General features: G+C 70.5%; 110 protein-coding genes (2 of these 110 cut by a window edge). 55 read left to right on the forward strand and 55 right to left on the reverse strand.

Going from position 1 to position 110,418, the window contains the following annotated elements:
* Both G6N75_RS07820 and trmB read left to right on the forward strand, forming a co-directional pair.
* Positions 1–271, forward strand: partial view of a thiazole synthase gene (locus G6N75_RS07820; protein ID WP_165347793.1) — the final stretch only. Its footprint begins 530 nt before the window's first position; only the last 271 of its 801 coding nucleotides appear in the window; its start codon lies beyond the left edge, outside the window; it ends in the stop codon at positions 269–271.
* A gap of 2 nt (positions 272–273) precedes the next feature.
* Positions 274–990, forward strand: coding sequence for a tRNA (guanosine(46)-N7)-methyltransferase TrmB (gene trmB / locus G6N75_RS07825; RefSeq protein ID WP_165347794.1), 717 nt, complete (start codon positions 274–276; stop codon positions 988–990).
* Positions 991–1,028: 38 nt separating this feature from the next.
* On the opposite strand, the gene G6N75_RS07830 is transcribed toward trmB, so the two are convergent.
* A complete protein-coding gene (locus G6N75_RS07830; RefSeq protein ID WP_165347795.1) occupies positions 1,029–1,649 on the reverse strand; it encodes a MarC family protein in 621 nt (206 codons plus the stop codon).
* 136 nt (positions 1,650–1,785) lie between these two features.
* Here G6N75_RS07830 and G6N75_RS07835 point away from each other — a divergent pair, with 136 nt between their 5' ends.
* Positions 1,786–2,079 (forward strand): DUF6763 family protein, encoded by a 294-nt coding sequence (locus G6N75_RS07835; RefSeq protein WP_346765504.1) that lies wholly within the window; start codon positions 1,786–1,788, stop codon positions 2,077–2,079.
* 71 nt (positions 2,080–2,150) lie between these two features.
* Positions 2,151–2,570, forward strand: coding sequence for a nuclear transport factor 2 family protein (locus G6N75_RS07840; protein ID WP_165347797.1), 420 nt, complete (start codon positions 2,151–2,153; stop codon positions 2,568–2,570).
* A gap of 12 nt (positions 2,571–2,582) precedes the next feature.
* Here the strand turns inward: G6N75_RS07840 and G6N75_RS07845 are convergent, their stop codons facing one another.
* From G6N75_RS07845 to G6N75_RS07865, 5 genes are all read right to left on the reverse strand, one after another.
* Positions 2,583–4,037 (reverse strand): serine hydrolase domain-containing protein, encoded by a 1,455-nt coding sequence (locus G6N75_RS07845; RefSeq protein ID WP_165347798.1) that lies wholly within the window; start codon positions 4,035–4,037, stop codon positions 2,583–2,585.
* On the reverse strand, positions 4,034–4,378 hold the full coding sequence (locus G6N75_RS07850; protein ID WP_165347799.1) for a transcriptional regulator: 345 nt from the start codon (positions 4,376–4,378) through the stop codon (positions 4,034–4,036). The genes G6N75_RS07845 and G6N75_RS07850 overlap by 4 nt, the downstream gene beginning before the upstream one ends.
* A complete protein-coding gene (locus G6N75_RS07855; RefSeq protein ID WP_165347800.1) occupies positions 4,375–5,007 on the reverse strand; it encodes a hypothetical protein in 633 nt (210 codons plus the stop codon). Before G6N75_RS07855 ends, G6N75_RS07850 begins: the two co-directional genes overlap by 4 nt.
* Positions 5,008–5,071: 64 nt before the next feature.
* A complete protein-coding gene (locus tag G6N75_RS07860) occupies positions 5,072–6,424 on the reverse strand; it encodes an MFS transporter (RefSeq protein ID WP_346765505.1) in 1,353 nt (450 codons plus the stop codon).
* A complete protein-coding gene (locus G6N75_RS07865; protein ID WP_165347801.1) occupies positions 6,421–7,209 on the reverse strand; it encodes an exodeoxyribonuclease III in 789 nt (262 codons plus the stop codon). The genes G6N75_RS07860 and G6N75_RS07865 overlap by 4 nt, the downstream gene beginning before the upstream one ends.
* A 91-nt stretch (positions 7,210–7,300) precedes the next feature.
* Here G6N75_RS07865 and pyrE point away from each other — a divergent pair, with 91 nt between their 5' ends.
* Together pyrE and G6N75_RS07875 are read left to right on the forward strand one after the other, a co-directional pair.
* Positions 7,301–7,948, forward strand: a complete 648-nt coding sequence (gene pyrE / locus G6N75_RS07870) for an orotate phosphoribosyltransferase (protein ID WP_165347802.1) — start codon at positions 7,301–7,303, stop codon at positions 7,946–7,948.
* A gap of 28 nt (positions 7,949–7,976) precedes the next feature.
* Positions 7,977–8,579 carry a DUF4124 domain-containing protein gene (locus tag G6N75_RS07875; RefSeq protein WP_165347803.1) on the forward strand — a complete coding sequence of 201 codons (603 nt, stop codon included), beginning with the start codon at positions 7,977–7,979 and terminating at the stop codon, positions 8,577–8,579.
* A gap of 21 nt (positions 8,580–8,600) precedes the next feature.
* On the opposite strand, the gene dut is transcribed toward G6N75_RS07875, so the two are convergent.
* Positions 8,601–9,056, reverse strand: a complete 456-nt coding sequence (gene dut / locus G6N75_RS07880) for a dUTP diphosphatase (RefSeq protein WP_165347804.1) — start codon at positions 9,054–9,056, stop codon at positions 8,601–8,603.
* Complete coding sequence (gene coaBC, locus G6N75_RS07885) at positions 9,028–10,242, reverse strand: bifunctional phosphopantothenoylcysteine decarboxylase/phosphopantothenate--cysteine ligase CoaBC (protein WP_165347805.1); 1,215 nt, start codon at positions 10,240–10,242, stop codon at positions 9,028–9,030. Before coaBC ends, dut begins: the two co-directional genes overlap by 29 nt.
* 91 nt (positions 10,243–10,333) lie before the next feature.
* Between coaBC and radC the strand changes: the two genes are divergently transcribed.
* The 3 genes from radC to rpmG all read left to right on the forward strand — a co-directional run bounded on the left by radC (position 10,334) and on the right by rpmG (position 11,526).
* Entirely contained in the window at positions 10,334–11,008 is a 675-nt protein-coding gene (gene radC / locus G6N75_RS07890; RefSeq protein ID WP_165347917.1) for a DNA repair protein RadC, read from the forward strand.
* A 114-nt stretch (positions 11,009–11,122) separates the two neighbouring features.
* Positions 11,123–11,359: a 50S ribosomal protein L28 gene (gene rpmB, locus G6N75_RS07895; RefSeq protein ID WP_165347806.1), complete on the forward strand. Its 237-nt coding sequence runs from the start codon at positions 11,123–11,125 to the stop codon at positions 11,357–11,359.
* An 11-nt stretch (positions 11,360–11,370) separates the two neighbouring features.
* Positions 11,371–11,526 (forward strand): 50S ribosomal protein L33, encoded by a 156-nt coding sequence (gene rpmG, locus G6N75_RS07900; RefSeq protein WP_165347807.1) that lies wholly within the window; start codon positions 11,371–11,373, stop codon positions 11,524–11,526.
* Positions 11,527–11,540: 14 nt separating this feature from the next.
* Here the strand turns inward: rpmG and G6N75_RS07905 are convergent, their stop codons facing one another.
* Positions 11,541–12,734 carry a fatty acid desaturase gene (locus G6N75_RS07905; protein WP_165347808.1) on the reverse strand — a complete coding sequence of 398 codons (1,194 nt, stop codon included), beginning with the start codon at positions 12,732–12,734 and terminating at the stop codon, positions 11,541–11,543.
* A gap of 96 nt (positions 12,735–12,830) precedes the next feature.
* On the opposite strand from G6N75_RS07905, the gene mutM reads away from it, so the two are divergent.
* Complete coding sequence (mutM, locus tag G6N75_RS07910; protein WP_165347809.1) at positions 12,831–13,649, forward strand: bifunctional DNA-formamidopyrimidine glycosylase/DNA-(apurinic or apyrimidinic site) lyase; 819 nt, start codon at positions 12,831–12,833, stop codon at positions 13,647–13,649.
* Between the two features lie 23 nt (positions 13,650–13,672).
* Positions 13,673–15,436 (forward strand): ATP translocase, encoded by a 1,764-nt coding sequence (locus G6N75_RS07915; RefSeq protein ID WP_165347810.1) that lies wholly within the window; start codon positions 13,673–13,675, stop codon positions 15,434–15,436.
* On the opposite strand, the gene G6N75_RS07920 is transcribed toward G6N75_RS07915, so the two are convergent.
* From G6N75_RS07920 to rsmD, 5 genes are read right to left on the reverse strand one after another with little or no spacing between them, the layout of a single operon-like run.
* The gene (locus tag G6N75_RS07920) at positions 15,339–17,066 is read right to left on the reverse strand and encodes a metallophosphoesterase (RefSeq protein WP_165347811.1); all 1,728 of its coding nucleotides are present in this window, start codon (positions 17,064–17,066) and stop codon (positions 15,339–15,341) included. The genes G6N75_RS07915 and G6N75_RS07920 overlap by 98 nt on opposite strands.
* A gap of 10 nt (positions 17,067–17,076) precedes the next feature.
* Positions 17,077–17,610, reverse strand: a complete 534-nt coding sequence (locus G6N75_RS07925) for a hypothetical protein (RefSeq protein WP_165347812.1) — start codon at positions 17,608–17,610, stop codon at positions 17,077–17,079.
* Positions 17,611–17,627: 17 nt separating this feature from the next.
* On the reverse strand, positions 17,628–19,319 hold the full coding sequence (ggt, locus tag G6N75_RS07930) for a gamma-glutamyltransferase (protein WP_165347813.1): 1,692 nt from the start codon (positions 19,317–19,319) through the stop codon (positions 17,628–17,630).
* Positions 19,319–19,813, reverse strand: a complete 495-nt coding sequence (gene coaD / locus G6N75_RS07935; RefSeq protein WP_165347814.1) for a pantetheine-phosphate adenylyltransferase — start codon at positions 19,811–19,813, stop codon at positions 19,319–19,321. Before coaD ends, ggt begins: the two co-directional genes overlap by 1 nt.
* On the reverse strand, positions 19,810–20,427 hold the full coding sequence (gene rsmD, locus G6N75_RS07940) for a 16S rRNA (guanine(966)-N(2))-methyltransferase RsmD (protein ID WP_165347815.1): 618 nt from the start codon (positions 20,425–20,427) through the stop codon (positions 19,810–19,812). The genes coaD and rsmD overlap by 4 nt, the downstream gene beginning before the upstream one ends.
* A 153-nt stretch (positions 20,428–20,580) precedes the next feature.
* On the opposite strand from rsmD, the gene G6N75_RS07945 reads away from it, so the two are divergent.
* The 5 genes from G6N75_RS07945 to rpoH all read left to right on the forward strand — a co-directional run bounded on the left by G6N75_RS07945 (position 20,581) and on the right by rpoH (position 26,870).
* The gene (locus G6N75_RS07945; protein WP_165347816.1) at positions 20,581–23,043 is read left to right on the forward strand and encodes a hypothetical protein; all 2,463 of its coding nucleotides are present in this window, start codon (positions 20,581–20,583) and stop codon (positions 23,041–23,043) included.
* Between the two features lie 111 nt (positions 23,044–23,154).
* Positions 23,155–24,150: a signal recognition particle-docking protein FtsY gene (gene ftsY, locus G6N75_RS07950; protein WP_165347817.1), complete on the forward strand. Its 996-nt coding sequence runs from the start codon at positions 23,155–23,157 to the stop codon at positions 24,148–24,150.
* 4 nt (positions 24,151–24,154) lie between these two features.
* Complete coding sequence (ftsE, locus tag G6N75_RS07955) at positions 24,155–24,844, forward strand: cell division ATP-binding protein FtsE (protein WP_165347818.1); 690 nt, start codon at positions 24,155–24,157, stop codon at positions 24,842–24,844.
* Entirely contained in the window at positions 24,816–25,871 is a 1,056-nt protein-coding gene (gene ftsX, locus G6N75_RS07960) for a permease-like cell division protein FtsX (protein ID WP_165347819.1), read from the forward strand. Before ftsE ends, ftsX begins: the two co-directional genes overlap by 29 nt.
* A gap of 114 nt (positions 25,872–25,985) precedes the next feature.
* Positions 25,986–26,870 carry an RNA polymerase sigma factor RpoH gene (rpoH, locus tag G6N75_RS07965; RefSeq protein ID WP_165347820.1) on the forward strand — a complete coding sequence of 295 codons (885 nt, stop codon included), beginning with the start codon at positions 25,986–25,988 and terminating at the stop codon, positions 26,868–26,870.
* A 24-nt stretch (positions 26,871–26,894) separates the two neighbouring features.
* On the opposite strand, the gene G6N75_RS07970 is transcribed toward rpoH, so the two are convergent.
* The gene (locus G6N75_RS07970) at positions 26,895–27,554 is read right to left on the reverse strand and encodes an OmpA family protein (protein ID WP_165347918.1); all 660 of its coding nucleotides are present in this window, start codon (positions 27,552–27,554) and stop codon (positions 26,895–26,897) included.
* A 135-nt stretch (positions 27,555–27,689) separates the two neighbouring features.
* Here G6N75_RS07970 and G6N75_RS07975 point away from each other — a divergent pair, with 135 nt between their 5' ends.
* The 9 genes from G6N75_RS07975 to G6N75_RS08015 all read left to right on the forward strand — a co-directional run bounded on the left by G6N75_RS07975 (position 27,690) and on the right by G6N75_RS08015 (position 36,704).
* Positions 27,690–28,157 carry an Mpo1-like protein gene (locus G6N75_RS07975; protein WP_165347821.1) on the forward strand — a complete coding sequence of 156 codons (468 nt, stop codon included), beginning with the start codon at positions 27,690–27,692 and terminating at the stop codon, positions 28,155–28,157.
* Positions 28,158–28,232: 75 nt separating this feature from the next.
* Positions 28,233–29,396 (forward strand): acyl-CoA dehydrogenase family protein, encoded by a 1,164-nt coding sequence (locus G6N75_RS07980; protein ID WP_346765506.1) that lies wholly within the window; start codon positions 28,233–28,235, stop codon positions 29,394–29,396.
* Entirely contained in the window at positions 29,380–31,662 is a 2,283-nt protein-coding gene (locus G6N75_RS07985; RefSeq protein ID WP_346765507.1) for a thiamine pyrophosphate-dependent enzyme, read from the forward strand. Before G6N75_RS07980 ends, G6N75_RS07985 begins: the two co-directional genes overlap by 17 nt.
* A 70-nt stretch (positions 31,663–31,732) precedes the next feature.
* Complete coding sequence (locus G6N75_RS07990) at positions 31,733–32,134, forward strand: VOC family protein (protein WP_165347822.1); 402 nt, start codon at positions 31,733–31,735, stop codon at positions 32,132–32,134.
* 24 nt (positions 32,135–32,158) lie between these two features.
* On the forward strand, positions 32,159–32,860 hold the full coding sequence (gene pdsR / locus G6N75_RS07995; RefSeq protein ID WP_165347823.1) for a proteobacterial dedicated sortase system response regulator: 702 nt from the start codon (positions 32,159–32,161) through the stop codon (positions 32,858–32,860).
* Positions 32,857–34,836 (forward strand): ATP-binding protein, encoded by a 1,980-nt coding sequence (locus G6N75_RS08000; RefSeq protein ID WP_165347824.1) that lies wholly within the window; start codon positions 32,857–32,859, stop codon positions 34,834–34,836. Before pdsR ends, G6N75_RS08000 begins: the two co-directional genes overlap by 4 nt.
* Entirely contained in the window at positions 34,833–35,213 is a 381-nt protein-coding gene (locus G6N75_RS08005) for a DUF4345 family protein (protein ID WP_165347825.1), read from the forward strand. The genes G6N75_RS08000 and G6N75_RS08005 overlap by 4 nt, the downstream gene beginning before the upstream one ends.
* Positions 35,214–35,247: 34 nt before the next feature.
* Positions 35,248–36,000, forward strand: coding sequence for a class I SAM-dependent methyltransferase (locus G6N75_RS08010; RefSeq protein WP_165347826.1), 753 nt, complete (start codon positions 35,248–35,250; stop codon positions 35,998–36,000).
* Positions 35,997–36,704 (forward strand): acetoacetate decarboxylase family protein, encoded by a 708-nt coding sequence (locus G6N75_RS08015; protein ID WP_165347827.1) that lies wholly within the window; start codon positions 35,997–35,999, stop codon positions 36,702–36,704. The genes G6N75_RS08010 and G6N75_RS08015 overlap by 4 nt, the downstream gene beginning before the upstream one ends.
* Here the strand turns inward: G6N75_RS08015 and G6N75_RS08020 are convergent.
* From G6N75_RS08020 to G6N75_RS08030, 3 genes are all read right to left on the reverse strand, one after another.
* Positions 36,689–38,101, reverse strand: a complete 1,413-nt coding sequence (locus G6N75_RS08020; protein WP_165347828.1) for an FAD-dependent oxidoreductase — start codon at positions 38,099–38,101, stop codon at positions 36,689–36,691. The genes G6N75_RS08015 and G6N75_RS08020 overlap by 16 nt on opposite strands.
* Positions 38,102–38,108: 7 nt before the next feature.
* Complete coding sequence (gltB, locus tag G6N75_RS08025; RefSeq protein ID WP_165347829.1) at positions 38,109–42,572, reverse strand: glutamate synthase large subunit; 4,464 nt, start codon at positions 42,570–42,572, stop codon at positions 38,109–38,111.
* A 175-nt stretch (positions 42,573–42,747) separates the two neighbouring features.
* Positions 42,748–43,221 carry a hypothetical protein gene (locus G6N75_RS08030; RefSeq protein WP_165347830.1) on the reverse strand — a complete coding sequence of 158 codons (474 nt, stop codon included), beginning with the start codon at positions 43,219–43,221 and terminating at the stop codon, positions 42,748–42,750.
* Between the two features lie 107 nt (positions 43,222–43,328).
* Here G6N75_RS08030 and G6N75_RS08035 point away from each other — a divergent pair, with 107 nt between their 5' ends.
* Positions 43,329–43,985, forward strand: a complete 657-nt coding sequence (locus tag G6N75_RS08035) for a DUF924 family protein (RefSeq protein WP_165347831.1) — start codon at positions 43,329–43,331, stop codon at positions 43,983–43,985.
* 3 nt (positions 43,986–43,988) lie between these two features.
* Here G6N75_RS08035 and G6N75_RS08040 read toward each other — a convergent pair whose 3' ends face one another.
* The 3 genes from G6N75_RS08040 to G6N75_RS08050 form a co-directional block, all read right to left on the reverse strand.
* On the reverse strand, positions 43,989–45,386 hold the full coding sequence (locus tag G6N75_RS08040) for an MATE family efflux transporter (RefSeq protein WP_165347832.1): 1,398 nt from the start codon (positions 45,384–45,386) through the stop codon (positions 43,989–43,991).
* A 71-nt stretch (positions 45,387–45,457) separates the two neighbouring features.
* Positions 45,458–46,111, reverse strand: a complete 654-nt coding sequence (locus G6N75_RS08045; protein ID WP_240901012.1) for a hypothetical protein — start codon at positions 46,109–46,111, stop codon at positions 45,458–45,460.
* Positions 46,112–46,172: 61 nt separating this feature from the next.
* Positions 46,173–46,493 (reverse strand): hypothetical protein, encoded by a 321-nt coding sequence (locus G6N75_RS08050; RefSeq protein ID WP_165347833.1) that lies wholly within the window; start codon positions 46,491–46,493, stop codon positions 46,173–46,175.
* A 90-nt stretch (positions 46,494–46,583) separates the two neighbouring features.
* Between G6N75_RS08050 and hemH the strand changes: the two genes are divergently transcribed.
* Both hemH and G6N75_RS08060 read left to right on the forward strand, forming a co-directional pair.
* Entirely contained in the window at positions 46,584–47,714 is a 1,131-nt protein-coding gene (gene hemH, locus G6N75_RS08055) for a ferrochelatase (RefSeq protein ID WP_165347834.1), read from the forward strand.
* Positions 47,714–48,397, forward strand: coding sequence for a hypothetical protein (locus G6N75_RS08060; RefSeq protein WP_165347835.1), 684 nt, complete (start codon positions 47,714–47,716; stop codon positions 48,395–48,397). The genes hemH and G6N75_RS08060 overlap by 1 nt, the downstream gene beginning before the upstream one ends.
* Here G6N75_RS08060 and G6N75_RS08065 read toward each other — a convergent pair.
* On the reverse strand, positions 48,369–49,247 hold the full coding sequence (locus G6N75_RS08065) for a fructosamine kinase family protein (protein ID WP_165347836.1): 879 nt from the start codon (positions 49,245–49,247) through the stop codon (positions 48,369–48,371). The genes G6N75_RS08060 and G6N75_RS08065 overlap by 29 nt on opposite strands.
* A 19-nt stretch (positions 49,248–49,266) precedes the next feature.
* On the reverse strand, positions 49,267–49,866 hold the full coding sequence (locus G6N75_RS08070; protein ID WP_240901023.1) for an HNH endonuclease: 600 nt from the start codon (positions 49,864–49,866) through the stop codon (positions 49,267–49,269).
* A 172-nt stretch (positions 49,867–50,038) separates the two neighbouring features.
* Here G6N75_RS08070 and G6N75_RS08075 point away from each other — a divergent pair, with 172 nt between their 5' ends.
* From G6N75_RS08075 to G6N75_RS08100, 6 genes are all read left to right on the forward strand, one after another.
* The gene (locus G6N75_RS08075; protein WP_165347838.1) at positions 50,039–51,178 is read left to right on the forward strand and encodes an NAD(P) transhydrogenase subunit alpha; all 1,140 of its coding nucleotides are present in this window, start codon (positions 50,039–50,041) and stop codon (positions 51,176–51,178) included.
* Positions 51,178–51,477 carry an NAD(P) transhydrogenase subunit alpha gene (locus tag G6N75_RS08080; RefSeq protein ID WP_165347839.1) on the forward strand — a complete coding sequence of 100 codons (300 nt, stop codon included), beginning with the start codon at positions 51,178–51,180 and terminating at the stop codon, positions 51,475–51,477. Before G6N75_RS08075 ends, G6N75_RS08080 begins: the two co-directional genes overlap by 1 nt.
* Entirely contained in the window at positions 51,477–52,871 is a 1,395-nt protein-coding gene (locus G6N75_RS08085) for an NAD(P)(+) transhydrogenase (Re/Si-specific) subunit beta (protein WP_165347840.1), read from the forward strand. Before G6N75_RS08080 ends, G6N75_RS08085 begins: the two co-directional genes overlap by 1 nt.
* 372 nt (positions 52,872–53,243) lie before the next feature.
* Positions 53,244–55,403, forward strand: a complete 2,160-nt coding sequence (locus G6N75_RS08090; protein ID WP_165347841.1) for a primosomal protein N' — start codon at positions 53,244–53,246, stop codon at positions 55,401–55,403.
* A gap of 69 nt (positions 55,404–55,472) precedes the next feature.
* On the forward strand, positions 55,473–57,224 hold the full coding sequence (gene argS, locus G6N75_RS08095; RefSeq protein ID WP_165347842.1) for an arginine--tRNA ligase: 1,752 nt from the start codon (positions 55,473–55,475) through the stop codon (positions 57,222–57,224).
* 2 nt (positions 57,225–57,226) lie between these two features.
* Positions 57,227–57,790: an SPOR domain-containing protein gene (locus G6N75_RS08100; RefSeq protein WP_165347843.1), complete on the forward strand. Its 564-nt coding sequence runs from the start codon at positions 57,227–57,229 to the stop codon at positions 57,788–57,790.
* A 19-nt stretch (positions 57,791–57,809) separates the two neighbouring features.
* Here the strand turns inward: G6N75_RS08100 and G6N75_RS08105 are convergent, their stop codons facing one another.
* From G6N75_RS08105 to def, 6 genes are read right to left on the reverse strand one after another with little or no spacing between them, the layout of a single operon-like run.
* Entirely contained in the window at positions 57,810–59,171 is a 1,362-nt protein-coding gene (locus tag G6N75_RS08105; protein ID WP_165347844.1) for a sigma-54 dependent transcriptional regulator, read from the reverse strand.
* Positions 59,168–61,399, reverse strand: a complete 2,232-nt coding sequence (locus tag G6N75_RS08110; protein ID WP_165347845.1) for an ATP-binding protein — start codon at positions 61,397–61,399, stop codon at positions 59,168–59,170. The genes G6N75_RS08105 and G6N75_RS08110 overlap by 4 nt, the downstream gene beginning before the upstream one ends.
* Complete coding sequence (locus tag G6N75_RS08115) at positions 61,381–61,968, reverse strand: DUF4390 domain-containing protein (protein WP_165347846.1); 588 nt, start codon at positions 61,966–61,968, stop codon at positions 61,381–61,383. The genes G6N75_RS08110 and G6N75_RS08115 overlap by 19 nt, the downstream gene beginning before the upstream one ends.
* Positions 61,969–61,978: 10 nt before the next feature.
* Positions 61,979–63,289 (reverse strand): 16S rRNA (cytosine(967)-C(5))-methyltransferase RsmB, encoded by a 1,311-nt coding sequence (gene rsmB, locus G6N75_RS08120; RefSeq protein ID WP_165347847.1) that lies wholly within the window; start codon positions 63,287–63,289, stop codon positions 61,979–61,981.
* A complete protein-coding gene (gene fmt / locus G6N75_RS08125; protein WP_165347848.1) occupies positions 63,286–64,215 on the reverse strand; it encodes a methionyl-tRNA formyltransferase in 930 nt (309 codons plus the stop codon). Before fmt ends, rsmB begins: the two co-directional genes overlap by 4 nt.
* A gap of 10 nt (positions 64,216–64,225) precedes the next feature.
* Positions 64,226–64,756, reverse strand: coding sequence for a peptide deformylase (gene def, locus G6N75_RS08130; protein WP_165347849.1), 531 nt, complete (start codon positions 64,754–64,756; stop codon positions 64,226–64,228).
* A gap of 306 nt (positions 64,757–65,062) precedes the next feature.
* On the opposite strand from def, the gene G6N75_RS08135 reads away from it, so the two are divergent.
* The 7 genes from G6N75_RS08135 (at position 65,063) to G6N75_RS08165 (ending at position 72,299) form a co-directional block, all read left to right on the forward strand.
* Positions 65,063–66,109: a LysM domain-containing protein gene (locus tag G6N75_RS08135; protein ID WP_165347850.1), complete on the forward strand. Its 1,047-nt coding sequence runs from the start codon at positions 65,063–65,065 to the stop codon at positions 66,107–66,109.
* Positions 66,110–66,182: 73 nt separating this feature from the next.
* The gene (gene dprA, locus G6N75_RS08140; RefSeq protein ID WP_165347851.1) at positions 66,183–67,304 is read left to right on the forward strand and encodes a DNA-processing protein DprA; all 1,122 of its coding nucleotides are present in this window, start codon (positions 66,183–66,185) and stop codon (positions 67,302–67,304) included.
* 1 nt (position 67,305) lies between these two features.
* Positions 67,306–67,782 carry a DUF494 domain-containing protein gene (locus G6N75_RS08145; RefSeq protein WP_165347852.1) on the forward strand — a complete coding sequence of 159 codons (477 nt, stop codon included), beginning with the start codon at positions 67,306–67,308 and terminating at the stop codon, positions 67,780–67,782.
* Positions 67,783–67,879: 97 nt separating this feature from the next.
* Positions 67,880–70,369 carry a DNA topoisomerase I gene (locus tag G6N75_RS08150; protein WP_165347853.1) on the forward strand — a complete coding sequence of 830 codons (2,490 nt, stop codon included), beginning with the start codon at positions 67,880–67,882 and terminating at the stop codon, positions 70,367–70,369.
* A 2-nt stretch (positions 70,370–70,371) separates the two neighbouring features.
* Positions 70,372–70,932, forward strand: coding sequence for a Sua5/YciO/YrdC/YwlC family protein (locus G6N75_RS08155; RefSeq protein WP_165347854.1), 561 nt, complete (start codon positions 70,372–70,374; stop codon positions 70,930–70,932).
* A 21-nt stretch (positions 70,933–70,953) separates the two neighbouring features.
* The gene (hemF, locus tag G6N75_RS08160; protein WP_165347855.1) at positions 70,954–71,874 is read left to right on the forward strand and encodes an oxygen-dependent coproporphyrinogen oxidase; all 921 of its coding nucleotides are present in this window, start codon (positions 70,954–70,956) and stop codon (positions 71,872–71,874) included.
* Entirely contained in the window at positions 71,871–72,299 is a 429-nt protein-coding gene (locus G6N75_RS08165; protein WP_165347856.1) for a VOC family protein, read from the forward strand. The genes hemF and G6N75_RS08165 overlap by 4 nt, the downstream gene beginning before the upstream one ends.
* 13 nt (positions 72,300–72,312) lie before the next feature.
* On the opposite strand, the gene G6N75_RS08170 is transcribed toward G6N75_RS08165, so the two are convergent.
* Entirely contained in the window at positions 72,313–72,702 is a 390-nt protein-coding gene (locus G6N75_RS08170) for an MAPEG family protein (protein ID WP_165347857.1), read from the reverse strand.
* A gap of 206 nt (positions 72,703–72,908) precedes the next feature.
* Here G6N75_RS08170 and G6N75_RS08175 point away from each other — a divergent pair, with 206 nt between their 5' ends.
* The 3 genes from G6N75_RS08175 (at position 72,909) to G6N75_RS08185 (ending at position 76,842) form a co-directional block, all read left to right on the forward strand.
* A complete protein-coding gene (locus G6N75_RS08175) occupies positions 72,909–74,936 on the forward strand; it encodes a hypothetical protein (RefSeq protein ID WP_165347858.1) in 2,028 nt (675 codons plus the stop codon).
* Complete coding sequence (locus G6N75_RS08180) at positions 74,933–76,108, forward strand: hypothetical protein (RefSeq protein WP_165347859.1); 1,176 nt, start codon at positions 74,933–74,935, stop codon at positions 76,106–76,108. The genes G6N75_RS08175 and G6N75_RS08180 overlap by 4 nt, the downstream gene beginning before the upstream one ends.
* 68 nt (positions 76,109–76,176) lie before the next feature.
* A complete protein-coding gene (locus tag G6N75_RS08185; protein WP_165347860.1) occupies positions 76,177–76,842 on the forward strand; it encodes a hypothetical protein in 666 nt (221 codons plus the stop codon).
* A gap of 76 nt (positions 76,843–76,918) precedes the next feature.
* Here the strand turns inward: G6N75_RS08185 and G6N75_RS08190 are convergent, their stop codons facing one another.
* On the reverse strand, positions 76,919–77,518 hold the full coding sequence (locus G6N75_RS08190) for a DNA-3-methyladenine glycosylase I (protein WP_165347861.1): 600 nt from the start codon (positions 77,516–77,518) through the stop codon (positions 76,919–76,921).
* A gap of 72 nt (positions 77,519–77,590) precedes the next feature.
* Positions 77,591–77,899, reverse strand: coding sequence for a hypothetical protein (locus tag G6N75_RS08195; protein WP_165347862.1), 309 nt, complete (start codon positions 77,897–77,899; stop codon positions 77,591–77,593).
* Between the two features lie 223 nt (positions 77,900–78,122).
* On the opposite strand from G6N75_RS08195, the gene hemB reads away from it, so the two are divergent.
* The 4 genes from hemB to dmeF are packed head-to-tail and all read left to right on the forward strand — an operon-like array spanning position 78,123 to position 81,574.
* Positions 78,123–79,133, forward strand: a complete 1,011-nt coding sequence (gene hemB, locus G6N75_RS08200) for a porphobilinogen synthase (RefSeq protein ID WP_165347863.1) — start codon at positions 78,123–78,125, stop codon at positions 79,131–79,133.
* A gap of 13 nt (positions 79,134–79,146) precedes the next feature.
* Positions 79,147–79,974, forward strand: coding sequence for a shikimate dehydrogenase (gene aroE / locus G6N75_RS08205; RefSeq protein WP_206203003.1), 828 nt, complete (start codon positions 79,147–79,149; stop codon positions 79,972–79,974).
* A gap of 4 nt (positions 79,975–79,978) precedes the next feature.
* A complete protein-coding gene (locus G6N75_RS08210; protein WP_165347864.1) occupies positions 79,979–80,563 on the forward strand; it encodes a TMEM165/GDT1 family protein in 585 nt (194 codons plus the stop codon).
* Between the two features lie 21 nt (positions 80,564–80,584).
* A complete protein-coding gene (dmeF, locus tag G6N75_RS08215; protein WP_165347865.1) occupies positions 80,585–81,574 on the forward strand; it encodes a CDF family Co(II)/Ni(II) efflux transporter DmeF in 990 nt (329 codons plus the stop codon).
* Here the strand turns inward: dmeF and G6N75_RS08220 are convergent.
* Genes G6N75_RS08220 through gorA form a run of 3 tightly spaced genes read right to left on the reverse strand, consistent with a single transcriptional unit; the run spans position 81,571 to position 84,384 of the window.
* Entirely contained in the window at positions 81,571–82,491 is a 921-nt protein-coding gene (locus tag G6N75_RS08220; RefSeq protein WP_206203004.1) for an alpha/beta hydrolase, read from the reverse strand. The two genes, dmeF and G6N75_RS08220, sit on opposite strands and share 4 nt — an antisense overlap.
* Before the next feature lie 4 nt (positions 82,492–82,495).
* A complete protein-coding gene (locus tag G6N75_RS08225) occupies positions 82,496–83,026 on the reverse strand; it encodes a gamma carbonic anhydrase family protein (RefSeq protein WP_165347866.1) in 531 nt (176 codons plus the stop codon).
* Complete coding sequence (gorA, locus tag G6N75_RS08230; RefSeq protein ID WP_165347867.1) at positions 83,023–84,384, reverse strand: glutathione-disulfide reductase; 1,362 nt, start codon at positions 84,382–84,384, stop codon at positions 83,023–83,025. The genes G6N75_RS08225 and gorA overlap by 4 nt, the downstream gene beginning before the upstream one ends.
* Before the next feature lie 112 nt (positions 84,385–84,496).
* Between gorA and G6N75_RS08235 the strand changes: the two genes are divergently transcribed.
* The 3 genes from G6N75_RS08235 (at position 84,497) to G6N75_RS08245 (ending at position 88,430) form a co-directional block, all read left to right on the forward strand.
* Positions 84,497–86,533, forward strand: coding sequence for a M3 family metallopeptidase (locus tag G6N75_RS08235; RefSeq protein ID WP_165347868.1), 2,037 nt, complete (start codon positions 84,497–84,499; stop codon positions 86,531–86,533).
* A gap of 4 nt (positions 86,534–86,537) precedes the next feature.
* Positions 86,538–87,308: an exodeoxyribonuclease III gene (xth, locus tag G6N75_RS08240; protein ID WP_165347869.1), complete on the forward strand. Its 771-nt coding sequence runs from the start codon at positions 86,538–86,540 to the stop codon at positions 87,306–87,308.
* An 84-nt stretch (positions 87,309–87,392) separates the two neighbouring features.
* Positions 87,393–88,430, forward strand: a complete 1,038-nt coding sequence (locus G6N75_RS08245) for a hypothetical protein (protein WP_165347870.1) — start codon at positions 87,393–87,395, stop codon at positions 88,428–88,430.
* A 19-nt stretch (positions 88,431–88,449) separates the two neighbouring features.
* On the opposite strand, the gene G6N75_RS08250 is transcribed toward G6N75_RS08245, so the two are convergent.
* Entirely contained in the window at positions 88,450–88,944 is a 495-nt protein-coding gene (locus G6N75_RS08250; RefSeq protein WP_165347871.1) for an arsenate reductase ArsC, read from the reverse strand.
* Between the two features lie 89 nt (positions 88,945–89,033).
* A complete protein-coding gene (locus G6N75_RS08255; protein ID WP_165347872.1) occupies positions 89,034–89,603 on the reverse strand; it encodes a YSC84-related protein in 570 nt (189 codons plus the stop codon).
* Positions 89,604–89,684: 81 nt separating this feature from the next.
* Between G6N75_RS08255 and G6N75_RS08260 the strand changes: the two genes are divergently transcribed.
* Positions 89,685–90,041: a DMT family protein gene (locus G6N75_RS08260; protein ID WP_165347873.1), complete on the forward strand. Its 357-nt coding sequence runs from the start codon at positions 89,685–89,687 to the stop codon at positions 90,039–90,041.
* 18 nt (positions 90,042–90,059) lie between these two features.
* On the opposite strand, the gene G6N75_RS08265 is transcribed toward G6N75_RS08260, so the two are convergent.
* The 6 genes from G6N75_RS08265 to G6N75_RS08290 form a co-directional block, all read right to left on the reverse strand.
* The gene (locus tag G6N75_RS08265; protein WP_165347874.1) at positions 90,060–90,431 is read right to left on the reverse strand and encodes a Spx/MgsR family RNA polymerase-binding regulatory protein; all 372 of its coding nucleotides are present in this window, start codon (positions 90,429–90,431) and stop codon (positions 90,060–90,062) included.
* Positions 90,428–92,431, reverse strand: a complete 2,004-nt coding sequence (locus G6N75_RS08270) for a S9 family peptidase (protein WP_165347875.1) — start codon at positions 92,429–92,431, stop codon at positions 90,428–90,430. Before G6N75_RS08270 ends, G6N75_RS08265 begins: the two co-directional genes overlap by 4 nt.
* A 104-nt stretch (positions 92,432–92,535) precedes the next feature.
* On the reverse strand, positions 92,536–94,371 hold the full coding sequence (gene glmS, locus G6N75_RS08275) for a glutamine--fructose-6-phosphate transaminase (isomerizing) (protein ID WP_165347876.1): 1,836 nt from the start codon (positions 94,369–94,371) through the stop codon (positions 92,536–92,538).
* Positions 94,372–94,407: 36 nt separating this feature from the next.
* Positions 94,408–95,775 (reverse strand): bifunctional UDP-N-acetylglucosamine diphosphorylase/glucosamine-1-phosphate N-acetyltransferase GlmU, encoded by a 1,368-nt coding sequence (gene glmU, locus G6N75_RS08280; RefSeq protein ID WP_206203005.1) that lies wholly within the window; start codon positions 95,773–95,775, stop codon positions 94,408–94,410.
* A gap of 115 nt (positions 95,776–95,890) precedes the next feature.
* Positions 95,891–96,334 (reverse strand): hypothetical protein, encoded by a 444-nt coding sequence (locus tag G6N75_RS08285; RefSeq protein WP_165347877.1) that lies wholly within the window; start codon positions 96,332–96,334, stop codon positions 95,891–95,893.
* Complete coding sequence (locus tag G6N75_RS08290) at positions 96,331–97,341, reverse strand: cytochrome D1 domain-containing protein (protein ID WP_165347878.1); 1,011 nt, start codon at positions 97,339–97,341, stop codon at positions 96,331–96,333. Before G6N75_RS08290 ends, G6N75_RS08285 begins: the two co-directional genes overlap by 4 nt.
* A 73-nt stretch (positions 97,342–97,414) precedes the next feature.
* Here G6N75_RS08290 and G6N75_RS08295 point away from each other — a divergent pair, with 73 nt between their 5' ends.
* Entirely contained in the window at positions 97,415–98,527 is a 1,113-nt protein-coding gene (locus G6N75_RS08295) for a polysialyltransferase family glycosyltransferase (RefSeq protein WP_165347879.1), read from the forward strand.
* Between the two features lie 10 nt (positions 98,528–98,537).
* Here G6N75_RS08295 and G6N75_RS08300 read toward each other — a convergent pair whose 3' ends face one another.
* The 11 genes from G6N75_RS08300 to G6N75_RS08350 form a co-directional block, all read right to left on the reverse strand.
* Positions 98,538–99,224, reverse strand: coding sequence for a hypothetical protein (locus G6N75_RS08300; protein WP_165347880.1), 687 nt, complete (start codon positions 99,222–99,224; stop codon positions 98,538–98,540).
* On the reverse strand, positions 99,221–100,138 hold the full coding sequence (locus tag G6N75_RS08305; protein WP_165347881.1) for a glycosyltransferase family 2 protein: 918 nt from the start codon (positions 100,136–100,138) through the stop codon (positions 99,221–99,223). The genes G6N75_RS08300 and G6N75_RS08305 overlap by 4 nt, the downstream gene beginning before the upstream one ends.
* A gap of 16 nt (positions 100,139–100,154) precedes the next feature.
* On the reverse strand, positions 100,155–101,336 hold the full coding sequence (locus G6N75_RS08310) for an NAD(P)/FAD-dependent oxidoreductase (RefSeq protein WP_165347882.1): 1,182 nt from the start codon (positions 101,334–101,336) through the stop codon (positions 100,155–100,157).
* Positions 101,336–101,830 carry a methylated-DNA--[protein]-cysteine S-methyltransferase gene (locus tag G6N75_RS08315; protein WP_165347883.1) on the reverse strand — a complete coding sequence of 165 codons (495 nt, stop codon included), beginning with the start codon at positions 101,828–101,830 and terminating at the stop codon, positions 101,336–101,338. The genes G6N75_RS08310 and G6N75_RS08315 overlap by 1 nt, the downstream gene beginning before the upstream one ends.
* A 29-nt stretch (positions 101,831–101,859) precedes the next feature.
* Positions 101,860–102,495 carry a DUF2238 domain-containing protein gene (locus tag G6N75_RS08320; RefSeq protein ID WP_165347925.1) on the reverse strand — a complete coding sequence of 212 codons (636 nt, stop codon included), beginning with the start codon at positions 102,493–102,495 and terminating at the stop codon, positions 101,860–101,862.
* A 61-nt stretch (positions 102,496–102,556) separates the two neighbouring features.
* Entirely contained in the window at positions 102,557–102,967 is a 411-nt protein-coding gene (locus G6N75_RS08325) for a gamma-glutamylcyclotransferase family protein (RefSeq protein ID WP_165347884.1), read from the reverse strand.
* Positions 102,964–103,299, reverse strand: coding sequence for a hypothetical protein (locus tag G6N75_RS08330; protein WP_165347885.1), 336 nt, complete (start codon positions 103,297–103,299; stop codon positions 102,964–102,966). The genes G6N75_RS08325 and G6N75_RS08330 overlap by 4 nt, the downstream gene beginning before the upstream one ends.
* Complete coding sequence (locus G6N75_RS08335; protein WP_165347886.1) at positions 103,296–103,883, reverse strand: class I SAM-dependent methyltransferase; 588 nt, start codon at positions 103,881–103,883, stop codon at positions 103,296–103,298. Before G6N75_RS08335 ends, G6N75_RS08330 begins: the two co-directional genes overlap by 4 nt.
* Positions 103,884–103,928: 45 nt before the next feature.
* Positions 103,929–104,768, reverse strand: a complete 840-nt coding sequence (locus tag G6N75_RS08340; RefSeq protein ID WP_165347887.1) for a class D beta-lactamase — start codon at positions 104,766–104,768, stop codon at positions 103,929–103,931.
* Complete coding sequence (locus G6N75_RS08345; RefSeq protein ID WP_165347888.1) at positions 104,765–105,541, reverse strand: class I SAM-dependent methyltransferase; 777 nt, start codon at positions 105,539–105,541, stop codon at positions 104,765–104,767. The genes G6N75_RS08340 and G6N75_RS08345 overlap by 4 nt, the downstream gene beginning before the upstream one ends.
* A 6-nt stretch (positions 105,542–105,547) precedes the next feature.
* Positions 105,548–108,274 carry a winged helix-turn-helix domain-containing protein gene (locus G6N75_RS08350; RefSeq protein WP_165347889.1) on the reverse strand — a complete coding sequence of 909 codons (2,727 nt, stop codon included), beginning with the start codon at positions 108,272–108,274 and terminating at the stop codon, positions 105,548–105,550.
* 218 nt (positions 108,275–108,492) lie between these two features.
* Here G6N75_RS08350 and G6N75_RS08355 point away from each other — a divergent pair, with 218 nt between their 5' ends.
* Both G6N75_RS08355 and G6N75_RS08360 read left to right on the forward strand, forming a co-directional pair.
* Positions 108,493–108,879, forward strand: a complete 387-nt coding sequence (locus G6N75_RS08355) for a hypothetical protein (protein WP_165347890.1) — start codon at positions 108,493–108,495, stop codon at positions 108,877–108,879.
* Positions 108,876–110,075 carry a hypothetical protein gene (locus G6N75_RS08360; protein ID WP_165347891.1) on the forward strand — a complete coding sequence of 400 codons (1,200 nt, stop codon included), beginning with the start codon at positions 108,876–108,878 and terminating at the stop codon, positions 110,073–110,075. The genes G6N75_RS08355 and G6N75_RS08360 overlap by 4 nt, the downstream gene beginning before the upstream one ends.
* Positions 110,076–110,144: 69 nt before the next feature.
* Here G6N75_RS08360 and G6N75_RS08365 read toward each other — a convergent pair whose 3' ends face one another.
* On the reverse strand, positions 110,145–110,418 hold the 3' end of the coding sequence (locus G6N75_RS08365; RefSeq protein WP_165347892.1) for a GNAT family N-acetyltransferase. 359 nt of this gene lie beyond the right edge of the window; the window shows 274 of its 633 coding nt (coding positions 360–633); the start codon falls outside the window, past its right edge; its stop codon occupies positions 110,145–110,147.

Here is a 110,418-nt window from a genome sequence, read left to right on the forward strand (position 1 = left end):
CTACAACATCATCACCATCGTCGAGAACGCCAAGGTGCCGATCCTCGTCGATGCCGGCGTCGGGACCGCTTCCGACGCGGCCGTGGCCATGGAGCTGGGCTGCGACGGGGTGCTGATGAACACCGCCATCGCCGGCGCGAAAAACCCCGTGCTGATGGCCTCCGCGATGCGCAAGGCCGTGGAGGCCGGGCGCGAGGCCTTCCTCGCCGGCCGCATTCCGCGCAAGCGCTTCGCTTCCGCCTCCTCGCCCATCGAGGGCACCTTCTTCTGAGCATGAAAGAACCGGCCGCAGACCCGGCCCGCGACGAGGCGACGTCCCGCCACCGCCCCATCCGCAGCTTCGTCCGGCGCGCCGGGCGGCTGACGCCCTCGCAGGCGCGCGCACTGGCGACACTCTGGCCGCGGTTCGGCATCGACCCGCCGGCCGCGCCGCTCGACCTCGACGCCGTGTTCGGCCGCACTGCGCCGCGCACCCTGGAGATCGGCTTCGGGAACGGCGAGAACCTCGCCGAACTGGCAGCCCGGCACCCCGAGCGCGATTACCTCGGGGTCGAGGTGCACGATCCGGGCGTCGGCCACCTGCTGCAGCGGATCGAGCGCGAGAACCTCGGCAACATCCGCCTCGCGCGCCACGACGCCGTCGAAGTGGTCAACCAGTGGCTGCCGCCGGCCTCGCTGGACGAAGTGCTCATCTTCTTCCCCGACCCCTGGCACAAGAAACGCCACCACAAGCGGCGCCTGGTCCAACCCGGCTTCCTCGCGCAGCTGGCGCGCGTGATGGCGCCGCGCGCGCGGCTGCACCTGGCCACCGACTGGGCGCCTTACGCGGAGCAGATGCTGGAGGTATCCGAGGCCTCGGCAGAGTTCGAGAATACGGTCGCCGGGGGCGGCTACGCGCCGCGTCCCGAGACCCGGCCGGTGACGAAGTTCGAGCGCCGCGGCCTGAAGCTCGGTCACGAGGTCTTCGACCTGCTCTACCGCCGCACCTGAATGGCGCAGCGCGGCGTCTCGCGATGTGCCCCTGGGGGCTAGACCAGGACTTCCGTGAGGCCGTCGACGGCGTACTGGACGGCCAGCGCGGCGAGCACCACGCCCAGCAGCCGGCTGATCACCGAACCGCCGGTCACGCCGATGACCCGCATCAGCGGCTGCGTCAGCAGCAGCATCACCAGCGTCACGGCCAGCGCCGCCAGGCCCATGGCCAGCACCAGCCCGACGCCGATCCAGTCCTCGGCGCCGGCGGTCAAGAGCAGCATGGTGGCGAGCGCGCCGGGGCCCGTGATCAGCGGGAAAGCCATCGGGAACACCGAGATGTCCTCGCGGTAGCGGGCCTCGTCCTGCTCGCGCACCGTGGTCGAGCGCAGGCCCGATTCGCGCGCGAGCACCATGTCCACGGCGAGCAGGAACAGCAGCACGCCGCCGGCGATCTTGAAGGCCGAGACGCTGATGCCGAGCAGCCGCAGCAGCCAGTCGCCCGCCAGGGCGAAGACGATGAAAATGCCGGCGGAGATGGCGATGGATTTCAGCGCCATCTTCCTGCGATAGCCGGGCTCCCCGCCGCGCGTGAGCGCGCCGAACATCGGCACCAGCGAGACCGGCTCGATGACGACGAAGAAGATGATGAAGGTCTTGAGCAGGTGCTCGGTCATGGCGGGGGGATTTCGCTGCAAAGCACACTTGCAGCCGGGGTCTCATGAACTATGTTGTGGACAGGGCCAATCGCGACAGGAAGTCGTGTCGAAAGGCGGGCAAGGATAGCAGGCCCGCGCATCAGGGGAAATCGCCATGTCGCTGCCAATACCTGCCATCGGAGAATGGTACCGGAAGCCCGGCGGAGTTTTGTTCGAGGTGATCGCGATCAACGACCAGGACGCCACCATCGACATCCAGCATTTCGACGGCACGGTGGAGGAACTCGACTTCGCCGCCTGGGAAGACACCGAATGCCAGCCGGCCGACCCGCCGGAGGACTATTCCGGCTCGCTGGACATCGAGCGGGAAGACTACAACATGGATCTCGAGCGACCCTCCGGCCAGGACTGGAAGGACCCGCTGGAGTACCTGGATCGCAGCGAGTAAGCTCTCCGGGACTGCCCCCGGGGGAGACCAGGACGGCTCCGCCCGGGCAAGACACGGAGGTTAACCCCGCAATGCCCTCGACCGTAACCGGCGGCTTCCGCAACGCCGACGAGTGCCAGGACGCTTTCTATGCCGCCATGCGCGACGGCGATGCGGACGCCATGCGGCGGGTCTGGCTCGCCAACGCGGGCGCGGTCTGCATCCACCCCGGCAGCCTGCCCCTGCAAGGCTTCGATGCGGTGCTCAAGAGCTGGCACAGCATCCTGCGCAACGGCAGCGGCATCAGGGTCCGGTTCGAGCCGCGCTCGAGGGTGGCGATCGATCGCATCGTTATCCACACCGGCCTGGAGGTGATCCAGACCGGCGAGGACACTACGGTCGCGGTCACGGTCACCAACATCTACGAATTGACCGCCGAGGGCTGGAAGATGCGGCTCCATCACGGCGCGCCGGTGCAGGGCCGGCCGTCGGCGCCGCGCCCCCTGCACTAGCGCCCCCCTGCACTAGCGCCCGTAGGCCAGGAGTTCGCCGGCCAGGCTGTCGGCCACCCCGCCGCCGGCGTTCGCCAGCACCACGATCGCAATCCCCTCCGCCGGCACCATGGCGAGGAAACTGCTGCTGCCGGCGGTGCCGCCGTTGTGCCAGGTCACCGCGCGGCCGGCGATGTCCGCGTGATGCCAGGCCAGGCCGATACGTTTTTCCAGCTCGCCGCCATGGGGCCTTGCCTGCAGCGCCGTCGGCACCCAGGCGGGTTCGGCGGCCAGCAGGGCCTGCGCCAGTGCCAGCGCTTCCCGCGCGGACGCCTGCCAGGCCCCCGCGGGCGCATAGGCGTCCAGCGTCCACGGGGGAACTCTCTCACCGCCCTGGTGCCCGACGGCGCGCCGGCCCTCGACATCCGCCGGGTCCAGGGTCGGGGCCGCCAGCCCGAGCGGCGCGAACACGCGCTCGGCAAGCAAAGTGCCGTAGGGCTGCCCGCCGGCGCGGGCCAGCAGCTGCCCGAGCAGGGCGCTGCCGAGATTGGAGTAGGCGTACGATCCGCGCCCGGACGCAACCACGGCCGGGTCGACCCGCGCCAGGTCGGCGAAGATCTCTGCCGGCGTGCTGCCCGCATAGGGATCGGGTCCGCTCATCCGGGCCTGCATCTCCGGTCCGCCGGCCAGCCGCGGCAAGCCCGAGCGATGCGTGGCCAGCTCTTCCAGCGTGACGGCCGCGACGAGGGGATCGAGCTCGATGCCGTCCGGCACCAGCGTGCCGATCGGCTGCTCCAGCCGCACGTCGCCCGCGGCCGCCATTTGCGCCAGCAGCAACCCGGTCAGGCCCTTGGTGATGGAGCCGGCCTCGAACACCGTGCCGGCATCGGGCGCGCGGCCGTCACCGGCGTCGCCATGCGCCACGAAGCGCGTGCCCTCCTTGTCGAACAGTCCGACGACGACCCCGGGTGCGGCCCGCCGCTGGTCCACGAATTCCTCGAGGTACTGCGCCACGATCTTGTCCGCAGGCAGCCGCCCGTCCGGCGTCTCGCCGGCGGGCACGGCCGACCCCAGGTTCTCCGCCGGCGCCGGCCGGACGTGGAAGCCTTCGACCGTGCCGTCCGGGCCGAGCGCCCAGGTCACGACGATCGGCATGGGCGCTGCGCTCCACCGCCCGACGCGCTGGTACACCGTGACGCCCTGCTGCGCGCTGACCCGCTCGGACAGGACCTCCTGCTCCTCGCCGAGTTGCGCCAGCATGCCGGCACCCGTCTCCGCCAGCGCCTCCTCGCTGCCGAGCGCGGCCCGCATCTGGGGCCCCATCCGCGCCCACAAGGCCGCGGTCTCACCCGCCAGCCACTGGGCGGTCAGGGTGCGGCCCGCCTCGAGCGCAGCGGCGTCATCTTCCGCCGCCAGGGCGGGCGGGACGGTCCACGCTGCAGCGCAAGCGAGCAGCAACAGGACCACATTGCGTGCCGATCTTTTCATGGTGTCTCTCCTCCGTTCTGTTCCGTGGCCGCGCCGAGCAGCGCGGCGAGTTGTTTCCGGTACCTCTGGAGCGCCTCGCGGCCCGCCGGCGTGATCGCCGCACGCGTCTGCGGCCGCTTGCCGACGAAGCGCTTCTCGATACTCACCAGGCCGCCGGCTTCCAGCTTGCTCAGGTGGCTGGAAAGATTGCCCTTGCTCAGCCGGCAGGCCAGCTCCAGGAAGCCGAACTCGGCATATTCGGCCTGGCTCAGCACCGTGAGGATGGCCAGCCGCGCCGGCTCGTGGACGAGGCGGTCGACGCCCAGCACGCCGTCGATCGCCTCGCGCGTGCTGTCCTTCATTCACCGGTCCCCTCGGCCGCGAACTCCGCTCGCAGCGCCAGGTACTCGCGGTGCTCGCGCCAGCCGTAGAACACGGCAATCGCAGCGCAGGCGCCGACATAGGCGAGCCAGATGGCCGGGTAGTTGCCGCCGCCAATCACCACCGCCGACTGGCACATCAGCAGCACGCCGACCAGGAAGTCGCTGACCGACCAGAACCAGCGCCAGGCGACCAGCGGCAGCGCGGCGACGATCATGGCGTAACCGATCATCCCGGCACCCGGCAGCCGCCCGGCCTCGACGGACTTCCAGGCCAGGAAGCCGAGCACGAGGGCGGAAATCACCGCCAGGTAGATCACCGTCCAGCGGTGGCTGCGCTTTTCCTTCGCGGTGGGGGCCTGCAGGGCCCGGCCGTCACGCTGGTAGTAGCCGACCCGCAGCAGTTCCTTGGCCAGCAGCCACAACGCCGGCGCCAGCGCCAGGGCGATTCGGTCGGCCTGGCCCAGCTCGAGGTAGGCGTTGGCGAGGAAACTGGCGAACAGCAGGATGCCGCCGATCACGGAGCTCAGGCCGCCGGCGCTGCGCGAGTAGCGCGCATAGCGCTGGGCCCGCTCGGCCAGCTTGTCGAGGTGCTGAAGGTCTGCGTGCATGGCTTGCCTCCCGAAAGATGCAAACTAGTTTGCCGCGCAAACCTTATGCCGTCAACCCCTCCCGTCAGCCGCTCTCCCGGGCCGCCCGAGGCCCGTATCGCATCACCACCAGCACCAGCACGATCGCCGGGATGCCGGTGGCGGCGGCATAAATGAAAAACGCGGGGTAGCCGAAGGCGTCGACGAAGACCCCGGACCAGCCGCTGATGGCCTTGCCCACGAGTGACATGAGGGAACTGAACAGGGCGTATTGCGTGGCGGTGTAGGCCTGGTTGGTCAGGCTCGAGAGCCAGGCGATGAAGGCCACGCCCGCCAGGCCCATGCTCAGGTTGTCCCCGCTGATGGTAAAAGTCAGGAGCCGCAGGTCCGGCCCGGACAGGGCGAGGAACATGAACATCAGGTTGGTCACCGCCAGCATCACGGCCGCCAGCAGCATGGTCTGCAGCGTCCCCCAGCGCGCCACGAGGACACCGCCGGCCGCCGCGCCGACGATGGTCATGATGAAGCCGAAGACCTTGGTGACGCTGGCGATCTCGGACTTGGTGAAGCCGAGGTCGAGGTAAAAGGGGTTGGCCATGATGCCCAGCACCCGGTCGGAAATGTTGAAGCACAACACCAGGGCGAGCAGCACCAGCGCGAAGCGGCCGTTGCGGCGAAAGAACTCGGCAAAGGGCGAGACCACCGCCGCGCCGATCCAGGCCGCCGCCCGCCGCAGCGGCGCCCACAGGCCCGCGTGGGCGGACAGATAGCGGGCGATCTCGCCCTCCATCTCCGCCGTGATGGGGTCGATGCGGCGTTCCGGCTCGCCGACGGACAGCGTGGTGATGACGCCGACCAGCATCAGTCCCGCCATCACCGCATAGGCCACGTGCCAGTCGTAGAAGTCGGCCAGGTACAGAGCGCCTGCGCCGCCGGCGAGCACCGCAAAGCGGTAGCCGAAGTTGTAAGCCGCCGCCATGGCGCCCTGGCGGGACTGCTCCACCGCCTCGATGCGCCAGGCGTCCACGGTGATGTCCTGGGTCGCCGAGGAGAAGGCCACCAGCAGGGCGAAGGCCACCACCGCGCCGATCTGCAGCGACGGGTCGAGGCGCGACAGCATGAACAGCCCGCCGGCGACACCCACCTGGGCGAGCAGCATCCACGAGCGCCGCTGGCCGAGCGCCCGCGTGAGCAAGGGCAGGCCCACCCGGTCCACTACCGGCGCCCAGAGCACCTTGACCGAGTAAGTGATGCCGATCCAGGCAAAGAAACCGATGGTGGCCCGCTCGACGCCGAAATCTCTCAGCCACGCCGAGAGCGTGGAAAACACCAGCGGGAACGGCAGCCCGGCGGAAAAGCCAAGGAACAGCATCGCCAGCACGCGGGGATGCCGGTAGACCCGGACGGCCTCGCCCCAGGCCTCCAGGCGGCCCGTCACCCGCGGCTGCTCCCGAACTCGAAGTCGTAGTCGAGAATCAGGGGGGCGTGGTCGGAGAAGCGTTCGCCGGTGTAGATGTCCGCGGCCCTGACCCGGTCACCGAGTCCCGGCGTCACCACCTGGTAGTCGATGCGCCAGCCCACGTTCTTCTCGCGGGCCCGGCCGCGGTTCGACCACCAGGTGTAGCGCTCCGGCCGCGGGTCGACGACGCGGAAGGCGTCGACGAATTTCATGCGGTCGAAGATCATGTCCATCCAGGCGCGCTCCTCGGGCAGGAAACCGGAATTCTTCAGGTTGCCGCGCCAGTTCTTGATGTCGATCTGCTTGTGGGCGATGTTCCAGTCGCCGCAGATGACGTACTCGCGCGGACGGCGCTTCACCCGCCGCAGGAAATCCTCGAACTCGTCGAGAAAGCGGTACTTGGCTTCCTGGCGCACCTCGCCGGACGAGCCCGACGGCATGTACAGCGACGCCACCGAAAGCCCCGGGAACACTGCCTCGATATAGCGCGCTTCCGGGTCGAACTCGGCCGAGCCCAGGCCCTGGATGACGCGGATCGGCTCCTGGCGACAATAGAGCGCGACGCCGCTGTAACCCTTGCGCTCGGCATCGAGGTAATAGCAGTGGTAGCCCTCGGGCCGGAACATGCCGTCCGCAATCTGGTGCTCCTGGGCGCGCGTCTCCTGCAGGCAGACGACATCCGCGTGCTGGCCGGCGAGCCACTCGAAAAAGCCCTTGCGGGCGGCGGAACGGATGCCGTTGGCGTTGAGGCTGATGATACGCATTTCACATGAGAGCTCGGGCCCGGCGTGTATGATACCTGTCGGCGCAACATCGGCCGCGGCACCCCCCCGGCACGCCTTCTCGGAAACCCTTATGCAGGACTACAAGCACGCCTTCATCGAGCTCGCCCTGGCGCGCGGCGCCCTCAGGTTCGGTCGCTTCACGCTCAAGTCGGGCCGCGAGAGTCCGTACTTCTTCAATGCCGGGCTGTTCAACACCGGCGCCGCCCTGGCGGAGCTCGGCGCCTGCTATGCCGACGCGATCGTGGCCGCCGGGCTCGAGTTCGACGTGCTGTTCGGGCCCGCCTACAAGGGCATCCCGCTGGCCACCGCGGCGGCGGTCGCCCTGGCGGAGCGGCACGGGCGCGACGTGCCCTGGTGTTTCAACCGCAAGGAAGCCAAGGATCATGGCGAGGGCGGAAACCTGGTCGGCGCGCCCCTGCAGGGCCGCATCCTGGTGATCGACGACGTGATCACGGCCGGCACCGCCATTCGCGAGTCGATCGGCATCATCCACGGCGCCGGGGCGGAGCCCTGCGGCGTGGTGCTGGCCCTCGACCGCCAGGAGCGCGGCCAGGGGGAACGGTCGGCGGTGCAGGAAGTCGAACAGGACATGGGGCTGCCGGTCAGCAGCATCATCACGCTGGCCGACCTGCTGGCGGACCTGGCGGGCCGGCATGATGCCGATGCGGCGCAGCTTGACGCGCTGCGGGCATATCGGGAACGTTATGGGGTGGCATGAAGGCATGGCGGCACGGCGGAGCAGCAAGATGAGCACCAACGGCGACTTCGGGACAGGCACCAGGCCGGGCCGGCGATGGCTCGCGTTCGCGGCGGCTGCCGTGCTGGCGCTGGCGGCCGGGGATGCGCTGGCGGCCGGCGGCAAGATCTACCGCTGGGTGGATGAGAACGGCAAGGTGCATTTCGGGGACGCGATCCCGCCGGAATACTCGCGGCAGCAGCACGAGATAGTGGATCCGCGCGGGGTGCGCACCATCGTCAATGAGCAGCGGGAACCGGCCCCGGCCCGTAGCGATCGCGACCGCGCCCTCCTGGCCACCTACGGCACGGTGGAGGAAATCGAGGAGATCCGTGACCGCCGTACCGGCTTCCTGGATGCCCAGAACGAGGTTGCGCGCGACCGGCTCAACGGCCTGCGCATCCGCCGGCAGGAACTCGAGGGCAGTGAGACGGCAGTGAACGAGCTCGCCACCGTGAACCAGCGCATCGGCGAGTACGAAGAGGAGATCGCCCGGCGCAGCACGGAAATCGAGCGCATCCGGTCCGACTTCGAGGAGGACATCCGTCGCTTCCGCGAGCTGAAGGGGCTGCCCGAGGCCGCACCGGCGCCCGAGGCGACCGGGTCGCTCTAGCCGCAGCCAGCGGCCGCCAGGCTACTTCCGCCCCGAATGTCCGAAGCCGCCGGCGCCCCGCGCGCTGGCTGCGAAATCCTCGACCACCTCGAAGCGCGCCCGTACCACGGGGACGATGACCATTTGCGCCAGCCGCTCGCCGGGTTCGATGGTGAAGGGCGCATGGCCGCGGTTCCAGGTCGAGACGAAGACCTGCCCCTGGTAATCCGAGTCGATCAGCCCGACCAGGTTGCCGAGCACGATGCCGTGCTTGTGGCCCAGGCCCGAGCGCGGCAGCAGCACGGCGGCCAGGCCCGGATCGTCGAGGTGGATCGCCAGCCCGGTGGGCACCAGCTCCGTCCGCCCAGGCTCCAGCACCAGCGGGGCGTCGATGCAGGCGCGCAGGTCGAGCCCCGCCGAACCCTCGGTGGCGTACTCGGGCAGCGGAAACTCGTGCCCGAGCCGCCGATCAAGAATCTTCAGCTTGATGACCTGCACGCATCCTCTCCGCGATCAGTTCCACCAGTTGCTTCGCCAGCACGCGCTTGGCCCCGCTGCCGAGGTCGCGCTCGCCGCCCGGCCAGAAAGCGCGCAGGGCGTTGTCGTCGCGGTCAAAGCCGCGGTCGGGCCCGACCGCGTTGGCGGCCACCAGGTCCAGCCGCTTGGCCTCGAGTTTCTGCCGGGCGTTCGCCTCGAGGTCGTGGGTCTCGGCCGCGAAGCCCACCACGAAGGGGCGCGGCGTCGCCGCCGCCACGCCCGCCAGGATGTCGGGATTGCGCACCAGGGCCACCTGCAGCGCCTCCTCCCGCTTCTTGATCTTCTGCCCGGCCGGCTCGGCCGGACGGTAGTCGGCCACGGCCGCGGCGCCCACGAACACGTCCGTACCCGGCAGCTCCGCCTGGACGGCCGCCTGCATCTGCGCCGCGGTCTCCACGCCGATCACCCGGACGCCGGCCGGGGCCGGCAGCTCGACCGGCCCGCTCACCAGCACCACCTCGGCGCCTGCCGCGCGCGCCGCCGCCGCCACCGCGTAGCCCATCTTCCCGGAACTGCGGTTGCTCAGGTAGCGCACGGGATCGAGCGCCTCGCGGGTGGGCCCGGCCGTGACCAGGACCCGGCGACCCTGCAGGGAACCGTCGCCGTCCTCGGCCGCGAGAGCCGCGGTGAGCTCGGCCGGCTCCAGCATCCGCCCGGCGCCGGTCTCGCCGCAGGCCTGGGCCCCCTCGGCCGGCCCGAGCACGCGCACGCCGCGGCTCTCGAGGCGCGCCAGGTTCTCGACGGTGGCGGGATGCGCCCACATCTGCCGGTTCATGGCGGGCGCGACCCAGAGCGGCGCGGCGGTGGCCAGGCACAGGGTGGCGAGGAGGTCGTCCGCCAGCCCGGCCGCGAGCCGGGCCAGGAAGTCCGCCGTGGCCGGCGCCACCAGCGCCAGGTCGGCCCAGCGCGCCAGCTCGATGTGGCCCATCGCCGCCTCGGCCGCTTCGTCCCACAGGCTGTCGCGAACGGGGTGGCCGGACACGGCCTGGAAAGTCAGCGGCGTGACGAAGCGGGCTGCCGCCGGGGTGAGCACGACGCGAACCTCGGCGCCCTGCTCCCGCAGCCGGCGTACCAGGTCCGGCGCCTTGTAGGCGGCGATGCCGCCGGTGACGCCGAGGAGCACGTTTTTTCCAGCCAGACTGCCCATAAAGGCTCCATCCCCCGCTTGCGGCCCGCAGCTTAACCTGTCTGACCATCGATTTGGCAACCCAGCAGACAGGCGCCAACCCATGCCCCACCTGCCGATCCGTGAGTGGCCGGAGAACGAGCGGCCGCGAGAAAAGCTGCTGGCGGGCGGCCCGGGGCGGCTGTCGGACGCGGAATTGCTCGCCATCTTCCTGCGCACCGGGGCCCGGGGGCGCAGTGCCGTCGACGTCGCCCGCCAGCTGCTGCTCGGCTTCGGCGGGCTGCGCGGCCTGCTGACCGCCGACCGGGCGGCGTTCTGCGCCTTGCCGGGGCTCGGGCCGGTCAAGTACGCCCAGCTCCAGGCCGGGCTGGAGCTGGCCCGGCGACACCTCGAGGAGACCGTGCGCCGCGGGCCGGCCCTGGGCTCGCCCGACGCGGTCCGGACCTTCCTGCGCGCCCGGCTGCGCGACCTGCCGCACGAGGTGTTCTGCTGTCTCTACCTCGACAACCGCAACCGGGTGATCGCGTTCGAGGAACTGTTCCGCGGCACCATCGACGGCGCCAGCGTGCACCCGCGCGAAGTGGTCAAACACGCCCTGGCCCGCAATGCCGCCGCCCTGATCCTGGCCCACAACCATCCATCCGGGGTCGCAGAACCCAGCCAGGCCGACGAGGTCATTACCCGCCGGCTGAAGAGCGCCCTCGGGCTGGTGGACATCCGGGTGCTGGACCACCTCGTGGTGGGGGACACCGGCTGCGTGTCCTTCGCCGAGCGGGGGCTGCTCTAGGGCGCCGCGGTCCCGTCCGGAACGTCGGCCCGGGCCTTGCACCGCGGCAGGCGCAGCGGCATAATGCCCGACTCTCCACCGGCCAGGTAGCCGGTTTTTCGAGGAATTACAGTCATGTCGCGAGTATGCCAGGTCACCGGCAAGGGACCGATCACCGGGAACAACGTGTCCCACGCGAACAACAGGACGCGCCGGCGTTTCCTGCCCAACCTCCACACCCATCGCATCTGGGTGGAGAGCGAGAAGCGCTTCGTGCGCCTGCGGGTTTCGCAGCAGGGCCTGCGGATCATTGACCGCAAAGGCATCGACAGCGTCCTGGCCGACCTGCGCGCCCGCGGCGAGAAGGTCTGAGGAGCAGCACCATGCGTGACAAGATCAGGCTCGTTTCCAGCGCCGGCACCGGGCACTTCTACACCACCACCAAGAACAAGCGCCTGCACCCCGAGAAGATGGAGGTCATGAAGTATGACCCCCGGGTGCGCAAGCACGTGGCGTACAAGGAAGCCAAGATCAAGTAGGTTCCCGGCCGGCTTCAGGCCGTCCTGAGCCGGTAGCCCCGCAGCGAGTCGGCGAATTCCTGCAGGGAGCGAATCCCGCTGGCCTCGGCCTGGGCGCACCACTCGCGGAACTGGGCCAAGAGCACCTCGTTGCTGCTGGCGCGGCCGCTCCAGATCCCTTTCAGCCGCTCGCGGAATTCGTGCACCGTCGCCAGCGCCTGGCTGTGCGCCAGGACTTCCTGCAGGCGCCGCCGCGCCGCCGTGTCCAGGAGGGCGCTCTCCCGGACCAGCAGCCGCCGCAGGCGGCCGGCCCGCTCGGGCAGCCGGGCCCGCAGTCCCGCCAGCTCGGTGCGCAGGGTGGGCAGCGTGACCTGCCGGGTGTAATCGCGCATTACGTGCATGCGGGCGACGACTACTGCGCGCAGGTTCTCGAGGTCGCCCTCCGTGGTCGCCGGCAAGCGGGTCGGCCTCGGCGCGGTGCGACGGACCTTCGCCAGCCCCAGCGCGGACAGCACGCGCAGCATCGCCCACCCGATGTCGAATTCCCAGGGCCGGATGGAGAACCGCGCCGAAGACGGATAGGCATGGTGGTTGTTGTGCAGCTCCTCGCCGCCGACGAACAGGCCCCAGGGCGTGATGTTGCGCGAGGCGTCGGCGCACTCGAAGTTGCGATAGCCGGCATAGTGCCCGACGCCGTTGATGATCCCGGCGGCGAGCAGCGGCTGGGACACCAGCTGGACCGCGATCATGATGATGCCCGGCACGCCGAACAGCAGCAGGAAGGCCGCCACCATCAGCGCGATGCCGAGATAGGTGTGACCGCTGTAGACCTTCCGCTCCAGCCAGTCATCGGGCGTGCCGCGGCCGTACTTGGCCAGGGTTTCCGCATTGGCGGCCTCGGCGCGGTACAGCTCCGCGCCCTCCAGCAGCACCTTGCGCAGGCCCTCGACCTGCGGGCTGTGCGGGTCGTCGGCCGTCTCGCACCGTGCGTGGTGCTTGCGGTGAATCGCCACCCATTCGCGCGTGCTGATGCCGGTCGTCAGCCAGAGCCAGAAGCGGCAGAAATGGCGCAGCGCCGGGTGCAGGTCCACCGCCCGGTGCGCCGCGTCGCGATGCAGGTAGAGGGTCACCGCGAAGATCGTGACCTGGAGCATCAGCAGCGAGGCCAGGACGTACCCGAGGGGCGACAGGCCGAGCAGACCGTGGTAATGAGTGACAATAAAATCCATTCGCGGTCTTCCACCGTATTGAGAATCGTTTGCGGGACTATAGAGACTCGCCACCCCGAAGTCACTTCGGCCAACCCGAGTCGCCACCAACGCCCCATGCCTGAGCTGCCCGAAGTCGAAACCACACGCCGCGGCGTCGCCCCCTGGGTCGAGGGCCGCGTGGTCACGGGCGTCGTACTGCGCCAGCCGCGCCTGCGCTGGCCGGTGCCGCGCACTCTCGCGCGCCAGCTGCCGGGGCGGGAAATCCTGGCGGTGCGCCGGCGCGCCAAGTACCTGCTGTTCGAGGCCGAGGGCGACCGGACCCTGATGCTGCATCTCGGCATGACCGGCAGCCTGCGGGTCCTGCAGGCGCCGCGTCCGCCGGGGCCGCACGACCATCTCGACCTGGAACTGGCGGACGGACGCATGCTGCGCTTTCATGACCCGCGCCGCTTCGGCTCGGTCGACTGGGTGGCGGGCGACCCGCTGCAACATCCCTTGTTACGGGACCTGGGGCCCGAACCGCTGGGACCCGGCTTCGACGCCGATTACCTCGCCGACGCCTGCCGGGGCCGCCGCACGGCCGTCAAGCAGCACATCATGAACGGGCGCACCGTGGTCGGCGTGGGGAACATCTACGCCAGCGAATCGTTGTTTCGCGCCGGCATCCACCCGGCGCGCGCAGCGGGCCGCATCGGCACGCCGCGGCTGGGGCGCCTGGTGAGCGGGATTCGGGACGTGCTCGAAGCCGCCATCCGCCAGGGCGGCACGACGCTGAGGGATTTCGCCTGGGGGGAAGACCAGCGCGGCTACTTCAAGCCCGAGCTCGCGGCCTACGATCGCGCCGGTGAGCCCTGCCTGCGGTGCCCTGGCACCATCCGCCACGTGGTGCAAGGCCAGCGCTCCACGTATTACTGTCCCCGGTGCCAGCGATGAGCCAAGAGTGACGAGCCCCTGCCATGAGTTTGTTTAACTTCTCCCGCCTGACACCCTTCGAGCGCCTGCTTTCGGGCCTGACGGCCGTCCGGCCGGGCGAAGGCCGCGGCATCTTCCTGATGCTGGCGCAGATCTTCCTGCTGATGTTCGGCTACTACCTGCTGCGCCCGCTGCGCGAGGCCCTGATTCTCGCCGAGGGCTCGCCGGAGGTGCGCGCCTACGCCACCGGCGCGGTCGCGCTGGTACTGATTTTCATTATTCCGCTGTACAAGATGCTGTTCGATTACCTCAAGCAGGGCGGCCGGAAGTCGGCCGTGCTGCGCTGGGTCGGCAGCTTCTTCATCACCAACCTGCTGTTTTTCGCCCTGCTGGTGTGGCTCGACGTGCCCGTCGCCGTGCCCTTCTACATCTGGCTCGGCGTGTTCAGCGTGATGGTCGTGGCGCAGTTCTGGGCCTTCGCTGCAGACCTGTTCAACGTCAAGACCGGCCAGCGGCTGTTCGCCCTGATCATGGTCGGTGCCGCCCTCGGCGCCTGGCTCGGCAGCCAGGTTGCGGGCACCCTGTTCGCGCTGCTGGGCACGCCGCGGCTGATGCTGCTGGCGGCCCTGCTGCTGAGCGGCGCCCTGTATCTCAGCCGCAAGGCCGAGCGGGCGGTACCCGAGGGCTCGCGCAGCCTGCCGACCCGAGCTGTCGCCAGCGAGCCGGCCGGCCTGGCGCAGGTGCTCGCCGGCTTCCAGGTCGTGCTGCGCAGCGGTTACCTGCTGCGCATCGCGGTGTTCGTGCTGCTCCTGAACTGGGTCAATTCCACCGGCCAGTACATTCTCGCCACCTTCGCCAGCGAGTACGCGGGGGAGGCCGTCGCGGCCAGCGCCGGCGCGCTCACCATCGGCGAGGTGCTGGCCCGCTTCTACGGCAACTTCTACGCCTGGGTCACCGCGCTGCAGATCGGGCTGCAACTGTTCCTGGTGTCGCGAATCTTCCGCTGGGTCGGGGTGCGCGGCGCGATCCTGGTGCTGCCGCTGGTCATGCTGGCGAGCTACGGCCTGATCTACCTCGTGCCGGTGTTCGCGCTGGTGCGCCTGATGATGATCGCCGAGAGCGCCGCGAACTATTCGATCCAGAACACCACCAACCACGCCCTCTACCTGCCCGTCACGCGGGACGAGAAATACATCGGCAAGACCACGGTCGACACTTTCTTCGTCCGCTTCGGCGACCTGGTCTACGCGGGCATGATCCTGCTCACGGCCGAGCTCCTGGGCCTGGATGTAGGCGCCATCACCGCCATCAACATCGGCCTGTCAGTGGTGCTGATCTACCTGGGCACCGCCATCGGCCGCCACCACCGCAAGGAGATCCGCCAGAACCTGGCCAACCTCCCGCCGGTGGTGAACACGCGCTTGCCCGATGTGTACGTGCCGGCCGGCCAGATGCTGGTCTTCACGGTGCCCGAGCATGCCTTCATGGACCCCGACCCGGGCGATGCCCTGCGCTTCCAGGCCGGCTGCGCGGACGGCAGCCCGCTGCCCGGCTGGGTGCGCTTCGACCCCTTCAACCACAGCTTCACCATACGGCCGCCGGCGGGTGAACAGGACACGCTCGAGATCACGGTGTCGGCCACCGACTTCGAAGGACTGAGCGTGGAGTCAGGCTTTTCGATCAGCTACGGGCCGGACCCGGTGCCGCGCTTCATCGCAGTCCCCGGAGCGCCTGGGCCCGGCTCACCAGGGCATCCAGCTGCCGCCGATGCAGGTACGGTCGCAGCGGCTCCAGCTGCTCGGCAGTGACCCGCGCAAGCGCGGCGTCCAGCTCCGGCGTCAGCTGCACCTGCGCGTCCTCGAGCATCGCCGGAACGCCGCGCTCGGTGCCGAAGGCGCGGCTGTGGTCGATCAGCCAGACCTGGTGGCGCTCGTCGTACAGCACGTTGCCCAGGTTCCGGTCGACATTGAAAATCAGCAGGTCGAACACGTTCATCAGGTTGAACTGGGCCGCGATGCTGCAGCCGGTCTGCAGCGCCATGCCCCGCTCGCGCCGCTTGCCCTCGTGGAAGCTGTCCGGCAGCCAGTACTGCAGGGTGCCGGCTTGCCCGTCGAGTTCGCGCGTGACTGCCACCGGGACCATCTCGAGACCCAGCATCCGGTCCAGCCGGTAAGCGACCAGGTCGTAGATGTGGCGGTCCGCCCGGTCGGCCGCGCGCGACCAACGCCGCGTGCTCTCCAGGCCCGGATCGGTGTCGACCGTCTTGAACACGCCCTGCATCACTTTCCCGTCCCGCTCCAGCGTCAGGCGCAGCGGGCGCGTGACGCCCTCGCCCAGCTCCTCGACCCGGGTGACCGGCGCCGTCCGCAGGAAGTCCTCGATCTCGGCGTCGCTCATGCCGTAGGGCCGGTCCCACAGCCGGGCCGGCTCGGCCTCCACCACGCGGGACCCCTCGCCCGGGTAGTGGGCCAGCACGGTGCCGTCGCTGATGTCCAGGGCGACGGCCCGGCCCTGGTAGGCGGCGCGGTTCATGCCGGCGTCGACGCGATAGACCATCCCGCCGAGGCGCGAGGTCGCCCGGCGGCTCTCCGTCGGCGTGTGGCCGATGACCACGCGAGCCGCGCCGAGTTCCTCGAGGATCCCGCGCAGCACGGGCGCCTCGGCCCAGGCGTGGCAACGCGCGTTGCCACGGTACCAGGCGACGCCGTCCGGATGGAACGGCAGTCCTTCGAGCGCCTCCGCCGGCAAGCGGTCCCGCAGCTCGTGGAAGGTGGTCTCGTCTGCGACCACGCCGGCGGCAAGCAGCGCGTGCCAGCCCTCCGTCACCGTGCGCAGGTCCTCTTTCGCGCCGGTGTTGATCGCGGCGAGCGACAGCCCCTCGACGCGCGACGACAGCCCGCCGTGCACGAACAGCGTGTCGTTGATCACGATGGCAAAGGGCAGCGACAGCAGCCAGCGCCCGTAGGCGCCGTCAGGCCGGAAAGCCGCGCGGCGCTCGAAGAAGCCCGCCGGGAAGCCGGTGCGTGTCGCGGCGCCGAACTGGGCGTAGTCTCCTTGGCTGACATAGCGCAGGTCGTTCACCAGGCTCATCACCTCGTGGTTGCCGAGCAGCACGTGCACTGCTCCGCCCGCCGCCGCGGCCTCCTGCTGCAGGCGCATCAGCAGGTCCATGACCTGGCGGCCGTAATCGCCCCGGCCGAGCAGGTCGCCCATGGAGACGAGGTGCGTGGCGCCGCCGGCCCATCGGCCCTCGGCATCGACCAGGCCGACGTCTGCCAGCAGTGCCTGCAACTCCTCGTACGCACCGTGCACGTCGCCGACGGCCACCACGCGCTCGACGCCCTCGATGCGCCAGGATTCAGTCGCGACCGCCGGCAGCGCGGCGAGCAACCAGCAGGCGAGAACCGGCCAGGCCGTCTTCAGCAGTGACGGGCGCATGCGCTTTCCCTCAGTCGAGCTCGGGATGGCCCCACGGCGCGGGCGGCGCGGGGACCGGGGCCGACAGGTCGAATTCCACGCGGAACAGGCGTCCCGAGGGACGCGACAGCTCGTAGACGAAGCGCCCGACCGGCGTGATCTCCAGCGCCCAGGTGTTCTGCACCGAGGCGGTCAGCCCTTCGCGCTCGAACAGCCGCACCGAGTACTCGTCCGCCGGGAACTCCTGGCGCCACGGCATGCCGGGGTCCACAGTGTCGCCGCCGTACTGCGTGACCGCGTCCTCGCTGCCGTCCTCGTGGCGATGATCGTGCTTCAGCCGGAGGCCCTGGGCGGTGCGGGTCAGCACCCAGGTGCGGCTGCGGTCGTCGCCCACGTGGAAGGGGATCTTCAGCTCGGTGGCCGAGCATTCGCGGACGTGCATGACCAGCGCCTGGTCGGCGAAAGGGTCGTCCGGCTGGGCCGGGTCGTTGGCGACGATGCGGCCGGCGAAAGCCTGCCCGCAGTAGCGGGCGATGCGGGCCATGAAGGCGTCGGGCGGATTCATTGCTGCTCCCGTGGTGCTCAGTAGGTCCAGATCTCGACTTCCGCCCGCGGGTCCGTGGCCGCTTCCACGCGCCGGTCGGCGAAGTCCCAGGTGACGACGTTCATGTTGCCGTACCGTCGCCGGCTCTGCTGCAGCACGTGGCCGCGCCGGTCGAGCTCGGCGAGCTCCTCGGGCGTGATCGCGCCTTCCTCGTACAGCACCCGGTCCGGCCGGTACTGGTGGTGATAGCGCGGCAGGGCCGTCATGGCCGCCGCATCGGCCCCGTCCAGCCAGGCCAGGGTCGAGAGCAGCACCATGCTGATGATACGGCTGCCGCCCGGCGTGCCGAGGATCGCGACCCCGCGCGGCGACTCGAGAAAGGCCGGCGTCATGCTCGAGAGCATGCGCTTGCCCGGCGCAATGTCGTTGGCGTCGGCGCCGACCAGCTGGTAGAGGTTCGGCGCGCCCGGCTTGACCGCGAAGTCGTCCATCTCGTTGTTCAGCAACAGGTCGAGGCCAGGCACGGCGAAGCTGCTGCCGAACCAGCCGTTGATGGTCTGGGTGACGGCTACCCGGTTGCCCTCGGCATCGATGATGGAGAAATGCGAGGTGTGCTCGCCGCCGTCTTCGCTGATGAGCGGGGCGAAGCTCGCGCTCGGCGTGGCGCGGTCGAGGCGCAGGTTCGCGCGCAGGCCGGCCGCGTAGGCCGGGTGCAGCAATGTTTCCAGCGGCATGTCGACGAAAGCGGGATCGCCGAGCCAGGCGCGGTCGCGGAAAGCGCGGCGCAGGGCCTCCGCCACCAGGTGCTTGCGATCGACCGCCGCCAGCTCGACATCCGACCAGGGCTCCAGCAGGTTGAGGGCCTGGATCATCGCCACCCCGCCCGCCGAGGGCGGCGGCGGCACCACCAGCCGCAAGCCGCCCGGGTATTCGGCCACCAGGGGCTCGCGCTCGATGACGCGGTACGCGGCCAGGTCCTGCAGCGACCAGATGCCCCCGTGCGCCCGCACGGCGGCGACCAGCTGCTCGGCGATCTCGCCCTGGTAGAAACCGGCGCCGCCCTCGGCGGCCAGCCGCTCCATCACCCGGGCAAGGCCGGGCAGGCGGACCAGCGTGCCCGGTTCCGGCACCACGCCGTCCGGCAGGTAGGACTCGGCACCGGGCCACCGGCGCAGCTGCTCGGCCTTGAAAGTCAGGCCCAGGTGCATGCGCCCGTACAGGGGGAACCCCTCCCGCGCCAGGCGGATGGCCGGCTCGAGGTTCCGCGCCAGCGGCAGCCGCCCGTACTGTTCGCTGACGTGCGCCAGGGCCGCCGGCGCCCCGGGAATGCCGGCGGCCAGCGGGCCGTTGAGGGAGAGGCCGGGCACCGGCTCGTGCTGCTCGTCGAGGTACATGTCCGCGGTCGCTTCGCCCGGCGCGGTCTCGCGGGCGTCGACCACCACCTGGCGGCCGTCCTCCGCCACATGCAACAGCCAGAAGCCGCCGCCGCCCAGGCCCGAAGAGAATGGCTCGACCACGCCGAGCGCGGCGCTCACCGCCACCGCCGCGTCGAAGGCGTTGCCGCCGGCCTTGAGCACCTCCATGCCGGCGCGGGTCGCCAGCGGATGGGCGCTGGCGATGGCCGCCTGGCCGGGGGTCGCCGGCGCCTGGCCGAAGGCCGCACCGGCCCAGGCCAGTAACAGGAGGGCACAGCCGGCGAGCCCGCCGCGCGTTCGGAACTGCCCGGCCATCACGGGCCGCCCGCCCCGGCACGGCGCCGGCGCAGGGCTTCCTCCACCACCGGGTGCACGAAGCGCGACACGTCCCCGCCGAGCAGCGCGATTTCCCGCACCATGCTGGAGGAAATGAAGCTGAACTGCTCCGTCGGCGTGAGGAACACGGTCTCCACCTCGCCCGCGATCTGGCGGCTCATGGTGGCGAGCTGGAATTCGAACTCGAAATCCGACACCGCGCGCAGGCCGCGCACCATGACGTCGAGGCCGTGCTCTTCCGCGAACTTCACGGTCAGGCCGCTGTAGCCCCGGACCTCGACGTTGGGAATGTCGGCCAACACCTGGCGCGCCAGGTCGACCCGCTCCTCGAGGCTGAACAGCGGCGCCTTGGCCGGATTGGCCGCGATCGCCACGACCACGCGCTCGAAGATCGAGGCGGCGCGGCGAATCAGGTCCTGGTGGCCGTTGGTGATGGGATCGAAGGTGCCCGGGTACAGCGCCGATGTGCTCATGTCTGCCCTGTGGTCTGCGGCTCGAGTCGCGCCAGATGGTAACGCACCTGGCCTGCCGCGGCGCTACGCGCCAGCGTCCAGCCCGGCGGCAGGGCCGGCGGCGCCACGGCCGCCTCGTGCTCGAAGTAGATCGCGCTTCCCGGCCCGACCCAGCCCCCCTCTGCCAGGCGCTGCAGCACGGGCGCCAGCAGCCCCTGGCGATAGGGCGGGTCCAGGAACACGACGTCGAAACGGCTGGCCGGCCCCTCCAGGTAAGCACCCGCATCCATCGCGACGGTATGGCCGCGCTCACAGCCGAGCAGCGCGAGGCTCTCGCCGAGCTGGCGCAGCACGGCGGGCGAGCAGTCCACGAACACCACGCCGGCCGCGCCGCGCGACAGCGCTTCCAGCCCCAGCGCACCGCTGCCGGCGTAAAGATCGAGGCAGCGCGCGCCCTCGATGACCGGCGCCAGCCAGTTGAACAGGGTTTCGCGCACGCGGTCGGGCGTGGGCCGTACCCCCTCGACCGGCGGGACCGGGAGGCGGCGGCGACGCCACTCCCCGCCGATAATGCGGAAGCTGCCCGGCGGAGGGGTTTTCGCGCGGCTGCGACCCCGACTGTGTGATCTCGCCATGCAGCAAAGTTAAGGCCTTGAAACGACTACGACAACCGGCGTAGGCTTGCGGAGGCGCACGCGCCATACGCCCGGGCGTCCGGGCCGCGTCATGCGTGTCTCCAAGCATAAAGACTTAGATAAAGATCACCCCTTTTGGGAGGAGTCAGAACAATGAGAAGCCTCTATCCGGTGGCGCTTGCCATCGTGGCGCTCGCGCTGTCCGCGTGCATCAAGGATTCGGAGAACCCCCCCGGCACGATCGGGGAGCCGAACACCGGCGTGCCGCAGGTACCGCAGGCGAACGCGACCTTCCGGGCGCAGTTCGATCCCCTCAGCGGAATCGTGCCGTACCCGAACGACATCCTCGGCTTCGTCGCCGCGCCAGGCACCGACGGCACGCTGAACCTGCCCGCGCAGGCCTTGCAGCCGCTGGCGCCGCTGGTCAATCAGCTCGACGGCTTCTCCACCAATGCCCGCATGACCGCAAACTTCACGCGCGCCGTCGATCCGGCCAGCCTCACACCGGGCTCGGTGTTCCTGCTCGAGGTGGCGATCGACCCGGCGACCAAGGGCGTGGTCGGCCTGTCCGACGCGACGCTCTGCAAGTTGGCGGCTGCGCCGCCCGATGCCTGCGCGGCCTTCGGCCTGCCTTTCAACACCGGCATTCCCTTCCTGGTGCAGGGCGTCGATTACGAGGTCAGCGTGGCACCGGACATCGATGCCGGCGGCCAGACCGTGCAGCTCAAGCCGCTCAGGCCGCTGAACGCCAACCAGGCGAACAACTTCACGCCGGGCACCGAGAACGGCTACTTGATGTTCCTGACCGACGGGGTCACCGACACCGACGGCGCCCCCGCCGCGCCGGACACCGTCTACGCGCAGATCCGGGCCGGCTACATCGCCGGCGCCATCCAGCTGCCCGACCCCGACGTCGGCCTGCCGCCGGGGTTGACCACCGAGGAACTGCTCGGCATCTTCATTGCGGCGCACCTGGCCGTCGGCGAGATCCTCGGCATCCAGCCGGGCGAAGTCGTGGTCAGCGCCAGCTTTACGACGCTGGACACCAAGACCGTGCGCGACACCGTGGCCGACATGGCCACCGCCGGCCCGAGCCAGGTGGAGCGCGCCGTCACGCCGGTGCCGGTGCCGATCTCGCCCGAGATCACCCTGCCGCCGGGCACGCCGGTGACCACGACCCTGCTGCTGGGACTGCAGGGGATCGACGGCAGCGCGATCCCCGGCGAGGGTGACGTCTACGCCGGCGCCGTGGTGGTGCCGTACTACCTCTCGCCGCCGACGGCGGAGAACCCGACGGCCCCGCTGAACAGCCCCTGGGTCGCGGCGACGGAGAGCCCGCTTGACGGCGCCAGCCTGGTGCTCAACAAGTTCAACCCGGTGCCGCTGAAGCGGGCCGACCAGCCGGTGCCCGTGCTGATCACGATCCCGAACGACAACACCGACTATGCGGCGGCGCTCGGCGGCACGGCAGTGCCGCCGGAAGCCGGCTGGCCGGTGGTGATCTTCTACCACGGCATCACCCGCAACCGGCTGGACGCGCTGGCGCTCACGGAACCGCTGAACAACGCGGGCTACGCGGTGATCGCCATCGACCAGCCGCTGCACGGCATCGCCGCGCCGGAGATCGACCCGGAAACGATTTCGCCCGAGGAGCTGGCCGACATCCTGGCCAACAACCCGAACGCGCTGCTGCGCGTCCCGGGCGTGCCCGAGCGCACTTTCGATCTCGACCTGCTCGACAACACCACCGGGGCACCTGGCCCCGACGGCCAGATCGACTCGAGCGGCGCGCACTTCATCAACCTGTCCAACGGGCTGGTGAGCCGCGACAACCTGCGCCAGGCGGCGGCGGACCTGGTGGCGCTGACCCGCACCATCCCGACCATGGACCTGGACGGCGACGAGCTCCCCGATCTCGACGGCAGCCGCGTGCACTTCATCGGCACGTCGCTGGGCGGCATTTCCGGCACCAACTACCTCGCCATGGACGACACGGCGGTCACCGCGACCCTGGGCGTCCCGGGCGGCGTGATCTCCGACCTGCTGCTGGACAGCTTCTCCTTCGGCCCGCGGATCGAGGCCGGCCTGATCGGCAACGGCCTGGTGCCCAACACCAGCCTGTACAACAACTTCATCCGCGACCTGCAGACGCTGGTCGACGCCGGCGACCCGATCAGCCACGCGGCTGACGCAGCCGGCGCGGCCGCAATCCACTTCATCCAGGTGGACGGCGACACTGTGGTGCCGAACAGCGCCTCCAACCGCCTCGCCGCGGAGATGGAGGGGGCCGGACTGACCGACTACACCTTCTCGCCGACCCCGGTCGTGGACCCGGCCGGCCTGAAGGCGCGCGTCTGCTTCACCAACGGCGCCACCCACGGCTCGCAGCTCGATCCGGGCACGACGGACGAGTCGCAGACGGCCACCGGTGAAATGCAGGGCCAGCAGGTCGTGTTCATCGCCGGCAACCCGGCTTTCGCGTTGCCGCCCAACGGCCAGACACTCATCTTCGGCGCCAGCGGCAGCCCGCTCGCCCCGACGGTGTACGGCAACTTCGACGACAACTGCGACGCGCCCGACCGGGTGCGGACCAACGAGCCAGCGCCGGTCGAATAACCGGCTGCGGCTCTTTTCACGACGGGCGGCCCTCGGGCCGCCCGTTTTCTTTCCGGGCGCCGGAGCAAAGCGGTAGCATAGGGACCTGCCCGCAACCGCCCCTCATCGACCATGGCCACACCCTCCTCCCACCCGCCTGCAGAGCCCGGCCAGGGCACGGGCGAGAAGCGCAAGGGCTTCTTCCGCCGGCTGCGCGAGCGCCTCAACAAAGGGGACAGCTGGCTGACCTACGATCTCGCCCACCTGCTGCCGGGCGGCAAGGTCGGGGAGGAGTTCATCGAGGAGATGGAGACGCGCCTGCTGACGGGTGATGTCGGCGTGGAAGCGACCCGGCAGATCGTCGAGGGCCTGGAGAAGAAGCTCTGGCGCGACGAGCTGGGCGACAGCAAGGCCGTGCTCGACACGATGCGCGCCAGCATGCTGGAAATTCTCGGGCCCTGCGAGCAGCCGCTGGCGATCCCTGCGGACGTCCGGCCCTTCGTGGTGCTGGTCGTCGGCGTCAACGGCTCGGGCAAGACCACCACCATCGGCAAGATCGCGCATCGCCTGCAAGGCGAAGGGCTGTCGGTCATGCTGGCCGCCGGCGACACCTTCCGCGCGGCAGCGGTGGAGCAGCTGCAGACCTGGGGTGAGCGCAACAACGTGCCGGTGATCGCGCAGGGCACCGGCGCCGACCCGGCAGCGGTCGCCTACGACGCTTTCGAGGCCGCGCGGGCCCGGGGGATCGACGTGCTGCTGGCCGACACCGCTGGCCGCCTGCACACCCAGGAAAACCTGATGGACGAGCTGCGCAAGGTCAAGCGCGTGCTCGGCCGCCTCGATCCCGATGCGCCGCACGAGGTGCTGCTGGTGCTGGACGGCGGCAGCGGCCAGAACGCGCTGCTGCAGGCGCGCCGCTTCAACGAGGCCATCGGCCTGAGCGGTGTCGCCATCACCAAGCTCGACGGCACGGCGAAGGGCGGCGTGGTGCTGGCGATCGCGCGCGAGCTGGCGCTCCCCGTCCGCTTCATCGGCATCGGCGAGGGCCTCGAAGACCTGGCGCCCTTCGAGGCCGGACCCTATATCGAGGCCCTGCTGGGCGCGCCGGGCGAGCGCGCCGCGCGGTGAGCCGGTGATCCGCTTCGAGCAGGTCTTCAAGCGCTACCCCGGCGGCCGCGACGCCCTGCGCGATTTGAGCTTGCGCATCGCCGAGGGCGAGATGGTGTTCCTCACCGGCCACTCGGGCGCCGGCAAGAGCACGCTGCTGAAGCTCATCGCCTGCATCGAGCGGCCGACGCGCGGCCAGGTGCTCATCGGCGGCCGCAACACCGCCGGCATTTCGCGGCGCCAGGTGCCGGCCCATCGGCGCCGCATCGGCATGGTGTTCCAGGACCACAAGCTGCTGGCCGATCGCACGGTGTTCGACAATGTCGGCCTCCCGCTGGTGATCGCCGGCGTGGGCACCCGCGAGACCGGCCGGCGGGTGCGCGCGGCGCTCGACCAGGTGGGGCTGCTGGGCAAGGAAGGCCTGCCGCCGGTCATGCTCTCGCAGGGCGAGCAGCAGCGTGTCGGCATCGCCCGCGCCATTGCCGCCCGCCCGCCGCTGCTCATCGCCGACGAGCCGACGGGCAACCTGGACCCCGACCTGTCACTGGAGATCATGTACCTGTTCGCGCGCCTCAACCGCGTCGGCACGACGGTGCTGGTGGCGAGCCACGACCTGCCGCTGCTGGAGCGCATGGGCCATCGCCGCATCGCGCTCGGCGACGGCCGACTCATCGAGGACCTGGACCATGCCTTCCCGGGCGCCCCGCCGCAGTAAGCCCGGCGGCGCGCGCCGCCGGCGCCGGCCGCCCCTCCTGGGGCGCCTGGCAGACCTGCGGCTGCCGCGGCTCGCGCTGCGCCTCCCCCGGTGGGGCGGCCTCGGCCTTGTGCGCAGCTGGACCCGCCTGCACGCCCAGACCCTGGTCGGCTCGCTCGGGCGCCTCGCCCGCCAGCCGCTGGGGACGGCCATGACCATCGCCGTCATCGGCATCGCGCTGGCCCTGCCCGTCAGCCTCTACCTGCTGGTGGACAATCTGCAGGGCGTGTCGGGACACTGGGAAGAGGGCATCGAGGTCTCGCTGTACCTCGAGCCGGGCCAGCCCCTGGCGCAGGCCCGCAGCATGGCGGACGAGATCGCGGGCTGGGAGGAAGTGGGCGCCACCGGGCTGGTCAGCGCCGAAGCGGCGCTGGAGGAATTCCGCGCCGGCTCCGGGCTCGGCGACGCCCTCGGCGCCCTCGAGCACAACCCGTTGCCCCACCTGGTCACCGTCCGCCCGGCCCCCGGCCACGACTCGCCGGAGGCCATCGAAGCCCTGGCGGAGCGGCTCCGGGCGCTGCCCGAGGCCGACCTGGTACAGGCCGACGCGGACTGGGTGCGCCGCCTGTTCGCCATGCTGGAGATCGCCCGGCGGCTGGCCGCCATGGCCGCCCTGCTGCTGGCGGTGGGCGTGCTGGTCATCGTGGGCAACACCATCCGGCTCGACATCCAGAACCGGCGCCAGGAGATCGAGGTGATGAAGCTGGTCGGCGGGACCGACGGCTTCATCCGGCGGCCGCTGCTCTACGGCGGGACCTGGTACGGGCTCGGCGGGGCGCTGGCGGCGCTGCTCATCGTCCAGGCCGGGCTCTGGGCGCTCGCCGACCCGGTCGCGCGCCTGGCGGGGCTGTACGGCTCGGGCTTCCGGCCGGCGGGACTGGGGCTGGCAGGGGCCCTGTTCCTGCTCGGCGCGGGCACCGCGCTGGGCTGGCTGGGCGCGTGGGTCTCCGCCACCCGCCACCTCCGCCGCGTGGAGCCGGGGCTCTGAGGCAAGGCGCTGAATCTGTGACGGTTTTCTCGTCCTGAGTTCCCGGGAACCCCGGCCGTCCTTAGCACTCTAACAGTTCGAGTGCTAAAATCCGGCGCCTATGGGAGGCAACACATGAGTACAGCGCTGGTCGCGCGACAGGACGGAATGATGCTGGCCGTGCCGGTCGGCAATCTCGACGCCTACATCAACGCGGTGTCGGCGGTGCCCGTATTGTCGGCCGAGGAAGAGACCGAGCTGGCGTGGCGCTTCCGCCGCGACAGCGATCTCGACGCCGCGCGCCAGCTGGTGATCTCCCACCTGCGTTTCGTCGTCCACATCGCCCGGGGCTACAACGGCTACGGGCTGCCGCTCGGCGACCTGGTCCAGGAAGGCAATGTCGGCCTGATGAAGGCCGTCAAGCGTTTCGACCCCAGTGTGGGCGTCCGGCTCGTCTCGTTCGCGGTGCACTGGATCCGGGCCGAGATCCACGAGTACGTGCTGCGAAACTGGCGGCTGGTGAAGGTGGCCACTACCAAGGCCCAGCGCAAGCTGTTCTTCAACCTGCGCAAGGCCAAGCAGCGGCTCGGCTGGCTGTCGCCCGACGAGACCCGGGCGGTGGCTGCGGACCTGGGCGTGTCGCCGGCAGAGGTCAACGAGATGGAGCAGCGGCTCGCCGCGCGCGACCTGGCCCTCGATCCGGGGCCCGACGCGGACGACGAGGAGCGGATCGGCTCGCCGGCCGCCTTCCTGCCGGCCCCCGGCGCGGATCCTGCCGAGCTCGTGGCGCAGGACGACTGGGAAGAGAACGCCGTCGAAGCCCTGGGCGAGGCCCTGGCGGAACTCGACGAGCGTGGCCGCGACATCCTGCAGCGGCGCTGGCTCGGTGAGCGGAAGGCGACGCTGCAGGAGCTGGCAGCCGAATACGGCGTGTCCGCCGAGCGCATCCGCCAGATCGAGGCCGCCGCCATGAAGAAGCTGCGGGCGCGCCTGGCAGACCAGGCGGCGAACGCCGCCTAGCGACGCTCGCGGCGGCCGTTTCCGTTAGCCCGTGATCGGCGACAGCCGGATTTCGACCCGCCGGTTGAGCGCGCGTCCCTCAGCGGTGCTGTTGTCGGCGACCGGCTGCGTCTGCCCGCGCCCGAAGGCCAGGATGCGCTGCTGGTCGACCCCGCGATTGACGAGGTAGGTCGCGACGGTGGCCGCCCGGCGCTCGGACAGCGCCTGGTTGTATTCGGCCGAACCGGTGCTGTCCGTGTGGCCCGTCACTTCGACCACCGTCTTGTCGAACTTCTGCGCCACCAGCGCAACCGAATCCAGCACGCCGAAAAACCCCGCCTTGAGATCCGAGCTGTCGGTCTCGAAGGTGACGTTGCCGGGCATGTTGAGAATGATCTCCTCGCCCACGCGGGTCACGCTGACGCCGGTGCCCGAGAGTTGCCGGCGCAGCTCGGCTTCCTGCTGGTCCATGTAGTTGCCGACGGCCCCGCCGGCCAGCGCACCGGCGCCGCCGAGAATCAGCGCGCGCTTGCGCCGCTCCTTGGAGTCGTCGCCGGTCAGGATGCCCAGCAGGACACCGGCGCCGGCGCCGATGGCCGCGCCCTTGGTAGCGCTGGCTGTCTTCTCTTCGCCGGTGTACGGATCGATGGTCTGGCAGCCGGCCACCAGGGTGGCGGCGACGGCGGCCAGGAACAAACGTTGCATGCGGGATGCCATGGTTTTCTCCCTTCGTCGTGTTTTACGCGGCCGCTGCGGGGGTTCCGCCGCCGACGGCTTGTGATAGTTTCTCAGACCGCTGCGCCGGGCGCGTGTTCCGGCCACTGCCAGGAGAGAGGATCGATGCGGAGCATACACCAGTGGCTGGACGAGTACGGCGAGAGCCACCAGGACCCGGTTAACAAGCGGATTCACTGGATCTGCGTGCCCGCCATCGTGCTCAGCGTGATCGGGCTGCTGTGGTCCATTCCGGTGCCGGCCGCCTTCGCCGCGATTTCGCCGGCGCTGAACTGGGCCGTGCTTCTCGCCATGGCGGCCGTGGTCTATTACTTCATTCTCTCGGTGCCGCTGGCGCTCGGCGCCGCCGCGGTGCTGTTGCTGCTGCTGCTCGCGGCCGCCGGCCTCGACCGCCTGGCCGTCCCGCTGTGGCTGACGTCCATCGTGATCTTCGTCGTGGCCTGGATCGGGCAGTTCATCGGCCATCAAATCGAGGGACGCAAGCCCTCGTTCTTCAAGGACCTGCAGTTCCTGATGATCGGCCCGCTGTGGCTCCTGGCGGCCGCCTACCGCGCCGCCGGGCTGCGCTACTGAGCCAGCGCGCGCGATAGAATGTGGCCCTTCGCCGGGATGCTGATCCCGGCACCACGAATCCCGGAGAGTTCCAGCGTGAGTTCCGTCAACCCCCTCGACTTCTACGATGTCCGCGGCCAGCTCAGCGAGGACGAGCAGATGGTGCAGGACACCGTCGCCCGCTTCACCGACGAGAAAGTGCTGCCGGTGATCCGGGAGTGCTTCGAGGAACACCGCTTCCCGGCCGAGCTGGTGCCGGAAATTGCTGCACTCGGCCTGCTCGGCTCCTCCCTGGAAGGCTACGGCTGCGCCGCCCTCAACGGCGTTTCCTACGGCCTCATCTGCCAGGAGCTGGAGCGCGGCGACTCGGGCATCCGCAGCTTCGTCTCGGTGCAGTCGAGCCTGGTCATGTGGCCGATCCACGCCTACGGCAGCGAAGAGCAGAAGCAGCGCTGGCTGCCCGCGCTCGCCGCCGGCGAGGCCATCGGTTGCTTCGGGCTGACCGAGCCCCACGGCGGCTCCGATCCGGGGAACATGAAGACGCATGCGAAGCGCGACGGCGACGACTGGGTGATCAACGGCGCCAAGATGTGGATCACCAACGGCAGCATCGCGGACGTCGCGGTGGTGTGGGCCACGACCGACGAGGGCCTGCGCGGCTTCCTGGTCGAGAAGGGCACGCCGGGTTTCGAGGCGCCGGAAATCCACCGCAAGTTCTCCCTGCGTGCCTCGGTCACCTCCTCGCTGTTCTTCGACAACGTGCGCGTGCCGCAGGACAACATGCTGCCCGGCGTGCTCGGCCTGAAGGGCCCGCTGAACTGCCTCACCCAGGCGCGCTACGGCATCACCTGGGGCGCGATCGGCGCCGCCCAGGCCTGCCTGCGGGAGTCGGTCGACTACGCCAACGACCGCGAGCTGTTCAACCGGCCGGTCTCCCACACCCAGACGGTGCAGCGCCGGCTGGCCGACATGGCCCGGCGCATCACGACTGCCCAGCTGCTGTCGCTGCAGCTCGGCCGGCTCAAGGATGCCGGCGCCATGAAGCCCGCCCAGGTATCGCTCGCCAAGTGGAACAATGTGCGCATGGCGCTGGACGTCGCGCGGGACGCGCGCGATATCCTCGGCGGCGCCGGCATCAGCGCCGAGTACTGCCCGATCCGGCACATGCTGAACCTCGAGAGCGTGATCACCTACGAGGGGACCGAGACCATCCACGAGCTCGTGGTCGGGCGGGAGCTGACGGGTGTCAACGCCTTCTGAAGCCGCGCTGGCGAAAAAGGCCGCCCGCGGCATCAACCGCGCGGCGGTCATCGACGCGAACTTCACCCGCTACGTCAGCGGGCTGGCGGCGGCCGGATGCGCGCCGCCGGAACCGCACGAGACCATCGTCCCCGGCAGCCGGCTGACGGCCGGCGAGTTCCTCGAGATCTTTCGCTGCCAGCTGCAGTCGCGGCACCTCGACCTGCAGGCGCGCGAGATGCGGGCCCGCAACGAGGGCTTCTACACCATCGGCAGCGCCGGGCACGAGGCCAACGCCGTGCTCGGCTTCCTCTCGCGCGAGACCGACCCGGCGTTCCTGCACTATCGCTCCGGCGGCTTCATGATGGCGCGCCTGGCGAAGGACCCGGAGCGGGACCCGGTCTACGAGACCTGCCTGGCGCTCGCGGCCAGCAGCGAGGACCCGGTCTCCGGCGGCCGCCACAAGGTCTGGGGCAGCGACCGCCGGCTCTGGGTGCTGCCGCAGACCTCCACCATCGCCAGCCACCTGCCCAAGGCCCTCGGCACGGCCATCGGACTCGAGCAGGCCAAGCGCCTGCAGCGGCCGCTGCCGCTGCCGGCCGACAGCATTGTCGTGTGCAGCTTCGGCGACGCCTCGGCGAACCACGCCACCGCGCTGGCCGGCTTCAACGCGGCGCAATGGGCCGCCTACCAGCGGCTGCCCGTGCCGTTGCTGTTCGTCTGCGAGGACAACGGCATCGGCATTTCCGTGCGCACGCCGGCCGGCTGGATCGAGGCCAGCTTCGCGCGGCGCGAAGGCCTCGACTACTTCGCCGCCGACGGCACGTCCCCCGGCGAGAGCTTCGAGATCGCCGCACGCGCCGTCGACCACTGCCGCCGGCGCCGCCGGCCGACCTTCCTCCATCTCAGGATGCCGCGCCTGCTCGGCCATGCCGGCACCGACTGGGAAGGCGACTACCTGGAACTGGCCGCGATCGAGGCCAACGAGGCCCGCGACCCGCTGCTGCCCGCCGCATTGCTGGCGGTGGAGAGCGGCTGCCTGGCGCCCGCCGAGGTGCTGGCGCTGTACGAGGAAACCCGCGCCCGCGTGGCGGACGCGGCCCGGCGGGCAGCCCGGCGGCCGCGGCTGGAGTCGGCCGCCGAGGTCGTCGCCACGCTGGCGCCGCTGCGCGCCGACGAGGTCCATGCCGAGGCCGCGCGCCGGCCGGATCCCGCTGATCGCGCAGCGGTGTTCGGCGGGGAAGCGAGGCTCCCCGAAGCGGGCAGCCCGCGCCATCTCTCGCTGCAGATCAATCGCGCCCTGCACGACCTGATGGCAACGTATCCCGAAATGACGCTGTTCGGCGAGGACGTGGCGCGCAAGGGCGGCGTCTATACCGTCACCGCCGGCCTGGCCGCGACCTTCCGCGGCAACCGGGTGTTCAACACCCTGCTCGACGAGACCACCATCCTCGGCATGGCACAGGGCGCCGCTTACATGGGCCTGCTGCCGTTCCCGGAGATCCAGTACCTGGCCTACTTGCACAACGCCTGCGACCAGGTCCGCGGCGAAGCCTGCTCGCTGCAGTTCTTCTCCAGCGGCCAGTGGGCCAATCCCATGGTGGTCCGCGTTGCCGGGCTGGCCTACCAGAAGGGCTTCGGCGGGCACTTCCACAACGACAATTCCTTCACCGCCCTGCGCGACATTCCCGGGCTGGTGGTGGCGTGCCCGTCCCGCGGCGACGACGCCGCCGGCATGCTGCGCACCGCCGCGGCGCTGGCGAAGGTGGACGGCCGCGTGGTGCTGTTCCTCGAGCCGATCGCGCTCTACATGACCAAGGACCTGTACACGGAGAAGGACGGGGCCTGGCTGTTCCCCTATCCGCCGCCGGGCGAGTTCGTGCCCTTCGGCGCGCCGCGGGCCTATGGCCCGGAAGGCCCGGCCGCGCTGGTGATCACCTTCGGCAACGGCGTGCGCATGGCGCTGCGCGCCGCGCGCCGGCTGGGACCCGAAGCAGAGATGAAGATCCGTGTGCTCGACCTGCGCTGGCTCAAGCCCCTCAACGCCGCCGCCATCGTGGCCGAAGCGGACCGCGCCGGGGCGGTGCTGGTGGTGGACGAGGGCCGGCGCAGCGGCGGGATCGCCGAGGAACTGTTCACCCTGCTGGACGAGCGCGCCCGGCCCGGCCTGCCCAAGGCACGGGTCGCAGGCGAGGACAGCTACATCCCGCTCGGACCGGCGGCGGACACCGTGCTGGTGGGCGAGGCGCAGGTCGAGGCCGCGCTGCGCGCGCTGCTGGAGTTGTGACGCCGACCCGGCACAGCAGCCGGCGACCGGGGTAATATCGAGATTCACGGTATGCGACCGGGAGCGCCCCATGCCAGCCTCCGCTTCCCACCCCCGGCTCACCCTCTCCGGTATCTCGCAGGTGTCGATGCGCGCCCTCGACCTGGAACGCGCCGTCGCCTTCTATCGCGACCTGCTCGGCCTGGAACTGCTGTCGGAGCACGAAGGCATGGCCTTCATCCTCGCCGGCTCCGTGCGCATCATGCTGGCGGTGCCCACGGCCCCGGAATTCGATCACCCGGGCTCGATCCTGTATTTCGACACCAGCGACATCGAGGCCGACTTTGGCGCGCTCAAGGCGCTCGGCGTCGAGGTGCTGCGGGACCCGTTCGTGGCGCATCGCGAGGGCGATCACGAGTTCCGGCTCGCGTTCTTCCGGGACAGCGAGGGGAATACGCTGGGCCTGACCCAGTGGCGCCGCGATGCGGCCTGAAGCGGCGCCGGGGCAACTGATCCGGTGAGCCGGCACATCGCCATCGTCGAGGACGAAGCCGCCATCCGCGACAATTATGCGGATGCCTTTCGCCGCCATGGGTACCGGGTCAGCACCTACCCGGGGCGCCGCGAGGCGCTCGAAGCCTTCGCCGCGCGGCTGCCCGACCTGGTGCTGATCGACGTGAGTCTCGGCGCGGAGCCCGAGGGGGGCTTCGAGCTGTGCCGGGAGCTGCGCGCCCGCGCGCCGCGGCTGCCGCTGATCTTCCTCACCGCCCGCGACAGCGATTTCGACGCCGTCTCCGGGCTGCGCCTCGGCGCCGACGACTACCTCACCAAGGACATCAGCCTGCCGCACCTGCTGGCGCGCATCGCCGCACTGTTCCGGCGGCTCGAGGTGCTCGGTGATCCGGCGGGTCCGCAGAACGCCCTGCAGCGCGGCAAGCTCGCGCTCGACACTGAGCGGCTCGAGGCCCGCTGGAACGGCGCCGACCCGGGCCTTACCCTGACGGAATTCTGGATCGTGCATGCGCTGGCGCGCCATCCCGGGCACGTGAAGAACCGGCAGCAGCTGATGGAAGCGGCGCGGGTCGTGCTGGATGACGCCACCATCACCTCCCACGTAAAGCGCATCCGCCGCAAGTTCGAAGCGCTGGACCCGGCCTTCGACGCCATCCAGACGGTCTACGGCCTCGGCTACCGCTGGCGGGACGGCGCCCCCTCATGAGGCTCGCCGGCCAGCTGCTGCTGGTCAGCGCCGTGACCCTCCTGCTGCCCTGGGCGGGCTGCCAGTACGCCCGCGAAGTGGAATCGGCCCTGCGCGCCGCGGAGGCGGACTCGGTGGCCGCGAGCGCACGGCTGCTGGCGGCCGCGCTGGCGCCCGCCGTGGCTCCCGATGCGGCGGGGCTCCAGGCGGTCGCGGGTCGCAGTGGCGACCTCGACCTGTACGCCCATCCGCTCGGCGCCGCCCCGACGCTGGACGGCTTCGTCGAGGACTGGGGCCTGGCCGCGAGGCACCTGGAACGGACGGGCGGGCTCGAATTCCTGGTCGGGCGGCGGGGCGTCGCGACGTACGTGTTCGTTGCCGTCGCCGGCGGGCAACCGCCGTCCGCCCTGCGACTCACGGGACGCGACACGCCCCTCGTGTTCCCGCTGGACGCGCCCGGCCCCGTGCTGGGACGAGATGGACCTGCTCTGGACGCGCGCAGCCGCGGCTACTGGCAGGCCACCAGCACCGGCTGGCAGATCGAGGCGCGCGTACCCTCGTCGCTGCTCGAGGGCCGGCTCGGCCTGCAGGTCCGCGACCCGGACGGGACGCTGCGCGGGACCACCTGGATGGAACGCCCGGGCCGGCTGGCGGCACCGGATGCCGGCGCCCAGGCCGCACTCGATCGCCTCGCGCCGCCCGGGTTCCGCGCCTACCTCATCGACACGGCCGGCTTCCTGCTGGCGCGAAGCGAGCCGGCCACATCCGCTGCGGCCGAGGCCCCGGACGGCTGGCTGGACCCTGTCTTCCGCTTTGCCCTGGGCAGGCGCACCGAGGCCGACCCGGCGCCGGCAGCGCGCCCCGGCCAGCTCAGCGGCCGGCATGTCGAGCTCGCCGCGCTCGGCACCGCGACCACGAGGCGCTATGCCGACGGCGCCACGAACCTCCTGGCCGCCGCGGCGCCGGTCGGCGACGGGATCCCGCCCGCCGCAATCGTCGTGATGGAGCGCGATACCGCCGAGATTCTTGCCCTCACCCGTGCCCCGACGCGCCGGCTGCTGGGCCTCAGCCTGCTGGCCAGCACCGGCGCGGCGCTGGCGCTGCTGGGCTTCGCGGGCTGGCTGTCCTGGCGCATCACCCGCCTGCGGGATGCGGCGGGCAGCGCGGTCGGCCAGCGGGGCGAGGTGCTCGGCTCCCTGCCCGGGGCTGCCGCCGGTGACGAGCTCGGCGACCTGGCACGCCAGCTGGCCGGCCTGCTCGGCCGGGTGCGCGAGCACAATCTCTACCTGCAGGAGCTCGGCGGCCGGCTGGCGCACGAGTTGCGGACGCCGCTGGCGGTGGTGCGCAGCTCACTCGACAACCTCGAGGCCGAGGCCAGCAGCCCGGGACCCTGGCTGGGCCGGGCACGCGAGGGCGTAGACCGGATGAGCCACCTGGTGAACGCCCTCGCCGCGGCGCGCCAGATGGAGCGCGCGATCGGCGCAGCAGAACTCGAGGACTTCGACCTCGGCGCACAGCTCGACGACATGACCGACGCCTACCGCGCGCTGCACCCGGAGCACGGCTTTGCCCTGGCCCGCCCCGCCGGGCCATGCCGGATCCACGGCGCGCCCGAGCTGATCGCCCAGGCGCTGGACAAGCTGGTCGACAACGCGGTCGACTTCGCTCCGGCCGGCACGGAGATCCGGCTGGAGCTGGCCCGCCGCCGCGACGACTGGCGCCTGGCGGTGGCGAACGCGGGCAGCCGGCTCCCGAGCGGCGCGCCGGCGCGGCTGTTCGACTCCCTGGTGTCGCTACGCGGCGAGACGGGCAAGCCACACCTCGGCCTCGGACTCTACATCGTGCGCCTGGTGGCCGAGCGCCATGGCGGGCGCGCCGGGGCCGCGAACCTCGGGGAGGACGCGGGGGTGGAGTTCTACCTCGACCTGCCGGATGCGTCGGCGCAGCGGGCGGGCTATAGTGAAAGCTCCAGACAGTACCCGGAGCGTCCGTCATGAACCGCGCTTTCCTTTACCTTTGCGGCCTGCTGTATCTCGGTTACGGGCTCTGGGTACTGCTCTCCCCGGAGACCAGCCTCGCCTACCTCGGCACGGATCTCTCGATCGTCAACACCATGTCCGACCTGCACGGCAGCCACGGCGGGCTCAACATCGCGGTCGGCCTGTTCCTGCTCTGGGCCGCCGGCAACCCCGACTGGTTCCGCAACGGCCTGTGGCTGGTGTTCCTGCTCAACGTGGGCTATCTCGGCGGGCGGCTGGTCGCCTTGCTCTCGGACGGCATGCCGACGGGCCTGGTGCCCGCCGTGATGGTGCTGGAAGCGGTGCTCCTGGTAATGGCTCTCGTGCTCGCGAAGCGCGCCCCGGCCCCCGCCTGAGGCGGGCGCCCGGCCTGTCGTCGACCTGCGCGCGATGCGCACCGCCGCCTTCAAGGACCACTTTTCCGTCGCCGCGCACGAGTACCATCGGCATCGGCCGGGCTACCCGCCGGAACTATTCGATTTCCTCGCCGGGGCCGCGCCGGGACGCGCACTGGCCTGGGACTGCGCCACCGGCACCGGCCAGGCGGCGGTGGCGCTGGCCGAGCACTTCGAGCGCGTCGTCGCGACCGACGCCAGCGCAGCGCAGGTCAGCCACGCCGTCACTCACCCGCGGGTCAGCTACGCGGTGGCGACCGCCGAGCAGAGCGGTCTCGCCGACCGGAGCGTGGACCTGGTGACCGTGGCCCAGGCCATGCACTGGCTCGATCTCGACCGCTTCTTCGCCGAACTGGGCCGCGTCGCCCGGCCGGGCGCGGTGTTCGCCGCGTGGACCTACAGCCTGGCTGACGGGGACCCGGCCATCGATCCCATCGTGCGCGGCTTCTACGAGGAGATGGGGCCGTGGTGGCCGCCGGAGCGGGTGCACGTGGAAGAAGGCTACCGCCGGCTGGAGTTTCCGCTGGCGTCCATCGACGCGCCCCGCTTCGAGATCCGCGCCCGCTGGCCTCTCGACCGCCTGCTGGGCTATTTCAGCACCTGGTCGGCCGTGAACCGCTGCCGGCGCGAGTCCGGCTCGGACCCGCTGGCGGCGCTGCGCGCGCGGCTGGCGGCGGCCTGGGGCGATCCCGACCAATCCCGGCCGGTGCGCTGGCCGCTGCACTTGCGGGTGGGGCGCGTGACATGAGTGAGTGGCGCCTGCTCACGCCCGACAGCGAGCTGCCCGAAGTACCGGCGGCGCCCGCGCCCTGGCGTCTCACCGGGGACGGCTGGATCCTGCTGCTGGAGCTGCCGGAAGCAGCCCGGCGCGACCCCCGGCACCTGCCGCCGGAACTGCGCGACTGCCCGCTCGGCGGGCCCGCCATCGTGATGTTCGTCGACTACGCCGAGTCGCCCGCCGGGCCTTATCGCGAGCTGCTGTACATCCCGGGCCGGTTCACGCTGCCCGACGGCGCGCACGCCTGGTCGGTCACCCGGATCTACGTCAGCACCTGGGAGAGCGTTGCCAACGGCCGGCGCAACTGGGGCATCCCCAAGGACCGCGCGGATTTCGCCCGCGAACAGGCCGGGCGCGGGGAGCGGCTGCGCGTGGCGGCGGAGGGCAGGATGGTGGCGGAGCTGGAACTGGGCGCCCGCGGCCCGCGGCTGCCGGCGCGCGCCGGGCTGCTGCCCGCGTCGCTGCGCCGGCTGGTGCAGTTCCATGCCGGCCGGCGCTTCGAGCTCGCACCGGGGGCCCATGGCGGGGTGCGGCTGGCCCGCGTGGAGCGCCTGGCCAGCGATCCCGGGCTGTTCCCCGCGCTGGCCGATGCGCGGGTCCGCCTGGCGCTGAAGGCCGAGCGCTTCACGCTGGAGTTCCCGGTCGCGACGAGCGCTGCTCAGACGCCGAGATAGGCGACGATGCCCTTGGCCGCCTCGCGGCCCTCCCACACGGCAGTGACCACCAGGTCGGAACCGCGGACATTGTCGCCGCCGGCAAAGACCTGGGGATGGGTGGTCTGGTAGGGGTACCGGCCGCCGGTGTCCACCTGCAACCTGCCGTCCGGATGCGTCGTCACGCCGGCCCCGGTGAGCCAGTCGGGCGGGTCCGGGCGGAAACCGAAGGCGATGATGACGGCATCCGCCGGCAGCACTTCCTCGGTGCCCGGGACCGGCTCCGGCCGCCGCCGGCCGCCGGGGCCCTTCTCTCCCAGCCGGGTGCGCACGACTTTCACACCCTCGACCGCGCTGGTCCCCACGACCTCGATCGGCTGGCGATTGAACAGGAACTCGACGCCCTCTTCGCGGCTGTTTGTCACCTCGCGGCGCGAGCCGGGCATGTTCTCCTCGTCGCGCCGGTAGGCGCAGGTGACGCTGACCGCGCCCTGGCGGATCGCGGTGCGGTTGCAGTCCATGCCCGTGTCGCCGCCGCCGAGCACCACCACGCGCTTGCCGGCCATCGACAGGAACGGCTCGTCCGCGCCGAGCAGCCCGAGCTCGCGGCGCACGTTGGCGACGAGATAGGGCAGCGCCTCGTGCACGCCGGGCAGGTCCTCGCCGGGCAGGCCGCCCTTCACGTAGCGGTAGGCGCCAGTACCGACGAACACGGCGTCGTAGTCGGCCAGCAGCTGGTCGAGGGTCACGTCACGCCCGACCTCGCACTCCAGTACGAACTCCACGCCCATGCCTTCGAGCAGCATGCGACGGGTCTCGATGACTTCCTTCTCCAGCTTGAACGGCGGGATGCCGAAGGTGAGCAGGCCGCCGATGCGCGGGTAGCGGTCGTAGACCACCGGCCGCACGCCGTGGCGGGCCAGCACGTCGGCCGCCGCCAGCCCCGCCGGGCCTGCGCCGATGATGGCGACCTCGCGCCCGGTCGGCTTGACGCCCGACAGGTCGGGCCGCCAGCCCTGGCGCACCGCCTCGTCGGTGATGTATTTCTCGATGCTGCCGATGGTGACGGCGCCGAAGCCGTCGTTCAGCGTGCAGGCGCCCTCGCAAAGCCGGTCCTGCGGGCACACCCGGCCGCACACCTCCGGCAAAGAGTTCGTCTGGTGGCACAGCTCGGCCGCCTCGAACAGGTTGCCTTCCTCGACCAGCTTCAGCCAGTTCGGGATGTAGTTGTGCACCGGGCACTTCCACTCGCAGTACGGGTTGCCGCAGTCGAGGCAGCGGCCGGCCTGCTGGTATGCGCCCTCGGCATCGTACTGGCCGTAGATCTCGCGGTAATCGCGCACGCGCTCCTTGGCCGGCGTCTTGTTCGGGTCGACGCGGGGTATCTCGAGAAAGCGGAGCGGCTTTTCCAGGCTCATGGGATCCTCAGGCGGCGCGCCGCAGCGAGTCGATCAGGCTCTCGAGGTCGGCGGCCTTCGGCTTCACCAGCCAGAACTTCGGCAGGTAGGAGCGGAAGTCGTCGAGGATCTCGCGGCCCCAGGCGCTGCCGGTCTCGCGCGCATGCGCTTCCAGCAGCTCGCGGAGGTGATGCAGGTGCGCCTCCATGGTCTCCGGCGTAATGCGGTGGATGTCGATCAGCTCGTGGTTGTAGCGGTCGACGAAGTCCCGCTCGAGATCGAGCACGTAGGCGAAACCGCCGGTCAAGCCGGCGCCGAAGTTCACGCCCGTGCGTCCCAGGACGACCGCGACGCCGCCCGTCATGTACTCGCAGCCGTGGTCGCCGCAACCTTCGACCACCGCGACCGCGCCGGAGTTGCGGACGGCAAAGCGCTCACCGACGGTGCCGGCGGCGAACAGCTGCCCGCCGGTCGCGCCGTAGAGGCAGGTGTTGCCCATGATCGGGGCGCTGCGGGCCTCGAAGCGGCTGTCGGTAGGCGGATAGATCACCAGGCGCCCGCCGGCCATGCCCTTGCCCACATAGTCGTTGGCGTCGCCCTCCAGGTAGAGGTGCAGGCCGCCGACGTTCCACACGCCGAAACTCTGGCCGGCCGAGCCCTTCATGCGGATCACCACCGGGTCGCCGGCCATGCCGAGGTTGCCGTAGCGCCGCGCGATCTCGCCCGACAACCGGGCGCCGATGGAGCGATGGAAGTTCTTGACCTCGTAGAAGAAGGTGCCGCCGCGCCGCTCCTCGATGGCGCCGCGGCACTCGGCCACCATGCGCTCGTTGAGCAGGCCTTCGTCGAAGGGCGGATTGCGCGCCTCGGTGCAGTAACGCGCCTCCGCTGCGGAGAGCCCGCCCGGGTCCACCAGCGGCCTCAGGTCCAGGCGCCGCTGCCGCGGCGTCTCGCCCGGCCGCGGCTCGGCCAGGTCGGAGCGGCCGATCAGCTCCTGCACGCTGCGCGCGCCGAGCGCCGCCAGCAGCTCGCGGGTCTCGCGCGCCACGAAGCGGAAGTAGTTCATCACCATCTCGGGCAGGCCGATGAAGTGGCGCTCGCGCAGCACCGGGTGCTGGGTGGCGACCCCGGTGGCGCAGTTGTTGAGATGGCAGATCCGGAGGTACTTGCAGCCCAGCGCGACCATCGGCGCGGTGCCGAAGCCGAAGCTCTCGGCGCCCAGCACCGCCGCCTTGATCACGTCGAGCCCGGTCTTCAGGCCGCCGTCGGTCTGCAGGCGCACGCGGTGGCGCAGATCGTTCTGCACCAGCACCTGGTGGGTCTCGGCCAGCCCCAGCTCCCACGGCGAGCCGGCGTACTTGGTGGACGTCAGCGGGCTGGCCCCGGTGCCGCCGTCGTAGCCGGAGATGGTGATCAGGTCGGCATAGGCCTTGGTCACCCCGGCCGCCACCGTGCCGACGCCGGCCTGCGCCACCAGCTTCACCGACACCAGCGCCTGCGGATTGACCTGCTTGAGGTCGAAGATCAGCTGCGCCAGGTCCTCGATGGAATAGATGTCGTGGTGCGGCGGCGGCGAGATCAGGCCGACGCCCGGCCGCGCGTAGCGCAGCCTGGCGATCATCTCGTTGACCTTGTGGCCGGGCAGCTGGCCGCCCTCGCCCGGCTTGGCGCCCTGGGCGATCTTGATCTGCAGCACCTCGGCATTGACCAGGTACTCCGCCGTCACGCCGAAGCGGCCCGAGGCGACCTGCTTGATCTTCGACACCTTCTCGGTGCCGTAGCGCGCCGGGTCCTCGCCGCCCTCGCCCGAGTTGGAGCGGCCGCCAAGCCGGTTCATGGCGGTCGCCAGCGCCTCGTGCGCCTCCGGCGACAGCGCGCCGAGGCTCATGCCGGCCGAGTCGAAGCGCGCCAGGATGGCTTCCTCCGACTCCACATCCTCCAGCGGCACCGGCGGCCCCAGCGGCTTCACGTCCAACAGGTCGCGGATCACCATGGCCGGCCGGTCGTTCACGTGGCGCGCGTATTCCTGGTACACGCTGTAATCGCCGGTTTGCACCGCCGCCTGGAGGGTGGCGATCACGTCGGGGTTGTAGGCGTGGTACTCGCCGCCGTGCACGAAGCGCAGCAGGCCGCCCTGCTCGACGTCCACGCGGGTGTTCCAGGCGCGCTGCGCCAGGGTCATGGCGTCCGATTTCAGGTCGGTGAAGTCCGCGCCCTGGATGCGCGACACGCTGTTGGGGAAACAGCGCTCCACCACCTCCTCGTGCAGGCCGACGATCTCGAACAACGCCGCACCGCGATAGCTGGCGATGGTGGAAATGCCCATCTTGGACATGATCTTGAACAGGCCCTTGCGGATGCCGCGGCGATAGCTGCGGCCGAGCTGCCGGCCGCTCTCGCGCCGGCTGCGCAGCCGCCCGCTGCGGGCCAGGTCGTTCAGGCACTCGTAGGCCAGGTAGGGGTAGACAGCCGTCGCGCCGTAGCCCACCAGGCAGGCAAAGTGATGCGGGTCCCGCGTGGTCGCGGTCTCGACCAGCAGGTTGCAGTCGCAGCGCAGCCCGACCCGCACCAGGTGATGGTGCACGGCGCCGGTGGCGAGCAGGGCATGAACCGGCACCGCGCCGGGACGCAGCTCGCGGTCGCTGAGCACGACCATCAGCTTGCCCTCGCGCACGGCCGCCTCGGCCTCCGCGCAGAGCGCCTCGAGCCCTTCCTGCAGCGGCTCGCCTTCCGGCCGGTTCAGGTCAAGGACCACGTGGCCGCAGTCCGCGTCCTCCTCGGCCAGCAGCTGGCGGAACTTCCGCTGCGACAGCACCGGCGAGTTGATGACGATGCGCCGCGCGTACTCCGGCCGCGGCTCGAAGAGATTGTGCTCGCGCCCGATCTGGGTCTCGAGCGACATCACCACGCGCTCGCGCAGCGAGTCGATCGGCGGGTTGGTCACCTGCGCGAACTGCTGCCGGAAATAGTCGTACAGCGAGCGCACGCGGCGCGACATGAACGGCAGGGGCGTGTCGTCGCCCATCGACCCGACGGCCTCGGCCTCGCTCTCGCACAGCGGCCGCAGCACTTCCTCCCGCTCCTCGCGCGTGATGCCGAACATCTTCTCGTACAGGCTCAGCTCGTCCCGGCCCATCGGCTCGGCGAGCAGCTGGGGATCGACCAGGCTGGTCTCGAGGTAACGCACGCCGCGCCGCAGCCAGTCCTTGAAGGGCGCGCGGGAGGCCAGTTCCTCGTCGATTTCGCGCCATTCCTTGAGCTCCCCGGTGGCGGTGTCGGCGATGATCATCTCGCCGGGACCGAGGCGGCCCTTGGCTACCACCTGCTCCGGACGGTAATCCCAGACGCCCACCTCGGAGGCGATGGTCAGGTGGTCGTCGTCCGTCACCACCCAGCGCGCCGGCCGCAGCCCGTTGCGGTCGAGGATGCAGCCAGCGTTGCGGCCGTCGCTCATGACGATGCCCGCCGGCCCGTCCCAGGGCTCGAGGTGCATGCCGTAGTATTCGTAGAAGGCGCGGATGTCCGAGTCGATGTCGTCCACGGTCTGCCAGGCCGGCGGGATCAGCAGGCGGATCGCCTGCATCATGTCCATGCCGCCCGCGACCAGCACCTCCAGCATGTTGTCGAGGCTGGAGGAGTCCGACCCGCTCAGCGACACCAGCGGCGCCAGCTGCTGCAGTTCGGGCAGCACCTTGGAACGGAACTTGGGCGCGCGCGCCAGGGCCCAGTTGCGGTTGCCCTGGATGGTGTTGATCTCGCCGTTGTGCGCCAGGTAGCGGAAGGGCTGGGCCAGGCGCCACTGCGGCAGCGTGTTGGTCGAGAAACGCTGGTGGAAGACGCAGATCTTCGCCGCCAGGCGCTCGTCCGCGAGGTCCGGGAAGAAGCGCGGCAGCTGTTCGGGCATCACCATGCCCTTGTAAGCCACCGTGTCCGGGGACAGGCTGGCGACGTAGAACACCGGGTCGGTTCCGGTCAGCTGCTGCTCGGCACGACGCCGCGCCACGAACAGGCGGCGGCGGAACACGTCCGCGGTCATCTCCTCGGGCGCGGTGACGAACACCTGCTGGATCAGCGGCAGGGTCTTGAGCGCCTGGGCGCCGCAGGCGTCGGGCTCGACCGGGACCGTCCGCCAGCCGTCCAGTCGCAGGCCTTCCGCGGCCACGCAGGCGCGCACCACGTTGCGGGCGTGGGCGGCGCGGGCCGGGGCGGGATCGAGGAACACCGTGCCGGCGGCGAAGTGGGCGCCGGGCTGGATGCCCGCTTCGGCGGCCACGGCGCGCAGGAAGGGTTCCGGGGTGGAAAACAGGATGCCGCAACCGTCGCCGGTCTTGCCGTCGGCCGCCACGGCGCCGCGATGGGTCAACCGGCCGAGCGCCGCCACGGCGGTCGCCACCAGCCAGTGGCTGTCGCACCCGGCCAGGCTGGCGATCAGCCCGAAGCCGCAGCTGTCGCGCTCGAAAGCGGGTCGGTAGAGCCCCTGCTTGGCAGACACGGTCAAGTTCTCCTCCGGCGCCTGGCCGACCCCTTCCGGGTTGCCATGGAATCGATTAATCCGGCGCCGCGTCGGCCCGGCCCTTGCAAGCGCCTGTTTTTATTCAGGCACTCCAGCAGCTGCTATTGATGTGGGCAGTGCAACACAGAATATAAAACAGACCCTGCGCCAGCCGTCAAATGCCGCCGTCGGCCTCGCGGCCCCAGCGTGCCCGGGTCACCTGCCAGCCGTCGCCCTCGTCGCGCAGCGACAGCTCGAGCGGGAAGGCGTCGGCAGACAGGCCGGCGGGGCCCAGTCCGGCCGTCAGTATCTCGAGCCGCGCCCGGGCCAGCCGCGGCGACAATAGCTCGATTTCCCGGACGTTTACGATGATCTCGACCCGCGGGTAACGCATCAGCAATCCCCGCAGGGTCAGGAGCATACGCGTCCGGTCGCGCCCGGCGGCATCGGCATAGTCGCCCGCAACCCGCGCCGCGAAGAACGCGTGGTCGCCGTTCTCCGCCGCCTCCTCGGCCGCCGCCAGCGCCGCCCGCAGACGCCCCTCCGGGTCCGGCGCCGGCCCGCCGCAGCCCGCCAGCAGCAGGCAGGCGAGCAGCGCCCCGATGCCTCCAGGCGCGACCAGGGCTCGTCTTGTTCGTCTGGCTGCCACGCGCTGGCCACCCTCCGGTTCCGTTCCTGCCCGGCCAGCGTAAACTGGAGACCGGCGCGTGGAAACCCGTCACCGCGCCGCAGCTCACAGGCGCGGAGAACAGCAGCATGTACGACCAGGCGTTGGCCGACGAGATTCTCGACTACTGGTTCGGCGACACCGTGCGGGACACCGCGAAGGTCCCGGGACGGATGGGCTTCTGGTTCGGCCCGGATCCGGAGCGGGATGCCGGGATGCGCGAGCGCTGGGGCGAGCTGGTGATCGCCGCCTCCGAGGGCAAGCTCGACTTCTGGACCCGTACACCCCGCGGCCGCCTGGCCGTGCTGATCCTGCTGGACCAGATGCGCCGGAATATCTATCGGGGCACGGCCGAAGCCTTCCGCCGCGACGGCCGTGCGCGCTACCTCATGCGCGACGGCGTCAGCCGGATGATGGACCTGAAGCTCGCGCCCATCGAGCGGGTGTTTTTCTACATGCCGCTGCAGCATGCGGAGTCGCTCGACGACCAGGAGCTGGCCGTGGACCGCTTCCTGCAGGTCGAGCGCGAAGTGGCCTCGCCGCATCGGGAGATCTTCGCCGGCTTCCGCAAGTACGCCCAGAAGCATCGCGACATCATCGCCCGCTTCGGCCGCTTCCCCCATCGCAACGCCATCCTCGGGCGCCGGGAAACTGGGGAGGAGGCTGCCTGGCTGGCGGGCGGCGGTGAGCGCTTCGGCCAGCTCGCACCGGCCCCGGCCTCCGGGCAGGACGAACTGCCCGGCTGAGCGCTAGCCTGCGGGCCGGCCCGCCACAGCCTGGCCGGCGGCCGCCTCGGCCACCCGCCGATTGGCCAGGCGCAGGAAGCGGAAGTTCAGCAACAGCGCCGTCACGGTCAGGCCGATGATCAGCGCCACCCACACCGCGGTCGGGCCCAGGCGCGCGTGCACGCCGGCGTACCAGGCCATGGGGAAAGCGATCAGCCAGTAACTCGCGACGTTGATGAGCATCGGCACGCGCGTGTCCTTGAAGCCCCGCAAGGCACCCGCGGCGCCGACCTGCAGTCCGTCGGAGACCTGGAAGATCATCGCCATGCTGAGCAAGGCCACGGCAAGGGGCAGGAGCTCGGGATCGGTGGTGTAGAAGGCAGCGATCTGCTCCCGGAAGAACAGCAGCACCGTGGCCGAGGCCACCATGAACAGCCCGCAGAGGCCGATGCCGCTCCAGCCGGCCCGCCGCGCCCGTCGCGGCTCGCCGCGCCCGAGCGCCTGGCCGACCCGGATGGTGGTCGCGGAATGAAAGGCCAGCGGCACCATGAACATGGTGGCGGCGTAGTTGATCGCGATCTGGTGCGCGGCCACCTGGGTGGCGCCGAGGGTGCCCATGATCAGCGCCACGCCGGCGAACAGCCCGGCCTCCGCCTCGACGCTGGCGGCGATGGGCAGCCCGAGGCCGAGGATCTCGCGCTGGACCGGCCAGCGCGGCCGCTCGAAGCCGCGCCACAGGACGAAGCGCTCATAGCGGCGCGACCGCCGCGTGTACCACAGCATGGTGGCGAACATGCACCACATGGCGACGGCGCTGGCGATGCCGCAGCCGACCGCCCCCAGCCGCGGAAAGCCAAGGTTGCCGTACATCAGCACCCAGTTGCCGCTGACGTTGACCACCAGTCCCACGGCCGCGGCGTACATGATAGGCCGGGTCCAGCCGATGCCCTCGGTCATGAAGCGCATGGCGAGGAAGGCGAACACGCCGGGCAGGCCGAAGGAGATGGCGAACAGGTAGCCGCCCGTCAGCGGCACCACCTCCGGGTCGATCCCCATCGCCGCCAGCAGCGCCGGAGCGCCGAGCAGCGCGGTGAAGCCGAGCACCGCCAGCGCCTGGCTGAGCCAGAAGGCCTGCCGCAGCGCCACCCCGGCGTCCTCCCAGCGGCCCGCCCCGTAGGCATGGGCCACGACCGGGCTGACGGCCATCAGCACGCCGAGGCCGAAGAGGAACACCACCATCCAGATGGAGCCGCCGACCGCCACCGCCGCGAGGTCGCGCGTGCCCAGCCGGCCCGCCATCACGGTGTCGGCAAAGTTCATCCCCGCCAGGGCGAGGTTGTTGAACACCAGCGGGCCGGCCAGGCGCAGGATTGCCCGCGCCTCGCCCGGACCGCGGCGGGACGAAGGGTCAGGCGCGCTCACGACTGCTCACCGGCACGGGGGGCGAGCATTCTACGCCGCCACGGGCTTCTCGTGGCGAGCCGCGCGCGGATTCAGAAGCGGTAGGCCACCCCGAGGGCGATCACCGGGAAGAACGTGACGTCGTCCAGCTCATCCTGCAGGGCCGCCTCTTCGAGCGCGAGGTCCTGGTCGAACTGGTCCTGCAGCGCCGGGTCGCTCACCGTGCCCGTCAGCGACACCGTCGGCTCGCCGGTGTACATGATCCCGAGGTCGAAGGACATGGACCAGCCGCCCGTACCCACCGCGTTGCCCCAGCCGACGCCGAAGTAGGGCGCGAAGCCGTCCCAGTCGACGTCGGCCCTCAAGTTCGCCGTGTAGGTGTTGTCGCCCACGTCCAGCGCGCCGTCCGCGGTGCCCGTGAAGGCGTTGCCGCTCTGCACGCCGCCGACGCTGAGCCGGAAAGTCCCGCGCCACGGATGCCAGTCGAGGAACAGCCCGAGGTTCTCGAGCTCGAGGTCGCCGTCGTACTCGATCCCGTTCTCGTTGAGGGTATCGGAGTAATCGAACGCATAGTAGCCGCCGCGCAGGTTGAGCGCCTCGCCCATGCCGAACGTGCCCTCGAGACCCAGGCCCGCCGTGCCGGCCTTGGCGCCGAGGGCGAAGTTTTCGGCGGCGGCGGCCGGGGCTGCCGCCAGCAGGACGAGCGCCAGCGAGAGCGCGCCGGGGGCGGGGAGTTTCTTGGTCATGCTGCGGTTCTCCATGTCATGCCGGCGTGACGCCGGGCCGGAAATGCCGGTCCAGTACCGGCTACTCGTGCCGTTCGCAGTGCAAGCCCACGCGCAGGCGCACGACCTGCCGTCGCGCCGTCCAGGAGATCGTGGTTGAGTCGCCGGGCGCCACTATGGCCTGGCGCTGCCGGCTCGCTTCGGGGCCGTTGCGGAACACGGCCCGGCATATCACCGGGAAGTCCTCGCCGTTGACGACCCGGACCAGGGCTACCGGCCCCTGGGCAAAGGGCTCCGCCACGACGTCGAGCCCGCGCGGGTCAAAGTCGAGGTCGATGGGAAAGGCGAGCGCGACGCTCGCGGTGAAACACAGGGCCAGGGTGAGAAACAGTCGGTGAATCACGGTTGCCTCCTGCAACCGGGGTCTCGGCAAACACGCTCCCGGTCGCCCTCCAAGCATAGGATAATGGACGGATTCACCGGAGAAGCATTGATGAGCAGATACCTCGGCACCCCGCAATACTCCCACGGCAGCACGGAGAAACTCGGGATCCTCGTCACGAATCTGGGCACCCCGGACGCGCCGGAAACAGGGCCACTGCGGCGCTACCTGCGGGAGTTCCTGTGGGATCCGCGCGTGGTGGAGGCGCCGCGGCCGCTGTGGTGGCTGATCCTGAACGGCGTCATCCTGCGCACGCGGCCGAGCCGGTCGGCCGAGGCCTACCGGGCCGTGTGGACCGATGCCGGCTCGCCGCTGCTCACTTGTGCCCGCGACCAGGCGGCCGGACTGAAGGCGCGCCTCGCGCCGCGCCTCTCCGGGCCGGTGGAAGTCGCCCTCGGCATGCGCTATGGCAACCCCTCGATTCCGTCCGCGCTGCGCCAGCTGCACGCGCTCAACGTCACGCGCCTGCTGGTCCTGCCGCTCTATCCTCAGTACTCCGCCAGCACCGTCGGGTCCACCTTCGACGCGGTGGGGGCGGAGCTGATGCGCTGGCGCTGGGTGCCGGACTTCCGCTTCGTCGCCCGTTACCACGACGAGCCGGGCTACATCGCGGCCCTGGCTGCGAGCATCCGGGAACACTGGGCGCAGCACGGCCGGGGCGAGCACCTGTTGATGAGCTTCCACGGGGTGCCGCGGCGCTATCTCGACGCCGGCGACCCCTACCACTGCCAGTGCCACAAGACGGCGCGGCTGGTGGCGGAGCAGCTGGGACTCGAGGACGGCAGCTGGACGACGACCTTCCAGTCGCGCTTCGGCCGCGAAGAGTGGCTGAAGCCCTACACCGACGAGACGGTCAAGGCGCTCGGCCGCAAGGGACTGAAGCGCATCGACGTGATCTGTCCCGGCTTCTCCGCCGACTGCCTCGAGACCATCGAGGAAATCGCCCAGGAGAACGCGGACTTCTTCCACGAGGCCGGCGGCGAAACGCTCAGCTACATTCCCTGCCTCAACATCCGCGACGACCACCTGGATTTCCTGGCCGAACTCACGCTGCAGCATCTCCAGGGGTGGCCCGAGACCGGGCCTGCGCCCGACGCCGAGCAGCTCCGGGCCGAGTCCGCCGCCCGCAACTCGCGCGCGGAAAAGATGATCGCCGCGCGGGAGGCGGGCGAGCTCGGCTGATGCTGGGACGCTTTCTCGAGCTCAGCGTATGGAGCCGGGACGTCGCGGCCTCCGCGGCTTTCTGGGAAGGCCTGGGGCTCGCCCACGGCCGCGTCGGCGACACCTGGCAGCACCACTATGCCGTGCTCAGCGACGGCCGTCTGGTGCTGGGTCTGCACGCTTACGAATTCGACTCGCCATCGATAACCTGGGTGCGGCCGGAGCTGGCGGCCGCGCTGCCCGGCATCGCCGCCGCCGGCATCGACTTCGATTTCGCCAAGACCGGCGAGCACGAGTTCAACGAGGCGGGCTTCCGCGATCCGGACGGCCAGGTGGTCACGCTGCTGGAGGCGCGCACGTGGTCGGCGGACTTCGGCCACGAATGGACGCCCTCGCTGCTCGGGCACTTCGTCGCCTACTGCTACCCCGCCCGCGATCCCGCCGCCACGGTCGCCTTCTGGGAGCGGCTCGGGCTGGTCCCGGACGAGACCGGCACGGGCCCGGTGGCGGTGGCGGGCGGCCTCACCATCGCCCCTGCCGAGACGGCGGGCGGGCCGGAACTGCTGTTCGAGCATCCCGACCCCGCCGCCCTGCGCGGCACGCTCGAGGACCGGGGCCACACTCTCCGGCCGGGCGCCGGCGGCGAACTGCTGCTGCGCGCGCCGGACGAGCTGCTTATCCGCGTCCGGCCAGCCGGCTCATGAGGCGCCGCGCCTGGTCGATGTAGCCGCCGCCGAACAGGTTGGCGTGGTTCAGCACGTGATAGAGCTGGTACAGGCCCAGCCGCCAGTCGCGCCCGGGCGCCGGCGCCAATGCCGCGTCGTAGGCCTGGTAGAAGGCGGATCCGAAGCCCCCGAACAGCCGGGTCATCGCGAGATCGCACTCGGGGTCGCCGTAATGCGTGGCGGGATCGAATACCACCGGGCGGCCGGTCGCGTCCGCGGCCCGGTTCCCGCCCCACAGGTCGCCGTGCAGCAGGGCGGGCGCGACCTGCCGCTCCGCCAGCCACGCCGGGATCCTGGCGACCAGCGCCTCGCCTTCGCGCAGCAGGCCGGCCGGCAGGCCGTGGCGCCGGCCCAGCTCCAGCTGGGCGCCGATCCGCTGCTCGGCGAAGAAGCGGCCCCAGTCGTCGTCGGGCGTGTTCTGCTGGGGCGAGGCGCCGATGGCATTGTCCTGGTGCCAGCCGAAGTAGGGGCCCGCCACGCGGTGCTGGGCGGCGAGCCCGGCGCCGAGCGCCGCCTCGGCGGCAGCATCCGGGCTGTGCAGCTCGAGCCACTCCAGCGCCAGCCAGGCCAGGCCGGCAGCCACGCCGTGTCCCAGCACGGCGGGCACTCGCAGCGCCCCGGCGGCTGCCAGCCCCGCAAGGCCGTCGGCCTCCGCCGCGAGCATCCAGGCCGCCGTCGCGGCATTGGTCTTGAGAAACACCGGGCCCGTCGCCGACTCCAGCCGCCAGGCGCGATGAATGCAGCCGCCGCCGACCGGTCGCGCCGAGTCCGGCGCCACGCGCAGGCCCGCTGCGGCGAGCGCGGCCAGGACGCGGTCGGGCTCAGTCATGGCGCCCGCGGCGGGGCGTTCACTGCCACCGGGTGGAGGACAGGCGCTGGTGCAGGGGACTGGTGCGCGGGAAGTGCGCGCGCAGGTATTCCATCTGGTCGGCCAGCACGCGCCGGCCCTTGAGATAGATGTACTCGGCATAGGTCGGCTGGAACGGGACCGCGAGCAACTGCATGCGCGCCTCTTCCGGCGTGCGCCCCGCCTTGTGGTTGTTGCAGCGGCGGCAGGCGGTGACGACATTGGTCCAGGTGTCGCGCCCGCTGCGCACCAGCGGCGTGACGTGGTCGCGCGACAGGTCGACGGCGAGGAAGCGCTCCCCGCAGTACAGGCACAGGTAGGCGTCGCGGCGGAACAGGGTGTGGTTGTTCAGCGGCGGCGTGTAGGCGTCGCGGGTGGGATAGGTCGCGCCATGGCCGAAGGTGGCGATGATGCTCGACACGTCGACGATGGAGCGACGACCCGAGCGGGCATTGGTTCCGCCACGCAGGCGAAACAACGGCCGGCCGCACTCGTAGGCGACCTGCTCCGTGTGGTAAAGGCGCACCGCGCACCGGTAGTCCACCCACTCGAGAGGCATGCCGGCGACGTCGGTGCGCAGGATCTGCTGTCCCAGGGACATGCCCATCGGGGCTCGATCTCCGCTTGCGCCGCCTCGTCGCTGCCCGTGTTATTCCAGAAGCCCGCGGGAAAATCAATCAGTACCTGGACCGGGGCATCAAAGGACGGACGTCTTCCTGTACACTCATTCGCCGAACAGGGAGGGGGCGCGAGCGCCCCGGGGGAGATTGCCCATGGCCGTGGTCATCGGGGTCCTGCGCGAAACCGCCGCAGGGGAAACACGCGCAGCGCTGGTACCGGAGGTGGCGAAGAAACTGGCCGCTCTCGGCGCCGCCATCTGCGCCGAGCACGGCGTCGCCGACGCGGCGCGAATTCCGGACAGCCGGTTCGAGGGCGTGGAGTTCCTCGGCCGCGAGGAGGTCGTGCAGCGCGCCGACGTGCTGCTGACGGTCAACCCACCGCCGCTGGAAGTGGCCTCCGGGCTCAAAGCGGGAGCCGTGGTGATCGGCCTGCTCCAGCCCTATCGATCCGACGAGCTGATCGCGCTGCTGCGCGATCGCAAGACCACCAGCTTTGCCATGGAACTGGTGCCGCGCATCTCGCGCGCGCAATCCATGGACGCACTCTCCTCCCAGGCGGCCGCGGCCGGCTACCGCGCCGTGCTGATCGCGGCGATGCAGCTGGACAAGTTCTTCCCCATGCTCACGACCGCGGCGGGCACCATCCGGCCGGCCAAGGTGCTGGTCATCGGCGCCGGCGTCGCCGGCCTGCAGGCCATCGCCACCGCCAAGCGCCTCGGGGCCGTGGTGGAAGGCTATGACGTCCGCGCCGCGACCCGCGAGCAGGTGCAGTCGCTGGGGGCGAAGTTCGTCGACACCGGCATCAGCGCCGAGGGCAGCGGCGGCTACGCCCGCGAGCTGACCGAGGAAGAAAGGGCCAAGCAGGCCGGCATCCTGGCCGACCACGTGGCCGCCGCGGACGTGGTCGTCACCACCGCCGCCATCCCCGGCCGGGCCGCGCCGCGGATCATCGACGCCGAGACCGTCGGCCGCATGCAGCCCGGCTCGGTGATCGTGGACCTGGCCGCGGAGACCGGTGGCAACTGCGAGCTCACGCGGGCCGGTGAAGTCGTGGACGCCCACGGCGTCCAGGTCGTCGGCCCGGTCAACCTGCCGGCCGCCCTCGGCCGGCATGCCAGCGAGATGTACGCCAAGAACCTGTTCAACTTCCTCAGCCCCGCGATCAAGGAGGGTGCCCTGGCGCTCGACTGGGAGGACGAGGTGTTCGCGGGCAGCGTACTGACCCACGACGGCGAGGTCCGGCACGGACCGACGCGGGAACGGATCGAGGGCGCCAGCGGAGGACAGGGCTGATGGGCACGGAACTCGACTTTTTCATTGCGCTGTACATATTCATGCTCGCGGCTTTCACCGGCTACGAGATCATCGCCCGCGTGCCGGTGATCCTGCACACGCCGTTGATGTCCGGGTCCAATTTCGTCCACGGCATCGTGCTGGTCGGCGCCATGATCGCGCTGGGCGGCGCCGAAAGCACCGTGGGCCGCGTCATCGGTTTCCTCGGCGTGATCCTCGCGGCCGGCAACGCGGTCGGCGGCTACGTGGTCACCGAGCGCATGCTGGAGATGTTCAAGACGAGCGGGGAGCGCAAGTGATGGAGGACCTGACCTTCAACGAGCTCCTCATCAAGACGACCTACTTCGTCGCCGTCATCCTGTTCATCGTGGGGCTGAAGCGCATGAGTTCGCCGCGCACGGCCCGCGGCGGCGTGGTCTGGGCGGGCTGGGGCATGGTGCTCGCGACCGTCGTGACGTTCCTGTACTTCTGGCACGAGCCGAACTGGACCAACATCACGCTCATCGTCATCGGCATCGCCGTCGGCGGGGGCGTCGCGTGGTGGAGCGGCAAGAAAGTCGCGATCACCGACATGCCGCAGATGATCGCGTTGTACAACGGCATGGGCGGCGGCGCCGCCGGCGCCATCGCGGCGGTGACGCTCTACAAGGGCACGCCCGACTCGCTGACCATCGGCTTCCTGGCCGTGCTGGGCGGCCTGATCGGCGCGGTGTCGTTCTCGGGCAGCCTGATCGCCTTCGCCAAGCTGCAAGGCTGGATGACGAAGCCGATCCGCTTCAAGGGCGCCAACCAGCTCAACGGCGCCTTGCTGCTCGGCGCCTTCATCATCGGGCTGTTCCTGCTGGGTGATTATTCCGCGCATGTCGCGCTGGTGTCGCTGTTCTTCCTGCTGGCGCTGGTGGTCGGCGTGACCCTCACCAGCCCGATCGGCGGCGCCGACATGCCGGTGGTGATCTCCCTCTACAACGCCCTGACCGGCCTGGCGGTGGCGTTCAAAGGCTTCGTGCTGGGCAACGAGGCGATGATCATCGCCGGCACCGTGGTCGGCGCCGCCGGCACGCTGCTCACCCAGCTGATGGCCAAGGCCATGAACCGCTCGCTGGCCAGCGTGCTGTTCAGCGGTTTCGGCGACGCCGCCGTCGAAGGCGGCGAGGTAAGCGGCACGATGAAGCCTATCGAGGCTTCCGATGCGGGCGTGATGATGGCGTACGCGGAGCGGGTCATCATCGTGCCGGGCTATGGCCTCGCGGTCGCCCAGGCCCAGCACAAGGTATGGGAGCTCACCCAGCTGCTGCGGGAAAAGGGCGTCAAGGTCAGTTTCGCCATCCATCCGGTCGCGGGGCGCATGCCCGGCCACATGAACGTGCTGCTGGCCGAGGCCGGCGTGCCTTACGACCTGATCTACGACCTCGACGAGATCAACGCCGACTTCGAGAAGACCGACGTGGTGCTGGTCATCGGCGCCAACGACGTGGTCAACCCGGTCGCCCGTACCGACCCGTCCAGCCCCATCTACGGCATGCCGATCCTGAATGCCGACAAGGCCAAGAACGTCATCGTCAACAAGCGCGGCAAGGGCAAGGGCTTCTCCGGCATCGAGAACCACCTGTTCTACCTCGACAACACCCGGATGCTTTACGGCGACGCCCAGGCGGCGATGTCCGAGCTCATCCAAGCGGTCAAGGCGAGCTGAGACGGCGGCGGGTCCCGGCGGGGGCCCGTGGCCGTCGTCGCGAGGCCCGAAGCGGGCCGAAAAGGCGGCATCTCGACCCCTCCGGCATGCCCCTCATGGGCCCCCCGGAACCCCGCCTGCCGGAGCCCCGAGAGGCCACTTATTCACAAGACCCGGGAATTACCGGTCGAAACGCCTCTCAGCGCACAAAGCACCGGAATAACGCGCCTCAACTAATTGTTCTATATAGATATCTGTTTGATGACGCTTTTTTGACCAAACTGAGTCGCCCCCATAAGTGACGCGGACTGAACCACGAATCCACGCTGTACTCCACAGAGTTATCCACAGCTTCTGTGGACAACTCGGAGCCGGCCGGCGAGGGCTCGGGTCGTGACCATTCTCCGGGTCGCCGTCGATGCCCCGCTGGACACCCTGTTCGACTACCTGCCACCCGCCACGGGCCCGCTGCCGCCCCCCGGCGCGCGGGTCCGCGTGCCCTTCGGCCGGCGGCGCCCGGTCGGGCTCGTGATCGAGCATGCCGACGCGTCCGAGCTGGCGGCCGAGCGCCTCCGGCCGGCGCTGGAGAGCCTGGACGAAGAACCCCTCCTTGACGGCGGGCTGCTGCGGCTGCTGGCCTGGACCGCCCGTTATTACCACGAGGCGCCGGGGCAGGTCGTGGCTGCAGCGCTGCCCGCGCCGTTGCGCCAGGGCAAGCCCCTGCCTGAGCCGCCGCTGCGGGTGAGCGGCAAGGGTCCGCCGCCGGAGAGCCTGGCCCGGCGCGCACCGCGCCAGGCCGCGCTGCTGGAACTGCTCGCCCAGGGTCCGCGTCGCAGCGACGACCCGGGCCTGCCCGCCGGCTGGCGCGCCATCGCCGCCCGGCTCGCGGGCCGGGGCCTGGTGGAAGTCGAGCCGGAACCCGCCGCCCCGGCGTGGGACGCGGCGCTCCCGGGCCCCCGGCTTACATCCGCCCAGCAGGCGGCGGTCGCCGGCATCCTCGGCGACCTGGGCGGCTTCGCCGCGCGCCTGCTGTTCGGTATCACCGGCAGCGGCAAGACCGAGGTGTATCTCGCGGCCGCGGCCGAGTGCCTGCGCCGCGGCCAGCAGGTCCTGGTGCTGGTCCCTGAGATCGGGCTGACGCCCCAGCTGGTGGAGCGTTTCAGTACGCGGCTGGCCGCCCCGGTGGCGGTGCTGCACTCGGGACTCGGCGCCGCAGGCCGCCTGGCGGCCTGGACCGATGCCCGGGCCGGCCGGGCAGCCGTGGTGATCGGCACGCGCTCGGCGGTGTTCGCGCCCCTGGCGCGGCCGGGACTCGTCATCATCGACGAGGAGCACGATCCCTCCCTCCGGCAGCACGAGGGGGTGCGCTATTCCGGCCGCGATCTCGCGGTGATGCGCGCCAGCCTGGCCGGCGTGCCGGTATTGCTGGGCTCTGCGACGCCTTCGCTCGAAACCCTCGCCCATGCCCGGCAGGGCCGCTACCGGCTCGACCGGCTGCCGGAACGTCCGGGCACGGCGCGCCATCCGACCGTGACGCTGGTCGACCTGCGCCGCCATCCCGCCACCGAGGGACTTTCGGGCCCGTTGCTGCGGGCCATGGGGGGCCACCTGGAGCGGGACGGGCAGGTCCTGTTGTTCCTCAACCGGCGCGGCTTCGCGCCGGCGCTGTTCTGCAGCTCCTGCGGCTGGGTCGCGCAGTGCCGCCACTGCGACGCGCGCTACACCTGGCACCGGCGCGCCGGGCGCCTGCGCTGCCATCATTGCGGCCACGACACCGGCCTGCCGGCCGCCTGCCCGGAGTGCGGCGCCGATCTCCGGCCCGCCGGCGAGGGCACCGAGCGGCTCGAAGAGGCGCTGGCGCGGCACTTCCCCGGGGTCGCGATCGCCCGCATCGACCGCGACAGCACCCGGCGGCGCGGCGCCGTGGACCAGATCCTCGACGACGTGCGCGACGGCAGGACGCGGATCCTGGTCGGCACCCAGATGATGGCCAAGGGCCACGACTTCCCCGGCGTCACCCTCGTCGGCGTGATCAATGCCGACCAGGGCTTGTTCGGCACCGACTTCCGCGCCGGCGAGCGGCTGGCACAGACACTGGTGCAGGTGGCCGGCCGCGCCGGGCGCGCCGACCGGCCGGGGGAGGTACTGGTGCAAACCTCCTACCCCGAGCACCCGCTGTTGCAGCGGCTGCTGGCGGGCGGCTACGAGGCCTTCGCCGAGGCGGCGCTGGAGGAGCGCGAGACAGCCGGCTGGCCGCCCTACAGCCACCTTGCGCTGCTACGCGCCGAGGCTGCGCGTCCCGGCCTGGCTTTCGAGTTCCTGCAGCAGCTGCGCCAGGCGCTCGGCCGTCCCGCGGACGTCACCGTGCTCGGGCCGGCGCCGGCGCCGATGGAGAAGCGCGGCGGGCGCTGGCGCGCCCAGCTGCTGCTGCAGGCGGCGCGCCGCCCGGCGCTGCACGCCGCCCTCGACCATTGCGCCGGCGTCGCCAGTGAGCTGCCCCTGGCGAGAAAGGTCCGCTGGTTCACCGAGGTGGACCCCCAGGACCTGTTCTGACCCTGACCGCCGCCCGCGGCAACGGCTACAATGTGCGGCTCACCGCCTGACCGAACAGGATCTCCCGCCGTGAAGACACAGATCGAAGGCCTGCTGGCCGCCGCGCTGGAAGCGCTCGGGGACCAGCTTCCGCAGGACGTCGCGCCCGAGGCCCGGGTGGAGCGCACGCGCGACCCGCGGCACGGCGATTTCGCCACCAACGTGGCCCTGGCGCTGGCCAAGCCGGCGGGCCGCAACCCGCGCGAACTGGCGCAGCTGGTCGTGGCCAATCTGCCGGCCTCCGAGCTCGTGGACGAGGTGTCGATCGCGGGTCCGGGCTTCATCAATTTCCGCCTCAGCAAGACGGCCTTCGAGCAGGAAGTGCGCGCCGTGCTGGAACGCGGCGCCGACTACGGCCGCTCCGCCAGCGGCGCCGGGCGCAGCGTAATCGTGGAATTCGTCTCGGCCAACCCGACCGGCCCGCTGCACGTGGGCCACGGCCGGCACGCGGCCTACGGCGCCTCGGTCGCCAACCTGCTGGCGGCGACCGGCCACGAGGTGCACCGCGAGTACTACGTCAACGACGCCGGCCGGCAGATGGACATCCTCGCCGCCAGCGTGTGGCTGCGTTACCTGGAGGCATTGGGCGAGTCCTTCGCCTTCCCGGCGAATGGTTACCGCGGCGGCTACGTCCAGCCGATCGCCGACCAGCTGGTGGCGCAGGAGCACGACCGCCTGCGGCGCCCCGCCGCGGAAGTCTTCCGCGACCTGCCGCCCGATGCGCCCGAGGGCGACCAGGACGAGTACATCGACGCCGTGGTGGCGCGCATGCGCGAGCTGCTGGGCGAGGAGGACTACCGCAAGGTCCATGCGCTCGGGCTGCAGGAGATCCTGGCCGACATCCGCGACGACCTGGCGGAGTTCGGCGTCACCTTCGACCGCTGGTTCTCGGAGCGCAGCCTGACCGAGCTCGGCCTGGTGGCGGAATGCATCGACCGGCTGCAGAGCGACGGCCACGTCTACGAGCGGGACGGCGCACTGTGGTTCCGCGCCAGCGAGCTGGGCGACGAGAAGGACCGCGTAGTGGTTCGCGACAATGGCCAGACCACCTATATCGCCTCGGACATCGCCTACCACCTCGGCAAGCGGCAGCGTGGCCATGACCTGCTGCTCGACATTCTCGGGGCCGACCACCATGGCTATGTGGCGCGGGTGCGGGCCGGCCTCGAGGCCATGGGCGAGCCGGGCGACAGCCTCGAGGTGCGCCTCGTGCAGTTCGCCGTGCTCTACCGCGGCGGCGAGAAGGTGCAGATGTCGACCCGCTCGGGCGAGTTCGTCACCTTGCGGGAACTGCGCGAGGAGGTCGGCAACGACGCCGCGCGCCTGTTCTACGTGCTGCGCTCGAACGACCAGCACCTCGACTTCGACCTCGAGCTGGCCAAGTCGCGCAGCAACGAGAACCCTGTCTATTACATCCAGTACGCCCACGCCCGCGTGCGCAGCGTGTTCCGCCAGGCGACCGAGAAGGGCCTCGGCTGGACGCCGGCCGCCGGCGCCAGCGGCCTGGCGCTGCTGGACAGCGCCCACGAGCGCGCGCTGATGGCCAGCCTCGGGCGCTACCCCGAGATGGTCGAGCTGGCCGCCGCCAACCGCGCGCCGCAGAACATCGTGCATTACCTGCGCGAGCTCGCGCAGGAGTTCCACACCTGGTACAACGCCGAGACCTTCCTGGTCGACGACGCCGGCGTGCGCGCCGGGCGGCTGGCGCTGGCCGAGGCCACGCGCCAGGTGATCGCCAACGGGCTGGCGCTGGTCGGCGTCGGCGCGCCGGACTCGATGTAGCCATGGCCCAGGACTACAAGCGCCGCAGCCGCAAGAAAGCCGCCACGCCGGGGCCGGCCTGGTTCACGGCCGGGCTGGCCGTCGGGCTGGCCGTCGCCCTCCTCGTGCACCTGCAGCACACCCGCCGCGCGCCGGCGGCGGAACCGGTCGCCACGCGCAGCGCGCAGCCCGCCTCGCAGCAGGTCGAGGGACCGATCGAAGCGCCGGTCGAGGAAGAAAGCGGCTTCGACTTCTACACCATGCTGCCGGGCCTCGAGGTCGTGGTGCCCGAGGAGCCCGCCGGAACCCGGTCCGACGATCGCTCGGCGCCGCCGGCGCCGGAGCTGGCACCGGGCCGCTACTGGATCCAGGCCGGCTCCTTCCGCCGCTTCGCCGACGCCGACCGCCGCAAGGCCGAGCTCGCGCTGCTCGGGCTCACGTCCAGCATCCAGGCGGTCAGCATCGAAGGCCAGGCCTGGCACCGGGTGCGCATCGGGCCGCTCCCCGACGCCGGCCAGGCGGAGGCCACGCGCCGGCAGCTGGCCGACGCCGGCATCGGTGCGCTGGCCGTCCGCGAGCGCAACTAGGACGGTCGCCGCAGGACGCTCAGTCGTCGCTGCCGCCGCGGAAATCGATCCCGAGCGCCCGCAGCTTGCGGTAGAGGTGGGTGCGCTCCATGCCGACCCGCTTGGCCAGGCGCCCGACTTTGCCCTCGCACAGCTGCAACTGCTGCTGCAGGTAGGCGCGCTCGAACTGCTCCCGGGCCTCGCGCAGCGGCAGGGCCATGAGGTCCTGGCTCAGCAGGGGCTCGTCGGGCGGCGCGGTGTCCGACAGCGCCTGCTCGACCTCGCCCAGCCCGATCTCCTCGTCGCCGCCGAGGATCAGCAGGCGGTGGACGAGGTTGCGCAGCTCCCGCACGTTGCCCGGCCAGGGGTAGTTCCGGAGCCGGTTCTGGGCCGCCACACTGAAGCGCCTGAAGGCCAAGCCCTGGCTGTCGACCAGCTTGTCGAGGAAGTGGCGCAACAGGTCCGGCACGTCCTCGGGATACTCCCGCAATGGCGGCACCGCCAGCACCACGACCGACAGGTGCATCAGCAGCTCGCGCCGCAGACCCGGCGGCGCCGAGCGCTCCGCTCCCGGCGGCGCGGAGGCGATGACCCGCGAGTCCAGCGGCTGCACCGCCCCGTTGCCGACCGGCTTGAAGCGGCCGTTCTCCAGCACGCCGAGCAGGAGCCGCTGCGCCTCCGGCCCCAGGTCCTGGAGGTCCTTGATGAACAGCGTGCCGCCCTGGGCGCGCTCCAGCAGGCCGGGCTCGACCTTGCCCTGGGACGCGCGCCCGAACAGCGCGGCCTCCGCGCCGGAGTCCTGCAGGGTCCCCGCGGCCAGCCGTATGAAGGGCCCTTGCGCGCGCGGCCCCATGGAATGCACATAGCGGGCGAACAATTCGCGGCCGCTGCCGAGTTCGCCGGTGACCAGCAGCGGAGTGTCGTGCCCGGCCACCCGTTCGGCCTGCTCGCGCAGCGCCTGGATCGCACGGCTGCGGCCGACCGGCGTGGTCGAGGGCGGCACGATGCTGCGGCCGGCCCGGCCGCCGCGGTCCGATTCGAGCGCGCGCTCGACCGTGCGCAGCAGCTTGGCCAGCGACACCGGCTTTTCGATGAAGTCGAAGGCCCCGAGCCGCGTGGCCTCGACGGCCGTCTCCACCGTGCCGTGACCGGACATCATGACCACGGGGCAGGCCAGGCGGCTGCGACTGGCCGACCATTCGCGCAGCAGGCTGATGCCGTCGACATCCGGCATCCAGATGTCCAGCAGGACGAGGTCGGGGTCGGTCGTGGCGTAGCGTTCGCGGGCTTCGGCAGCATTGGCCGCCACCGCGACCTCGTAGCCCTCCTCCGCGAGAATCTCCTCGAGCAGGCTGCGAATGTCCGCCTCGTCATCGACCACCAGGATCCTGGCGCTGCTCATGCGTGCGTTCTCCTCAGTTCAGGCCCACGCGACTCGCGCCGCAGCATCGCGCTGCGCGCCTCCTCGTCCGCCGGCAGGGCGATGGTGATGCGCACCCCGCCCTCCTGGCGGTTGCTGGCCTCGACCCAGCCGCCATGCTCTTCCACCAGCTTCTTGACGATGGCCAGGCCCAGGCCCGTCCCCTTCGGCTTGGTGGTGACATAGGGATCGAAGATCCGGTCCACCGCGTCCGGCGGCAGGCCCGGCCCGTTGTCCTCCACCATGATGAACACCGCGTTGAGCTCGAACTCGTCGGTGCTGCGGGTGATGATCCTCAGCATACCTTCTGCCGGCCGGCCCTCCAGGGCCTCGACCGCATTGCGGATCAGGTTGTGCAGGATCTGGCGCAGGCGCCCGGCGTCCGCCTCCACCAGCCCGACGTCTGGGTCGAGGCTGAGCTCGATGGCGGCCTGGACCTCGCGCACCCGGTAAAGCTCGGCCACCTCCGCCACGAGGTGGTTGAGATCGACTCGCACGATCTCCATGTCGGGCGCGCGGGCGTAGTCGGAGAAGGCGTTGACCATGTCCTTCATCGCCTCCACCTGCTGCACGATGGTGCGGGTGGCGCGCTCCAGCACCTGCGCGTCCTCCGGGCTCATGTGCTCCAGGAAGCGCCGCCGGATCCGCTCGGCGGAGAGCTGGATCGGCGTCAGCGGGTTCTTGATCTCGTGCGCCAGGCGCCGCGCCACCTCGCCCCACGCCGCGTCGCGCTGCGCCTGCAGCAACGCCGTGATGTCGTCGAACACCACCACGAAGCCGTCCGGCTGGTCGTCTTCGCCCGGCAGCGCCGAGCAGGCGCACATCAGCACCCGGCCGCCGGCCTCGCCGCGCAACACGATCTGCTCGCGCCATTCGTACTCGCCCGCCTCGAGGTGCCCGCGGCCGACCTCGATGAACTGCTGCAAAAGCGGCTTGTCGGCCGCCACCTCCGGCAGCGAGCGCCCGATGCCGGCCTCCAGGTCGACGCCGAGGATGGCACCGGCCGCCTCGTTGGCGGTGCTGATGCGCCAGTCGCGATCGAGCGACACCACGCCGGTCGACAGGCGCCCGAGGATCACGGCCAGGTAGGCGCGCTGGCTCTCCACGGCCTGCTGGCTCTGGCGCGCCAGTTCCCGCGCGCTCGCCAGCCGCGTGATCATGTCGTTGAAGCTGTGCACCAGGAAACCCATCTCGTCGCGCGCAGGCAGCGGCAAGCGCGTGTCGAAGTCGCCCTGCGCCACCGCGCGGGTACCAGAAACGAGGGTCTGGATCGGTGCCGTCAGCTTGCGGGCGAAGAAGAAAGCGCCCCACACGGCCAGCAGCAGCGAGAGCAGCAGCACCAGCGTCAGGGTCAGGGTCAGGCTGCGCGTCAGCGGGCTGCGCAGGAAGGACAGCTCGCGGTACTGGGCATAGGCTTCCTGCACCGAGTCCGCCAGCAGGCCGACCCGCTCGGGGACCGGGAAGACGCCCTGCAGCACGCGCAGCTCCTCGAGCGGGTGCTGGGCCGGGATGGCGACCGCAGTGCGGATGACGTAGCCCTCGCGCACCGGGTCGAGGCTGACGTAGGGCCGGCCCTGGCGAATCTGCAGCATCACCTCCTCGGTCGGCGCCGCCGGCAACTGGGTGAGACTCAGGTCCGAGGACAGCGCGATAATGCGGCTGCTCTGGCCGACCACCGTCAGCTCGGTGGCGCCGGTGCCGCGGCGGCCGAACTCCAGCTGGCTGCCCAGCTCGCGATCGCTGCGGCCGCTGAGCGAGTCGGCGATCTGCCGCGTCGCCTCGAGATGCTCGCGCATGCGGCTCTCCAGCGTCGCGCGCGACAGCTCCAGCGCGTCGCCGAGCCCCGCTTCGACGTTGACGTCGAACCAGGTGTCGATGCCGCGGCTGATGAACTGGACCGAAAAGTAATAGACCATCCCGAGGGGCACCACGGCGAGGCCGACGAAGATGGCGACCATGCGGGAGGCCAGGCGGGAGCCGGGCGTGTGGCTGCGGTATTCCCGCACCAGCCGGACCAGGTTGAAGATAATCAGGGTCAGCAGCACCCCGGCGCCGGCGAGGTTGAGCAGGAAGATCCAGTTATAGATGTCGCCGAAGCGGTCGGCGCTCTCGACCGTGGACGCGATGAACAACAGGGCCGCGAACAGCAGGCCCAGGCCGAGCACGGCGAAGGTGGCCACGCCCCAGCGTTTCAGCGCCCCAGTCGCCACCGGATCCAGTCGCTCTCGATGCGCCAGTCGTTCCAGAACACCCGGATCAACGCCAGCGGACCCCCGTCGCGCTTGATGTCGACCACGGCCCGCACCTGCACGTAGTAACGCTCGTCCGGGTCGAGCAGGGCATCGTCGATCAGGGGCAGGCTCCGCACCTGCCCGAGCTGCGCGAGCGCCGCCGGCAGCGAGGCGTAACTGGCCTGCTCGCCGCTGTTCAGGTTACGCAGGATGTAGCGCTCGGTCAGCGCGTGGAACTGCAGCTGGTAGCGCTGCTTGAGCTCGGCGAACTCAGCGTCCCAGATGATGCGCCGGCGGCGCTCCAGGCGGATTTCGAGCTCGATGTCCAGCAGCAGGCCGCTCGCCAGCGCGTCCAGCGCGGTGCGGTTGAGCTGGAAATCCACGTCGGCGTCCAGATACCAGACGCCGTCCTCCAGGCGGGTCGTGGCATTGCTCACCGCCAGCCCGTCCGCCGCCGGCAGGGGCCGCACTGCGCACAGCGCGAGCACGCAGGCGGCCAGCAGGAGCCGCCATGCCCACGTGTCGTTCCGTCGCTGCGCGTGCCGCATCTGTCCCCGCCTAGGCCGGCCGTAAGAGGCAAGCATAATAAAAGCCGTCCACCCCTGCCTCACCGCTCAACAGCTGGCGCCCGGGACCGGACCGCCGGCCCCAGCCCGGCTCCCCCAGGTCCAGCGCCCGCGCCTCGGGATGGCGTGCCAGGAAGGCGGCGGCCTGGGCGGAGTTTTCGGGCTTGAGCACCGCACAGGTCGCGTACAGCAGGCGCCCGCCGGGCGCCAGCAAGGGCCACAGCGCCTCGAGCATCGCCGCCTGTCGGGCCGCCAGCTGCGCCACGTCTCCTGGCCGGCGCAGCAGCTTGATGTCGGGATGGCGCCGGATCACGCCGGTGCCGGAGCACGGCGCGTCGAGCAGGATCCGGTCGAAGGGCCGCCCGTCCCACCAGCCGGCAGGATCGGTCGCGTCGCCGGCAACCACCCGGGCCGCGAGGCCGAGCCGCGCGAGGTTCTCCCGCACCCGCTCCAGCCGGTCCGGCGCGACATCGAGCGCGGTCAGGTCCAGGCCTGGATGGCGCTCGAGGAGGTGGCAGGCCTTGCCGCCCGGCGCGGCGCAGGCGTCGAGCGCCCGCATGCCCGCCGCCGGCGCCAGCAGGCCGGCGGCCAGCTGGGCGGCGCCGTCCTGGACCGAGACGTCGCCCGCAGCGAAACCGGGCAGTGACTCCACCGGCAGCGGCGCCGCCAGCCGCAGGGCTTCCGGGGCGGGATCCCACGGCTCGGCCGCGCCGCCCTCCGCCTGCAGCCGAGCCAGCCAGTCCGCGCGGCTGCTCCGGGCGGCATTGACCCGCAGCCACATCGGCGCCTGCTGGTTGTTCGCTGCGACCACCGCCTCCCAGTCACGCGGCCAGTCGCGCGCCAGCGCGTCCAGCAGCCACCGCGGATGGGCGTGGATCACCTCCGGGTCCCGCGCGACGCGCGCCTTGAGCGTGTCCCGCTCGCGCAGCCAGCGCCGCAGGCAGGCGTTCAGCAGGCCCGCATGGCGCGCGCGGCCAAGGCTGCGCGCGGCTTCGACGGTCGCCGCGACGGCCGCATGGTCCGGCACGCGCGAGGCCTCCAGCTGGTAGAGCCCGAGGGCCAGCAGCGCGCGGACCTCGGCCTCGCGGGCCGGCAGCGGCCGGGCCAGCAACAGGCCGGACCACCGCTCCAGCCTCGGATAGAGTCGCAGCGTGCCGTAGGCGAGCTGGGTCGCCAGGGCGCGATCCGGCCCGGACAGGCCCGCAACGGCCGCGCCGAGGTGCTCGTCGAGTGAGTGGCCGGGCCCGAGCACGGCGGCTACGGCGCGCGCCGCCGCGGCGCGGGCGGGGGCGCCGGCGCTCACCTGCCGAGCTGCTCGCCGAGCAGCGCCCGGCCGTTGAGAAACTCGCGCGCGGCCAGCACCCGGCCGCCGGGCACCTGCAATTCCAGCGCCCGCACGCTGCCCGTCCCCGCCGCGATATCCACGCCTTCGGGGCCGGCGCGCCAGACCCGCCCGGGCGGGCCTTCCTGCGCCGGGATGGCTGCCGCGCGATGCAGTTTCAGCCGCTGGCCCTGCCAGGCGGTCCAGGCGCCGGGCCGGGGGGAAAAGGCACGGACTTGCCGGGCGAGCTCCGTGGCCGGGCGATCCCAGTCCAGTTCGGCGTCCTCCGGGGCGATCTTGGCCGCGTAGGTCGCGGCGGCGGGATCCTGCGGCCGGGGCGCCAGGCGGCCCGCGAGAATCTCCGGCAGGGTCGCCGCCAGCAGCTCCGCGCACAGCCGGGCGAGCCGTGGACAGAGCTCGCCGGCAGTCTCCAGCTCGCCGATCGGCGTTTCCTGTATTTTGTATACTGGACCCGTGTCCAGCCCTTTCTCCATCTGCATTACGGACACGCCGGTGACCGGGTCGCCGGCCTCGATGGCGCGCTGGATGGGGGCCGCGCCGCGCCAGCGCGGCAGCAGCGAGGCATGGCCGTTGATGCACCCGGCCGGGGGCAGGTCGAGAACGCGCTGCGGCAGGATCAGCCCGTAGTCCACCACCACGATGACGTCCGGGCGCAGCGCGGCGAGGGCGGCCTCCGCCTCGGGCGTGCGCAGGGTCGCCGGAGTGAGGACGGCCAGGCCGAGCTCGGCGGCGCGCTGCCCCACGGGCGTGGGGGCCAGGCGCCGGCGCCGGCCGGCAGGGCGTTCGGGCTGGGTCAGGACGCCGACCAGCTCCGCCGGGCCGGCTGCCAGGGCCTCGAGCGTCGGCACCGCGAAGTCCGAGCTCCCCGCAAAGACCAGGCGGGCCACGGCGCGCGCCCTAGAGCACGTTGGCTGCGGCGGGCTCCTTCTGGCGGCGACCGCGGTCCTTCTCGATCCGCTTGCGGATCCGCTGCCGCTTCAGGTCGGACAGGTAGTCGACGAAGAGCTTGCCGTCGAGATGGTCCATCTCGTGCTGCACCACCACCGCCAGGAGGCCGTCCAGCTCCATCTCGAAGGGCTGGCCCTCGAGGTTCAGGGCCCGCACGCGGATCCAGTCGGAGCGCGTCACCGACTCGTAGAAGCCCGGCACGGAGAGGCAGCCTTCTTCCATGACCTCGGTCCCGCGCCGCTCCAGAATCTCCGGATTGATGAAAACGTGCGGTGTGTCCTGTTTCTCGGAGATGTCTGCGACCAGCATGCGACGGTGGACGTTGACCTGCGTCGCGGCCAGGCCGATGCCCGGCGCCTGGTACATGGTCTCCAGCATGTCGGCCGCCAGCTGGCGCAGCTCGTCGTCCACCTCGGCAATCGGCGTCGCCTTGGTGCGGAGCCGCGGATCGGGATATTCGAGTATGTTCAGGATCGCCATGAAAGCTGTTCCACTTGCTCGTGTATTACGCCACAAAATGCGGGTAACGGTATGACAATTCAAGCCCACCGTGCTAACTTCGCAGCGATGCGAAGGTGGCGGCACAGGCCGCGGCCGGGTACCGGTGACACCGGCTGCCGCGAATTATACCAAGCGACAGCACCGCACTCTTACGAAGGACAGCATGGAGCAAGGCCCGCCATGTCCCAGTCGATTTTCCGCCCCTTTCGGACGCGCTTGCTGACCGGTTTCGGAGCGGCCCTGCTGCTCGCTGGCTGTGCCAGTACCCCGGATGCGCCCCCGCCGGTGACCGCACCGGCTCCGGCTCCGGCTGCCGAGGCGCCGCCGCCCCAGGCGAGCCCGCCGCCGGCGAGAGTTGCCCCGGCAACGCCGGTGCGGCTGAACCCGGCCCACCCGGACCGCTACGTGGTGCAGAAAGGTGACACGCTGTGGGACATCTCGGCGATGTTCCTGCGCGATCCCTGGTTCTGGCCCGAGATCTGGTATGTCAACCCGCAGGTCGCCAACCCCCACCTGATCTTCCCCGGGGACGTGCTGACGCTGGTTTACATCGACGGCCGGCCGCGCATCATCCGCGAGCGCGGCGAGACGGCCGGCGGCCGTGAGCGCCTCGAGCCGCGGGTCCGCGCCGAGCCGCTCGAGGATGCCATCCTCACTATTCCCTACGACCGCATCGCCGCGTTCCTGAGCCGGCCGACCGTGCTCGACCGCGACACGGCGGAGAACGCGCCCTACATCCTGTCCAGCCGCCGCGGCCACCTGGTGCACGGCGCGCAGTCCGAGGTGTACGTGCGCGGCGGCGAGTTCGCCATGGAGCAGGACTTCAGCGTGATCCGCCTGGGCGACCGCCTGCGCGACCCGGACACGGGCAACATGCTCGGCTACCAGGGGATTTATGTCGGCCAGGGCCAGATCGTGCGCGAGGGCGATCCCGCGACGATGTATCTCATCAGCACCGAGCGCGAGGCGCTGAACGGGGACCGGCTGCTCCCGGTCGACATGGACGCCCCGCCGCGCTTCGTGCCGCGGCCGCCGGAGCAGGCCGTGGACGGCAGCATCATCCATGTGCTCGACGGCGTGTCGCTGGTGGGCGCCTTCCAGATAGTCACTCTCAACCGGGGCGCCAGCCACGGTCTCGCGCCGGGTCACGTCCTGTCGGTCTGGCAGGCCGGGCAGCTCGCCGACGACCGCTTCGGCGGCGGCCGGGTGCAGCTGCCGGACGAATATGCCGGCTACCTGATGGTATTCAAGACCTACGAGAACCTCAGCTTCGGCCTCATCATGCAGGCCGAGAACGAGATTCGCGTGCTCGACAAGGTGCGCAATCCCTGACGGCCCGCGTCACCTGCTCGAGTCCTGTAACGACGCCGGCGCCCTGCCGGCGTCGTGCTTTGGGGAGCCTGGAATGAACCATGCCGCCGCCTGGCTGCGCCTGTCGCTGACCCCCGGGATCCCGGGCGCGGTGGCCCGGCAGCTCGCCGGCCACTCCGCCGGTCTCGCCGACCTGCTCGCAGCGGGCGCCCGCGAGCTGGAGTCCCTGGGCGTGCCGGCCGAGCCGGCCCGGACCCTCACGGGCCCGGCGCCGGTCTGGCTGCCGGAGGCGCTGGACTGGCTGGCAGAGCCCGGCCACGACCTCCTCACGCTCGCCGACCCCGACTATCCGCCGCTCCTCAGGCAGGCTGCGGGCGCACCCGTGGCGCTGTTCCTGCGCGGCGACCGGGCGCTGCTCGGGGAGCCGCATTTCGCCATCGTCGGCAGCCGCAACCCGACGCCCCAGGGCCTGGAGAATGCGCGTGCCTTCGCCGAGTACCTGGCGGGCTGCGGGCTGGTGATCTGCAGCGGGCTGGCCGCCGGCATCGATGCGGCGGCCCACGCAGGCGCCCTGGGGGCGGGGGCCCCGACCACCGCGGTGCTGGGCTGCGGCCCGGACCGCGCCTATCCCGCGGCCAATGCACCGCTGGCCCAGCGGATCGCCGCCGAGGGCCTGGTGATCTCCGAATACCTGCCCGGCACGCGCCCGCTGAAGGAACATTTCCCCCAGCGCAACCGGATCATCAGCGGCCTGTCGCTGGGCGTGCTGGTGGTGGAAGCCGCGCGCCGCAGCGGCTCGCTGATCACGGCGCGCCTGGCCGGGGACCAGGGCCGGGAAGTGTTCGCCATCCCGGGCAGCATCCACAATCCCCTCGCCCGCGGCTGCCACCAGTTGATCCGCCAGGGCGCGGTGCTGGTCGAAACCGCCGCGGACATCCTGGCCGAGATCGGCCCGCTGGCCGGCCTCGCGCTGGCCCCGCCCGCGCCGCCCGCGGGCCGCGCCGGCGCCCGCGAGGAGGCTGCGGAGGCCCCGGACGGCGACTATGCCCGGCTGCTCGAGGCCCTCGCCCACGACCCCTGCGGGGTCGACGCCCTCGCCGCGCGCACCGGTTTGACGGCTGCGGAGGTTTCATCGATGATGCTGATCCTTGAACTCCAGGGAGAAGTGGAGTCCTTGCCGGGCGGACGCTTCGCGCGCAAAACGACGAGGTCGTGAAATGACGGAGAGTGTGCTCGACGTTCTGATGTATTTGTTCGAGACCGCGGGGGACGAGGGTGTCCCGCCGGAGCCCGACCGGGACGGACTGCGGGAAGAACTGGAACGCGCGGGCTTTCACGACCGGGAGATCGACCGGGCCCTGGAATGGCTCGACGGCCTGGCCGGTGTCCGCGACGACGAGGTCGGCGCGGCGCCGACCGACCACGGCGTCAGGATCTACGCCCGCACCGAGCTGGCCAGGATCGACGCCGAAGGCCGCGGGTACCTGTTGTACCTGGAGCAGATCGGCATCCTCGCGCCGCACCAGCGCGAGCTGGTCATCGACCGGCTGATGGCGCTCGACAGCCCCGAGGTGGATGTCGATGACATCAAGTGGGTGGTGCTGATGGTGCTGTTCAGCCAGCCGGGCGAAGAGAGCGCCTATGCCCGCATGGAGGACCTGGTCTTCGACGACCGGGCGTGGGCCGTGCACTAAGCCCCGGCTTGGGGCATCACACGGCCCTGGCGGAGAATACGGGGGTCGTGGCGCGAGCCACGGCCCGTTTTTTCGACTTGACGACCGTAAGGACGAGATGAGCAAGAACCTGGTAATCGTGGAATCGCCGGCCAAGGCCAAGACCATCGAGAAATACCTCGGCGGCGACTTCAAGGTGCTCGCTTCCTACGGCCACGTGCGCGACCTGCGCGCCAAGGAGGGGGCGGTCGACCCCGAGCACGGCTTTGCCATGAGCTACGAGGAGATCGACCGCAACCGCAAGCACATCGACGCCATCGCCCGGGCGGCGCGCAACGCCGACGCCCTCTACCTCGCCACCGACCCGGACCGCGAGGGCGAGGCGATCAGCTGGCACGTCTGCGAGTCGTTGCGGGAGCGCGGGCTGCTCGACGACTGCCCGGTGCACCGCATCGTCTTCCACGAGATCACCAAGCGCGCCGTGCAGGAGGCGCTGGAGCACCCGCGCCAGATCTCGGGCGACCTGGTGAACGCCCAGCAGGCGCGCCGCGCGCTGGACTACCTGGTGGGCTTCAACCTGTCGCCGCTGCTGTGGCGCAAGATCCGGCCCGGCCTGTCCGCAGGCCGGGTGCAGACGCCGGCGCTGCGCCTGATCGTCGAGCGCGAGCGGGAAATCGAGAGCTTCAAGCCGGTCGAGTACTGGAGCATCGAGGCCACGCTCGCCAAGAACGGCCAGGCCTTCCCGGCGCGGCTGGCCGAGTACGGCGGCCAGCGCATCGACGACAAGCTGGAGAAGTTCTTCCTCGGCAACGAGGGCCAGGCCCGCGAGGCGGAGCGCACCCTGCGGGAGACCGCCGCCGGCAAGCTGCTCGTCTCCTCGGTGGAACGCCGGCAGCGCAAGCAGAACCCCGCCCCGCCCTTCACCACCTCTACGCTGCAGCAGGAAGCCGCGCGCAAGCTCGGCTTCACGGCGCAGAAGACCATGCGCACCGCGCAGCGGCTGTACGAGGGCGTGGACTTCGGCGAGGGCGCAACGGGACTGATCACCTACATGCGTACCGACTCGGTGTCGCTGGCCGGGGACGCGCTGCACGAGATCCGCAGCGTGATCGGCCAGCGCTTCGGCGCCGGCTCGGTGCCGGAAAAGCCGCGCCACTATCGCACCAAGTCGAAGAATGCGCAGGAGGCGCACGAGGCCATCCGCCCGACCTCCGCCGCGCGCCATCCGGACGCTCTTCTCGGCAAGCTCGACCGCGACCAGCAGCGCCTCTACGAGCTGATCTGGAAGCGCGCGGTCGCCAGCCAGATGACCAGCGCCGTGTTCGACACGGTATCGCTGGACCTGGTGCCCTCGCAGGCCCCGGACGCGGGCCACCGCTTCCGCGCCTCGGGCTCCATCCTGGTCAAGCCCGGCTACATCGCCGTCTACCAGGAGGGCCGCGACGACGCCGAGGACGAGCAGGACCGGCGCCTGCCGCAGGTGGAGGAAGGCGAGCTGGTGGCGCTCGACAAGCTCGAGGCGGAGCAGCACTTCACCAAGCCGCCGCCGCGCTTCACCGAGGCCAGCCTGGTGAAGACGCTCGAGGAATTCGGCATCGGCCGGCCCTCTACCTACGCCACCATCATCTCCACCCTGCTCGACCGCGAGTACGTGGAGCTGGACCGCAAGCGCTTCGTGCCGACCGACGTGGGCCGCATCGTCAGCACCTTTCTCAGCGACCATTTCACCCAGTACGTGGACTACGACTTCACGGCGCGCATGGAAGACTACCTCGACGCCATCTCGCGGGGCGAACAGGACTGGAAGAAGCTGCTGGGACGGTTCTGGGAGCCTTTCCGTGACCTGGTGCAGGACAAGCAGGAGTCGGTCACCAAGCGCGACGTGATGCCCAATCGCGAGCTGGGCAAGGACCCGGCCAGCGGCAAGCCGGTCCTGGTCAAGATCGGGCGCTACGGGCCCTACGTGCAGATCGGCACCGCCGAGGACGAGGACAAGCCCCGCTTCGCCGGCATCCCGCGCGGCAAGAGCATGCAGCACATCACGCTGGCGGAGGCGCTCGAGCTGTTCAAGCTGCCCCGCGAGCTCGGCGAGACGCCGGACGGCCTGCCGGTACTGGTCAACATCGGCCGCTTCGGGCCCTTCGTGAAGTACGGCTCGAAATACGCCTCGCTGAAGAAGGACGACGACCCCTACACCATCGGCCTCGACCGCGCGCTGGAGATCGTCCGCGACAAGGAGGCGCTCGACGCCGCCCGCACCATCCGCGAGTTCCCGGATGCCGGCGTACGGATCCTGAAGGGCCGCTTCGGGCCCTACGTCACCGATGCCGGCCGCCGCGCCAGCGTGCCCAAGGCCAGGGACCCGGCGTCGCTCACGCTGGAGGAGGCCCTGCAGCTGCTCGAGGAAGCGCCGGCGAAGAAGAAGGGCGCGGGCAAGAAGAAAGCCGGCGCGAAGAAGTCGGCGACGAAGAAAACTTCGAGCAAGAAGGCGCCGGCGAAAAAGAAGGCCAGGAAAAAGACTGCCGCCGGCCGCAAGAAGCCGGCAACGAAGAAGAAGGCTGCGGCCAAGAAGGCCGCGGCCGCGCCAGCGGGGCCACAGGAGCGCTAGTGATGGCGGGCATGCTGGCGATTCGTCGGGCAGCCGGAGTCATCCGCGCCGGAGGTGTCGTCGCCTACCCGACCGAGGGCGTCTGGCGCCTGGGTTGCGATCCGCTCGACGCCACGGCGGTCGCGCGCATCCTGGCCATCAAGGAGCAGCCCGCGGAACTGGGGCTGGTCCTCATCGCCGCCGACCCCGCGCAGCTCGAGCCCTGGATCGAACCCGTCTCCCACGAAGTGGAGGCGCGCGTAGCGGCGACCTGGCCCGGCCCGGCCACCTGGGTCTTCCCGGCGCGCGCCTGGGTGCCTTACTGGGTGCACGGCGGCCGGGAAACTCTCGCCGTTCGCGTGACAGCTCATGCCCAGGCCGCGGCGCTGTGCCGGGAAACCGGCTTCCCGATCGTCGCCGCCAGCGCGCACCACAGCGGGCACGCCGCCGCGCGCAGCGGCATCCAGGTCCGCCGCTGGCTGGGCGACGAAGTGGATTTCATCCTGGGGGGATCGGCCGGCGAGCGCCAGGCGCCGGTCGAGATTCGCGATGCCATCACGGGGCGCACCCTGCGCGCCGGCTAGGGGAGCATGCAGGTGACAGGCATGGTGAGCACAAACGACATCCTCGCTGTCGAGGACTGGCTGAAGTCGCTGCAGGACGAGCTCTGCGCGGCACTTGAAGCGCTCGACGGCGGCGCCCGTTTCCGTCGCGACCGGTGGGACCGGCCCGAGGGTGGCGGCGGCGACAGCCGCGTCCTCGAGGAAGGCGCGCTGTTCGAGAAGGGCGGGATCAATTTCTCCGCCGTCCACGGCGCGGCCCTGCCGCCGTCGGCGACTGCCCGGCGACCAGAGCTGGCCGGGCGCAGCTTCCGTGCCACCGGCGTCTCCATGGTGCTCCATCCGCGCAACCCCTACGTCCCGACCACGCACGGCAACTGGCGCTTCTTCGTCGCCGAGAAGACTGGCGAGGCGCCGGTGTGGTGGTTCGGCGGCGGCTTCGACCTGACGCCCTACTATCCCTTCCTGGAGGACGTGCAACACTGGCATCGCGTCAGCCGGGACGCCTGCCGGCCCTTCGGCGAGGACATTTATCCGCGCTTCAAGCAGTGGGCCGACGAGTACTTCTACTTGAAGCACCGGCAGGAGCCGCGCGGCGTGGGCGGCCTGTTCTACGATGACCTCAACGAGTGGGGCTTCGAGCGCTGCTTCGAATTCTCGCGCGCCGTGGCGGCCCACTTCCTGCCGGCTTACACGCCGATCGCGGAGCGCCGCCGCCATACGCCCTGGTCCGAGCGCGAGCGGGAGTTCCAGCTGTACCGGCGCGGCCGCTACGTGGAGTTCAACCTGGTGTACGACCGGGGCACGGTATTCGGGCTGCAGTCCGGCGGCCGGATCGAGTCGATCCTGATGTCGCTGCCGCCCCTGGTCCGCTGGATCTACGACTGGCACCCCGAGCCCGGTTCGCCCGAGGCGGGGCTGTACGAGGATTTCCTCAGGGAACGCGACTGGCTGGAGGACGCATGAGACCGAGATTTCACCTGGCTTTTCCGGTGCACGACCTGGAGGCGGCGCGCGGCTTTTACGTCGGCATGCTGGGCTGCGGCGTCGGGCGCGAGTCCGACAAGTGGATCGACTTCGATTTCCACGGCCACCAGATCACGGCCCATCTCTGCCCGGAGACGCGCCCGCCCGGCGCCAATCCGGTCGACGGCAACCGGATCCCGGTGCGGCATTTCGGGCTGGTCCTGGAACGCAGCGACTGGGAGGCGCTGGGCGAGAAATTGCGGGAAGGCGGCGCCGATTTCCTCATCGAGCCGCGCATCCGCTTCAAGGGGCGGCCCGGCGAGCAGGCGACGATGTTCGTGCTCGACCCGTCCGGGAACGCGCTGGAGTTCAAGTCCTTTGCGGATGACGGCGCGGTTTTCGCGCCCGACCCCGGCGTCGCCTGAGCCGCCGCCCGGCTCAGGCCAGCGCGAGCCAGAGGTTCAGCAGCGCGGCCGCCAGCAAGGCGACCCAGGTGAACAGGGTGCCGTAGAAACGTCCCGGAGTGGTGCCGCCGCTCTTTGACAGGCCCCAGGCGTGCCCCGCCCGGCTCAGCACGAACACGCCGCCGAGGACGTGCAGCAGCCACGCGGGCGCGCCGCCCAGCTCGGCCGCCAGCAGCAGGACCAGGAACAGCGGCACGTACTCGGCGAAGTTGCCGTGCACGCGGATCGCCCGCTCCAGGTCGGCATTCCCGCCGGTGCCGAGACCGATCCTGCCCTTGCGCCGGTGGTTGACCACCTGCCAGCAGAGCGCCAAGAATAGCAGGCCGAGCAAGCCGCCGTACAAGGCCGTGATCACAGGATTCATGAGCGCCGCATCTCCGTGCCGTGGGACGGCGCAAAGCTTACCCGAGTACTGCGCTCGAGGGCAGGAGAATTGCCGCGCCGGGGCGAATTGCTGCGGTGCGCGTGATCTGCTGCGGTGGCCGCGAACGATCCGCGTCTGGGACGCAGTTCGCGTTTTTCGTGCAAAAATCGTGTACAAGAGCTGCAATTTGTCCGCCGGAGCCACGAATGGGAACCCGTCTGGTCGCGCTCTTGCTACTGGCCGCCTGCCTGCAGCCCGCCGCCGCGCAGCAGGCCGGACCCCTCACGGCGATCGACCAGCGCAGCTTCAGCCTCGACCTGCCGGCCGCGGCGCTCGCACAGGCCGACGGCGCATTGGCGGTGGATCTCGACGGATATGACCTGACGCCCTTCAGCCGGGTCGACGGCACCGTGCTGCGCGTGGCGCTGGACTCCCCGCTGCCGCCGGGCGGCTACCTGTTGAGCCTGATGCTGTTCTTTCCGGACGGCAGCGTCGAAGTGCTGCTGGACACGATCCTCCAGGTGCCCGTGGGGGACGGCATGACGCACAGCGCCAGCGGCATGCTGCAGGCGAGCTACCGGGTCGCGGAAGGCCCGGCCGAGAATTTCGCCGGCGCGGACGACACTACGGCCAAGGGCAGCGTTTCCTACCAGGGAGAGCGCCGTTCCGGGGCGTGGCGCCTCGGCGCCGGCGCAGGCGTGATCTACGACCGCTACAGCCAGGCCGCGCCCGCCGACGAGCGCTGGCTGCTGCCCGAGTATGCGCTGTTCGCGGCGCACGAGGGGTCCGTGGCGGCGACCGAACTGAAAGCGGGCAACGTGGCCGTCAGCCAGGACGACCTGCTGTTCTCGAACTTCCAGCGCCGGGGCGTGGCCCTCCAGTCGCTGGCTGCCTCGGAGCGTTTCCAGCTCCAGGCCTTCTCCATGGTGTCCGCCCCGAGCAACCTGGTGCAGGCCGACGAGCTCCTGCCGCGTGACAGCGACAATCGTTCCAGCGGCCTGCGGGCCTCCGTTGCGCTGCCGGACGAGCGCCTCCGGCTCAGTGGCGGGCTGGTCGACGGGCGGGGCCCGCTGGGCGGCGCCGGCTTCAACCAGTTCATCGACCCCGCCATCATCGGCGGCGACAGCTGGAACGTCGGGCTGGACTCCAGGCTCGCGGGCGGCAGCGTGGCGCTCGCCCTGGAGCGCGCCGGGTCGAATTTCGACGTCGACGGGATCGGCGTGGGCGCGCCGGAGCGCAGCGACGACGCCATGCGAGCGACGCTCGGCCTTGCTTCGGGCGGCGCTTTCGACAGCGGCCCGTTCTCGTACTGGTCCGCCGAGTTCCAGTATCGCCAGGTCGGCCTCGACTACTACAGCATGGCCAATCTCGCGCTGCCGGGAAACATCGAAGTTCACAGCGCCTACCTCCAGGCCGGCTGGCGCGACTTCGCCGTCGACCTCGACCTGGCGCGCGAGCGCAGCAATCCCGATGACGACCCGGATCTCGCCACCCAGACGCTGGACCGGGCGGGCGTGAACCTGGGCTGGTCGCCCGGCACCCTCGATCCCGACCGCGGGCCATGGCAGTGGCTGGGCGCCCCCTCGATCAATTCATGGGCATATCGCTACGAGAGCAGCCAGCCGGACGCCGACGCCCAGCTGGTCGGCTTCGACGTGGACAACGCCACGGACGAGATCGGCCTCGCGCTGACCTTCGCCCGCGCGCGGCTCAACTGGGGCTTGCAGCTCGCCCTGGTGGACTACGACGATCGCAGCGACCCGGTCTTCAATGGCAACTTCCTGGTCTACGAGCCGCCCTCCGACAGCCGCAATACCCAGGCCTCGCTCCAGGCCAGCTGGGCCGCATCCGAGCGGATCACCCTCGACGCGTACATCCAGCGCAACAAGCTCGAGGAGAGCGCGCTCGACGATGTCTACCGGAACACGGCTTACGGGCTCAGCGGCAATCTCATCGTGGTGCCGAATCGCCTGACGGCCCGCGCCGGCCTCAACTTCGGCCGCGACCACAGCGATTTCGGGAATCCCCAGTTCCTCGCCGAGCGCCTGCATTCGCGCGTCGCCGACCTGCAGCTGAGCTGGCAGGCGATCCATGCACGGCCAGGCCGTCCCGGGCTGAACCTCAACCTGAGCGGCAGCTACGCGCGCAACGAGGACCTTGCGTTGCTCGTCGACGACGAACTCTGGTCCGTGTTCGTCGGCGCGCAACTCGACTGGAACTGGAGCCGGCCATGAAATACGCGCTCGTCACCGCACTGCTCGCCCTGCTGCTGCTCGACAGCAGCCCGGCTGCGGCCGCCATAAGCGACGCCCGCGCGACTCCGCGGCAGCTGACGCTGTTCGGCACCAGCGGCAACCTGGTCCAGGTCCGGTGGCAGGTAGCGACCACGCCGGACCATGCCACCGGCGTGAGCTCGCCGGCGGCCACGATCGTTGACCCGGGTACGGGCCGGGTGCTGCTCGTCGTGAACACCTCGCTCGACGCCGCCGGCAGCGGTCCCTTCGTGTTGCGGGAATCGCTGCAGGTGGACGCTGACACCGTGCGGGGCTGGCAGGCGGCCGGCCTGGAGCGGGTGGTCCTGGAACGGAGTTTCGGCGACCCGGCGACCGGTGGCGGCGCCGTCGGCCGCGTGGTGCTGCGCCTCAGCGGCAGCCAGCTGCGGGCGCTGCGCGAGGGTGCGCCGAGCGAGCTGTTGGTGGTGTCCGTGCGGCTCGAGTTCGAGACCGGCAACAACACGGCCATCGTCGAACGCGACGCCGACCTGCGGGCCGGCCTGACTGTCCAGCACACGGGCACCGGCATCCTGCGCGGGCGCTGGCAGATCGCCGAGCCGGGCAGCTCCGAAGCGGTGCCGGTATTCCGCACACTCGCGCTGGTGAATACCCAGGTGCGTGCCGGGCAGCGCAGCTACCTGCGCAGCCCGGTGCTGCCGACCTCGCGCCCGGGCGTGTACCTGCTCCGCTTCTGCGTCTCCGGCACGGATCCCGTGGCGGTGGCCGAGGACGCGCAATGCCCGGGGGCGGGGCAGGTCGTGCATGCCACCTACCAGGTTCACGCCCGGGCCGGATTCAGGGTAGTCCGCATCCGCAGCCTGGAACCGGACCGGGCCCGCCTGGGCCAGGAGGGGATGTTCCGCTGGGGCGAGGTCCCCGGGGCGGCCACCTACCAGGTGCAGATCTTCGAATTCGCGCCCCGCGCGACCACCGGCGGCGAGGCGCCCGAGCCGCGCTTCATCGCCGGCATGCTGGTCCCCGGCGACGCCGGCGCGACCCGGCTGACCGAGCTGGCACGCAGCCGGCTGAGCCCCGAGCGGCGTTATCTCTGGCGCGTCACCGCCTACGATCAAGCCGGCGTGACGATCGGCACGAGCGAGGAAGCCAGTTTCATTTTCAGCCCGGACGGCTGAAGACACGTCGGCCAACCCCGTCGGCAAGAAGCGGACATGGCCGTAAAGCGATCGAGCAGGAGAAGCGAATGAACAAACTGATCAAGCAAGCTTGCATTGCGGCAGCGCTCGCGCTGCTGGCAACGCCACTCACCACGACCGCGCAGGAACGCCAGGTCGCCCCGCCGGAGAGGAAACCCCAGGCCGGGCTGTTGCTCCCCGCAGTCCAGAAAGCGCAGGACCAGGGGCAGGAACAGGAGCCCAATGAGGAAGAGCGGGTGATGCCGCACTACCATGGGCCCATCGGCGGCCAGGCCCAGCAGGGCATCGAACCCGACGAGATCGACGCGGCGGCCCGCGACCGTGCCGCCACCGCGCCGGCGCCGCGCGGCCGAGTCGACAAGGCCACGCCCATGCGCGGGCCGGCCGCGGGTGGCAGGGCCCTCACCACGCAGCAGATGATGGCCAAGCTGCAGCCCTCCGCTCACCGGGCCTCTTCGCATCGCCGGATCCTGCCGATGGCCGCGACCCAGGGGAATGAAGCCGGCAGCGGGCCGACTTCGGTGCAGCAGCCCAGGCCGTCCGAGCCCCCGAAGTACGAGATCGAGGAATGCGGCACCGCCACTAACCCGGCGATCTGCTGCCACCACGAGGCGGGCGACGGCTCCAGCTGCAACCTGTTCATCATGCTGTGTGAGCACCACGGCGGCACGGGCAAAGGCGACGGCGAGTCGGCAATCTGCTCGGACTGGTAAGGGCAGGCCCGGGCAACGACCCGGGCGGAAAACCTGGAGCTCGGCCGCTCCTCCCGCCGGGGGGAGCGGCCAGCGCTCAGAACGCCAGCCGCTCGCCGGCGGCGAGGCACTCCGCGTGCCGGTAGCAGCTCACCAGGTGGTCGTTCACCAGGCCGGTGGCCTGCAGGTGGGCATAGACGATGGTGCTGCCGACGAAGCGGAAGCCAAGGGTCTTGAGTTCCTTGCTGACGCAATCGGACAGCGGCGTGGTGGCGGGGACCTCGCTCATCTCGCGCCAGCGGTTCACCACCGGGCGCCCGTCGACGAAGCGCCATAGCCAGGCGCTGAAGCTGCCGTGGCGCGCCTGCAGCTCGAGGAAGGCGCGGGCGTTGCCGATCGCCGCCTCGATCTTCTGGCGGTTGCGGATGATGCCGGGATCACCCACCAGCCGTGCCACGCTGCGGCGGTTGAAGCGCGCTACGCGCTCGGGATCGAACGCGGCGAAGGCCCGGCGGTAACCCTCGCGCTTGTGCAGCACGGTGGCCCAGGACAGCCCGGCCTGCGCGCTTTCCAGCACCAGGAACTCGAACTGCCCCCGGTCGTCGGTGACGGGCGTGCCCCATTCCTGGTCGTGGTAGGCCTGGTAGGCGTCGCTGACGCCAAGGCACCAGTCACACCGCTGGCGAACGTCGGCCATGCGCGCCTCCAGCAAGAAAAGGGCCCGCGGCATCCGCCACAGGCCCTTCGTTCATGCCCGCAGAGCTGCTGCTCAGGCGGCCCCGCACTTGCCCTCGCCGCCCTTCTTGTCCTTGCTCTTGTCCTTGTCCTTGCTCTTGTCGCCGCCGCACTTGCCTTCGCCACACTTGCCTTCGCCGCACTTGCCCTCGGCCTTCTTCTCGTCGCCCTTGTGCTCTTCCTTCTTGCCGTGCTCGTCGATGGCGGCGTCGGTCATGTAGCCGCTCGACAGGGCCGTCATGCCGAAGGGGTTGGCGTCGGCCTGGGCGGCCTGGACGCCGGCCAGGGATCCCGCCAGCGCGATGCCGGCAGCCAGTGATACGGGCTTGATGGACTTCTTCATGGTGTTGCTCCTCTTTCCTCTTGGGTTGCCTGCGGGGTGCGGGCCTGTGCGCCAGGCGTAACGGCCCGTCTGTTGCCGCCGCAGATCGTTCTTGCCCCTCTATCCACGCATATCTTCCCCTCTGCTGGCAAGGTGCGACGCACGATCGGGGTTTGCATCGAGTGACAAGCCAACCCTAGTCGCGGGACAATCGCGTTTTGGTTCCCGCTGCCGGATGACGCCCATGAAAGCTCCCGCCAACCCCCAGTACCCGATGACCCGCATGCGCCGCCTGCGCCGGCACGAGTTCAGCCGCCGCCTGGTGCGCGAGCACTCGCTGGCGGTCGACGATCTCATCTGTCCCGTGTTCGTGCTGGAAGGCGAAGGGCGGCGCGAGGCCGTGCCGTCCATGCCCGGCGTGGAGCGCATGTCCATCGACGAACTGGTCCGGGAGGCGGCGGGCTGGGCCGGGCTGGGCATCCCGGCCGTGGCGCTGTTCCCCGTGACGCCGCCCGAGGTGAAGAGCCTGGACGCGGCCGAGGCCTGGAACCCCGAGGGCCTGGCGCAACGCGCCGCCCGGGCGCTGAAGGCCGCGCTGCCGGAGCTCGGCGTCATTACCGACGTGGCCCTGGACCCGTTCACCACCCACGGCCAGGACGGCATCATCGACGACACCGGCTACGTGCTGAACGACGTCACCGTCGAGGCGCTGGTGCGCCAGGCGCTGTCGCACGCCGAGGCCGGCGCGGACTGGGTCGCGCCCTCGGACATGATGGACGGCCGGGTCGGGCGCGTCCGCGCGGCCCTCGAGGAGGCCGGCCACGTGAACACCGGCATCCTCGCCTACTCGGCCAAGTACGCCTCCAGCTTCTACGGCCCCTTCCGCGACGCGGTCGGCTCCGCCGGCAACCTTGGCAAGGGCAACAAGTACGGCTACCAGATGGACCCGGGCAACAGCGACGAGGCGGTGCGCGAAGTCGCGCTGGACATCGCCGAGGGCGCCGACGCCTTCATGGTGAAGCCGGGCATGCCCTACCTGGACATCGTGCGCCGGGTGAAGAGCGAGCTCGGCGTCCCGACGTTCGTCTACCAGGTGAGCGGCGAGTACGCCATGCTGCGCGCCGCCGCGGCCAACGGCTGGCTGGACGAGAAGGCGGTGGTGCTCGAGGCGCTGCTCGGCATGAAGCGCGCCGGCGCCGACGGCATCCTCACCTATTTCGCCCCGATGGTGGCGCGCTGGCTCAAGGACGGCTGAGGCCGCCGGCGCGTTGGCCATCCTCGACCGCTATGCGCTGTTCGGCCACCCAGTCGCGCACAGCCGCTCACCCTGGCTCCACGCGCGCTTCGCCGAGCTGACCGGGGAGGGGCTGTCCTACGAAGCCCGCGACGTGCCGCCCGGCGACTTCGACCAGGCGCTGGCGGAGTTCCTGCACGGCGGCGGCAAGGGCCTGAACATCACGGTGCCGCACAAGCTCGCCGCCTACGCCGCGGTCGACGAACTCACCGAGCGGGCCCGGCGGGCCGGCGCCGTGAACACCATCGCCGTGACGCCGGGCGGCCTGCTGGGCGACAACACCGACGGTGCCGGCCTGCTGCGCGACCTGGAACACAACCTCGGGCTGGCGCTCCACGGCATGCGGATCCTGCTGGTGGGCGCCGGCGGCGCGGCCCGCGGCGCGCTGGGGCCGCTGCTGGACGCCGGGCCGGCCGAGCTGTTGATCGCCAACCGCCATGCCGACAAGGCCCGGGCGCTGGCCGCGGATTTCGCCGGCGCCGGGCCGGTCTCCGGCGGCGGGCTGGAAGCGGCCCACGGGCCCTTTGCGCTGGTAGTCAACGCCACCTCCGCCAGCCTGCACGACGAAGTCCCGGCGCTGCCCGGCGACGCCGTCGATCCCGGCACCTTCTGCTATGACATGGCCTACGGCAGCGGCCCGACGGCATTCATGCGCTGGGCGGCGGACCGGGGCGCGGCCGGCACCGCGGACGGCATCGGGATGCTGGTCGAGCAGGCGGCGGAGTCCTTCGCCCTGTGGCGCGGCGTGCGCCCCCCCACGGCGCAGGCGCTGGCCGAGCTGAAGCGCCAGGCCGGGGCATGAGGCAGTGAGCCTCGAGGCTTTCCTGGTCCCGCTGGGCGTGGTGGCGCTGGCCGAGCTGGGCGACAAGTCCCAGCTGCTCTCCTTCATGCTCGCGGCCCGTTTCCGCGTCGTCGCGCCGATCGTTGCCGGGATCTTCGTCGCGGCGCTGGCCAATCACCTGCTGGCGGGCGCCGTCGGGGCGTGGCTGGTGGCGACGTTGGGGCCCGAGGGCCTGCGCTGGGCTGTCGGCGGAGGATTTCTGGCCATTGCGCTCTGGCTGCTGGTGCCGGACCGGGACGCGCCCGAAGAAGCGCTGCCGGCGGCACGTTTCGGCGCTTTCGGCACTACGCTGCTCGCCTTCTTCATCGCCGAGTTCGGCGACAAGACCCAGGTCTCGGCGGTGGCGCTGGTGGCCCATTACGAGGCCTTCCTGCCCGTGGTGGCGGGCACCACGCTCGGCATGACCCTGGCCAACGTCCCGGGCGTGTTCCTCGGCGATCGCCTGGCGGCACGGCTGCCGGTGCGGGCGATCACGCTGGTGGCCGCCGGCGTGTTCGGGGTGCTGGGTTTCCTGGCGCTGGCCGGCGCCGGCGAGGCGTACGGGCTCTAGCCCACGAAGAGGTCCTTATCGATGAACCAGGATACGCAGGCCCCCTGGGCCCACACGCACCAGTTCGATGCCGGCAGCCAGGCGGGCGAGCGCGGCACCCTGATCGTGCTGGGCATCACGCTCACGGCCATGGTGATCGAGATTTTCTCGGGCTTGTGGTTCAACTCCATGGCCCTGCTGGCCGACGGCTGGCACATGGGCTCGCATGCGCTGGCGATCGGCCTCAGCGCCTTCGCCTATATCGCCGCCCGTCGCTTCGCCGACGACCGGCGCTTCGCCTTCGGCACCTGGAAGATCGAGGTCCTGGCCGGCTTTGCGAGCGCGCTGATGCTGCTGGTGGTGGCGCTGCTGATGGTGGTCGCCTCGGTCGAGCGCATGATCTCGCCGCAGCCGATCCGCTACCAGGAAGCCATCGCCGTCGCGATCCTCGGGCTCATCATCAACATCGTGTGCGCCCTGATCCTCGGCCGGGCCCATCACCACGACCACCATCATGGCCACGACTATGCGCCCGACGACCATGACCACGACCATGAACACGGCCACCAGCACCACGACCTGAACCTGAAGGCCGCCTACGTGCACGTGCTGGCCGATGCCGCCACCTCCGTGCTCGCAATCATTGCGCTGGCCGGCGGGTGGCTGTTCGGCTGGGCCTGGCTGGATCCCATGATGGGCATCGTCGGCGCGGTTCTGATCTCGATCTGGGCGCGCAACCTCATCAGCCAGACGGGGAAGGTGCTGCTCGATCGCGAGATGGACCATCCCATTGTCCCGCGCATCAGGCGCGCCATCGCGGCCGCCGGGAGCGAGTCCGGCACCGAGATCACTGACCTGCACGCCTGGCGGGTCGGAAAGCGCGCCTATGCCGTGACGCTGACCCTGGTCACCCGGCACCCGCACCTCAGCGCGGCCGATGTCCGGTCCTGGCTCGCCGGCCTGGGCGACGTGGCCCACGCGACCATCGAAATCCACCGGGTCGCAGGCGAGACCGCCGCGCCCCGGGACTAGTCGAGCAGCTCGAGCACCGCCGCCTCGACCCGCGGCCAGGCCGGGGCGAACGGCGCGACCAGGTCGAAATGCCCGGCCCCGTCGATGACCTCCAGGCGGACCTCGTCGCCGTGCGCGCCGGCCTTCTCAGCGTAGCCTGAGGACTGCTCCAGCAGCACGACAGGATCCAGCGCACCGTGCAGCAGCCGCTGTGGCACGCCGAGCGGCAGGAGCCCGGCCGGGCTGGCCGCGGCGTAGCGCTCGGGCTGCTCCGCCGGCATGCCGCCCATCAGGAGCTGCACCGCCGCGTTGCAGCCACGCGCGCCCTCGGCATAGCGCGCGAGATCGGTGATGCCGGCCAGCGCCACCACGCCCCGGATGCGCGCCGGCGCCGCATGCAGCGGATGCGAGGCCGGCAGGTTGTGACGGCCGGCCAGCCACAGCGCGAGGTGCCCACCGGCCGAGTGCCCGACCAGCACCACGCGGTCGAGGTCGAGATTGTGCTCCGGTGCAAGGCTCGCCAGCCCGTCCAGCCCGGCCGCCGCGTCCTCGAAGGTCCCCGGCCAGCCGCCGCCCTCGTCGCCCACCCGGCGATACTCCGGCGTCCAGACCGCCGCCCCGGCGGCAGCCAGCGCGGCGCCCACGTGGGAGACATGGGCCAGGTCGTATTCCGCGCGCCAGCAGCCGCCGTGGAACAGCACCGCGACGGCGTGCGGGCCGGGACCGGCGGGCAGGCGCAGCTCGCCGAACTGCAGCGGATGCTCGCCGTAGGCGATCCGATGGTCCGCGGCGGGCACCGGCAGGGCCTCGATCTGGCCCCAGCTGACCGGTTGCGGCTCATCGGGTGCGGCCGGCTCGCTCGGTTGCTGGACGGGCGCGCAGGCGGCGAGTGCGACGGCGGCCAGCATACCCGCCAGCCTGCGGCCGGCAGCCGGCATCCCCTCACTCCTCAAGGTAGCGGTCCTTCAACCGCACGTAGTGAGCGGCGGAATAGCGCAGCATTTCCAGCTCTTCCGGACTCAGCGGCCGCACGCGCCTGGCCGGGCTGCCGCGGTAGAGGCTGCGCGCCTGCAGCCGCTTGCCCGGCGGCACCAGGCTGCCGGCGGCGAGAAACACCTCGTCCTCCAGCACTGCGCCGTCGAGGATGGTGGAACTCATGCCCAGCAGGCAGCGGTGGCCGACGGCGCAGGCATGGAGCATGACGCGGTGGCCGACCGTGACCTCCTCGCCGATCACCAGCGGCAGGCCGCCGGGGGAGTAGGGCCCGTCGTGGGTGACGTGCAGCACGCTGGCGTCCTGGATATTGGTCCGGGCGCCGACGGTGATCGAGTTGACGTCGCCGCGCAGCACCGCGGTCGGCCATACCGAGGCGTCGTCGCCGATGTCCACCCGCCCGATCACGACCGCGCTGGGATCGATCCAGACCCGGATGCCGAGCTTCGGGTGCTCCTCGCAATAAGGGCGCACGTTCACTGCCGTTTGCTCCGCAGCGTCACCAGTTCCTCGGCCGCGGTCGGGTGGATGGCCACCGTGTCGTCGAAGTCGCGCTTGGTCGCGCCCATGCGGACCGCCACGGCGAAGCCCTGCAGCATCTCGTCGGCGCCCGCGCCGATGACATGGCAGCCGACGATGCGTTCCTCGGGCCCGGCGGTGACCAGCTTCACGGCCGCCGGCACCTTGCGCTCGCCCATGGCGTAGAGCATCGGGGTGAAGCGGCTCTCGTAGACCGCGACCTCGTCGCCATAGCGCGCGTGCGCCTCCGGCTCCGTCACGCCGACGGTGCCGATGGGCGGATGGCTGAAGATCACGGTCGGCACGCAGTCATAATCCAGCTTGCTGTCGGGCATGCCGCCGTAGAGCCGGTCGGCCAGGCGGCGGCCGGCGGCGATGGCGACCGGCGTCAGCGCGATGCGTCCGGTGACGTCGCCGATGGCGTGGATGCCCTCGACGTTGGTGTCCTGCCACTCGTCCACCGGGATGAAACCGTCCTCGTCGGTGCGCACCCCGGCCTCCTCCAGGCCGAGCCCGTCGGTGTTGGGCTCGCGGCCGATGGCCCACAGCAGCAGGTCGAAGCCGCCGAGGCGCCGGCCGTCGGCCAGTTCCAGCGCGATGCCGTCCTCGCCCTGGCTGGCGGCCACCGGCACGGCGTGGGTCTCGATTGCGATCCCGTCGCGCCGCATCTGGTCCATCAGCAGTTCGCGCAGCAGCGGGTCGAAGTCGCGCAGGACCCCGTCGCGCCGGGTGGCGATGGTGACCTCGCTGCCCAGGCTGTCGAAGACGCCGCCGAGCTCGACCGCGACATAGCCGCTGCCGGCGATCAGCACGCGCTGGGGCCGCGACTCGAGGGTGAAGAAGTCGTCCGAGGTGATGCCGAGCTCCGCACCCTCGATATCCGGCACCGCCGGCCGGCCGCCGGTGGCGATGATGACGCGTCCGGCGCGAACTTCTTCGTCGCCCACCGTCACGGTGTCGCGTCCGGTCAGCGTGGCCCGGCCGCGCAGCAGGGTGACGCCGCGCTTCTCGAGGTTGCCGGCGTAGATGCCGTTGAGGCGGTGGATGTAGGCGTCGCGGCGGGCTTTCAACCCGGCCCAGTCGTGGGCTCCCGCCGTGACTTCGAAGCCGAAGCCGGCGGCGGCTTCCAGCGCGTGCGCCGTTTCGGCCGCGTACCACATGACTTTCTTCGGCACGCAGCCGACGTTCACGCAAGTGCCGCCTAGCGGGCCGTATTCCGCCACGGCCACGCGCGCGCCGTACTCCGCGGCGCGCTGGGCGGCCGCGAGGCCCCCGCTGCCGGCGCCGATGACGACCAGGTCGTAGTGTTGTTCTGGCATCTGTCCCTTCCTTCGAGCCGAAGCACCATTCTAAACGGGGACAGTCCCCAGGACCGGGCCTGGGGACAGGCCCCACGTGATAACATCCGGCGCCCGGAACAACGGAGGGACGATGGACAACCCGCTGCTCGACCAGGCCGGCCTGCCCGCCTTTTCCCGCATCCGCCCGGCGCACGTGGAACCCGCGGTCCGCCAGGTACTGGCGGAGAACCGCGCCCGCATCGAAGAAATCCTGGCCACGGCCGAGCCGCCGCGCTGGGATAGCCTGGTCATGCCGCTGGAAGCCCTCGACCACCGGCTCGCCCGCGCCTGGGCGCCGGTCGGGCACCTCAACGCCGTCCACAACACCGCCGCCCTGCGCAAGGCCTACAACGCCTGCCTGCCGCTGCTGTCCGACTACAGCAGCGAGCTGGGCCAGCACGAAGGGCTGTTCCGGGCCTTCGAGCGCGTGCTGGCGGAGCAGGGACCCGAACTCGAGCCGGGCCAGCGCAAGATCCTCGAGGACGCGCTGCGCGACTTTCGCCTCGCCGGCGTCGCGCTGCCGCCGGAGCCGCGCGCCCGCTTCCGGGCGATCATGCAGGAACTCTCGTCCCTGGGCGCCAGGTTCGAGGAGAACCTGCTCGACGCGACCCAGGCCTGGCGCCTGCACGTGACCGACGAGGCGCGGCTCGCCGGCCTGCCGGAGGGCGCGAAGGAGCGCGCCGCCGAGGCGGCCCGCACACGCGGGCTCGACGGCTGGTTGCTGACGCTGGATTTCCCCAGCTACCACGCAGTCATGTCCCACGCGACCGACCGCGAGCTGCGCCGCGAGATGTACCAGGCCTGGGTGACCCGCGCCTCGGACCACGGCCCGGCGGCCGGCCGATACGACAACGGCCCGGTGATGGCCGACATCCTCAGGCTGCGCCAGGAGGCGGCCCGCATCCTTGGCTTCGCGAACTACGCGGAGCTGTCGCTGGAAACCAAGATGGCCGCCTCCGTCGACGAGGTCCGCGGCTTCCTCGAGGACCTCGCCGGCCGCAGCCGCAAGGCCGCCGAGCAGGAACTCGCCGCGGTCCATCGCTTTGCGGGCGAGCCGCTCGAGGCCTGGGACATTGCGTTCTGGTCCGAGCGGCTGCGCGAGCACGATTACCAGGTCTCAGACGAGGAGCTGCGCCCCTATTTCCCGGCCGGGCGCGTGATGTCCGGCCTGTTCGACACCGCCGCGCGGCTGTTCGGCATACGCATCGTGCCGGGCGGCGAGGTCGAGACCTGGCACGCCGACGTCGAGTTCTTTCGCCTCGAGGACAGCGACGGCACCACCGTCGGCCACCTCTACACCGACCTCTACGCCCGCGAACAGAAGCGCGGCGGCGCCTGGATGGACGAATGCCAGGGCCGAGCCCGCTTCGGCGACGAGGTCTCGCTGCCGGTGGCTTTCCTGGTGTGCAACTTCATGCCGCCGGTCGGCGAGCGTCCGGGGCTGCTGAGCCACGACGACGTGGTGACCCTGTTCCACGAGTTCGGCCACTGCCTGCACCACCTGCTGACGAAGGTGGAATGGCCCAGCGCCGCCGGGATCAACGGGGTGGCCTGGGATGCCGTCGAGCTGCCGAGCCAGTTCCTGGAGAACTTCGCCTGGCACCCCGAGGTCGTCGAGCGCCTGTCGGGCCACTACCAGTCCGGCGAGCCGCTGCCGCGCGCGCTGCTGGAGAAGCTGATCGCCAGCCGTAACTTCCAGTCGGCCATGCAGATGCTGCGCCAGGTCGAGTTCGCGCTGTTCGACATCCGGCTGCATGGCCGCGAGGCGACCGACGCGGCCGGCATCATCGAGGAGCTGGACACGGTGCGGCGCCAGGTCGCGGTCGTGCCCTACCCCGACTTCAACCGCTTCGCCCACAGCTTCTCGCACATTTTCGGCGGCGGCTACGCGGCCGGCTACTACAGCTACAAGTGGGCCGAGGTGCTGTCGGCCGATGCCTTCGGCGCCTTCGAGGAGCGCGGCGTGCTCGATCCCGAGACCGGCCGCCGCTTCCGCGAGTGCATCCTCGAGGTCGGCGGCAGCGTGGAGCCCATGGACGCCTTCATCGCCTTCCGCGGCCGGCCGCCGGAGCCCGGCGCGCTGCTGCGGCTGGCCGGCATCGACGGGGACACGGCCTCGGCCGCCTGACGCCATGCGCATCGCCAGCTGGAACGTGAACTCCCTGAAGGTGCGGCTGGAGCAGGTGCTCGACTGGCTGGAGGCCCACCAGCCCGACGTGCTCGGCCTGCAGGAGACCAAGCTCACCGACGCCAACTTCCCCGCCGAGACGTTTCGCGAGCTGGGCTACCATGTCAGCTTCAGCGGCCAGCCGACCTACAACGGCGTGGCGCTGATCTCGCGGGCGCCGCAGCACGACGTGGTCACCGACCTCGACGGCCTCGACGACCACCAGCGCCGCGTGCTCGGCGCCACTATCGACGGCATCCGGGTGCTCGACCTCTACGTCCCCAACGGCCAGGCGGTCGGCACCGAGAAGTACGCCTACAAGCTCCACTGGCTCGAGCAGCTGCATAACCACCTCGCGGTCGAACTGGCGCGCCACCCGCGCTGCGTGGTGATGGGCGATTTCAACATCGCGCCCGACGACCGCGACGTGCACGACCCGGAGGAATGGGCCGGCAAGGTGCTGTGCAGCGAGCCCGAGCGGGCCGCCTTGCAGCGAATCCTGGACCTCGGTTTTGCCGACACCTTCCGGCTGTTCGACCAGCCCGAGAGTGTGTTCAGCTGGTGGGACTACCGGGCGGCCGGCTTCCGGCGCAACCGCGGCCTGCGCATCGACCTGGTGCTGGCCAGCAAAGACCTCGCCGGCGCCTGCAAGCACTCCACCGTGGACGTCGAGCCGCGGCGCAACGAGCGGCCCTCCGACCACGCCCCCGTCGTAGCAGTGTTCGAGCCGGCCTGATTCATGGCCGGGGCCCTGTGACCCCGGTCACAGAACCGGCCGGGCGGCATGGCGGGGCCTGCTGCGCTGCCATAGACTTGTGCCATGGAAGCTGCCGGAAACAAGGGCCGCGTGATCATGCTGCGCGACCGGCGCAGCGATCACGACGTCACCAACAGCGTGTTGCTGACGCGTTGGGAATCCGTCTGGGAGATCATCCACGACAGCTTCACCCGCCTCTACCCGGGCGTGCCGCTGCAGCTGCTGCGGCGCGCCTTCGAGGACTTCGACACCCTGTTCCGCGGCCGCATGCCCGGCTATCTCGGCTGCGACACCGTTTACCACGACATCCAGCACACCCTCGACATGACGCTGGCCATGGGCCGGCTCATCGAGGGCCACGAGCTCTCGGTCGGCAGCGAGGAGCGCCTCGGCGCGCCACGGGCGATCCTCGGCATCATCTGCTCGCTGTTCCACGACTCCGGCTACATCCGCCACGCGCGCGACGAGGCCCAGCTGAACGGCGCCGTGTTCACCCGCTCCCACGTGACCCGCAGCGCCCAGTTCCTCGACCGCTACCTGCACGAGATCGGCATGGGCGCCACCGCGCACATCGCCCGGCAAGTCGTGCACTACACCGGCTACGAGGTGCGCATCGACCAGATCAGGGTGGAGCGTGAGAAGGATCGCCGGCTGGGCCACATCATGGGCACGGCCGACCTGCTGGCCCAGATGTCGGACCGGTGCTACCTCGAGAAATGCCGCGACCGGCTCTACCCCGAGTTCGTGCTGGGCGGCATCGCCATCTGGCGCGAGCCGTCGGGGCGGGTGGTCACGCGCTACCGTTCGGGACTGGACCTGCTGCGCCAGACCCCGGCCTTCTTCCGCCAGGTCTGCTACCCGCGCCTGGACCGGGCCTTCGGCGGCGTATACCGCTTCATGGACGCCGTGTTCGACGGCCGCAATCCCTACATGGTCGCTGCCGAGCGGAACCTGTTCTACCTGGAGCGGGTGCTGGAAGGCGAGCGCTGGCCGCTGCTGCGCCGCCATCCCAGCTGCGAGCTGGCCGAGCCGGACGCCCTGGAGCGCAGCCGGCGCATGGTCGCCGAGCGGTTGCGGGAGCTGCGGGCCGAGGCCGCCTGAGGAGCCAGGCCGCCGCGCCTCAGCTGCGGCCGATCTCGTCCACTTTCTCCTGCAGCCGCAGCCGGTCGAGGGTGGCGAAGGGCAGGTTGACGAAAATCGAGATGCGATTGCGCAGCTCGCGGTAGGTCCGCGCGAAAGCCGCTTTCCGCTCGATCTCGGTGCCCTCGACGGCAGCCGGGTCGGGCATGCCCCAGTGCGCCGTCATCGGCTGGCCCGGCCAGACCGGGCAGACTTCCCCCGCGGCGTTGTCGCAAACGGTGAAGACAAAATCCATCCTCGGCGCATCGGGCTCGGCGAACTCGGCCCAGTCCTTGCTGCGCAGGCCGTCGACCGGGTGCCGGTTATGCTCCAGCTCGTACAGGGCGAGAGGATGGACCGCGCCCTTCGGGTGGCTGCCGGCACTGAAGCCCCTGAAGCGGCCGCCGCCGAGCTTGTTGACCAGGCTCTCGGCGATGATGCTGCGCGCGGAATTGCCCGTGCACAGGAAGAGCACGTTCATGACCTTGTCCGACATGGCTGACCCCGGGTGTTGGTGGCGGCGGGCAACGGGCGAGGGTGAGGGTTGCTTGTTACAGAAAGATGACAGCCGGCATCGGCGCGCAGTCAGCCTTTCGGCTTGAAGGAGAACGTCTGGCCGCCGACCGAGGCCTCGAACATCAGGCCGCCCTTGGCGATCACGAAGGTCGCCATGCCCTTGTAGAACTCGCCGACCGTGGTCGCGTCCTTCTTGCCGCCGCTGGCCCCGGCGCTGGTCCCGGTGGTGCCCGCGCCCGCGCTGGCTCCCGCGGTCACGACCACGGCGCTCGCCTGGGCGCCGAACTCGAAGTTGCCCGAGGTGAATTCGTCGAAGGCCCGCTGGTCCTTGAAAAAGATGATCTGGCTGTAGGCCTGGCCGCCGGCCTGCAGGCCGATGGTGATCTGGGTCAGCACCGTGTCGCCCACGTAGGCGCCGCCCCGGTACACCCGGCCCTCGCCGCGCGCCCCCCCGATGCCGAGCCCGCCCTTGCCCACGGTCGGGAACACCGCGTAACCGTAGCTCTTGTCGAAGAACTGGGCGCTCTCGCCGGCGTTCTTGAACAGCTGGATGGTCTCGGCGTACCTGTCGGCGGAGGCGGGGGTGGCGCAACCGAGCAGGATCGCGCTCAGGGCAATGATGCGGATGGCGAGGCTCATGGGGATGCTCCGTGTGCGTGGGGCTGTAGGCGGAACATGATAACCGGATTATGATGCGCGCCTCGCCCCGGAGTCGCGTGCATGCGCCGGATCGGACTGACCGTCCTGCTCCTCTCGCTCAGCAACGTGTTCATGACCTTCGCCTGGTACGCCCACCTGAGAGGCCTGGCGGCCAAGCCCTGGATCATCGCCGCCCTCGCGAGCTGGGGCGTGGCGCTGTTCGAGTACCTGCTGCAGGTGCCGGCGAACCGGATCGGCTACACCGTGATGAACCTCGGCCAGTTGAAGATCCTGCAGGAGGTGATCGCGCTGACGGCGTTCGTCCCGTTCGCGTTCTTCTACATGAAGGAGCCGCTGAAGCTGGATTACCTGTGGGCGGCCCTGTGCATCATGGGCGGGGTGTTCTTCATGTTCCGGGGCAAGCTGTTCGGCGCGTGACTCCGGTGCCTCTGCGGCCTACTTGCTCAGGCCGAAGCGCGCCTTCCAGGCCTTGTCGCTGAAGCCGACGCTGACGGCGCCGTCGGCGGTCACCAGCACCGGCCGCTTCACCAGCGCCGGGTGCTCCCTGAGCAACAGCGTCCACTCCGGGTCGCTGCCGGGCGCCTTGCGCGCCTCCGGCAGCTGGCGCCAGGTGGTGGACGCCCGGTTGACCAGCTTGTCCCAGCCGCCCAGTTGCGCGGCCCAGTCCTTGAGGACCTCCGGCGCGACGGGGTTGGCGCGGTAGTCCACGAACTCGTGCTCGATGTCGAAGCGCTTCAGCCAGTTGCGCGCCTTGCGGCAGGTGTCGCAGGTGCCCAGCCCGTAGACGATTACGCCGGGCCCGCTCATTCGCCGCCGCCCGCCGCTTTCGCCCTGGCCCCACCGAGGTGGCGGGCAAGGAAGTCCAGCAGCCTGGTGTAGTACTCGATGCGCCGCTGCTCGTCGTAGAAACCATGGCCTTCGGTCGGATAAATCAGCGTCTCGACCGGCACCTCCGCGCGCTGGAGCGCGGCGGCCATCGCCTCGGTATGCTCGACCGGCGCCACCTCGTCCTCCCCGCCCGCCGCCAGGAACACCGGCACCTTGATGCGGTCCGCCATGTCGGTGGCCGAGCGCCCGGCCAGGCTGTCCTCGTCGCCGAGCCAGTCGTTCAGCCAGGTGACGCTGGACTTGCCCCGGCGGCTGTCGTCCCGGTACATCCGCTGCAGGTCATAGACGCCGACGTAGCCGGCCGCGCACTGGTAAAGGTCGGGCTCGCGGGCCGCGCCGACGAGAGCCGCATAGGCGCCGTAGCTGGCGCCATAGATGCAGATCCGCTCGGGATCGGCGATACCCTGCTCGATCGCCCAGCGGGTGGCGTCGGTGACGTCGTCCTGCATCGCGAGGCCCCACTGGCGGGCCCCGGCCTGGTAGAAGGCGCGCCCCCGGTTGCCGGAGCCGCGGAAGTTCACTTGCAGTACGGCATAGCCGGCCCTGGCCAGCAGCTGTACTTCGTCCGAGAAGCTCCACGTATCGAACACGCCGAATGGCCCGCCATGCGGCAGCACCACCAGCGGCAGCCGGCCCTCGGGAGCGCCGCGCGGGCGAGTCAGGTAGCCGTCCAGCTCGAGACCGTCGCGAGCCTCGAGCCTGATCGGCTCCATGGTCGCCATGTCTTCGGGCCAGAGCCATTCGCGCCGGCTGATGACGCGGGAGGCGCCCATGGTTTCGCGGTCAAACAGGAAGAAGTCGCCCGCATTGGTGTCGGCGGACACCTGCACGAGCGACAGGCCGCCATCCTTGGTGGTGGACGTGACCAGAACCGCCTGTCCCTCGAACGCCGCCTCCAGCGTCCGCTGCAGGCGCGCCTCGGCGGCGGCGTCGTCGAAGAACACCGTGCGCGGGGTCCCGTCCATCAGCGCGAGGCCGACCGGCGCATGGGAGGCCCCGGTCTCGCGGATCACCCGCCAGGGGTCCACGTCGTCGTCGCGGAACACCGGCTTGCGCTCGCCGGTCCCGACGTCGAAGGCGACCACGCCGTCCGGGCCCTCGGGGTATTCCGTCTGCAAATAAGCCAACTGGTCGTCGGGCGAGAAGCCGAGCACGAATTCGAACTGGCCGGTCTGGGATTCGTCGTTGACCAGCCGCCACTCGTCGCGTTCTTCGGCGCGGTAGTAGAGCTTGCTGAAGTTGTCGACCCCGGTGCCGCGGGCGAAGCGCACCACGCCCTGGTTGTCGGTCGTGAAGGTGGCGCGCTCGACCGGCACGCGCGCGACAGTGCTGCGCCGACCGGTGTAGACGTCCATGCGCTCGGCCCGCGCGAAGGGCTCCTCGGTGAAAGGCCAGATCGCCACAATGACGTGCTGGTCGTCGTTTGGCAGGTCGTCCACGAGGTAGGCCGCCACCCGCTCGGCCTCGCGCCGCCGGATCCGGCTGCCGGTGCTGTCGCCCTCGACCCGGTACCCGACGAGGTTGACCAGGCGATCCCCGTCGGCGTCCACTGCGAACAGTTCGCCGGTCAGCCGCGGCTCGGCCCGCTCGCCGGACGCCTCGGACATGCTCATCAGCACGCGGTCGTCGTTGACCCAGGTGAACTGCTCGACGTGCGTGTTCTTGCCGAGGGAGAACGCCGCGGTGCTCTTGCCGGTGGCGCGGCTGATGATCACCAGACCCGTATGATCGTCACGCGGCACCGTGGCCGCGAGGTACTCGCCGGTCGGGGAGATCTTGATGTTCTTGAAGGTGTCGCGACGGACGAATTCCGAGACGTCGACTGCGGCGAGCGCGGTATCCTCGGCCGCTAGCGAAGGCGCGTACCCGCCAGCGACGGCGGACAACAGTACAAAGACCAGGCTCCTGGCGTAAACCATGCGGGGATTCCTCCGGCCTGAAGCCAAGGTCGGCCGTATCTGGGCAATCTAGCCCAGGCGATATGGGGTTGTTAGCTGTGGTTTCCCGCAGCCGGCCTGGCGCCCTACTCCACCGTCACCGACTTCGCCAGGTTGCGCGGCTGGTCCACATCGGTGCCCTTGAGCACAGCGACGTGGTAGGACAGCAGCTGCAGCGGGACGGTGTAGGCGATCGGCGCCTGGAAGTCCTCGATGTGGGCCGGCATTTCCAGCACCGTCACGCCGGGTCCGTTCTCGACGTGGGAGTCGGGGTCGGCGAAGACGAACAGCTCGCCGCCGCGGGCGCGGACTTCCTGCATGTTGGCCTTCAGCTTCTCGAGCAGCTCGTTGTTCGGCGCCACGATGATCACCGGCATGTCGTCGTCGACCAGCGCCAGCGGGCCGTGCTTGAGCTCGCCGGCCGGGTAGGCCTCGGCGTGGATGTAGGAGATTTCCTTCAGCTTCAGCGCGCCCTCCAGCGCCACCGGGAACTGGATGCCGCGGCCGAGGAACAGGGCGTTGTGCTTGTCGACGAAGCGCTCGGCCAGCAGCTCGATGGCGGGGTCCATCTCGAGAATCTTCTCCAGCAGCGCCGGCACGCCGGCGAGCTGGCGCACCAGGTCGGCCTCGGTCTCGGCGTCGAGGCCGTTGCGCCGCGCCAGCGCCAGGCCGAGCAGTGACAGCGCGGCCAGCTGGGTGGTGAAGGCCTTGGTGGAGGCGACGCCGATTTCGGGTCCGGCGCGGGTCATCAGCACCAGGTCGGACTCGCGCACCAGCGCGCTCTCGGGCACGTTGCAGATGCCGACCGTGGCGAGGTAGTCCATTTTCTTGGCCGCGCGCAGCGCCTCGAGGGTGTCGAGGGTCTCGCCCGACTGGGAAATGGTGACGTAGAGGGTGTCGGCGGGCACCACCGGCTGGCGGTAGCGGTACTCGCTGGCGATCTCGACCATGCACGGGATGCGGGCGTACCTCTCGATGAAATACCGCGCCACCATGCCGGCGTGGTAACTGGTGCCGCAGGCCACGATCTGCACCGCGCGCACTTTCTCGAAAATCTTCTCCGCCGCCGGGCCGAAGGCCTGGGCCAGCACCTTGCCGGCGCCGATGCGCTCGCTCAGCGTCTCGGCCACCGCCCGCGGCTGCTCGTGGATCTCTTTCTGCATGAAGTGGCGGTACTGGCCCCGCTCCATGGCGTCGGCCGACAAGGCGCTCTCCTTCTCGGCGCGCTGGACTTTGCGGCCCTCGGCGTCCTCGATGGTGACCGCCTGGCGCGTGACCAGGGCGATGTCGCCTTCCTCGAGGAAGATGAAGCGCCGCGTCACCGGCAGCAGCGCGGCGACGTCGGAGGCGACGAAGTTCTCGCCGATCCCGAGGCCGAGCACCACCGGGCAGCCGGCGCGCGCCACCACGATCCGGTCGGGGTCGTCGGAGCTCATCACCGCCAGCGCGTAGGCGCCCTCGAGATCGGCCACCGTCCGCTTCACCGCGGCCTGCAGGTCGCCGCCCTCGCCCAGGTAATGCCGGATCCGGTGCGCGACCACCTCGGTGTCGGTCTCGGACTCGAATGTATAGCCCAGGCCCTGCAGCTCGCGCCGCAGCGTCTCGTGGTTTTCGATGATGCCGTTATGGACCAGCGCCAGGCCGGGCCCCGACACCTGCGGATGCGCGTTGCGCTCGCTCGGCACGCCGTGCGTCGCCCAGCGGGTGTGGGCGATGCCGCAATTGCCGCGCAGCGGCGCGGCGTCGAGCGAGTCCTGCAGCCGCTGCACCTTGCCCTCGGTGCGACGGCGCTCGATGGTGCGGCCGTCCACCTCGATGGCGAGGCCGGCCGAGTCGTAACCCCGGTACTCCAGCCGCCGCAGTCCTTCCATGAGGATCGGGACCACGTCCCGCTCGGCGATGCCGCCAACGATTCCGCACATGTGCCTGTTCCCGCCCGGCGGCGCGCCTGCGCCGCCTCAGTTGCTCTTTTTCACGGGCCGCTTCCAGCCGCGCACCGTGACCTGCTTGCCGCGCGCCACCGTCAGCTCCCCGGCCGGCGCGTCCTTCGACACCGTGGAGCCGGCGCCGATGGTGGCGCCTGGCCCGATCTCCACCGGAGCCACCAGCGCCGTGTTGGAGCCGATGAAGGCGTCGTCGCCGATCACGGTGCGATGCTTGTTGGCGCCGTCGTAATTACAGGTGATCGTGCCCGCGCCGACGTTGACGCGCGTCCCAATCTCCGCGTCGCCGATGTAGCTCAGGTGGTTGACCTTGCTGCCGGTGCCGACGCGGCTCTTCTTCAGCTCGACGAAGTTCCCGACCTTGACGCCCTCGGCCAGCACCGCGCCCGGCCGGAAGCGGGCGAAGGGGCCGAGCTCGCAGTTCGGGCCGATGTCGGCCTCCTCGATCATGGTGTTGGCGTGCACCCGGCAGCCGGCGCCGAGGCGGCTGTCGCGGATCACCACGTTGGGGCCGATCACCACGTCGTCGCCGAGGACCACGACCCCCTCGAAGATCGCGTTGACGTCGATCACCACGTCGCGGCCGCACTCGACCCGGCCGCGCACGTCCACCCGCGCCGGGTCCACCAGGGTGACGCCGGCGGCCATCAGTTCCTCGGTGATGCGCTTGCGCAAGGTGGTCTCCAGGCCGGCCAGCTGCCGGCGGTCGTTGATCCCCAGCACTTCGGTCATGGTCGGGGCCAGCATCGCCTCCACCGGCACGTCGTCGGCCACCGCCGCGGCGACGACATCGGTGAGGTAATACTCGCCCTGTGAATTGTTGTTGCACAGCCCCTCGAGCCAGGCCCGCAGGCGCTTGGCCGGCGCCGCCATGATGCCGGTGTTGACCTCGCTGACCCGGAGCTCCGAGTCGCTGGCGTCCTTCTGCTCGACGATGCGCACCACGCGCCCGGCGGCCTCGCGGATGAGCCGGCCGTAGCCGGTCGGGTCCTCGAGGCGGACGCCGAGCACCGCCAGCGACCCGCCCCGCGCCTTCTCGACCAGCGGCTTCAGCGTCCGGGCCTCGATCAGCGGCACGTCGCCGTAGAGCACCAGCACCGTGGAGTCGTCCGGGATGGCCGGCATCGCCTGCGCCACCGCGTGGCCGGTGCCGAGCTGCTCGGCCTGCAACACCCAGTTGACGTCCGCGTCGGGGAAGGCCGCGGGCACGGCGTCGCCACCATGGCCGTAGACCACGTGCGTGGCATGGGCCCCGAGCCCGAGCGCCCGGCCCAGGACGTGCGCCAGCAGGGGCCGGCCGGCGAGGGGCTGCAGCACTTTCGGCCGGGCGGACTTCATCCGGGTGCCCTGGCCGGCGGCGAGGATAACGACGTGCAAAGCCATGTTTTTATTGGTCCTCGATAAGGCGGCGCATCATAGCGCAGGCGGGCGGAGGCACTACTGTGGATATTTTACCCACAGGCATCCCCGCTCCTGCAGGTCGCTGTGGATAAGATTTTCACTTGAACCGCTCCCGGGCGCTGTCGAGGGCCCGCGCCAGCCGCTCCGGCTGGTCGGTGCCGAGCCGGAACCGGCTGCCGTCCCGCAGGGTGATCTCCACCGCGTCCAGCCCGGAAACGCTGTACAGCATCCCCCGCGGCGTGATGCGCCAGCCGAGGCCCCAGTACCAGGGATTGCGCACCACCTCGACGTTGGCAATCTCCGCCAGCGGTACCTGCTTGCGCAACACGCCGGGGCCGAACCAGAACAGCAGCGACGACGCCGTGATCTGCACGCTGAGGGACGAGAACACGACCGCAATCGCGACCAGCACGCCGAAGACTACGAGCAGCGCGGGGTGGGCGGCCACCGGGCCCAGCACTACGAGGAGGCCCACGACGATGGCGCCGACCAGCCAGAGCATGGTCGTGCCGGGCTGCTTGTGGCTGTAGAGCGTCTTCACGGCAGCGCCACGATCCCCAGCGCGTCGGGCTCACGGCCGGTTTCCCAGCGGTCGATGATTTCCCAGCTGGCGGTGTCGATCACGGCCAGCTCGTTGCCGCCGCTGATCGCCACGAAGGCCCGGCTGCCGTCCGGGGAGATTTCCACCCCGATCGGCAGCGCGGTGGTGCCGAGCAGGGTCTCCTGGTACTCGGCGTCGGGGTCGGCCACCTGGACGGTGGCGACGAGCTCGCGGCTGGCGGTGTCGAACACCGACAGCGTCGCGGCGCGGGCGTTGGTCACCAGCGCGCGGCGGCCGTCCGGGCTGACGGCGATGCGGATCGGGAACCCCGGCGACTCGAGCGTCGCCAGCACCTCCAGGCTCTCCTCGTCCACGACGCTGACGGTGTCGTCGGCCCGGTTGGTCACCCAGATCTCGCGGCGGTCGGCCACCACCGCCACGCCCTCGGCGCCGGCCCCGGTCTCGATCGAGCCGATCACCTTGCCTTCGTGCACGTTCACTTTCTCCAGGGTGCCGGCGGAGATGTTGGTGACATAGGCGAAGCGGCCGTCGCGCGACGCGGCCACCATGTGGGCCGTACCCTCGCCGACTGGAATGCGGGTTTTCACGTTTCCCCGCGCAGCGTCCACCACCAGCAGGCTGTCGCTGCCCTCGGTGGTCACGGCCAGCAGGTAGCCGCTTAGGAAGGCCATGCCGTGGGGCCGGGTGTTCTCGCCCAGGTCCACCACGCGCGCCATGCGGCCGGCCGGCCACTCGATCACGCCCAGCGTGTTGCCGGTGGTCTCGCGGTCGCCGTAATTGCTCACCACGGCGTAGCGAAAGTCGGAGGACACCTCGATCTCGTGCGGTCCGACCTCGGTGGCGAATTCGGCCTGCTTCTCGCCGCTGGCGAGATCGAGCGCCCAGATGGACCGGGCGCTCTTGTTGCCCACCAGGAGCACGTCGGCGCAGGCGGCCCCCGCGACGAGCAGGCAGGCCGTCGTGGCAAGGAGGGTCGACAGTCTCATAGAATCACCTTCGGTCGCTGGACGGGCCGGCCCAGATGATATCGCGTTCGTATTCCCGAGGCAGGTTTTGGCAGTGACTGGCAACTACTACTACTTTATTTCCTCTCCGCTGCATTTCCTGCTCGCCGTGAACATGGCGATCCGCTACCGCGAGGCGCGGAACATCGCGGTGATCTCCTCCCGCATCGAGAGCAACGCCAGGCTGCTGGGCGAGGTGATCCGGCGGGACGGCCGGGTGTTCTGCGACCTGATCATGCTGGAAAGCGGCCCCGGCAAGGGCCACGGCAGCAAGGCCCGGCAACGGAAACAGCGGATGCAGGTCCTGCGCGACTACCTCGGGCAGCACCCGGCGGAGAAGATCTTCACCGGCAGCGACCGGCACGTCGAGTTCCAGTACGCCATGCATGTCGCCCATGGCCACGACCCGGCCGTGCAGGGCATCTACCTCGACGACGGCCTGCATACCTATCTCGGCTCGCGCCGGATGCACAGCTTCCAGCACAAGTACGGCGACGCCCTGCTCAAGAAGCTCTATTACGGCACCTGGTGGAAGAACCCGGTGATCCTGGGCACCTCGGGCTGGATCTCCGAGGTCTATGCCGTGTTCCCGGAGCTGGTGCACCCGGTCTACCGGGAGCTGGGCAAGAAAGTGCTGCCCTTCGACAGCAGCTACTTCGCCACCCGGGCCTTCGAGCACATCTCGGGCGTGCTGGCCGAGGTGACCGGGCTCGACCGCGAGACCCTGGGCCAGGTCGACTTCGTCCTGCTGCTGACCCACGAGCAGCACTACATCGACCCCTGGGCCCACACCGAGCGGATGATGCAGATCATGGGCGCGCACGCGCCGCAGGAGCGCATCGCCCTCAAGGCGCATCCGCGCTCCAGCCTGCTGCCGGAGCTCCGCCAGCGCTATCCGCGCGCCGTGCACCTGGACAACCGCGTCGGCTTCGAGCTGCTGGTGCCGCTGCTCCACGAGAACTGCGTCTTCATCGCCGACATCAGCAGCTCGCTGTTCACCGTGAAATGGCTGCAGCCGAAGCAGCGCGCCTTCGCGGTCGAAGTGCCCCATCCGACCATCGAGCATTACCGCGGCGAGGTCCAGGCGCTGTTCGACCGGATGGGGATCCGCCGCGTGTCCTACGACGAGCTGGAGGCGACGCTGACGCAGGACGCCGCACCAGCGTGAGTAGGCCGCCTCAGTCCGCGGGCCGCCAGCGAGCGTGGGCCCAGAGCTTCTTCAGCTTCGCCACCAGCGGGTGCCGCTTCACGCCGCGGGTGCGGCCGATGTCGCCCCAGTCGTCGGCATCCAGGCCGTAGGCCGAGAGCCGCTCGACCAGCGACTCGACCGAGTCATTGTCGATATCGAACTCGATCAATTGCGCCGGCCGGTCGGCCATGAAGGCGCGCACCTCGGCCAGGTGGGTGTCCCACTCCTGCCGCCAGAGCTCGGCCAGCACCTCCTGCGAGTCGATGCCGCGCTGGCGCATCACCCGCTGGGCGAACTCGCCGTGGCCGTGCTTGAGGCGGGAGCGGATCCAGTCCTCGCGGTCGCGCACGTTCAACAGCAGGATGGTGTCCGGGTAGTCGCGCATGATCTCGCGGAAGCACCGGATCGGCTCGAAGGCGTCGCTCTCGGTCTGGTAGATCAGGTCGGCGTAGAAGACGTGGCCTTCCATGCCGGCGAAGATCCTGCGCCCGGCCTCGAGGTTCTCGCGCATCAGCAGCCCGGCGTTGCGGCTGCGGCGGAAGGGCCGGCGCAGCTTGTACTTCACCACCGGGTGGCCGGCGCCGCGGAACAGCTGCTCGAGGCTGCGGGTGCCGCACTTGTGGTAGCCGATCTGCACGACCCGGGGCAGCGCGGTCGCTGGGCTCTGTCCTGTCATTGCTTCGGTCCCTCGCGCAGCCGCAGCTGCAGGCGGCGAATGGACGTGCGCAGCCGCGCCGTCCATGAATCCTGCTGGTAACGGCCCTTGCTGACGTGCCGGATGCGATATACGCCGGGCACCTCGACCGGCACGCCCTGGCTCCGCAGCAGCCAGCGGAAGGCCCGGTCCTCATGGGCCTTGGCCCAGCGCGCCACCGGCTTCTGGTAGGTCTTCAGCTGGCCACAATATCCGACCGCTCGGGCGACGTCGCCATGGGCGATCTGCAGCGGCCCGGTGGCGCGGCCGCGCTCCATCGGGGCGTAGCCGGTGGTATCGAGCGCCAGCACGCGTGGCGCGCCCTTGCCGGCCTCCAGCACCGGGTCGCCGGGCTCCAGCGGGGTCGAGACGTGCTCGACCCGGGGGAACACCAGGGCGTCGCGCCGGCCCTGCAGCGCCAACGCGAGGCCGTCGAGGCAGCCGACGCCGAACACCACGTCGCAGTCGGTGAACCAGACCCAGTCGGCCCCGGAGTTGCGCGCCGCGTGGTCCCGGCCGATGGCGCGGCGGAACAGGCGGTACTTGTCGAGGGGCTGCCAGTTCCAGGTGACGCCCGGGATCTCCATCGCCCCGAAATGCTCGAGGAGCGCCGCCGTGTCCCGGTCCTCGGGCGAGTAGTACACCGTCATGGTGACGTCCGCCCCGCTCGGCGGGTGCAGGACCATGGAGCTCAGCTGGTAGGCCTGCATGTGGGCGTAGCCCCAGCAGTGGCTGACGATCTCTATGCGCAGCCGGCCGGCCGCGGCCTTGCGCCCGGACTCCGGCGGGAGTTCCTTCAGGAACCAGCTCGCCGGCACCCAGCCGCTGGCGGCCAGGCGCAGGAACAGCAAGGCGATGCGGTCCCACAGGGTCTCGCGCGGGGTGGCTGTGCTCATGGCCGGGCTCGGTTCATCAGGCATATTGTCCCGCGGCGTGGCCCGAAGCCCAAGCCCACTGGAAATTGTGGCCGCCGAGGTGCCCCGTCACGTCCACCACCTCGCCGATGAAATACACGCCCGGGTGGTCGCGGCACTCCATGGTCTTGGATGAGAGGGCGCCGGTGTCGACCCCGCCGATGGTGACCTCGGCGGTGCGATAACCCTCGGTGCCCGCCGGATACACCGTCCAGGGCTGGCAGGCGGACGCAGCCCGCTCGATGTCGGCGTCGCTCAGGTCCGCCAGCGGCTTGTTGCCGGTCCAGTGCTCGCACCAGCGCTGCGCCATGCTCTTCGGCAGGGTCTCGGCCAGCAGGGTCTTGAGCTCCACCCGCGGCCGGCCGCGACGCCCGGCGCGCAGCCGCTCGGCCAGGTCCGCGCCGGGGAAGAGGTCGATCTCCAGCGGCTGCCCGGGCAGCCAGTACGACGACGCCTGCAGGATGGCCGGGCCGCTCAGGCCGCGATGGGTGAACAGGATGTTCTCCCGGAACGCGGCGCCGCCGGCGCGGGTCACCGTCTCCACGGACACGCCCGAGAGCCCGTCGAGGCGGGCGAGCAACCGCGGCGCCAGCGTGACCGGCACCAGCGCCGCCCGGGTCGGCTGGATCGCCAGCCCCAGCTCGCGGGCGAAGTCGATGCCGAAGCCGGTGGCGCCCAGCGAGGGGATCGAATAGCCGCCGGTGGCGATCACCAGCGATTCCGCCAGCAGCGGGCCCTGCGGCGTCTCCAGCCGGTGCGGCGGGCCGAGCTGCGCGATGCGGGTCGGCGCATGCGTCAGCACTGCCGCGCCCACCGCCGCGCACTCCGCCAGCAGCATGCGGACGATATCTTTCGAGGAGCGGTCGCAGAACAGCTGGCCGAGTTTCTTCTCGTGGTAGGAGATGGCGTGCTTCTCCACCAGCGCCACGAAATCCGCCGGCGTGTAGCGGCTCAGCGCCGACTTGGCGAAGTGCGGGTTGGCGGAGAGGAAATTCCCGGGCGTAGAGTGGATGTTAGTGAAATTGCAGCGCCCGCCGCCGGACATGAGGATCTTCTTGCCGACCTTGTTGGCATGATCCAGGACGCGGACACTGCGGCCGCGCGCACCGGCCGCGATGGCGCACATCAGTCCGGCGGCGCCGGCGCCGATGATCGCGACATCGACGCCGGTTTCGGCCATCAGGCGATATCCACGCCCTCGCGGGAGAGCAGCTTGCGTTTCATCGGCAGCCCACCGCCAAAGCCGCCGAGGCTGCCGTCGCTGCGCACCACCCGGTGGCAGGGCACCAGCAGGGGCACGGGATTGGCGCCGCAGGCCTGCGCCGCGGCGCGCACCGCCCGCGGGTTGCCGGCGCGGCGGGCCAGCTCGGTGTAGCTGATGACCTCGCCGCGAGGAACCCGGGCGATCGCGCGCCACACCCGGCGCTGGAAATCGGTGCCGCCGAGGTCCAGCGGCGGCAGCGGGCCCGGGGCCGGCTCGGCGAGCCAGCGGGTGACCAGCGCCGCCATCCCGGCCAGCCCGGCCTGGTCCCGGACCAGCTCGGCGCCCGGGAACCGCCGCGCCAGTTCCTGTTTCAGGGCCGCCGCGTTGCCGTCCAGGCGGATCGCGCAGAGTCCCTTCTCCGAGCGGGCAACTCCAAGCGGGCCAATGGCTGTATGGATTTGCGTATACAAAATACGTCTAGCGGGCCGGGATTTGGCCATTACTCCGACTCCTTGAGGACGCCCATCGCCCGGAGCTGGCGATCGTGCAGGCGGGACAGCAGCAACAGCGCCGTGATCGCTCCGAGCAGGGCCCAGAACATATCCGACTGGGTGTCCCAGGTGTCGCCCTGGGTGCCGAGAAACTCGTGCGCGTCCTGGCCCATGGCGAGCCCGGCCCACCACTCGATGAGTTCATAAAAAGCACTGATTGCAAGGGCGATGCAGACGCAGAGGAAATGCAGCATGGCGCGGCCGTTCACATAGTAGCCACGCACCAGGATCTCGCGCGCGATTAGCGCCGGGACGAAGCCCTGCATGAAATGGCCAATCTTGTCGTAGGGATTGCGCATGGTGCCGAGGAGGTCCTGGAGCCAGAAGCCGAGCGGCACGTGGGCGTAGGTGTACGCGCCGCCGTAGATCAGCACCAGCGCGTGCAGCGCAATCAGCACGTAGAGAAGGTGCGTCAGCGGATAGCGACGATAGGTGAGCGCAAGGATCGGGGCCGCGATAAGCACCGGCGCGACTTCCATCCACCAGGTGATGCGGTCGCGCGGCTCGACGCCCGACGCGACCAGCGCGACGGCCACGACCAGCGCAAGACCCGACACCAGCGCCAGGCGGTTCACGGCCACCATGCCTCCCCTGCGGATACGTCGCGCCATTCTGGCAGCAAGCCCCGGGCGCGGAAAGCGAGGTTCAAGGTCGCTCCGCCGCGGCGTCGAGGTAATCACCCGAGGCGATGCGGCGGCCGCGTCCCATCGGCCCGGCATAACAGTAAACCCAAGCCGTCATGATCTCCCCGGAATCAAGCACGACGTTCGCCTCGCGACGCACGAACAGCGAGCGCTCCGGCCGGTGCGGGTCATAGTCCTCGTAGCCATCGAGCCCGGCGAGGGCGCGGCGGTCGCCGAGCTCGTAGAGCTCGCCCAGCACCCAGTCTTCACGTGTGACCGCGTGTACCAGCCCCGGGTAGGCGCCGAGATTCAGCAACCGGCCGCGCACCCGGCCGCGGCCGAGGCACTCTGCGGGGTCGCCGAGCAGCTCATGCCGGCTGCCCGGCGCATCCCGGCGCAGCGAGCCATAAACGAACAGGCGCGTGTTCCTCACCACTTCTTGGGCAAGCGCGGATCTTCCGGGCCGAATCGCTTGTAGCGCGCGCGCCGCTGCTTGCGTTCGATCTCGCGCCGGCGCTGCTCGGTGAAACCACGGCCCCAGCGCTCCTGCCAGGCGGCCGCGAAGCTTGCGTATACCGTATACAAGCCGCTCCATTCCAGCAGCGGCCGCAGGCCGAAACCGAGGAACAATACCAGCAAGACGTGCCAAATCAACCAGTTACCAGCCACGACCAGGGTCAGGGGCAACAGGGACACGATAGCGATGAAGATGCCTCGAGCCAGCGGGCCGTACTCGAAGCGATGGCCGGAGACGCGGCGGCTCATGGCTTGCGCGCGATCGCCTGGACCACCGAGGACAGGCCGGTGTGGCCCCGGCCCTCGATGACCTCGCGTTCCAGTTCCTCGAGATGGAGGAATTCCAGCCCCGCCAGCTCCTCGCGGAGCATGTCGGCGGTCACCAGCAGGTCTGCCGACCTCGGCCCGCCGGTGCCGCGCCCCATCTGCTCGGGCGTGTAAGCCTCCAGCAGCAGGATGCCACCCGGCTTGAGCGCGCCGGGAATCCTCGCGTAGACCTGGCGGCGGACCTCGGGCGGCAGGTGGCCGAAGATCGACACGACAGCATCCCACCGCCCGGATCCCAGCTCATAGCCCGCAAGATCGGCGCAGATAGTCTCAATTTCTACGCCATTGTCTGCTGCCAGCCGCCGTGCCTTGGCCAACCCCACCGGCGAGTGGTCGACGGCCGTGACCCGGAAACCGAGGCCGGCGAGATAGACGGCATTGCGGCCCTCCCCCTCGGCCAGGCTCAGCACGTCGCCCGGCGCCAGCTCCGCCGCATGCTCCTCGAGGAAGCGGTTGGGCTCCGTGCCGTAGATGTAATCTTCAGCGCTGTATTTTTCGTCCCACATGCCCGTATTGCTTCCTGCCTCGACCAGTTTTCGGTAGCGGCCAGTCTAGCCTTCGCCGGGCCAGGCCCCAATACGCCGCAGGAAGCTGCGCGCCATCTCGCCGCGGAAGGCGGCGATCGACTCGAAGCTCGGCCCGCGCACGTACAACGCGTAGGCCACGGGCGGGGCATCGGGCCGATCCACCCAGCCCACCAGCCAGCCGGCGAAGGGCCCGTCCATGTTACCGCCCTCGGTCGGTCCGGAGCCGGTCTTGCCGTGCAGCCGGTAATCGCCCCGCTCTTCCAGCAGGCTGGCTTCAACCAGCGCCGCCACGTGCGCCGGCCTTACCGGCAATTCGCCCTGCACGAGGCGGGCGATGAACTCCGCCTGCCCGCGTGGCGAGATCGCCAGCGGCCCGGCCAGCCAGAAGACGTCGCTGCCGTCGGGCGCCATGGCGTTGCCGTAGCCGAAGGCCCGGAGCATCTCGCGGTAGCGCGGGCCGCCGACTTCGAGCGCCACATCCTGGAAATACCAGACGGTCGAGCGGCGGAAGGCCTGCGCCAGCGACTGGTCCTCGCGCCACGCCTCCGACCACCACGGCTGCGCCGGACGGCGCGCGGGATCGCGCTGCCGGACATGGTCGAGCGAATCGGCGACGCCGGTTTCGAGCGCGATGAGCAGGTTCGGCATCTTGAAAGTGGAGTAGGGCGCGTGGAGCTCGCCGGCACGCTCGGGCGCCCACGCAAAACGCCGGCCGTCCTCGAGGTCGATGGCGTAGAAGATCGCATCGCGGCCGTCGAGTTCCGCCGTGACGCCCGCGTCGGCGATGACCTCGGGCCCGGCGGGCTCCGCTGCGGCAGCGGGTGTCACCAACAGCCATACCAGCGCGAGCGCAGCGGCCTTCATCCGCGCTTGCCTCCGACGAAGATGGTCTGCGGGTAGCAGCCTTCCCCGAGGAGGTACTGGTCGTAAGCGCCCTCGAGCGGCACCGCGAGCATGTCGAGCCCGGCGGCGTCGAAGGCCTCGTCCCAGGCCCGGCGCGGAAAGAGTCCTAGAACATGGCGGTCGGTGTGAACGCTCAGCTCGCCTTCGCACCGGACCAGGTACACCAGGGTCGCCTCGTAGCAACCGGGCCGGGCCGGGTCGACGCGGTTATTTTCCAGCACCGTGAGGTGGACGCCTTCGCGCTCGCCGATATAGGCGAAGTTATTGTCCCGGAACGTCTCGGCCGGCTTGGCCACGACGAGGACCGCGCCGCCCGGCCGGAGATGCAGCGCGGCCGTCTGCAGCGCCGCGTCGAGATCGTCGCGCGTCACCATGTAGTCGACGCTGTCCGGGATGATGACAGCGTCGAACTCCCGGCCAAGCCGCAGCGTGCGCATGTCGGCCTCGAGGTACTCGACGTCCGGGTTCGCCGCGCGGGCGAGCGCGAGCATGCCCGGGCTGACGTCGACGCCGGTGACGGCGAACTGGCGCTTGAGGAGGCGATCGTAGCCGCCGGCGCCGCTGCCGAGATGGAGCAGCGTCCGCGGCGCCGGGCGCGCCGTCGCCCGCAGCAGCCGGACGATGTTTGCGACCGCGGCCTCGCAGTCGGCGGGATCGCTCAGCAGCTCGTCAGTCCAGGCGAGCTCGTTGTAGGCCAGCCAGCGGGGCGGCGCGCCGGGCGTGGAATCGCTCACCGTTCTTCAGCGTCCCTTGGCGAGAGCCGCGCGGAACGGCGCGATGATCCAGTCCTGCATGCCGTCTTGCTCCATGCCTGCGATGGTCCGTTCCAGCAAGGCAGTCCCGTCTGCGCGTCGTCCGTCGAGCAGCATCGCCCAGCCACGGAGCGCGGCGATGCGAGCCGGCCACTCCTCGCCCGGGCTGCCGGCAGCGAGCTGGGCCGGATCGAGTCCTTCGATCAGGGCCGCCGCCCCGACGCTATCGCCCGCGCCGAGCAGCGCCTGCGCCAGGTAGTAGTTCATCACCTGGACGCCGGGTGTGCCCGGTCCCATCATCCGCTCGAACACGTCGCGCGCTGCCATCAGCTTCGGCATGGCGCTGGCGGCGTCGCCGAGCTGGACCAGGATGACGCCTTCGTTCCCGCCGGCCATGACGCAGGTGAGATGCTCCGCCCCCTGGGTGGCACACGCCGTCTCCCGCACGGCGGAGATTAGGGGCAGGGCCTCGGCCCAGCGTCCGTCGGCCGCATAGAGATTACCGAGGACACTCTTGCCCTCGGCCAGCTGGGTGGAGTCCGGGCCGAAGGCCTCCTCCAGTTCGACGAGCGCCTGGTTGAGCACCGGCTCGGCATCGGCAAGGCGGCCGGAATGGAGCAGCGCAGCCCCATAATGCAGCCGCGCGGTCGCAAGGCGCGCAGCAGGCACGCCGGCCTCGGCGAAACGCGCGCCGTCCTGGAGCTTTTCCAGCAACTCGACCGCCTCGTCCTGCCGGCCGGTCCTGACGTAACCCTGCGCGAGATCGAGGATGAGGCCGTGCCTGGTCCGGGCGTCGTCGGGCGCCGCGCTCTCGAGGCGCGCCAGCGCCTCCTCGTATGCCGCCACGGCCGGCTCGATCTGGGCCTGCATCAGGTGCAGGCGCCCGCGCGCCCGCGTTGCGGCAAGCGCGACGCCGTCGTTTTCTACGCCGGCCTCTGCCGCGTCCACGTCGGCCGCATCGATGATCTCGCCAGCCTCCGCGTACGCCGAGGCATTCACCAGCGACTCGCCGAGGCGGTAACGCGCTTCGAGCGTGCGGGGATGGGCGTCCCCGAGCATCCGGGCGAACAGTGCAGCGACCCGGCGCCGGTGTTCGGCCGCGGTCCTGAAATCCTGCAACCCGGTATAGATCTCCCCCGCTGTCTCGCGAATCGAGGCCTCCATGGCAGGATCGGCCGCGAACCGGCCCTCGATGCGGTCGGCGGCGCGGGCCAGCGCGTCGCGCAGGGTCGCGTCATAGCCGGCATCGGACTCGCGTGGATCGGCGCTGAGCATGATGTCACGCAGGAACGTCGCCGTCGCCTCGGCGCGCGCGGCCTGTTCCTGCGCCATATGCTGGGCCTCGCGCGCCCGCAGGAACAGCATGCTGCTGGCGGTCACGCCGGCCAGCAACACGATCCCGGCCGCCATCACCCACGGCCGCCGCGAACGCGCCCGGTCCAGCGCAGCCTGCGCCGCGAGCGCGCGCTTTTCCGTCTCCTCGACCCGGGCGCGCTCGGCCCGGCGCTCCTCGAGGTCGCGCAGACGCTGCGCCAGCTCGGCCGCCGACGCGATGCGTTGCGCGGGATTGCCGGCGGTCGCCCGGGCGATGTCGCGCACCAGGAGCTCATCGGCGATGTCGTGTTCCCAGCCGGTCGTCAGCGGGCGGCGGAGGTCGCCCGCCAGGACCTGGTACAGCAGCACGCCGAGCGCGTAGACGTCGCTCTTGGCGGTTGCCGGCTCGCCGGCGATGATCTCGGGGGCGATATACAACGGCGTGCCGAAGCTCGAGTCGCTCGTGGCGTCGCGGCTCCGCGTCAGGCCCAGGGGCGTGACGCCCAGTTCGTCGAGCCGGCCCGGCTCCATCAGGCGGCCGCTGCCGAAATCGGTGAGCCGGATCCTGAGCCGGCCATCGACTTCTTCTTCGACCAGGATGTTGGCGGGCTTAAGGTCCTTGTGCAGCACGCCGACGTCGTGGGCGGCAGCGACCGCCTCGATGGCGCGCAAGGCAAGGTCGAGACGCTCGTTCAAGGCCAGCGCCGCCAGATTCCCATCCTGGTCCGCCCACTCGAGCAGGCTCTGCCCGCCATACTCGCATTCCAGGAAGAAGGGCTCGGTGGCGAAGTTCCAGTCGATGAGGCGGACGATGTCGTCCCGCTCGCCCAGCGTCTCGCGCAGCACCCGAGACAGGGTCGCCTCGCGCTTCAGCGCCGCCAGCCGTTCCCCGTCGGTGCTGAACTTGTATACGCGGCGCTCGCCAGTCTTGTCATGGACGGCCAGCCAGACCTCGCTGCCGGCCGTACTCGACAACTGGCGCGCGAGGCGGAAATTCGGCCGCCCGGGCACGGCCTGGTCGGCGGCCAGGTCCAGGCGGCTGACTAGGCGCCGGCCGGTCGCAATACGCTCGAGCCTGCCGTCGAAGCGGTAGCCGACTCGCGGCTTGGTGACGATGAAACCCGCATTGGCCTCGCCGAGCGCCTTGCGCAGCTTCGCGACCGCGTTGGCGAGGACGTTCTCGACCGTGACGCGGCCTTCCCAGACCGTGTCGAGCAGTTCTTCCTTGGTGACCACCTCGCCGGCGTTGCGCAGCAAGATACGCAGCACTTCGAGCGGGCGCCGCTCCAGCTCGACTGCCAGGCCGGCAACCCGGAGCTCGGACCGCGACTCGTCGAACTCCGCCGCCCCGAAACGGTAGAGATAAAGCGTGCCCTGGCGCGAAGGCTCCGAATCACTCATTGGACAGGTCGCTCCCTGCAAGGAACGTGTCCCGGGGCAATCACCCCATCGTCAGCGCGTCGCCTCCATGCTGCAATGCTGCAAAGGCGCACACAAGCCGCTGATTCGCCAAGGGACTCTAGCGCGTTAGAAATTCGTTAGCAAACCGTGACGGCTTCCGCACGCGCCTGCGCCATCCTCATCCCGCACCACGCAGCATGAGCAGAGGGGGAACTCGAATGAAAATCGCGATTATCATCCTGGCCGTCCTCGGAGCACTCGCCTCCGGCTTTCTCGGCGTCAGCTGGCTCAACAGCCTGAGCGCGCTCAGCGGCCTGAGCGAACTGGAGCGTGCAACTGCGTATCAAATGGCCGCGGCGCAGGGCCAGTCGCTGGACCAGATGGGCACCGCAGCAATCATCCTGGTGATCGGCGCCTTCGTCGGTCTCGTGGGCGCATTCCTGGCCATGAAGGGCAAGTACCAGCTCGCGGGGGCCCTGTTGCTGGGCGCCGGCATCCTGCCCGTCCTGTTCCAGGGCAAGGCGGTCGTTTTCACCGCCCTGCTGATCGTCGCGGGTGGGCTGGCCTTTTTGCTGCACTCGAAGCAGAAGGCGGTGGCGGCATGAGCGGCAGGCGCACGCTGGCGCTCGTGCTGCTCGGCCTGCTTGCCGGCTGCGGCAGCAGCGCCGACAGGGTGAAGGAGCGCTATGTCAAGGCCTGCATCGCCGGCGGTGACGAGGAGGCCTACTGCGCCTGCCAGGGCGAGGCACTCATGGCCGAGCTCGACGAGGATTCGTTCACGCTGCTCGTCGAGTTCGCCGAGAGCATGGTGGGCGCCAGCGACCAGGCCCAAGGGCAGATCGCCATGGGGGCGCTGTCGAATCCGAGGCTGGTCGCCGCTCTCGACAAGACCGAGGCGACGGGCAGGACCTGCCGGCAGGCCGCCGCGCGGGCGGCCGCGAGCACCGAGGTCGAGGCGCTCATGGCCGCCCGCGAGGAGCGACGCAAGCAGGCGGCAGCACGCCAGTGCCCGCATACGCCGGCGCTGGCGGCGCGGGATCCCAACCAGCCCGTCGACGATGTCGCCAACCTCCGCCCGGGCATGAGCTTCGCCGATGTCGAAGCCCTCCTCGAATGCCGCGGCGACATCGTCAATTTCGACACCGCCGAGGCCTGGGCGATCCGGAACGAGGGGCTGCCGACCCGCCAGTTGCTGCGCGCGGCCAATGGCGACATCTGTCCCGCCGAGGCGCGCCTGGCGGGCGGCGGCGAGTGCGAAGACGGGGGCTACGGCTTCGAGTTGCTGCAGGACGTCAGTGAGGAGTTCATCGTCGCCTTCACCGGGCTGCCGGAAGGGGAGCGGGCCGGCGTCATCTGGCGGCGGACCGTGTTCCCTGCCGACGAGTCCCCCACGGTGACGTCGCTCCAGGAGGCGCTCGTCGCGAAGTACGGCCAGCCGCACCTGGCGGCGAACCAGGAGGGCTACTACAGCCTCGGCCACCGCCCAGGCGCGGTCACCTACAGCTGGGTCTACGATGCGCGGCAGCAGCCGATTCCAGGCGGCGACAGCGCGCGCAGGTCGCGCTGCGTCAACGGGCCGCGGCCGGCCTTCGAGAAGCAGATGAGCTGGAACAGCGCCTGTGGCCTGACGGTGCGGGCCGAGATCATGACCGCCCCGGGCAACACGCTCCTCGCCCGCGAGCTGAACGTCGTGGTCATGGACCAGAAGCGGTTCGATGATGCCGTGAAGCAGTTCAACGTCGACCTCAAGGCGGCCGTCGAAGCGCAGCACCGGGGCAAGGCCGGAGCGCCCGATCTCTAGGTTTTCCGGGGGCTCGTGCCGGTTGAGATAGGGCCGGGCGGTTCCCGCGACCGCCGCGCTGACGAGCGCCTAGCCGGCGCCATCCGTGGCGGGCCGGCGCAGATTCTTGCACATCAGCAGCCAGTCACCGGTGTGGTGGCAGCCCGGGAACCGGGCCACCGGCCGCCGGTCGAGCACCTCGTAGCCGAGACGTTGGTAAAGCCGCATCGCGCCGGCGTTGTCCTCGGCGACCACCAGGCTGGTGGCCGGCGCGCCGGCGGCCCGCGCCAGGAACTCCGCGATGTTCATCAGGAAGGTACCGACGCCGCGGCCGCGGAACTGTGGCAGGGCGGCCACGGCGTTG

Origin of the sequence: Thioalkalivibrio sp. XN8 (genome assembly GCF_011058255.1) — a bacterium.
In the GTDB taxonomy this organism is placed as follows: Bacteria; Pseudomonadota; Gammaproteobacteria; order Steroidobacterales; family XN24; genus XN24.

Excerpts from the sequence above, each read along its gene's own strand:
- def (WP_165347849.1), bottom strand. The coding sequence starts at position 64,756 with ATGGCGATCCTGAACATACTCGAATATCCCGATCCGCGGCTCCGCACC.
- G6N75_RS08245 (WP_165347870.1), top strand. The coding sequence starts at position 87,393 with ATGGAAGCTGCCGGAAACAAGGGCCGCGTGATCATGCTGCGCGACCGG.
- G6N75_RS08290 (WP_165347878.1), bottom strand. The coding sequence starts at position 97,341 with ATGAGACTGTCGACCCTCCTTGCCACGACGGCCTGCCTGCTCGTCGCG.
- G6N75_RS08235 (WP_165347868.1), top strand. The coding sequence starts at position 84,497 with ATGGACAACCCGCTGCTCGACCAGGCCGGCCTGCCCGCCTTTTCCCGC.
- G6N75_RS08320 (WP_165347925.1), bottom strand. The coding sequence starts at position 102,495 with ATGGTGGCCGTGAACCGCCTGGCGCTGGTGTCGGGTCTTGCGCTGGTC.
- G6N75_RS08155 (WP_165347854.1), top strand. The coding sequence starts at position 70,372 with ATGGCGGGCATGCTGGCGATTCGTCGGGCAGCCGGAGTCATCCGCGCC.
- hemF (WP_165347855.1), top strand. The coding sequence starts at position 70,954 with ATGGTGAGCACAAACGACATCCTCGCTGTCGAGGACTGGCTGAAGTCG.
- G6N75_RS08190 (WP_165347861.1), bottom strand. The coding sequence starts at position 77,518 with ATGGCCGACGTTCGCCAGCGGTGTGACTGGTGCCTTGGCGTCAGCGAC.
- G6N75_RS08270 (WP_165347875.1), bottom strand. The coding sequence starts at position 92,431 with ATGGTTTACGCCAGGAGCCTGGTCTTTGTACTGTTGTCCGCCGTCGCT.
- rpmB (WP_165347806.1), top strand. The coding sequence starts at position 11,123 with ATGTCGCGAGTATGCCAGGTCACCGGCAAGGGACCGATCACCGGGAAC.
- G6N75_RS08115 (WP_165347846.1), bottom strand. The coding sequence starts at position 61,968 with ATGCGGCACGCGCAGCGACGGAACGACACGTGGGCATGGCGGCTCCTG.
- G6N75_RS07845 (WP_165347798.1), bottom strand. The coding sequence starts at position 4,037 with ATGAAAAGATCGGCACGCAATGTGGTCCTGTTGCTGCTCGCTTGCGCT.
- G6N75_RS08085 (WP_165347840.1), top strand. The coding sequence starts at position 51,477 with ATGGAGGACCTGACCTTCAACGAGCTCCTCATCAAGACGACCTACTTC.
- G6N75_RS07840 (WP_165347797.1), top strand. The coding sequence starts at position 2,151 with ATGCCCTCGACCGTAACCGGCGGCTTCCGCAACGCCGACGAGTGCCAG.
- G6N75_RS07865 (WP_165347801.1), bottom strand. The coding sequence starts at position 7,209 with ATGCGTATCATCAGCCTCAACGCCAACGGCATCCGTTCCGCCGCCCGC.
- dmeF (WP_165347865.1), top strand. The coding sequence starts at position 80,585 with ATGAACCAGGATACGCAGGCCCCCTGGGCCCACACGCACCAGTTCGAT.
- G6N75_RS08165 (WP_165347856.1), top strand. The coding sequence starts at position 71,871 with ATGAGACCGAGATTTCACCTGGCTTTTCCGGTGCACGACCTGGAGGCG.
- G6N75_RS07920 (WP_165347811.1), bottom strand. The coding sequence starts at position 17,066 with ATGCGCCCGTCACTGCTGAAGACGGCCTGGCCGGTTCTCGCCTGCTGG.
- G6N75_RS08185 (WP_165347860.1), top strand. The coding sequence starts at position 76,177 with ATGAACAAACTGATCAAGCAAGCTTGCATTGCGGCAGCGCTCGCGCTG.
- glmS (WP_165347876.1), bottom strand. The coding sequence starts at position 94,371 with ATGTGCGGAATCGTTGGCGGCATCGCCGAGCGGGACGTGGTCCCGATC.
- G6N75_RS08060 (WP_165347835.1), top strand. The coding sequence starts at position 47,714 with ATGCTGGGACGCTTTCTCGAGCTCAGCGTATGGAGCCGGGACGTCGCG.
- G6N75_RS08075 (WP_165347838.1), top strand. The coding sequence starts at position 50,039 with ATGGCCGTGGTCATCGGGGTCCTGCGCGAAACCGCCGCAGGGGAAACA.
- G6N75_RS08045 (WP_240901012.1), bottom strand. The coding sequence starts at position 46,111 with ATGACCAAGAAACTCCCCGCCCCCGGCGCGCTCTCGCTGGCGCTCGTC.
- G6N75_RS08250 (WP_165347871.1), bottom strand. The coding sequence starts at position 88,944 with ATGTCGGACAAGGTCATGAACGTGCTCTTCCTGTGCACGGGCAATTCC.
- G6N75_RS07875 (WP_165347803.1), top strand. The coding sequence starts at position 7,977 with ATGAGCACCAACGGCGACTTCGGGACAGGCACCAGGCCGGGCCGGCGA.
- rpoH (WP_165347820.1), top strand. The coding sequence starts at position 25,986 with ATGAGTACAGCGCTGGTCGCGCGACAGGACGGAATGATGCTGGCCGTG.
- ftsY (WP_165347817.1), top strand. The coding sequence starts at position 23,155 with ATGGCCACACCCTCCTCCCACCCGCCTGCAGAGCCCGGCCAGGGCACG.
- G6N75_RS08150 (WP_165347853.1), top strand. The coding sequence starts at position 67,880 with ATGAGCAAGAACCTGGTAATCGTGGAATCGCCGGCCAAGGCCAAGACC.
- G6N75_RS08015 (WP_165347827.1), top strand. The coding sequence starts at position 35,997 with ATGAGTGAGTGGCGCCTGCTCACGCCCGACAGCGAGCTGCCCGAAGTA.
- coaD (WP_165347814.1), bottom strand. The coding sequence starts at position 19,813 with ATGAGCACATCGGCGCTGTACCCGGGCACCTTCGATCCCATCACCAAC.
- G6N75_RS08340 (WP_165347887.1), bottom strand. The coding sequence starts at position 104,768 with ATGAAGGCCGCTGCGCTCGCGCTGGTATGGCTGTTGGTGACACCCGCT.
- G6N75_RS08080 (WP_165347839.1), top strand. The coding sequence starts at position 51,178 with ATGGGCACGGAACTCGACTTTTTCATTGCGCTGTACATATTCATGCTC.
- G6N75_RS08265 (WP_165347874.1), bottom strand. The coding sequence starts at position 90,431 with ATGAGCGGGCCCGGCGTAATCGTCTACGGGCTGGGCACCTGCGACACC.
- G6N75_RS08070 (WP_240901023.1), bottom strand. The coding sequence starts at position 49,866 with ATGTCCCTGGGACAGCAGATCCTGCGCACCGACGTCGCCGGCATGCCT.
- G6N75_RS07925 (WP_165347812.1), bottom strand. The coding sequence starts at position 17,610 with ATGAATCCGCCCGACGCCTTCATGGCCCGCATCGCCCGCTACTGCGGG.
- G6N75_RS08145 (WP_165347852.1), top strand. The coding sequence starts at position 67,306 with ATGACGGAGAGTGTGCTCGACGTTCTGATGTATTTGTTCGAGACCGCG.
- G6N75_RS08355 (WP_165347890.1), top strand. The coding sequence starts at position 108,493 with ATGAAAATCGCGATTATCATCCTGGCCGTCCTCGGAGCACTCGCCTCC.
- G6N75_RS07830 (WP_165347795.1), bottom strand. The coding sequence starts at position 1,649 with ATGACCGAGCACCTGCTCAAGACCTTCATCATCTTCTTCGTCGTCATC.
- G6N75_RS08170 (WP_165347857.1), bottom strand. The coding sequence starts at position 72,702 with ATGAATCCTGTGATCACGGCCTTGTACGGCGGCTTGCTCGGCCTGCTA.
- ftsX (WP_165347819.1), top strand. The coding sequence starts at position 24,816 with ATGCCTTCCCGGGCGCCCCGCCGCAGTAAGCCCGGCGGCGCGCGCCGC.
- gorA (WP_165347867.1), bottom strand. The coding sequence starts at position 84,384 with ATGCCAGAACAACACTACGACCTGGTCGTCATCGGCGCCGGCAGCGGG.
- G6N75_RS08065 (WP_165347836.1), bottom strand. The coding sequence starts at position 49,247 with ATGACTGAGCCCGACCGCGTCCTGGCCGCGCTCGCCGCAGCGGGCCTG.
- G6N75_RS07915 (WP_165347810.1), top strand. The coding sequence starts at position 13,673 with ATGAGTTTGTTTAACTTCTCCCGCCTGACACCCTTCGAGCGCCTGCTT.
- G6N75_RS07905 (WP_165347808.1), bottom strand. The coding sequence starts at position 12,734 with ATGGATTTTATTGTCACTCATTACCACGGTCTGCTCGGCCTGTCGCCC.
- rsmD (WP_165347815.1), bottom strand. The coding sequence starts at position 20,427 with ATGGCGAGATCACACAGTCGGGGTCGCAGCCGCGCGAAAACCCCTCCG.
- G6N75_RS07970 (WP_165347918.1), bottom strand. The coding sequence starts at position 27,554 with ATGCAACGTTTGTTCCTGGCCGCCGTCGCCGCCACCCTGGTGGCCGGC.
- mutM (WP_165347809.1), top strand. The coding sequence starts at position 12,831 with ATGCCTGAGCTGCCCGAAGTCGAAACCACACGCCGCGGCGTCGCCCCC.
- glmU (WP_206203005.1), bottom strand. The coding sequence starts at position 95,775 with ATGGCTTTGCACGTCGTTATCCTCGCCGCCGGCCAGGGCACCCGGATG.
- G6N75_RS08105 (WP_165347844.1), bottom strand. The coding sequence starts at position 59,171 with ATGAGCAGCGCCAGGATCCTGGTGGTCGATGACGAGGCGGACATTCGC.
- G6N75_RS07945 (WP_165347816.1), top strand. The coding sequence starts at position 20,581 with ATGAGAAGCCTCTATCCGGTGGCGCTTGCCATCGTGGCGCTCGCGCTG.
- G6N75_RS08195 (WP_165347862.1), bottom strand. The coding sequence starts at position 77,899 with ATGAAGAAGTCCATCAAGCCCGTATCACTGGCTGCCGGCATCGCGCTG.
- hemH (WP_165347834.1), top strand. The coding sequence starts at position 46,584 with ATGAGCAGATACCTCGGCACCCCGCAATACTCCCACGGCAGCACGGAG.
- G6N75_RS08330 (WP_165347885.1), bottom strand. The coding sequence starts at position 103,299 with ATGAGCCGCCGCGTCTCCGGCCATCGCTTCGAGTACGGCCCGCTGGCT.
- trmB (WP_165347794.1), top strand. The coding sequence starts at position 274 with ATGAAAGAACCGGCCGCAGACCCGGCCCGCGACGAGGCGACGTCCCGC.
- G6N75_RS08335 (WP_165347886.1), bottom strand. The coding sequence starts at position 103,883 with ATGTGGGACGAAAAATACAGCGCTGAAGATTACATCTACGGCACGGAG.
- G6N75_RS08175 (WP_165347858.1), top strand. The coding sequence starts at position 72,909 with ATGGGAACCCGTCTGGTCGCGCTCTTGCTACTGGCCGCCTGCCTGCAG.
- dprA (WP_165347851.1), top strand. The coding sequence starts at position 66,183 with ATGAACCATGCCGCCGCCTGGCTGCGCCTGTCGCTGACCCCCGGGATC.
- G6N75_RS08255 (WP_165347872.1), bottom strand. The coding sequence starts at position 89,603 with ATGAGCCTCGCCATCCGCATCATTGCCCTGAGCGCGATCCTGCTCGGT.
- G6N75_RS07835 (WP_346765504.1), top strand. The coding sequence starts at position 1,786 with ATGTCGCTGCCAATACCTGCCATCGGAGAATGGTACCGGAAGCCCGGC.
- G6N75_RS08180 (WP_165347859.1), top strand. The coding sequence starts at position 74,933 with ATGAAATACGCGCTCGTCACCGCACTGCTCGCCCTGCTGCTGCTCGAC.
- G6N75_RS08300 (WP_165347880.1), bottom strand. The coding sequence starts at position 99,224 with ATGACAGGACAGAGCCCAGCGACCGCGCTGCCCCGGGTCGTGCAGATC.
- pyrE (WP_165347802.1), top strand. The coding sequence starts at position 7,301 with ATGCAGGACTACAAGCACGCCTTCATCGAGCTCGCCCTGGCGCGCGGC.
- G6N75_RS08260 (WP_165347873.1), top strand. The coding sequence starts at position 89,685 with ATGCGCCGGATCGGACTGACCGTCCTGCTCCTCTCGCTCAGCAACGTG.
- ggt (WP_165347813.1), bottom strand. The coding sequence starts at position 19,319 with ATGGCCGGGCAGTTCCGAACGCGCGGCGGGCTCGCCGGCTGTGCCCTC.
- G6N75_RS08360 (WP_165347891.1), top strand. The coding sequence starts at position 108,876 with ATGAGCGGCAGGCGCACGCTGGCGCTCGTGCTGCTCGGCCTGCTTGCC.
- G6N75_RS08350 (WP_165347889.1), bottom strand. The coding sequence starts at position 108,274 with ATGAGTGATTCGGAGCCTTCGCGCCAGGGCACGCTTTATCTCTACCGT.
- G6N75_RS08100 (WP_165347843.1), top strand. The coding sequence starts at position 57,227 with ATGGCCCAGGACTACAAGCGCCGCAGCCGCAAGAAAGCCGCCACGCCG.
- G6N75_RS08305 (WP_165347881.1), bottom strand. The coding sequence starts at position 100,138 with ATGAGCACAGCCACCCCGCGCGAGACCCTGTGGGACCGCATCGCCTTG.
- G6N75_RS08010 (WP_165347826.1), top strand. The coding sequence starts at position 35,248 with ATGCGCACCGCCGCCTTCAAGGACCACTTTTCCGTCGCCGCGCACGAG.
- rpmG (WP_165347807.1), top strand. The coding sequence starts at position 11,371 with ATGCGTGACAAGATCAGGCTCGTTTCCAGCGCCGGCACCGGGCACTTC.
- G6N75_RS08035 (WP_165347831.1), top strand. The coding sequence starts at position 43,329 with ATGTACGACCAGGCGTTGGCCGACGAGATTCTCGACTACTGGTTCGGC.
- G6N75_RS08000 (WP_165347824.1), top strand. The coding sequence starts at position 32,857 with ATGAGGCTCGCCGGCCAGCTGCTGCTGGTCAGCGCCGTGACCCTCCTG.
- coaBC (WP_165347805.1), bottom strand. The coding sequence starts at position 10,242 with ATGGGCAGTCTGGCTGGAAAAAACGTGCTCCTCGGCGTCACCGGCGGC.
- G6N75_RS07855 (WP_165347800.1), bottom strand. The coding sequence starts at position 5,007 with ATGCACGCAGACCTTCAGCACCTCGACAAGCTGGCCGAGCGGGCCCAG.
- G6N75_RS07975 (WP_165347821.1), top strand. The coding sequence starts at position 27,690 with ATGCGGAGCATACACCAGTGGCTGGACGAGTACGGCGAGAGCCACCAG.
- G6N75_RS07990 (WP_165347822.1), top strand. The coding sequence starts at position 31,733 with ATGCCAGCCTCCGCTTCCCACCCCCGGCTCACCCTCTCCGGTATCTCG.
- G6N75_RS08005 (WP_165347825.1), top strand. The coding sequence starts at position 34,833 with ATGAACCGCGCTTTCCTTTACCTTTGCGGCCTGCTGTATCTCGGTTAC.
- G6N75_RS08020 (WP_165347828.1), bottom strand. The coding sequence starts at position 38,101 with ATGAGCCTGGAAAAGCCGCTCCGCTTTCTCGAGATACCCCGCGTCGAC.
- G6N75_RS08220 (WP_206203004.1), bottom strand. The coding sequence starts at position 82,491 with ATGCCGGCTGCCGGCCGCAGGCTGGCGGGTATGCTGGCCGCCGTCGCA.
- hemB (WP_165347863.1), top strand. The coding sequence starts at position 78,123 with ATGAAAGCTCCCGCCAACCCCCAGTACCCGATGACCCGCATGCGCCGC.
- G6N75_RS07850 (WP_165347799.1), bottom strand. The coding sequence starts at position 4,378 with ATGAAGGACAGCACGCGCGAGGCGATCGACGGCGTGCTGGGCGTCGAC.
- G6N75_RS08310 (WP_165347882.1), bottom strand. The coding sequence starts at position 101,336 with ATGGCCGAAACCGGCGTCGATGTCGCGATCATCGGCGCCGGCGCCGCC.
- xth (WP_165347869.1), top strand. The coding sequence starts at position 86,538 with ATGCGCATCGCCAGCTGGAACGTGAACTCCCTGAAGGTGCGGCTGGAG.